Source organism: Amycolatopsis sp. NPDC051061 (genome assembly GCF_040682935.1).
GTDB lineage: Bacteria > Actinomycetota > Actinomycetes > Mycobacteriales > Pseudonocardiaceae > Amycolatopsis.
Window position 1 is genome coordinate 447,788 of the sequence record NZ_JBFBBZ010000001.1, and the last position, 96,581, is coordinate 544,368.

Sequence of the window (96,581 nt, forward strand, 5' to 3'; positions counted from 1 at the left end):
AGGACCAGGACCTTGTTCGACGGGTCCGCGGAAAGCCGGTTCGCCAGCGCGCAGCCCGCCGAACCGCCGCCGACGATGACGAAGTCGTAGGGATCGGAACTCATGCGTCCTCCTCAGCCGGGCAGTGAATCCGGGGCGCTGTCGGGCATGTGCTCGGGGCTCGTGTGCGACGAACCCCAGGTGCGGCGCCGGACGTACAGCATGATCGCACCGATGATCACGATCAGCCCGGTGACGATCACCGCGCCCCACTGGAAGTACCAGTGGTCGGCGCCGTAGACCTCGGCGCGCGGCCAGATCAGGTTGACCGTCATCGCGCCGCCGTAGACGACCGCGACGAGGTTCACCAGCGTGCCCCAGCGGCCCAGCTTGAAGTACGGGCCGTGCCCGGGGCGCGGCCACTGCCCGCGCAGGCGGCGCAGCAGCATCGGGCCGGTGACCATCAGGTAGGGGATGTAGAACAGGATGATCGCGGTCGAGGTCAGGATGAAGAACGCCCGCTGGTTGCCCAGGTTGATCAGCAGCACGACGACGGTGAGGCCACCGGTGAGCAGGGCGGGCAGGACCGGCGTCTTGGAGCGCGGCGACACCTTCGCCAGCGCCTTGCTGAACGGCAGCCGGCCGTCGCGGGCCATCGCCCACGCCATCCGGATCGCCGCGGTCTGCACGGCGAGGCAGCACACGGTGATCGCGATCGCCGAGCAGATGAGGAAGGCGTTGCCCAGCCCGGTGCCGAGGGTGCTCTTCAACAGGTACGGCATGCCGGACGTGCTCAGCTCTTCGGCGTTGATGTCGCCGACGGCCATCATGCCGACCAGCATCACCAGGCCGCCGACGATGAACGACGCCGTGATCGCCCGCAGGATCGCGCGCGGCGCGTGCTTGCGCGGCTGGGTCGTCTCTTCCGCGAGCGAGCCCGCGGTGTCGAAGCCGTAGAAGACGTACGCGCTCATCAGCGACGCCACCAGGAACGCCCCGAGGTACCCGAGTGAGTGACCGTCACCCGTGGCGTGCGTCTCGAAGACCACCTGGGGGCCGCGTTTGATGTGGATGGCCAGCGCGATGATCAGCAGGATGACCGCGGACAGCTCCACCGCGACGCCGAAGTTGTTGATCTTCGCCATCAGCTTGACGCCGATGACGTTCACGATGGTGGCGAACACGACCAGCACCAGGGCCAGGATGATGGCGTTCTGCGCGCCGCCGGGGGTCGACGTCAGGCCGGCGTCGGAGTCGCTGCCGACGATCTGGAACGCGGTCGAGACCTGCGGCAGGATGATCTGGTAGGCGACCGCGACGGCGCCCGCCGTGACGATCGCGCCGATGATCATGATCCAGCCGGCCAGCCACGACGTCGCGGGCTTCGCGATCTGTTTCGCCCATTGGTACACCGACCCGGCGAGCGGGAACTGGCCGGCGAGCTCGGCGAAGCACAGCGCGACCGCGAGCTGGCCGAGGAAGACCAGCGGCCAGGTCCAGATGAACGCCGGCCCGCCCGAGGCGAAGCCGAAGAAGAACAGCTGGAACACGCCGGTCATGATCGAGATGTAGGAGAACCCGGCGGCGAAGCTGGAGAAGGAGCCCAGGGAGCGTTCGAGCTCCTGGCGGTAGCCGAACTTCTCGAGGTCGGAGCTGTCGTCCGGGGCAGGCCCCCCGCCCGCCGGCTTTTCTTGCGTGGTCATGGCAACGTCCTCACATCGTGGGTGGGGGAGGGGATCGGTGAAGCTTATTCAGCTGTCGCCCGCCGCATGACATTCGCGGAGACCGGCAGTGTGCGCGCGGGGCGCGGCGGGCTGACCAGAATAAGCTTCAGCCCTTGAACCAGTGCTGCGGAACCGGATCGATGTTCTGGTAGACGTGCTTGTGCTCCTGGTACTCCGCCAGCCCGGACGGTCCGAGCTCGCGGCCGATGCCGGACTTCCCGAACCCGCCCCACTCCGCCTGCGGCAGGTAAGGGTGGTAGTCGTTGATCCACACGGTGCCGTGGCGCAGGGCCCCGGCGACCCGCTGGGCGCGGGACGCGTCCGACGTCCACACGGCCCCGGCGAGCCCGTACTCGGTGTCGTTGGCCAGCGCGATCGCGTCGGCCTCGTCGGCGAAGCGTTCCACGGTGACGACCGGCCCGAAGACCTCTTCCCGGACGATCGCCATGTCCCGGGTGCAGTCGCTGAACACGGTCGGCCGCAGGAAGAAACCGCTTTCGTACTCGGCGCCTTCCGGTCGCTTCCCGCCGGCCCGGAGCGTCGCGCCTTCGGCGAGAGCGCTTTCGATGTACCCCTCGACCTTGGCGCGGTGCTGCGCCGAGACGAGCGGGCCCGTCTCGGTCGCGGGGTCGAGGCCGTCGCCGACCCGGATCTTCTCGGCGCGCGCGGCGAGGTCCGCCACGAACCGGTCATGGAGCTCATCCTGGATGATCAAGCGCGCGCCCGCTGAGCAGACCTGTCCCGAATGGACGAACGCGGCCATCAGCGCGTAGTCGAGGGCGGTGTCGTAGTCGGCGTCGGCGAAGACCACGTTCGGGTTCTTGCCGCCGAGTTCGAGGGCGACCCGGCGGACGCCCTTCGCGGCGGCCGCCATGATCTTCTCGCCGGTCGCGTAGCCGCCGGTGAAGGAGACCAGGTCCACGGCCGGGTGCTCGACCATCGCGGCGCCGACGTGACCCGGCCCGAGCAGCAGGTTGACGACGCCGGGCGGCACGCCGGCCTCCTCGAGGAGGGCGACGAGCTTGATCGTGGTCAGCGGCGTGACCTCGCTGGGCTTGAGCACGATCGTGTTGCCCGCGGCCAGGGCGGGCGCGACCTTCCAGGACATCTGGAGCAGCGGGTAGTTCCACGGCGCGATGAGCGCGCAGACGCCGACCGGCTCGTGCACGATCCGGCTGACGACGGTCGCGCTGCCCGCGTCGACCAGGCGTCCGGCGTCCTTGCCGGCGAGGTCGGCGTAGTAGCGGAAGACGTTGGTCACGTCGTCGATGTCGATGCGGCCTTCGCCCAGCGTCTTGCCGGTGTCGAGGCTCTCGGTGCGGGCGAGTTCTTCGCGGTCGCGGACGAGCAGGCCGGCTACGCGCCGGAGCAGTTCGCCGCGTTCGGTGGCAGTGGTCTGCCGCCACGGGCCCTCGTCGAAGGCCCGCCGCGCGGCTCTGACCGCGGCGTCGACCTCCTCGCGCCCGGCTTCGGCGACCTGCTCGATCACCTGGCCGGTCGCGGGATTCAGTACGTCGAGGTAGCGGTCCGTCATGCGGCCCTTCCCGGATCGGTAGTGGCTGCTCAGTGCTTGGAGTGCGTACATTTGTACGCGAAGCGTGTACAGATGTCCACAAGGGGGCTCGATGGCGAAGACCGAACCCGGCGCGACGCGGCGCCGTGGTCCGAACGACCCCGAACGGCGGGCGCGGATCGCCAAGGCGGCGATCGAGGTCGTCGCTCAGCGAGGGATCGACGGGGTCACGCACCGCTCGGTCGCGGCGGCGGCCGGCGTCCCGCTCGGCTCGACGACCTACCACTTCGCGACGCTGGACGACCTCCTGGAGGTCGCTCTGCACGAGGCGGCCGAGAAGAACGTCCACGCGCTGAAGGAGTGGGAGTCCGGGCTCCCACCGGATGCCGATTTCGCCGCGGCGCTCGCCGACCTGGTCATGGGCTACATCAACGAGCAGTACCGCGACACCGTCGTCGAGTACGACCTGTACGTCGCCGCCCTGCACCGGCCGGCGCTGCGCAAGGCGAGCGCGGCCTGGGACGACGCCCTGATCGCGTTCTTCGGCATCCGCACGGACGCGCTCACCGGCCGGCTCCTGGCGGGGTTGTTCTGCGGCCTCCTGATGCAGGCGGCCTTGGCCGACCCCCGCCCGACCCGGGCGGAGATCGAAACACTGTTCCGGCGGGCGATCGACGGCCCGATGATCTGAACTCCCGGTGGTAGCCGAAAAACCCGTCTTGACAGCCGTCCGCGGCGGCAGTCACTCTGTTCCGGAGTGAGCAACAAGACGCGTTCTGCGCAACTCCGGAACTGATCCGCGGAGAGGACCACGCCGGTGACCACTACCGATCTCCCGCCGAGCCTGCTGGCCACCCTGCCGGGCTCCGCCTACACCGATCCGGCGATCTTCGCGCTGGAGCAGGCGAAGATCTTCGAGGCCGACTGGTTCTGCGCCGTGCGCAGCGCCGACCTCGCCGGGCCCGGCTCGTTCGAGACCGTCCGGATAGGCAAGGAAAGCGTGCTCGTCTCGCGCGGCCGGGACGGGAAGCTGAACGCGTTCCTCAACGTCTGCCGCCACCGCGGCGCCCGGCTCTGCACGTCCGAAACCGGTACCGTCAAGCGTGCCTTCCAGTGCCCGTACCACGCCTGGACCTACGGCCTCGACGGCAAGCTCATCGCCGCGCCCAACCTCACCGGCATGCCGGACGTCGACCGCACGACGTTCGGCCTCACCAAGCTCCCCCTGCGCGAGTGGCTCGGCTACGCCTGGGTCTGCCTGGCCGACGAGCCGCCGTCGTTCGACGAGACCGTCGTCGGCGCCGTCACCGAACGGCTCGGCGGCGCGCAGGAGATCGACGCCTACGGCATCGACGGCCTCGCGCTCGGCAAGCGCATCGAGTACGACGTGAAGGCGAACTGGAAGCAGATCATCGAGAACTTCATGGAGTGCTACCACTGCGCGACGATCCACCCCGAGCTCACCGAGGTCCTCCCGGAGTTCGCCGACGGGTACGCCGCGCAGTACTACGTCGGCCACGGCGCCGAGTTCGGCGGCGAAGTCCAGGGCTTCACCATCGACGGCGGCGAGGGCGTCGACCGCCTCCCCGGCGTCTCCGAGGCGCAGGACCGCAAGTACTACGCCATCACCGTCAAGCCGGGCGTCTTCGTCAACCTCGTCCCGGACCACGTGATCTTCCACCGGATGTTCCCGCTGGCCCCCGACCGGACGCTGGTGCGCTGCGACTGGCTGTACCTGCCCGAGGTCGTCGAGTCGGGCACGGACCTGTCCCGCTCGGTGGAGCTGTTCCATCGCGTCAACCAGCAGGACTTCGAAGCCTGCGAACGCTGCCAGCTCGCCATGGACTCGCGCTCGTACGCCAACGGCGGGGTGCTCGTGCCCAGCGAGCACCACATCGGTGCGTTCCACGACTGGGTCCGCACGCGCTTGGGTCTCTAGATCAAGGCACGGATGGCCGCTTCGAACCCGGTGACGTGCTCCAGTGTCAGCGCGGCGGCCTTCTCGGCGTCGCCCTCGATGATCGCGGTGAGGAGCGGGACGTGCTCGTCGACGTGGCCGGCCATCCCGGACAGCCGGGGCACGAACACGCACCAGATCCGCGTCGCGAGGTTGTCGTACCGGATCAGCGTGTCCTCGAGGAACGGGTTGTGCACGCACCGGTAGATCGCCCGGTGCAGGGCGAGATCGGTGCGCAGCAGCTCGGCGTTGTCCCCGGCCGGGACGCCGGCGTCGAGCCGCGCGCGCAGCTCGGTCAGCGTCGCCCGGTCGGCCTCGGTCGCGCGCTCGGCCGCGGCGGCCGTGGCCATCGGCTCCAGCGTCCGCCGGACCTCGGAGATGTGCGCGAGGTCGGAGATGTGGACGTCGGTGGCGAACGTCCCGCGCCGCGGGTAAGCGACGACCAGCCGCTCCGACTCGAGGCGCTTCAGCGCTTCGCGGATCGGCGTGCGGCCCATGCCGAGGGTGGTGCCGAGCTCGTCCTCGTTGAGGGGGGAGCCCGGGGGGATGTCGAGCATGACGAGCTGGTCGCGGACGAAGCGGTACGCCTGTTCCGCGAGCGACGGGGGATTGACCTGGGGGTGCACGCCGCTTAGCCTACATCGACGATTGATATATCAGAAGTCGACCAGACGACATCTTGATCAGACGGAGTTCTTGATGACCGCGACGATCGACCAGCACGTGCTCAACCGGTCCCTGGCCGACTACGACCCGGCGGTGGCCGAAGCGATCGGCGCCGAGCTGCACCGGCAGCAGTCGACGCTCGAGATGATCGCGTCCGAGAACTTCGCCCCGCTGAGCGTGCTGCAGGCGCAGGGCTCGGTGCTCACCAACAAGTACGCCGAGGGCTACCCCGGACGTCGTTACTACGGCGGCTGCGAGCACGTCGACGTGCTCGAACAGCTCGCCATCGACCGCGTCAAGGCGCTGTTCGGCGCGGGGTTCGCCAACGTCCAGCCGCACTCGGGCGCCCAGGCCAACGCCGCCGCGATGGCCGCGCTCATCAAGCCCGGCGACAAGATCCTCGGCCTCTCGCTCGCCCACGGCGGCCACCTGACCCACGGCATGCGGATCAACTTCTCCGGCCTGCTCTACGACGTCGCGGCCTACGAAGTGTCCGAAAAGGACTTCCGGGTCGACATGGCCGAGGTCGCGCGCCTCGCCCGCGAGCACCGGCCGAAGCTGATCATCGCCGGCTGGTCGGCTTACCCGCGTCAGCTGGACTTCGCCCGCTTCCGCGAGATCGCCGACGAGGTCGGCGCGTACCTGCTGGTCGACATGGCCCACTTCGCCGGGCTGGTCGCCACCGGCCTGCACCCGTCGCCGGTGCCGCACGCCCACGTCACCACGACGACCACGCACAAGACCCTCGGCGGTCCGCGCGGCGGAGTCATCCTGACCAACGACGCGGCGCTGGCCAAGAAGGTCAACTCGGCGGTGTTCCCCGGCCAGCAGGGTGGCCCACTGGAGCACGTCATCGCCGCCAAGGCCGTCGCCTTCAAGATGGCTTCCGAACCCGAGTTCGTCGAACGCCAGCAGCGCACCCTGCGCGGCGCGAAACTCCTGGCCGAGCGGTTGCTGACCGTCGACGGCATCTCCGTGCTGACCGGCGGCACCGACGTTCACCTGGTGCTCGCCGACCTGCGCGACTCCGAGCTGGACGGCAAGCAGGCCGAGGACCGGCTCCACGAAGTCGGCATCACCGTGAACCGCAACGCCGTCCCGTTCGACCCGCGGCCGCCGATGGTCACCTCGGGTCTGCGGATCGGGACGCCGGCCCTGGCCACCCGCGGCTTCGGCGGCACCGAGTTCCGCGAAGCCGCCGACGTCATCGCCGAAGCGCTCAAGCCCGGCTACGACGTCGAGAAGCTGCGCGCCCGCGTCACCGCGCTCGCCGAAGCGTTCCCGCTGTACCCCGCGGAGGAGGGCCGATGACCGACCTGCCGGACCACCCGGACTTCCTCTGGACCGACCCGGAGCCTCGCAAAACGTACGATGTCGTCATCGTCGGTGGCGGCGGGCACGGCCTCGCCACCGCGTACTACCTGGCCAAGGTGCACGGCATCACGAACGTCGCCGTGCTGGAGAAGGGCTGGCTCGCGGGCGGCAACATGGCCCGCAACACCACGATCATCCGCTCGAACTACCTCTGGGACGAGAGTTCCGGCATCTACGAGCACTCCCTCAAGCTGTGGGAAGGCCTCGAAGAGGACCTCGGCTACCCGATCCTGTTCAGCCAGCGCGGGGTGCTGAACCTCGCGCACAGCCTGCAGGACGTCCGCGACAGCGTCCGCCGCGTCGAAGCCAACAAGCTCAACGGCATCGACGCCGAATGGGTGGACGCGGCCGGCGTCAAGGAGATTTGCCCGATCGTCAACACCTCCCCGGACGTCCGGTATCCGGTGCTCGGCGCGACCTTCCAGCCGCGCGCGGGCATCGCGAAGCACGACTACGTGGCTTGGGGCTTCGCCCGCGCCGCGCACGAGCTGGGCGTCGATCTCATCCAGAACTGCGAGGTCACCGGCATCTCCACGGTGAACGGGCGGGTGACCGCGGTCGAAACGAGCAGGGGCCGGATCGCCGCGGGCAAGGTCGCGCTGTGCGCCGCCGGGCACTCGTCGGTGCTGGCCCGCATGGTCGGTCTCGACCTGCCGCTCGTGTCGCACCCGTTGCAGGCGCTGGTGTCCGAGCTGCTGGAGCCGATCCACCCGACGGTCGTCATGTCGAACGCCGTGCACGTCTACGTTTCCCAGGCGCACAAGGGCGAACTCGTGATGGGCGCCGGCATCGACAGCTACAACGGCTACGGCCAGCGCGGCTCGTTCCACATCATCGAGCAGCAGATGGCCGCCGCGCTGGAGCTGTTCCCGGTGTTCGCACGGGCGCACCTGCTGCGGACGTGGGCCGGGGTCGTCGACGTCAGCCCGGACGCGTCGCCGATCGTCGGGCTCACCCCGGTCGAGAACCTGTTCCTCAACTGCGGCTGGGGCACCGGCGGTTTCAAGGCCACGCCGGGGGTCGGTGACGTCTTCGCGGCGACCATCGCGCGGGGCAAGCCGCACGAGTACGCCGAACCGTTCACCCTCGACCGGTTCACCACCGGTGCCCTCGTCGACGAGCACGGCGCCGCCGCCGTGGCCCACTAGGAGTCTTCGATGCAGTTGATCCCCTGCCCGTGGTGCGGGCCGCGTGAGGAAGCCGAATTCCACTACGGCGGCCAGGCCCACGTCGCCTACCCCGACGACCCGGCCGCACTGTCCGATGAGGACTGGGCGAAGTTCGTCTTCTTCCGCGCCAACCCCAGCGGGCCGTTCGCCGAGCGCTGGAGCCACTCCGCGGGGTGCCGCCGGTGGTTCAACGCCGTCCGCGACACCCGTACCCACGACCTGAAGGCGGTCTACCGCCTCGACGAACCCCGGCCGGTGATCCCGTGACCCGGCTGTCCGGCATCCCGCTCAAGTTCACCTTCGACGGCCGCGAGCTGACCGGTTTCCTCGGCGACACCCTGGCTTCCGCGTTGCTGGCCAACGGCATCCACCGGGTCGCGACCAGCATCAAGTACGGCCGGCCGCGCGGCATCGTCGGCGCCGGCGTCGAGGACTCCAACGCGCTGGTCCAGATCGAAGCGCCGTTCCCGGAGCCGATGCTGTCCGCGACGACGGTCGAACTGTACGACGGTCTGGTCGCACGTGGCCTGCGCGGTCAAGGCCGGCTGGCCGCCGAGCCCGACCCGGCCCGCTACGACGCGAAGCACGCCCACTGCGATGTCTTGGTCATCGGCGCCGGGCCCGCGGGCCGCGCGGCCGCTGCCGCCGCGGAAGGGCGCGTGCTCCTCGTCGACGACCAGCCCGGCGGCGAGGCGCCCGAAGGAGCCCGGTTCCTCTCGCGGACCACGGCGTTCGGCATCTACGACGACGGGTTCGTGCTCGCCTTGGAACGCCGGAGCGAGACTGCGGCCCCCGAACGGATCTCGCGGCAGCGGGTCTGGCGGATCCGGGCGAAGCGGATCGTCATCGCCACCGGCGCCCACGAACGGCCGATCGTCTTCCCGGACAACGACCGCCCGGGCATCATGCTCGCGTCCGCCGCACGCACTTACCTGAACCGGTACGGCGTGCTGGCCGGGCAGCGTGTGGTCGTGTTCACCACCAACGACTCCGCGTACGACGCCGCCTCCGAGCTGGCCGAGGCCGGGGCGGAAATCGTGCGGATCGTCGACGCCCGCGCGGGCTACGGCGTCATCGGCACCGACGGCGACTCCCACATCACCGCTGCCCACGTCGCTCCGCTGGGATCGATGGAGGGGGAGCGGGTCGAGTGCGACCTGCTGCTCGTGTCCGGCGGCTGGAACCCGGCCGTGCACCTGTTCAGCCAGGCCCGCGGCAAGCTCCGGTACGCCGCCGAGCTGGGCGCGTACGTCCCGGACGGCGACCTGCCGACGGTGAGCGTCGTCGGAGCGGCGGCGGGAGAAGGCTTGCCGGAGGCGAAGATCCTCTGGCAGGTGCCTGCCCCGGAGTCCGAAGTGGACACCCGGTTCGTCGACCAGCAGCGCGACGCGACCGTGTCCGACGCCCTGCGCGCCACCGGCGCCGGGTTGCGGTCGCTGGAGCACATCAAGCGCTACACGACCATCGGCACCGCGCACGACCAGGGCAAGACGTCGGGCATGCTCGCCGCCGGCATCACCGCCGAAGCCCTCGGTGTCGACTTGGCGACCCAGCGCCCGACGACGTTCCGGCCGCCGTACACGCCGGTGCCGTTCGCCGCGCTGGCCGGGCGGAACCGCGGTGACCTGCACGATCCCGTGCGCGTCACGGCGATCCACCCGTGGCACGTCGAGCACGGCGCCGAGTTCGAGAACGTCGGCCAGTGGAAGCGGCCGTGGTACTACCCGCGGCCCGGGGAGTCGATGCACGACGCCGTCCGGCGTGAATGCCGCGCGGCGCGCAACGACGTCGCCTTGATGGACGGATCGACGCTCGGCAAGATCGACGTCCAGGGCCCGGACGCCGGCTGGTTCCTCGACATGCTCTACACGAACATGATGAGCAACCTGCGCGTCGGCAGGATCCGCTACGGCGTCATGTGTGGCGTCGACGGCATGGTGATCGACGACGGCACGGTCATCCGCGTCGCCGAGGACCGGTTTCTCGTCACCACCACGACCGGCAACGCGGCGATGGTCCTCGAGTGGATGGAGGAGTGGCTCCAAACCGAGTGGCCGCACCTCGACGTCTTCGCGACGTCGGTCACCGAGCACTGGGCCACGATTCCGCTGGTCGGCCCTCGCTCGCGGGAAGTCCTCGGCGCGCTGGCGCCGGACCTCGACGTCAGCAACGACGCCTTCGGGTTCATGACCTGGCGCGACGCCGAGGTCGCCGGGATCGCCGCCCGCGTCTGCCGGATCAGCTTCTCCGGCGAGCTGGCGTACGAGATCAACGTCCCGTCGTGGTACGGGCTCGCGCTGTGGGAGTCCATAGTGGACTTGGGTGCCACGCCGTACGGCACCGAGACCATGCACGTCCTGCGCGCCGAGAAGGGCTACCCGATCATCGGCCAGGACACCGACGGCACGGTCACCCCGCAGGACCTCGGGATGTCCTGGGCGGTGTCGAAGAAGAAGGCCGACTTCATCGGCAAGCGTTCCTTTGCCCGCGCCGAGAACAACCGGCCGGACCGCAAGCAGCTCGTCGGCCTGGTGCCGGTGGACCCGTCGGTACTGCTGCCCGAAGGTTCGCAGATCATCGAGTCCGACGTTGTCCCCGAACCGCCGGTGCGGATGCTCGGCCACGTCACCTCCGGCTACGACAGCGCGGCCCTCGGCCGGACGTTCGCGCTGGCCCTGGTGCGATCGGGCCGCGAGCGGATCGGCGAAACGCTGTACGTGCCGGTCGGCGACCAGGTGGTCCCGGTGACCGTGACCGAATCCGTGCTCTTCGACAAGGAAGGAGCCCGCCGTGACGGTTGACGCGGTCGAAGAACCGTTCCGCACCCAGCTCACCGTCCGCCTCCGCGAGGGCGACACGCTCCTCGGCGTCGCCTTGCCCGGCCCGTGCACGTTCACCAGCGGCAACGGCGTCGACATCCTCTGGATGGGCCCGGACGAGTACCTCGTGCTCGCCGAGCCCGGTCGCCAAGCCGAGCTGGAAGTGGCACTTTCACGGGAATGCGCCGCCGTCGTGGATGTCTCGGCGCAGCGCAACGTCGTGCGGCTGACCGGTGAGCACGCGCGGGATGTCCTGGCGCACGGGTGCTCGATCGACTTGGCGGTGTCGCCGCCGGGTACGTGCGTACAGACGCTGTTCGCCCGCACCGGGATCGTGCTCATGGTCCGGGACGAGGGCTGCACGATCCTCGTCCGGCAGTCGTTCGCCGGGTATTTCACCGCGTGGCTGGCCGATGCGAGCCTGGAGTACGTCTCGTGACCTTCACCTTGACGCTCAAGTGCCCCGAGCGCTCGGGCATCGTGCACGCCGTCACGACGTTCCTCGTCGGGCAGGGCTGTGACATCGTCGAGCACCAGCAGTTCGACGACGACGTCCGCGGCTCGCTGTTCCTGCGCACGTCGTTCACGTGCGCCGAAGAGTCCACAGTGGATGACATGACGCGCGCGTTCGCCCCGGTCGCCGGGGACTTCGGGATGGAGTTCGGGTTCTCCGACGGGACACCGCCGCGGATCCTCGTGATGGTCTCGAAGTTCGGGCACTGCCTCAACGACCTGTTGTTCCGGTGGCGCGCCGGCGGGCTCGGCGCCGAGATCGCTGTGGTCGTCTCGAACCACGAAGACCTGCGCCCGATGTGCGAGGCGGCCGGCGTCCCGTTCGAGCACGTGCCGGTGACGCCGGAGACCAAGCCCGAAGCCGAGCAGCGGCTGCTCGACCTGGTCGGGGAGTACGAAGTGGACTTGATCGTGCTCGCGCGGTACATGCAGGTGCTGTCCAACGAGCTGTGCCAGAAGCTCGAGGGCCGCGCGATCAACATCCACCACTCGTTCCTGCCCGGGTTCAAGGGTGCCAAGCCCTACCACCAGGCCTACGACCGCGGCGTGAAGTACGTGGGCGCGACCGCGCACTACGTCACGCCCGACCTCGACGAGGGCCCGATCATCGAGCAGGAGGTCCAGCGCGTCGACCACACGTACTCGCCGCGCGAGCTGGTGACCGTCGGCCGCGACGCCGAAGCTCTCGCCCTCTCCCGCGCGGTCCGCTGGCACTGCGAACGCCGCGTCCTGCTCAACGGCAACAGCACCGTCGTCTTCCGTTAGGAGTCCGCCATGACCGCACCGCGAGTCGTGATCATCGGCGCCGGCATCGTCGGCGCGAACCTGGCTGACGAGCTGACCACCCGAGGCTGGTCCGACGTCACCGTCCTCGACCAGGGCCCGCTGCCGCGCACCGGCGGGTCGACGTCGCACGCGCCCGGCCTGGTGTTCCAGACCAACGCGTCCAAGACGATGACGGAGTTCGCGAAGTACACCGTCTCGAAGTTCCTGGAGCTGGACTGTTTCCTGCCGGTCGGCGGCATGGAGGTCGCGACGACACCGGCGCGCTGGGAGGACCTCAAGCGCAAGCACGGCTGGGCGACGTCGTGGGGCGTGCCCGGCTCGCTCATCGACGCCGACGAGTGCGTCAGCCGGTGGCCGCTGCTCGACGGTTCCCGGATCTTCGGCGCGCTGCACACCCCGACCGACGGCCTCGCGCGGGCGGCCAAGGCGGTCGAGGTGCTGATTTCCCGGGCGACGTCCCGAGGTGCTCGGTTCATCGGGTCGACGCGCGTCACCGACGTCTTGCAGGAAGGCGGGCGCGTCACCGGCGTCCGGACCGACCGGGGCGACTTCCCGGCCGACGTCGTCGTGTCGTGCGCCGGGTTCTGGGGACGCGAGATCGGCGCGATGGTGGGCATGGACGTGCCGCTGCTGCCGCTGGCGCACCAGTACGTCCGGACCGGGCAGGTCGGGGAGCTCGTCGGGCGCAACATCGAGGAAGTCGAAGCGAGCCTGCCGATCCTGCGCCACCAGAACCAGGATCTCTACTTCCGCGAGCACGTCGACCGGATCGGCATCGGCTCCTACGCGCACCGGCCGATGCCGGTCGAAGTGTCCACATTGGACCCGTCGGTGACCGGGACGGCCATGCCGTCGATGCTGCCCTTCACCGAGGACGACTTCGCGCCGTCGTGGGAGGAGAGCAAGCTGCTGTTGCCCGCGCTGCGGCAGACCAAGGTCGAGGAGGGCTTCAACGGGATCTTCTCGTTCACCCCGGACGGCCAGTCGCTGGTCGGCGAGTCGGCCGACGTCCGCGGCTTCTGGCTCGCCGAGGCGGTGTGGGTGACGCACTCCGCGGGCATCGCCAAGGCCGTCGCCGAGCTGCTCGTCGACGGGCACTCCGAGACCGACCTGCACGAGGTGGACGTCCACCGCTTCGAGGACGTCCAGCTCGCGCCCTCGTACGTGAGTGAGACTTCGCAGCAGAACTTCGTCGAGGTGTACGACATCCTGCACCCGTTGCAGCCCAAGCTTTCCCCGCGCGATCTGCGCGTGACGCCGTTCCACGCGCGGCAGCGCGAGCTGGGCGCGGTGTTCCTGGAGGCGGGCGGTTGGGAGCGGCCGCACTGGTTTGAGGCCAACGCGCCGCTGCTGAAGAAGCTGCCGCACGACGCGCTCCCGCCGGCGCGGGACACGTGGTCGGCGCAGTTCCACTCGCCCATCGCGGCGGCCGAGGCGTGGCACACGCGCAACGGTGTGGCGCTGTACGACATGACGCCACTGAAGCGCGTGGAGATCAGCGGAAGTGGGTCACTGGAGTTTTTACAGTCACTGAACACAAATCAGCTGGAGAAATCGGTCGGGTCGGTCACCTACACGCTGATGCTGGACGAAGCGGGCGGCATCCGCAGCGACGTCACGGTGGCGCGGCTCGGGCCGGAGCGGTTCCAGGTCGGGATCAACGGCAACATCGACGTCGACCACTTCGTGAAGCACGCGCCGCCTGGGGTGCAGGTCCGGGACATCACCGGCGGGACGTGCTGCATCGGCGTCTGGGGGCCGCGGGCGCGCGACCTCGTGCAGCCGCTGAGCCGGGAAGACTTCTCGCACACCGGGCTGAAGTACTTCCGGGCCCGCGAGGCGCGGATCGCCGGGGTCCCGGTCGTCGCGATGCGGCTGTCCTACGTGGGCGAACTCGGCTGGGAGATCTACACGAGCGCGGACAACGGTCTCCGGCTGTGGGACGCGCTGTGGGCGGCCGGGCAGCCGCTGGGCGTCATCGCGGCCGGGCGGGCGGCGTTCAACAGCCTGCGGCTGGAGAAGGGCTACCGGCTGTGGGGCACCGACATGACGACCGAGCACGACCCGTACGAGGCCGGCGTGGGCTTCGCCGTGCGTCCGGCGAAGGGGGACTTCCTCGGACGCGCGGCGATCGACGGCCGCGGCGAGGAAACCGCGGCCCGGCGGCTACGGTGCCTGACGATCGACGACGGCCGCACGGTCGTGCTGGGCAAGGAACCGGTGTACGTCGACGGCGTCGCTTCGGGCTACGTCACGAGCGCGGCGTACGGGTACACCGTGGGCCGGCCGATTGCCTACGCGTGGCTCCCGGCGTCGGCGGACGTCGGGAGCAGCGTGGAGATCGAGTACTTCGGCCGCCGGGTCGCGGCCACCGTGGCCGCCGAGCCGCTGGTCGACCCCGGCATGGAACGGATCCGGCGGTGAGCCGTGCGTGACCGGGCCGACCGCGGCACAGTGGACGTCCGGAAGGGATAAGTCCAGGCACCTCGGGTACATCCACAGCAAGTCCACGGAACCACGCCAGGAAATTCTCAGGATCGAGGCGTTTCCTGGAACCGCAGGTGACGTGCCGAGGGCTGGAGCTGTGCATGAGCGAGTACGACCGAGGACCGCAGGGCGGCGGCGAGTACCCGTACGGCTACGGCCAGGGCGAGCACTCGCCGGGTCAGGGCTACTACGACCAGCAGCAGTACTACGGACAGCAGCCCTACGACCAGCAGGCCTACGGCCAACAGCCGTACGGCCAGGCTCGTGACCAGTGGGGCCGCCCGTACCCGCCGCAGTACACCCAGCCCCAGGGCTACTACGGCCATGAGGGGCACCCTCATGGCTATTACGGCCGGCCGGGTGCCCCTCATGGCTACCCGCCGCCCGTTCCGCAGCCGCCGCGCAGGCGGCCCTTTCGCGCCCTGACCGTCGCCGTCGTCGCGGTGGCCGTCGCCGTGGTCGCCGGGCTCGGGATCGGGCACCTCATCTCCTCGAACAGCCCCTCCGCGAGCGGCAACCAGAACTTCGGCTTCTCCGGACAGCCCAGCGCGTCGGCCACCGCGCTCGACGCCGACGCCGTGGCCGCGAAGGTCAACCCGGCCATCGTCAACGTCAACACCGAGCTGGGCCTGCAGGGCGCCGCCGCGGCCGGCACCGGCATCGTGCTCACCCCGGACGGCGAGGTGCTCACGAACAACCACGTCGTCGCCGGCGCGACCAGCATCAAGGTCACCAGCATCGGCACCGGCGACACCTACCAGGCGCACGTCGTGGGGTACGACCGCAGCGAGGACGTCGCGGTCATCCAGCTCGAAGACGCGTCCGGCCTGCCCACCGCGAGCATCGGCGACTCGTCGACCGTCAAGGTCGGCGACCAGATCCTCGGCCTCGGCAACGCGGGCGGCAAGGGCGGCGACCCCGTGCCCGCGCCCGGCACGGTGACCGCGCTGGACCAGTCGATCACCGCCTCCGACGAGTCCAGCGGGTCGTCCGAGCAGCTCACCGGGCTGATCCAGGTGCGCGCGAACATCGAGTCCGGTGACTCCGGCGGCCCGCTCGTCAACGCGAACGCGCAGGTCATCGGCGTCGACACCGCCGCGTCCACCGGCTATCAGCTCAACGGCCGCCGCAGCGGCGCCGGCGGCCAGGGCTTCGCCATCCCCATCAACCAGGCCATCGACATCGCGCACCGGATCGTCGCGGGCACCGCGTCGGACAAGATCCACATCGGCAAGACGGCGTTCATCGGCGTCTCGGTCTCCGACGGCCAGGGCGCCCGGATCCGCGACGTCGTCGCGCGCGGGCCGGCGCAGCAGGCGGGCCTCGCGGCCGGGGACGTGATCACCGCGATCGACGGCAAGGCGATCGATTCGGCGACGGCGCTGACGAACGTGATGGACACCCACCACCCGGGCGACAAGCTGACGCTGACGGTGACCAGCGCCGCCGGCGGTCAGCAGCAGGTGCCGGTGACGGCGGCCGAGGGGCCGGTGGGCTGAGCGGTCAGCTCAGCGTTTCGTTGAGCACCTCGCGGTGCGTCCGCTTCGCCGCGAGGTACCGCTCGCGGCCGGCGTCGGTGATGGTCACGAAGATCCCGCGCCGGTCCAGCTCGCACAGCGCGCGCTCGACCAGGCCCTCCTTCTCGAGGCGGGCGACCAGCCGGGACGTGGCGCTCTGGCTGAGATGGATGGCGCCGGTGAGGTCGGCCGAGCGGCACTTGAAGTCGCAGGTCGCGAGCCGTTCGAGGGCCTCGAACTCGTTCGCGCCGATCCCGTGGCGCTCCTGCAGGCGGCATTCGAGCGCGGTGAACACGGCCGAGTAGCGGGCCAGCAACTCGTGCCACTCCTGGACCAGACCCTGTTCAGCGACGTCGCTCACGGCGACCAACCTAGCATGCACGGACATCAGATGCAAACGCATTAAATGCATCGACATTAGATGCGTGTGCATGTACTGTCGCCGACATGAGTTCTTCCGTGTCCTTGTCCACCACCTCGACCCGGTGGGACGCACGTCTCTGGGGTGTCCTGCTCACCGTTTCGATCGTCATCGGTCTCGACGCGCTCGACGTGTCGATGGTCGGGGTCGCGCTCCCCGCCATCCAGGCCGACCTCGGCTTGTCCACCAACGCGCTGCAATGGGTCGTCAGCGGCTACGTCCTGGGGTACGGCGGGCTGCTGCTGCTCGGCGGGCGCACCGCCGACCTGCTCGGCCGCCGCCGCGTGTTCCTCGTGGCCGTCGCCGTGTTCGCGCTGGCTTCGCTGCTCGGCGGCCTCGTCGACGACGGCGCGCTGCTGATCGCGAGCCGCTTCATCAAGGGCCTGGCGGCGGCGTTCACCGCCCCGGCCGCGCTGTCCATCATCACCACGACGTTCCAGGAAGGCCCGGCCCGCAACAAGGCGATCAGCATCTTCGCCGTGTTCGGCGCGAGCGGGTACTCCGCCGGGCTCGTGTTCTCCGGCCTGCTGACCGAGGTCGGCTGGCGCTGGACGTTCCTGCTGCCCGCGCCGATCGCCCTGGTCGCGTTCATCGCGGCGTGGAAGCTGATCCCGACCTACCGGCGGGAAGAGGGCCGCGGCTACGACTTCCCGGGCGCCATCACCGGCGCGGCCGGCTCGCTGCTGCTGGTGTTCGGCGTCGTCGAGGCGCCCGAGATCGGCTGGGCCGCACCGCGCACGCTGATCACGTTCGTCGTCGCGCTCGCCCTGCTGGTGACGTTCGTGGTCATCGAGAAACGCAGCCCCCACCCCCTGCTGCGCCTGGGGATCCTTCGCGCCGGGCCGCTCGCTCGCGCGAACCTCGGCGGCGCGCTGTTCTTCGGCGCGTACATCGGGTTCCAGTTCGTCGTGATGCTGTACCTGCAGCGGGTGCTCGGCTGGTCGGCGCTGCAGACGGCGCTCGGCTTCCTGCCGGCGGCGCTGATCGTGGCGTTCGGCTCGCCGCGCATCGAGCCGCTGATCGACCGCGTCGGCACCCCGCGCACGATCTTCGCGGGCGTCGTCGCGCACGTGCTGGGTTACGCGCTGTTCCTGCGGGTGGACGAGCACTCGGGGTACGCGGGTTTCGTGCTGCCCAGCATGATCCTGCTCGGCATCGGCTTCACGCTGGCGTTCTCCTCGCTGAACATCCAGGCCACGGCCGGGATCCCGGACAGCGAGCAGGGGCTGGCGGGCGGCCTGCTGAACACGTCGTTGCAGGTGGGCGGCGCGATCGGCCTCGCGGTGGTGACGGCGGTCCTGACCGCCAACGGCGGCGGTGAAGCTTCGCCCGCGGCGCTGCTCACCGGCTTGACGCCGGCGTTGAGCGTGGTCACCGGGATCGCGGTGCTGGGGTTGCTGATCGCGATCAGCGGCCTGATGGCCCGAAAGCGCGAGGCCGAGGTTCCGGTCGTCGAGCCGGAGTTGGCCGCCGTCGCGGACTGACCCCAGCGCCCCAATGTGGCCTTCGGTGCGTTGAACGCACCGAAGGGCCCCTTGGGTGCGTTGAACGCAACCAAGGCCACATTGGGGCGCTGGGCCGGGACCGTCACCGGGTCACCCGCTCGTCCGTGCCGGGCACCTTCGCCGTGGTGATGGCGATGCGGTTCCACGTGTTGATAGTGAAGATCAGCGCGAGCAGCTGGGCCAGTTCTTCCCCGCCGAACTGGCCGGCTGCCCGGGCGTAGACGTCGTCGGGGACGCCGCCGGGGATCAGCGTGACGGCTTCGGTCAGGGCCAGCGCGGCCTGCTCCTTCTCACTGAAGAAGTGACCGGCTTCGTGCCACACCGCGACCATGTGCAGCCGCTCCTCGCTCTCGCCGGCCTTGCGGGCGTCCGAGGTGTGCATGTGGAGGCAGTAGGCGCAGCGGTTGAGCTGCGACGCGCGGATCTGGACCAGCTCGACCAGCGTGGGGTCCAGGCCGGCGCGGGCGGCGGCGTCGAAGCCGATCAGGGCCCTGAAGGCCTTCGGAGCGGACTTGGCGAAGTTCAGGCGGGAGTTCGTCATGACCAGAAATCTAGGGCGCGGTTGACCCCCATGTAGGGTGCATTTCCGTGGCAGATTTGTGGGTCAATTCCGGAGTCGACCTCCACCTGGAGCTGACGGGCGCCGGCGGCAGGCGGGCCGCGCTCATCACCGCGCTGCGCGACGCCGTCCGCACCGGGCGGCTCGCCCCGGGCACCCGGCTCCCGCCGTACCGGTCGCTGGCCGCGGACCTCGGGCTGGCGCGCAACACCGTCGCCGACGCCTACGCCGAGCTGGTCGCCGAAGGCTGGCTGACTGCGGTCCAGGGTTCCGGCACCCGCGTCGCCTCGCGGGTCGAACCGCTCCCGGCCGCCCGGACGCCGAAGAAAGCGCCGGGCGTGCCGGCACCGCGGTACAACCTGCGGCAGGGTCAGCCGGACGCGACGTCGTTCCCGCGCACCGAATGGCTCGCCGCCGCGCGCCGCGCGTTGTCCGTCGCTCCGCACGACGCTTTCGGTCCCGGCGACCCGCGCGGCCGGCGGGAGCTGCGGGAGGCACTGGCGCGCTACCTCGCGCGGGCCCGCGGCGTGCGGACGTCGCCGGAGCGGATCGTCGTGTGCTCGGGGTTCGCGCACGCGCTGCGGCTGCTGTTCCCGGCGGTGCTGCGCGGACCGCTCGCCGTCGAGGCGTACGGGCTCGCGTTCCACCGCTCGATCTTCGCCGCGGCCAGCGTCGAGACGATTCCGCTGGCCCTGGACGAAAAAGGCGCCCGCGTGGCGGAGCTGGACGTGCCGGCGGTCCTGCTGACGCCCGCGCACCAGTTCCCGACCGGCGGCCCGCTGCACCACGACCGCCGCACCGCGGTGGTCGACCACGTCCGCGCGACCGGCGGCCTGCTCATCGAGGACGACTACGACGGCGAGTTCCGCTACGACCGCAAGCCGGTCGGCGCGGTCCAGGGCCTCGACCCCGAGCACGTCGTCTACGCCGGCTCGGTCAGCAAGAGCCTGTCACCCGCGCTGCGGCTCGGCTGGCTGGTGCTGCCGGCCCACCTCGTCGACGCCGTGCTGGCGGTGAAGGGCGAGCGTGAGGCGTGGGCGGGGGTGCTCGACCAGCTGACGCTGGCGGAGTTCCTGGCGTCCGGGGCGTACGACAAGCACATCCGCCGCATGCGTCAGCGGTACCGGCGCCGCCGTGACCTCCTCGTCCAGGCGCTGGCTTCGCGGGCCCCCCACGTGGTGCCGACGGGCATCGCCGCGGGTCTGCACGCGGTGCTGCGGCTGCCGCCCGGCACCGAGCAGCCGGCGGTGAAGGCCGCGGCGTGGCAGGGACTCGCGCTGGACGGCCTGGCCGCGTTCCGGCACCCGGACAGCACGATGTCCACAATGGACGGATTGGTGGTCGGGTACGCGACCCCGCCGGAGCACGCCTACCCGGCGGCGGTGGACGCGCTCTGCCGCGCCTTGCCGCCCGCGTGAGTGCGGCTCAGCCCGAGCGTCCCAAGGTGGCCTTCGGTGCGTTCAACGCACCGAAGGGCCCCTTGGGTGCGTTGAACGCAACCAAGGCCACATTGGGGCGCTTCGGGTCCGGGTCAGGCGGGCTGCCACAGCTCGACGCGGTTGCCTTCCGGGTCGGTGACCCAGCCGAATCGCCCCACGCCGTCCATGTCCTGGGTCTCCTCGGCCACCTCGGCACCCTTCTCGCGCAGCTGGGCGAGCATGGCGTCGAGGTCGCGGACCCGGAAGTTGAGCATGGTCTGCTGCGAGCGGGCTCCGAAGTAGTCGGTCCCGGCGTCGAACGGCGCGAACACCGTGGGCCCGGGTTCCTGCTGCCACAGGCCGTGCTCGTCGGCGCCGAGGCCGAGGCAGTCGCGGTACCAGGCACCCAGGGCCGCCGGGTCCGCGGCGCGGATGAAGTACCCACCGATGCCGAGCACGTGTTCCATGCCGCGATCCTGCCAGCGCGGGAGAGGGTCCGGGGCCGCCGACACGCGGAAGGAGCCCCGGACCCCGCGCTACCCGACGATGTCGAGCTCGAACGGGTCGGCCGCGCTGTAGTTGATGTCGGCCCACACCGCGCCCGGCAGGTCGTAGCGCCGGTGGGACGTCAGCTTGTTGTTGTAGCCGACGACCTGCGTCGGGTTGTGGCCGACGCCCTGGTGGTCGTTGCCCCAGGCGAAGATGTCGCCGACCCACATCGGCTTCGAGAAGCCGTCACCGCCGAGCCGTGGGCGGATGACGACCGCCGCGCCGGGGCTGCCGGACAGGAACACCCGCACCGTGTTCTGGTTGGCGTTCGGCGGGGTGACGGTGATGCGCTCCATGATCTCCACTCCAGTCGAGGCGGATCCGTTTCCGTCCACTCCGGGCCAGTAGTCGGCGACGGACGAGACGTCGTAGCCCGGGGCGACGTCCCCGCGGTACTGCTTGGCGACCGCACCGTCCGGGATGGCGGGATCGCCGTTGTAGTGGGCGATCCAGTAGTGCGGCTCCGCGACGCCGGCCGACGAGAACGCCGATCGCACCGAGGGCCAGGTCGAGAGGTTGCAGTAGATCGTCGGGTCCGCGCCGGCCGCGCGGCGCAGCCGGACCCACTCCGGCGCTTCGCCCGGCGTGGCGTCGCCGGGTTCGACGTCCAGGACGTGGCCGTCGTTCGTGCTCGCTTTCTTGACGATGGTGACCTTGACCGCGGTGGGGAAGCGCGCCCAATCGGCGGCCGACCAGGGTTCCAGTTTGATCTTGTCGATGTATCCCGCGACCATCTCCGCGCCGGCGGGGATGTTCGCGGCCGTGACCGCGTCGTACATCGTGCGCACGGGTTGCGTCTCCGTTCGGTGCCGTTCGCCGTTTCGGGGACGGCGAAATCGTCTCCGCGATCCGCCATCGTGCTGTTACCCGTGTGGGACGGGCGTCAAGCGAAAATGTTACGCAGTTTCCGTCCGTCACCAAAACGGCCGCCCCGCGCAATTCCTTCACCACGGGATCACCCGGCGATGGTGACTTTCCGCTATCGGGACTGAACCTTGATTCTGGTTAGGTCGGTGCTACGGACCGTAGGCAGGCTACCTGAGGTGACCTTCGCGCCGGCCGACGGCTGAATAAGGTTCACTGGCTTCCCGCTCGCCCGGCTGGCAAGCTGCCAGGACTTCACGAGGGAAGGGACGTGCATGGCGGCACACCCGGCGCGGACCCGGCGCATCGACGCGCGGGTCGTCGTCCTGAGCGTGCTGCTCGTGGTCGCCCTGCTCGCCTGGTTCGGCGTCGACTACCTGCGCGACCGCCTCGCCGCGGGAGGCTGCGACACCACGACGCCGGTCACGATCACCGCGGCGCCGGACGTCGCGCCGGTGCTCACCGCGCTGGCCCGGACGGTACCGGGGCCGGACTGCTACACCGTCGAGGTCACGGCGTCCGCGTCGACGGCCACCGCGGCGGCGCTGGAAGCCAACGGCGCCAACGGCCCCGACGTCTGGGTGCCGGAGTCGAGCACCTGGCTGCTGCAGGCCCGCGACGGCGGTGCGTGGAACCTGCCCGAATCCGGGCAGTCGGTGGCGAGCTCGCCGGTCGTCCTGGCGCTGACCGACGACGTCGCGAAGCAGGCCGGCTGGCCCGGGAAGTCACCGTCCTGGTCGGACGTCCTCGCGGGAAGCCCGGTCGGGCTGCCCGACCCGGGCCGCGACCCGGCCGGGATCGCCGCGCTGATCGGCCTGCGGCAGCTGACGAAGGACGCGCCCGACCCCGCCGCGGCGTTCACCGAGGAGATCCGCAAGCTGTCGGCGGTGAAGGAGCCGTTCACCGCGTCGCCGGCGTCGGAGCAGTCCGTGCTGGCGCGCAAGCTCGTCGCCGCGTACCCGGCGGCGGGCGTGCCGAGCTTCGACTACCCGTACGTCGTGCTGCCGCGCGCGTCGGAGGCTTCGCGGTCGGCGGCCGAGCGGTTCCTGCGGCTGCTGCTCGACCAGACCGCGACGAAGACGTTCGCCGACGCCGGGTTCCGGACGCCGGCCGGGCAGCTGCTCGGCGACCGGCCGCGCGACACCCGCACGGACGCCGCGCCGCGCCCGGCCGGGCCGCCCGCGCCCGACGCGATGTACGGCGTGCTGCAGGCGTGGGCCGGGGCGAACCTCAGCGCCCGCGTCCAAGTCCTGCTCGACGTGTCCGGCTCGATGGCCGCCACTGTCCCCGGCACCGGCCGGAGCCGGATGGCGCTCACCCTCGAAGCCGCGACGCAGGGCCTCGGGCTGTTCAAGCCGACGACGCAAATCGGCCTGTGGCTGTTCTCGACCAAGCTCGACGGCGCCAAGGACTACAAGGAACTGCTGCCGATGCGGTCCATTTCGGAGCAGCTCGCCGGGGGCGGGGTGGCGACGCTGCAGGCGGTCAAGCCCAAGCCCGGCGGCGCGACCGGGCTGTACGACTCGATCCTCGCCGCGTACCAGAACGCCCGCCAGAACTGGCAGCTCGGCCGGATCAACGTGGTCGTCGTGATGACCGACGGCCGCAACGAGGACAGCGACTCCGTCGGGCTGCCCGGCCTGCTCGCGGAGCTGGGCCGGCTGCAGGACCCGCGCAAACCGTTGCCGGTGATCGGGATCGGCATCGGCCCCGACATCGACGCGGGCGAGCTGAAGCAGGTTTCGGCCGCCACCGGCGGCGAGTCGTTCACCACGCCGGACCCGCGCAAGATCTCCGACGTCTTCTACCAGGCGTTGAGCACGCTCATGTGCCAGCCGCCGGCCTGCAAGAAGTGAGGACCCCCGTGTTGGTGGAGACCGAAACGCCCGCCCCACGGGTGACCCGAAGACCGACCACCCTGGTCCTGGCGGCGTTCGTCGCCGGCGTGGTGCCGTTCGCGTTCCACGCCTGGGCGGCGCTGCACGGGAACCTCGCGCAGGACGACTTCGTCATGACCTACCGGGCCGCCGTGGCCGGGCCGTTCGACCTCGGGTTCCTCTTCCAGGACTACCACGGGCACCTGACGCCCGGCGGGTTCTTCGTCGTGGCGGTGCTGACGTGGTGGGCGCCGCTGAACTTCCCGCTGCTCGTGCTGCCGCTGCTGCTGATGCGGGCCGTCGCGACGGTGCTGTTCTGGTGTCTGCTGGTGCGCTGCTTCGGGCGCCGGTGGTCGATCCTGGTGCCGTTCACCGTGTTCACGGCCTCGACGCTGCTGCTGGTCCCGACGCTGTGGTGGGCGTACGGCATCCAGATCGTCCCGGTGGTGCTCGCGGCCGTCGGGGCGTTGTACTGGCACGTCCGCTACCTGCGCGACGGGGGCCGGTGGTGGATCGGCACGTTCGCGTGGACGCTCTTCGGCCTCGCGTTCTACGAGAAGGCCGCCGTGATCCCGCTGCTGCTGGCCGGGGTCACCGTCCTGCTCGGACAGTCCTTCCGGGAGCGGTGGCGCTACTGGGCGGGGCACTCGGCGCTGCTCGTCGTGTTCGTCGTGGGCTACCTCTCGCTGACGTCGAGCCAGGTGACGCCCGGCGGCCCGCCGATGACCGCCGGGACCGTCGCCGACCTGACCGGCCGGATGCTCGGCGACACCTTCCTGCCCGGGCTGGCCGGCGGGCCGTGGTCCGGCCCCGGCCCGGGCGCGACCTGGGCGCCGACGCCGTTCACGGTCGTGGTCCTGCTGTTCGCCGCGGCGCTGGCGCTGCTGTTCGCCGGCGTGCGCGTGGGCGGGCGCCGGGCCTGGCGGGCGTGGGCGCTGCTCGGGTTGCTGCTCGCCATCGACGTCGGGCTGCTGGCGTTGACGCGGCTGCGCGAAGTCGGCCCGGCCGCCGGCGACGATCCGCGCTACCTCGCGGAGCTGGCGTTCGTGGCTGCCCTTTGTGGAGCGTTCGCGTTTCTGCCACCGGGCGAAATTGCGCCGTCCGGCGGAAAGCGTGAACGGCCGATCGCGCTAGCCGTGTGCGTGCTTTTGCTCGTCAGCTCCGCGGTGGGGTTTTCGCGGCTCGCCCCGGCGCTGCGGTTCGACCATTCCGCGCAGTACCTCGGAAACGTCCGGGCGGCCGTCGCCGAGGACCCCGATCTGGTCTTCTACGACACGTTCGTCCCGTCCGATGTGGTCCACGAGTGGTTCGGCGCGGACTCGCAGGCGTCCCGGGTGGCCGGCCTGGTGCCCGGCACGCACTTCGACCAGCCGACGAACCGGATGCACCTGCTCGACGCCACCGGCACGCCCCACCTGATCACCGGGGTGGCCGCGGAGTCCCACGGCGTCCAGGGGCCGGTGCCGAACTGCGGGTACCCGGTCGGCGAGACCCAGGTGCGCGTCCCGCTCGACGCGCCGGTGCTGGGCCGGCACCTGCTGAAGATCGACTACTTCACTTCCGACGGCGGCGAGGGCCTGGTGGAGCGGACGCCGGTGTGGTTCCAGGCCGGGCTGCATTCGCTCTACCTGCCGGTGGACGGCCTCTTCGACCACATCGGAATCCAGCTGTCGAGCCCGGGCGCGCCGGTGTGCGTCGCGAAGGTCGAGATCGGGAAACCGGTGACTCAGTAGGGGTCGTACGGGCTGTCGTGGCCGAAGATCCGGGCCACCGGCCGCAAGCGCAGGCGCAGCAGCACCTTGATCCCGACGTTGCGCAGGAACCACGGCAGCTGCGCCAGCACGCGCGCGCGGTCCGCCGTGGACGGTGGCTTCAGCTTGAACCGCGCCAGCGACGTCGCCCGGTCCACATAGGTGTACCGACGTCCGAAGAGGACCTTCGCGATCGTGCCCAGCGTGACGCCGATCGAAGAAAAGCAGTCGTGGACCAGGATTTCCGCGCCCGGCGGCAGGTGCGCCGACCAGCGCAGGTCGTCGGTGTAGGTCCAGTAGTCGTGCTTGCCGTCGATGTAAAGCAGCTGTATGGGCCGGTCCCAGTCAGGCCGCAGTTCCGTGCTGTAACCGGCGACGAGCTCGACGACGTCGTCCAGCCCGGCCTGGCGGATGTTGCGCTCGAACAGCTGCCGCGTCGGCGATCCGCCGAACAGCCGGCCGTCCACGAAGGGGTCGACGGCGATCACCGTGGCGCCGACCGTGCGGGCGGCCGCGCCGAGGACGATCGTGGATCGGCCCTGGTGGCTGCCGATTTCCAGGATGACGTCGCCCTTTTCGAGGCGCCGCGCGGCCTGCCACAGCGCCTCGCCCTGCGCGCGCGTCATCCAGCCCTTGACCGGCTCGGCCAGGGTCCAGGCGTCGGCGAAGCCGTCCGCCACCAGTTCGTCCGGAATGGCGCACCTGCCCAGGAGTTTCGGGGACCGGGAACTCTGCCTTCACTAAAACTGTCGGCACATGGTAGCCAGGTTTCGGCCTAGTATCTACCGGATGGTAACCGCCACCCGCGAACGGTCCCGGGACGACGCCCCGCCCTCCGGCGGTGCCCGGAAGTTCTCGGTGGGCGCGTTCTTCCGCCGGCCGAGCACGTGGATCGTGCTGGCGCTGACCACGTTGTCGTTCCTGCAGATGCCGGGGAAGACGACGTTCGACACGAAGCTCGACCTCGCCGTCGACCCGCTCGCCTTCCTCGGCCGCGCGCTGCACCTGTGGAACCCGCAAGCCACGGCGGGGGAGCTGCAGAACCAGGCCTACGGCTACCTCTTCCCGATGGGCCCGTTCTTCGCGCTGTGCCAGGCCGTCGGCCTGCCGGCGTGGATCGCGCAGCGGCTGTGGGGCGCGGTCCTGCTCTCGGCCGCGTTCGGCGGCGCCCTGCTGCTGGCGCGGGCGATGAAGCTCGGCACCGAACGCACGCGGCTGATCGGCGCGCTCGGGTACGCGCTCGCACCGCGCATGCTGACCGAAATCGGCGGTCTGTCCGCGGAAATGCTGCCCGCGGTGCTGCTGCCGTGGGTGCTGGTGCCGCTGGTCCGGGCCGGGACGATCGGCTCGCCGCGGCGCGCTGCCGGGCTGTCCGCCCTCGCCGTGCTGTGCATGGGCGGGGTCAACGGCGCGATGGTCGTGATGGCGCTCGTCCTGCCCGGACTGTGGCTGCTGACGCGCAAGTGGACGCGTCACCACGTCGAACTGGTGCTGTGGTGGTTCGTCTTCGTCGTCGGCGCGACGCTGTGGTGGATCCTGCCGCTGTTGCTGCTCGGCGAGTACAGCCTGCCGTTCCTGGACTACATCGAGTCCGCGACGAACACGACCGCGCCCATGTCGCTGTTCGAGGTGCTGCGCGGGACCAACCAGTGGGTCGCCTACGTCGTGCAGGGCACGCCGTGGTGGCCGGGTGGCTGGTCGCTGATCGACAACCCGGTGCTGATGCTGGCGACCGGGCTCGTCGCCGGCGTCGGCCTGCTCGGGCTGACCCGGCGCGGCCTGCCCGAACGCCGGTTCCTGGTGCTGGGCGTCCTCACCGGCCTCACGCTGCTGACCATCGGCTACGTCGGCACGCTCGACAGCCCGCTGGCCGAGCAGGTCCGGCACCTGCTCGACGGGCCGCTCGCCCCGCTGCGCAACGTGCACAAGTTCGAGCCGGTGCTGCGGCTGCCGCTGATGCTGGCGTTCGTGCACGGCATCTCGAGCCCGGCTCGGGTGAAGTCCGCGCGGCGCTTCCTGCGGCCGGCGCTGGGGCTCTTGCTGGTCCTGGTGATGGCCGCACCCGCGTGGCTGCTGAACCTGCGCTCCGGGCCGGGCTGGGACGACGTTCCCGCCTACTGGTACGACGCGATGGGCTACGTCGCCAAAGCCGACCCGAACGCCCGGACGCTGCTGCTGCCGGCCACCGGATTCGGCGAGTACGACTGGGGCCGCACGGTCGACGAACCCGCGCAGGCCATCGCGAAGAGCCCGTGGGCGGTCCGCAACCAGGTACCGCTGGGGTCCGAAGGAAACACCCGGCTGATGGACTCGGTCGACGCGGCGCTCGCCGACGGCCGCGGCGACCGCGGGCTCGCCGCGTTGCTCGCGCGGTCCGGGTACCGGTTCCTGGTGCTGCGCAACGACATCGACCGGGAACGGAACACGGCGCCGCCCATCGCGACGCTGCGTGCGGGGCTGGCCGGCTCGCCCGGCATCGGCAAGGCGGCGGAGTTCGGGCCGCTCGAGATCTACGAGGTTCGCCAGCAGGTGCCCTTGGCCACGGCGACGTCCACAACGGACGTCCCGACGGTGAGCGGCGGCCCGGAGAACCTGCTCCCGCTGATCGACTCCGGCCAGCTCGACCCGGCGACGCCGACCGTGCTGACCGGCGACGGCGGTTCGCCCGGCGGACCGCGGCTGGTGACCGACGGCCTGCGCCGCGCCGAGCGGAACGTCGGCGGCGTGCGGGACAACCTCAGCCAGACCCTGACCGCCGGGGAGGCGTTCCGCCAACAGCGTGCGGCCGGTGATGTCTTGCCGTTCCCGGGCGAGGAGCACCAGACCGTCGCCGCCTACCGGGGCATCCGCGCGGTGACGGCGTCGACGGCCGCGTCGTTCGCCGACGCGTTCGGCGGGTCCGACCCGGGGCACCAGCCGTTCGCGGCGATCGACGGCGACCCGCGCACGGCGTGGCACTCGTCGTCGTTCACCGGCCCGGTCGGCCAGTGGCTCGAGGTGGAGCTCGACACCCCGCGGCTGGTGAACTCGGTCGACCTGCAGATGGTGGACGACCTCCGCGTCGGCTGGCCGCCGACCCGGGTCCGGATCACCACCGACAACGGCTCGGTCGACCAGCAGGTGATCCGCGGCGCGGGTTCGCACAACTATCCCGTCGCGGCCGGCGTCACGCGCAAGGTGCGGATCACGCTGCTGTCGCTGGTGGTCGGGCGGCAGGACGGCAACGTCGGCGTCGCGGAGCTGAAGATCCCCGGCACCGAGCCGCAGCGCGCCCTGGAAGTCCCGGCCGACCTGCCCGCCGGACCGGCGCCGGGGTTCGCGTTCACGCGCGGCGCGCAGCCCCGGTACGCCTGCCTGCCTTCCGGCGACGCGGTGCGGTGTGACGCGTCCGCCGCTCGTGACGGCGAAGAGCCCGACGGCATCCGGCGGCTGTTCAGCACCCCGGCCGAGCAGACGTTCCTCGTCGGCGGTTCGGTGCTGCCCGCGGGCGGCGGCAAGAACCCCGTGCAGCTGCCGGGCGTCACGGTGGCGTCGACGTCGCAGCTGGCCGGCGACCCGGCGGCGGCCGGGTTCGCGGCGGTGGACGGCGACGCGGGCACGACGTGGCGTCCCGACGCCACCGACCTGCGTCCGACGCTCACCCTGGGCTGGACCGGCTCGAAGCGGATTTCGGGGCTGCACATCGGGGTTTCGCGCCTCAGCGGGGCGCGTGCGCCCCGGCAGGTGGAGCTGGTGGGGCGCACCGGAACGCGCACGGTGGAGCTCGACGAGGGCGGGTCGGCGTCCTTCGAGCCCTTGGACACCGACCAGCTGCAGATCGTGCTGCCCGGGGACGACGACAACCCCGCCGCCCGGGCGGCGGTCGGCATCGGGAGCCTGGAGCTCTCCGGTTCCGAGGGACTGCTGCCCGGGCCGGACCCGGCGTTCACGGTGCCGTGCGGGGCGGGGCCGAACGTCCACCTCGACGGTCTCGACTACCGGACGTCGGTGCAGGGCACGCTGGCCGACATCACCGCGCACCGGCCCCTGGACCTGAAGATGTGCCGGGACTCGGAGGGCGGGATCTCCCTGCCGTCCGGCGGGCACGAGCTGCGGACGGACCGGTCGGACTCGTTCGTCGTCCAGGACCTGTGGCTGCGTCCTTCGGTTTCGGCGGCTCCAGTCGTGCACCGCGCGGTGCAGGTGGAGAAGTGGGAGGCGGCGTCGCGGTCGGTGAAGGTGGCGCCGGGCGCGGAGGCGGTGCTGGCGATCCCGGAGAACGCGAACGCGGGCTGGGTGGCCACAGTGGACGGACGCGAGCTGGCCCGCACCCGCGTCGACGGCTGGCAGCAGGCGTGGATCGTCCCGGCGGGCGCGGGCGGGGTGGTGACGCTGGCGTTCACGCCGGACTCGTCGTACCGGACGGCGTTGCTGATCGGCGCTTCCGCGGTGCTGCTGATGCTGGTCGGGGTCTTCTGGCCGGCCCGGCGGCGGTCCTTCCGCGTGCTCCCCGGGGGTTCGCTGGTGCCGGTGGCGCTGATCGTGCTGCTGGTGGCGCTGGGCGGGATGCTGCCGGTGGTGCTGCTGATCGCGTGCCTGCTGGCGCGGCAGTTCTGGGACCGGGCGCCGCGGTACCTGGCGTTCGGCGGGATGGCCGTGGCGGCGGGGGTGTCGGTGACGGGCCGGATCCTGGGCCACGGCCAGGAGTGGGCGTACGGCCCGGTGACCCAGGCGGCGCTGCTGCTGGCGGCGGCCGCGATGGTGGCCACGTGCGTGGACTGGTTCACCCGCAAGGAGAACCCGACAGAGCCGGCTGGGTAGCGGCGCCGCGGCAGACTGCTCAGGGGGTGCGGCGGGCGCGGAGTTCGAGCACGAATCCCGCCACCGCCAGGCCGCCCGCGCAGCAGGCCGCCACCGTGACCACCTGGGTCGCCGACGCGTGCAGCCACGCCGTGATCAGCAGCGCTTCCACCCCCACCGCCGCCCACATCAGCACCGCTACCCGGCGGTCGCCGTCCGCCAACCGCGCGTACAGCAAGATCTGGACCAGCGCCAGCATCGACCCCGCCAAGGCGAACGGCCACACCGGCATCGAGCTCCCCGCGTACTTCGCCCCGCCGATCAGCGACAGCAACGACGGCCCCAGCACCACCGAAGCCAGCAGCACGAAGGCGTCGAGGAACGCACAAACCGCCAATGCCACCGGCAGCACCCGCCGACGGCCGGAGGACGCGGCGAACCGGGGGAGCACCAGCACCCCCACCGCCTGCGGCAGCCAGTAAGCGATCTTCGTGACGATCGCCCCGAGCGCGTATTCCCCGGCGGAAGACGACGGCAACGTGTGCCGCGCCAGCACCAGGTCCAGGTTCACCAGCAGCACCAGCGCCAGCATCGCTTGCGCCGTATGGAGTACTTCGACGCCGTGGCGATCGGCCCAGCGGGGGCGCGGGCGGCCGCAGATCTGCCAGCCCGCCACGACCACCGCCAGCGACCCGAGCGCCGTCCCCACCAGGGCGCCCGTCGTGGTCCGCGAAACGAGCAACCCGACCAGCGACCCGCCGACCTTGCCCAAACCCTCCAGGGCAATCAGCCCGGCCAGCACCGCGAACCGGTGACTGCCCTGCAGCAGCCCGTGGAACAACCCCAGCAGCGTCAACGGCCCGAGCGCGGCCGTCACCAGCAGCGCGGGCGTCAGCGAACCCAGGTGCAGCAGGAGCACCAGCAACGGGCTGAGCGTCAACGCCGCCGTCGCGACGATCCCGCTCGTCACCAGCCCCAAGGCGAACAGCGAACCCGGGGAAGCCGACCGCGAGCGCGCGACCCGCAGCGCCACCACCGTCTGCAGGCCCATCGCCGGGACGACGCCGATCACCAGCACCGCCAGCAGCGAGCTCAGCTCCCCGAACGCCCCCGGCGCGAGGATCCGCGCGGCCGCGAGGCTCAGCACGTAACTGCCCGCGTTGTTGCCCGCGAGCGCGAGCGAGACGAGGATCGCCGCGACCCGGTTGCCGGTCCGGGCCGGCACTTCGGTGTCTACGCTCAACGGCGGGCTCCCCATTACCGGCGGGTAATTTCCAGGGACCCTAACCGGGCGGACAGCGGAAAGGAAGGGCAGTGGACGCACCGAGCAGGCGGCTCGCGCTCCCCGCCTTGTCCGCGTTGCTGGCGTTCGCCGTTTGCGCGCCCCTGCTCGGCCGCGGGTTCGTCCTGTCCTACGACATGGTGTTCGCGCCCCGGCAGTACTTCGTGCCGGATGCCTTCGGAATCGGCAGCACGCTGCCGCGGTCCGTCCCGGCCGACGCCGCCGTCGCGCTGGCGACCACGGTGCTGCCCGGCGACATCGTCCAGAAGATCGTCTTGCTGCTGGCCATCTTCGGGGCCGCCCTCGGCGCCGGCCGCGTGGTCCCGACCGAGCGCCTGGGCACGCGGCTCGTCGCCGCGACCGCGTACGCGTGGACGCCGTACGTCGCGGAGCGGCTGTTCATCGGGCACTGGCCGCTGCTGCTGACCTACGCCTGCCTGCCCTGGATCGTCCAAGCGGGACTCGCCGCACGCGAGCACGAGCCGAACGCCCTGCCGAAGCTGGTGCTCGCGTGCGCCCCGGCCGTCCTGACCCCACCGGGCGGCGTGCTCGCCGCCGTCGTCATGGCCGTCGCCGCCGGTTCGCGCCGCCTCGGGCAGACGCTCGCCATCGCGATCGTGCTCAACCTGCCGTGGCTGGTCCCGACGTTCCTCAACGCCGGGGGCACCTACTCCGACCCGGCCGGCGTCACGGCGTTCAGTGCCCGCGCCGAAAGCTGGGGACCCGCGCTGCTCAGCGTGCTCGGCCTGGGCGGGATCTGGAACGGCGAAACGGTCCCCGGCAGCCGGGCCATGCCGCTCATCCCGGTGCTGACGCTCGTCGTCGTCGCCATCGCGGTGGCGGGCCTCCGGCCGCTCGGTCAGCGGTGGGGCAAGGCGCCGGCCCGGTCGCTGTTCGGCCTCGGCGCCGCGGGCGTGCTCCTGGCGTCCCTGGCGACGTTGCCGGGCGGCGACGCGCTGCTGAGCGCGGCCACCCGGCACCTGCCCGGCGCCGGACTCCTGCGGGACGCCCAGAAATGGGTCGCCTGGTGGGCGTTGCCGCTCGCGCTGGGCTTCGCGCTGGCCATCGAGGTCGCCGCGGCCAAGCTGAAAACCGAGCGGGGCCGCATCGCGCTCGTCACGGCGGCGGCCGTCTTCCCCCTGCTCACCATGCCGGACCTGGCCTGGGGCGGCTGGGGACGGCTCGGCACCGCGCAGTACCCGGCCGACTGGCAGGCAGTGTCCGAAGTGCTCGGTGACCGCCCGGGCGACGTGCTGACGCTGCCGCTTTCGGCGTTCCGCGGATTCGCCTGGAACGACGACCGCACGCAGCTCGACCCGGCCCCGCGCGTGCTCCCGAAACCCGTGCTGATGGACGACACGCTCCAGGTGGGACCGGATCGCATCGCGGGGGAAGACCCGCGCATCGGCGACGTCCGCGCCGCGACGTCCGCCCGTGAGCTCACCGACGCGGGCATCGGCTGGATCCTCGTCGAGCACGGGACACCCGGCTACGTGGACTCGCGGTTGCTCGCCGGCGCGACGCAGGTGTGGTCGGGTGAGTGGCTGACGCTCTACCGGACCCCGGGTGTGCCCGCGGTGAAAGCGATCTCGTGGACGCCTGTGTCGATAGCGAACGGAGTAGCGCTCACGTCGCTGTGCGTCGCACTGTTGTGCCTGATGTTACCGATGCGTACATTGAGCCGCGGCAGGATTTTCCCGCCGCGGAAGGAGTGACACGTGGGCACGGTCATCGGCTTGGTCGCCGCCGTCATCATCGGAGGCGGTCTGGCGACCGGAGCCGGGTTCGCCCTCACCAAGGGTGCCGACCCGGACAACTCCGCCCAGGTGCAGGAAAAGCTCAACGCGCAGGTGAAGTACAACCCCGCCGACTACCCGAACAAGCTCTACGGGAACCGCTGACGCGGTGACCCGGCTCGCCTCCGACCACGCGCACCGCGTCGTCGGGCTCTACGGCGACCCCACCGTTTCCTGGAGCATCCTCCTCGAAGCGGACCTCGGCGCGGCCGCACCCGAACCGGAGAAGCTCCGGGCCCGGCTCGCGGCCGCCGTCCAGCAGTACCCGCACCTCGGTGCCGTGCCCGAAATCGAGCTGACCACCGACTTGCCGGCCACTCGCGACCGGTTCGCTTCGGCGCCCTACGAACGGACCGCGCCGCTCCTGCGCGTCGCCGTCCGCGCCGAGGAACCCACATTGCTCGTCGCCGCGCACCACGGCGCCCTTGACGGCCTGGGGCTGCTCTCGCTGCTCGGCATTCTCCTCGACGTCCCGGTTTCCTCGGGGGCGAAGGGGATCGGCGAACGCGGCGGTGGCAAACCCTTTGCCCTCTCGGCCGTCCAGCGGCTCGCTGAGGCGGTTTTCGCGCCCCCGGGCCGGATCACGCCCGACCGGCGTGCGGAAGCCGCGGGAGACGTCTTCGCCGCGCGGCACGAGCCGCGGCTGCGCTTGGGGGCCGCGGGGTTCGTCGCGGCCGCGGCCCGCGCCACCGAAAGCTGGAACCGCGCGCACGGCGCCCGCACCGCCCGCGTGGTGGCCGCGCTGGGCGCGTCGTGGCGCTCCGGGGCCGCGCCGGAACCGGTGCACGACAGCGCGTTCTTCCGGCTGCGGCTGCGCCCCGGCGCGGACGTCGCCGCGGTGCTCGGCAGCCAGGCGCCGGAGCCGGACTTCCCGGCCCGCAGCAGCCGGCTCGCCCGGCTGGGCACGCGGCTGCTGGCGAGCCGGCTCGGCTCGACGTTCCTGGTGTCCAACCTCGGCGTGGTGTCCGCGGGGGACACGGTGCGCTCGTTGGCTTTCTACCCGGCCGCGAGCGGCCGGTCAGGCGTGGCTTTCGGGGCGGCGACCACGGGCGGGATCACGACGGTGACGGTGCGGGCCCGGCGCAAGGACTTCGACGCGGCCGCCGCCGGCCGGTTGCTGGCGGAGTTCCGCGACGCGGTCCGGGAGCAGGCGCCTCGGCGATGACATGAACGACTCTTTCATGTCGTCTGGTGACATGAAAGAGTCGTTCATGACGCCAGGGCCGAGCCGCGCGTCACGTGACCCAGCATCCGCCGCCGGGGCGCCGGAAGCCCGGAGACGTCCCGGACCAGCGACTCGAACTGGCCCACACTCACGTCCCAGCTGAACCGCCCGGCCCGCTCGGCGCCGGCCAGGCCCATCTCCGCCCGCCGCAGGCCGTCGGCGAGCAGGCCGTCGACCTGGGCGGTGAAGTCGTCGAAGTCCTCGGCCAAGAGCCCGGTGCGACCCTCCACGATGGACTCGGCCACGCCGCCCGCGGCGCGGTAGGCCACCGACGGCACGCCGTGTGCCGCGGCCTCCATGATGACGATGCCCCAGCCCTCCTTGACCGACGGGCACAGGTGCAGCCACGACCGCGCGAGGATCTCGTGCTTGGCCTGCTCGTCGACCCAGCCGTGCAGGACCACGCGATCGGCTACCCCGCGCGAAGCCGCGTGCGCGCGCAGGACCTCGTCCCACGGTCCCTGGCCCACCACCTCGAGCCGCAGTTCCGGCCAGCGCCGCGCGAGCCGCGCGACGACGTCGATGGCGTGCTCGATCCGCTTGTGCGGCACCAGCCTGCTCACCGCGACCAGCGTCGGGGAAGCGTCGCGCTCGGACACGCACACCGGTGGCGCGTCGAGGCCGTTGGGCACCACGGTGACGCGCTCGCGCTCAATCCCGAGCCCCGCCAGCTCCGCCTTGGTGACCTCGGAAACCGTGGCGTACCGGCACTTGCGGAACAGCCACGGCGCGAGCCGCGACTCGATCCACCAGCCGACCCGGCCCAGCGTCTCGCCGAGCGCGCTGATCCATTGTTCCTGGTGGACGTGGTGCACGAGCACCAGCACGGGACAGCCGGCGGCCAGCCGGGCGAAGAACGGCATGCCGTTCTGGACGTCGACCACGAGGTCGGCGCGGGCGCGGCGGATGGCGCGCAGCGCGTGCGCGTACACGCCGAACTTGTTGCCGCGCCGCCGGTAGCGGACGCCGTCGCGCCATTCGCCGTCGGTCGCGCCCGGGTAGGCGGCGCACTGGATTTCGACCCGGTACCCGGCTCTCGCGAGCCCTTCGGCCATCCGCTCGACGTACCGCTCCGACCCGCCGCCTTCGGGGTGGCCGGTGTCGCGCCAGTTGACGAGGAGCACTCGAGGTCGTTCCATCGGGTTATCCAAACTGTAGCGACGATGCTAGGTTACCGGTGCGTACACAGTAGAGGAACGTATTCGGGAAAGCGACGGTTCAATGGTAGGTAATCCGGTTCTCGACCGGCCTCATCAGGCCACGCTGGGTCGTTCCGTGACGCTGTTCCGCACGTTCCTCACCGAGCAGACGGACCCGGACGGCTTCTATTCGACGCTGGCCGGCGACTCGGTCCGGCAATTGGCGGCGCACGCTCCGCTGTCCGGGCGAACGGTGCTCGACGTCGGCGGCGGGCCGGGTTACTTCTCCGACGCCTTCCGGGCGGCCGGCGCGGTCTACCTCGGTCTCGACCCGGACGTCGGCGAACTGTCCGCACGCGGCGAGCCCGGCGAGAACATGATCCGCGCCAGCGGCACGGAACTGCCCGTGCGCAGCGGTTCCGTCGACGTCTGCTACTCGTCGAACGTGCTCGAGCACGTCAGCGAGCCGTGGGTGATGCTCGACGAGATGTGCCGGGTGACCAAGCCCGGCGGCACCGTCTTCGCGTCGTTCACGCCGTGGTACTCGCCGTGGGGCGGCCACGAGACCGCGCCGTGGCACTTCTTCGGCGGGCACTACGCCCGGCAGCGGTATTCGCGGAAACTGGGGAAGCAGCCGAAGAACAAATTCGGGGAAAGCCTGTTCCCGGTTTCGGTCGGCGCCGCGCTCCGCTGGGCGAAGGCGACGCCGCTCGCCGATTTCGTGGCCGGGTATCCGCGGTACCACCCGAGCTGGGCGATGTGGATCGTGCGGATTCCCGGCCTGCGCGAAATCGCGTCCTGGAACTTGGTTCTGGTCTTGCGCAGGAAGTGACTCAGCTGCCCGCGTAGGCGACCTGGCGCCGCCGGTGCGAGGTCGGGGGCTCCGGCGGCCGCCGGCGGGCCAGCAGCACGATCGCGACGATGATCAGCACGCCGCCGCCGATGCCGAGCCACAGCGGGCCGGTGCTCGACAGGAACTCCAGCCTGCCCTTGTTCGCGTTCACCTGGTCGACCATCTGCGAGATGGTCTTGCCGTTGTAGGCGAGCGTCCCGTCGAAGACGACCGTCGAGCTGCCGCTGGTGCCGACGCGCAGTTCCTGGTGCTGCTGTTGCTGCTGCTTGACCTGGATCCCGGTGACCGGCTCCACCCACATCGTGTTGACGCCGCGGTAGTAGAGGTCGGCGTCCACGGCGGACTGGTCGGAGCCGACCAACGAGCCCGGCACCTGCTTCGAGTCGAGCTTCGTGTCGGGGATGTCCTGGACGAACTTGTAGGTCTCGATCCCGTTCACCGTCTCGGTGCCGGTGTAGCGCGCGGTGACGGCCGCGCCGGTGTTGTCGTCGTAGACCTTGTAGTCCTTCTGCTCGGTGCCGAAGGGGAACTTGAAGTTCAGGCCGGGCTGCGCCTTCTCGATGTTCGTCTCGGGCGGCTTCTGGCCGTCCTTGTCGGCCTTGTCCTTCAGTTCGGTGACGTAGCTGCTCCCGGCGTCGCACTTCGGGTCGGTCGTGCCGCGCGGCTCGTAGCCTTCCCCGGTGCGCCGGTCGAAGCAGACCTGCCGCTTGCTCGCGCTGAGCACCGTGTTGTCGGCGTCGTCGGTGACCTGCACCGCCAGCAGCCAGACCGCGTAGTCGGTGTCTTCCTGCATCTCCGGCGCGGCGAAGTTGGCCTGCACGTGCGCCACCGCGGTCAGCTTGGCGTTCTCGCGGATGTTCGAGACCGGGCCGGACCCGTCGTCGGTCACGGCGAGAACCTTGCTCGCGGTGCCTTCGAGCACCGACGTGGAGTCCTGGTCGAGCGGCACCTTGGCGAGCTTCGGGTAGACGTACGTGGGGAGGAGCACCGCCCCGGCGACCGCGAAAACGCCCAGTGCCAGCAAGATCAGGCCGAAAGCACGTCGCAACGGTCCTCCTGGGTAGTCTTCGTCGACACGCAAATTACCCGGCGGTAATCAGGTGCTGCGGATAGTGGCCCGCGCCACGCCGCACGTCAAAGTGTGACCGGCGGTCACAGACACCCGGTGCCACCGGAAGGTCGCATGTGCGCCGCCGTTCGGACCAAGCGACCAAACAAGTTTGTTCCCGGGCACAACGGGCATGGGCCCACCATCGGACGATCCGCCATCCGCCGCGCCGGACCGCAAAGGAGAAACTCCCTTTTGCCCCAGGACCCTTCGATGGTCGCGATCGCGGCCACCGCGCGCTGGCGGGCCCGGATCGTGGCGGCGGCCGCGAGCGCCGGAATCACGCTGACCGATCCGCTGGCCGGCGTGCCCGGCATCCGCGTGCTCGCGTGCACCCCGGGCGACCTCGGCGTGATCGTGCCGAGGCTCGGCGGCGAGCCCTCGCGAGCGGCGATCGGCGCGCACTCGGACTCGATCGCCGACCGTGAGCTGCGCGACGCCGTCGCCGACGTCGCCGCGCTGCTTTCCCTGCACGGCAACGTGGTGCTCGACCTCGACGCCGGCGGCCGCCGGCGCGTGGTGGCCCGGCCGGACGTGGTCGTCTCGGCCGGTGTGGACCGTCCCCAGTGGACGGAGCCGGCGGTGACGCTCCCGGTGGGCACGGGCCGGCACGGGGGCCCGCTCACGGTGGCGCTCAGCGCGGGCCCCGGCTTCGAGAGCACGCTCCTGGAGCTGGCCCGGCTGGTCGAGGCGGACGCGGCTTAGCCGGTCTTCCACGGGTGGTCGTGAGTGAGAAACACGGTTTCTCGCTCACGACTCCTGCGCGACGAACCGGCTCAGCAGCTCGTGCAGCCGGCGCCGGTCCGCGTCGTCGAACACCTTCAGCAGGCCGGTCATCGCCTCGGCGAACAGCTCGCCCGCCTCGTCGAGCCGCTGCTCGCCCTCCTCGGTGATCACGATTTCGTACGCCCGCCGGTCGTGCGCGGATCGTTGCCGCCGCACCAGGTTCCGCTGCTCCAGGTCGTCGACGATCCGGACCAGGGTGGACTTGTCGACGCCGAGGGCCGCGCCGAGCTCGCGCTGGCTGCGGACCCCGCCGCCCCGGACCGCCGCGAGCACCCCGGCGTGCTGCAGCTCGATGCCGGTCGGCCGCGCCGCGTCGTTGGCGTGCGCGCGGGCCAGCCGGTGGGCGCGGTTGAGCAGCATCCCGATGGCCGTCGGATCGACTGGTTGAGCCTCCATGGCGGGAATGCTAGCATCTGAGATGGTCTCAGTTGAGACCATCTCACCACGGGGGTAGTCATGCGAGTTCTCATCAGCGGCGCCGGCCTGGCCGGCCCGTGCCTGGCCCACGGCCTGCGCCGGCACGGCATCGACGTCCTGCTCTTCGAACGCGACGCCGCCGTCGACGCCCGCGCGCAGGGCTACCGGGTCCACATCGGCGGCGACGGCGACGCGGCCCTGCGCGCGTGGCTGCCGGCCGAGGCCTACGAGCAGGCCGCCGCGACGTCGTGCCGGACCGGGCGCGGGGTCACCGTGGCCGGCCCCGACCTCGGGACCTTCACCGAAATCCCGGTGCCGCCGGACGCCGCCGGGCTCACCGTCGATCGGCTGACGCTGCGCCGGATCATGCTGCGCGACCTCGCCGGCTGCACGCGCTTCGGCGCCGAGTTCGCCGGCTACACGCTGCTGGACGACGGCCGGGTGCGCGTCCGGTTCGCCGACGGCACCACCGAAGACGGCGACCTGCTCGTCGCCGCCGACGGGGTCGGCTCCGGCATCCGGCGGCAGCTGCTGCCGGACTTCACGGTGACCGTCGAGGACGCGCGGCTGATCTACGGCCGCACACCGCTGACGGGCGAAGCCCGCGACCTGACCCCGGACGCGGCGCTCGAAGGCTTCCTCGGGGTGACGGGCCCGGACGGCCGCGGGATCGTCCTTGCCGCGCAGCGCTTCCGGCGCGACCCGGCCGAGTTCGGCTTCCCGCCGGGCGAGGACTACGTCATGTGGGCCGCGGCCGCCTCGACGAGCGCGTTCGGCCCGGACTTCTTCCGGCTGGACCCCGGCGAGCTGATCGACTTGGCGGCGACGACGCTCGCCGGCTGGCACCCGTCGCTCGGCGCGCTGATCCGGCTGAGCGACCCGGCCTACGTCGTGCCGTCGAGCATCTACACCGCCGAGCGGCCGGAGCCGTGGTCACCGGGCCCGGTGACCCTCGCCGGCGACGCGGCGCACCCGATGCCGCCGGCGGGCATCAGCGCGGGAGTGGCATTGCACGACGCGGGCCTGCTCGCCGGCCGGCTGGCTTCGGGCGCGCCGCTGCTCGACGCGGTCGGGGAGTACGAGAAGGAGATGCTCGACCACGGGTTCGCGGCGGCGGAGATCGCCACCCGGCGCCACCGCGGTGAGCACTAGGCCGCGTTCCCAGGTCAGGGGACACCGGCTAGTCGTCGACCCACTCCAGGAGGTCGCCGGGCTGGCAGCCGAGCACCCGGCACATCGCTTCCAGCGTGCTGAACCGGACCGCCTTCGCGCGCCCGTTCTTCAGCACCGCGATGTTGGCCGGCGTCAGCCCGACCTTCTCGGCGAACTCGCCGACGCTCAGCTTGCGCTTGGCCAGTTCGACGTCGATGCGCACGACGATCGCCATCAGATGACCGCTTCCAGGTCGGTCCGCAGGGTGGTGGCCTGCCGCAGCAACGCGCGCATGACCACCATCAACAGGCCGAGCACGGTGGTCCCGACGGTCACCAGGAACAGCAGCATCGGCATCCCCGGGTCGTCCGCGTTGAAGCCGACGAAGATCAGCATGCCGACGAAGACCAGCCACGCGGCGCCGATGGCCCAGACGATCGCGTCGACCCACTTCAGGGACGCGGTGGTGAAGATCCGGTCCTTCTTGACCAGCGTCAGCAGCTGCCAGGTCGAGACGAGCACCACCTGGACGCACAGCACGAGGAACACGGCGATCGCGGTCAGCGGCCAGCGCAGTGGAGCGTCGTGCGGGTTCTGCTGCGTGTTGTAGGCGATCGCGCCCGGCAGCGAGAGCGTCTGGAACACGACGAGGACGCCGAACAGCACCACGAGGAACACCCGGAGCGCGGCGACCGCGCGTCTTTCGGTCAACATGCGACGACTATCGCTGGATAGCTATCGAAAGTCAATCGGTATCTGGTGATCTACGATGCTCCCGGATCGAGCCGCACCGATTCGAGGGCGACGTACAGCTCGCCGATGTCGACGGGGTCGGTCAGGTCGCGCTTGGTCAGGTCCTGCACGCGCCGCAGCCGGTAGCGGACGGTGTTGGGGTGCACGAACAGCCGGTCCGCCGCCTCCTTCGCCGAGCCGTGGCCGGCGAACCACGCGAGCAGCGTGTCGAGCAGGACCTTGCGTTCCGCGCCGGGCAGGGCGAGCACGCTGCCCAACGCCGACCGCACGACGTCGCGGGCCATCCCCGGCGCGGCGGCGACCAGCGTCGTCACCGGCGAGTCGCCGAACACCACCACGCCGGCCGTCCCCGACGGCAGCGAGCGGCGGGCGATCCGGGCGCGGTGCAGCGCGTCCGGGACGTCCGGGAACCCGCTGAACGGCTTGCTCAGCCCGGCCGCCACCGGCAGCGAGCCCAGCACTTCGCGCAACCGCCGGACGTCCTCGATGCGGTCGATCGCGACCAGGCCCGCCTCGCCGCCGGGCCGCCAGGCCGAGCGCCAGCGGCGGGCGCGCAGCAACGCCTCGACGGTGTCGTGCTCGTCGGGCTCGACGCGCTCGGTGACCACGACGACGAACATGCCCGCGGTCGGCAGGCCCAGGTCCCGGGCGGCGGCCTCCATGTCGGCCTGGCTCGGGAGCCGGCCGCGGAGCAGGTCGTCCAGCCGGCGCGCGTCCGCGTACGACGGCTCGGCGGCGACCTGCTCGTACGCCGTGGTGAGGGCGTCGGAGTAGAGGTCGATCGCCTTCCAGACATAGGAGTTGATCTCGATCGTCCGGGTGGGGTTGAGGAACTCCGGGCCGGCGAGCTCGAGGAGGCCTTCGTAGACGAAGGTGCCGCCGATGCGGAAGGCGCGCAGCACCGCGGGCAGCGGGATGCCTTGGCGTGCCTGGACGAGCCCGGTCTTGCGGGCGGCGTCGAGAGCGAGGCCGCGGCCGTCGACCAGCGCGGTCAGCGCGCGCTCGAGGTTGGCCCGGCAGACCTGGCGGAGCTCACCGGGCGCGACGCTCTCCACCTGGCGGTAGAACTCGTCCTCTTCGCTCAGCAGGCGGGCGAGGCGGTCGGCGAACTCGGGCAGTCTGGCCAGCATCTCGCGCACCAGCTCGCGGTGTTCGCGAGGTACCGGCCTGGCGAGAGCTTCGATGCCCATTCCTCACTTTAGCTCGGCTCCGCGGCCCGGGGTACGCACGAACTTGAGTAAAATTCATGTCCACCGGGTGATCGGTCCGGTGAGGGGTTGACGCCACGATCGACTCACGAACGCTTGCACGCGGTGAAGTAGACGTGCGGCTCGGGCCCGGCTTCGGGGTGGTCGGGCACGAACAGGGCCTGCTCTTCGCGGACGATCTCCAGGCCGGCCGCGCGAAGTTTCTCCGCGAGGGCCTCGGCGGTGAAGCTGCTCGCGCGGACCGGGTGTCCCATGAAGACGATGTCGACGCCGTCCACGTCGGCGGGCACGGTGGCCAGGACGAGCAGGCCGCCGGGCTTCAGCCAGTCCGCGCACCGGCCGATCATCGTCTCCTGGTCGGCCCGGGGGAGCTGCAACATCGAGAAGAACGCCGTGATCGCGTCCCAGCCGGCGGCTTCGAAGGACAGCTCGCGCAGGTCGCCGACCTCGAACCGCGCCGCGGGCACCTGGGCCCGCGCGATCTCGACCATCTTCGGCGCGACGTCGTACCCGGTCACCGCGTAACCGGCCGCGGTGAGCAGGTCCGCGGTCGGGCGCCCGGTTCCCGAGCCGAGGTCGAGCACCGCGGCGCCGGCGGGGAGCCGTTCGGCCAGCGCGGTGATCGCGGCCCGCTGCTCGGCCAGGTTCCGGAAGGCGTGTTCGTAGTCCTTGCCGAGCGCGTCGAAGACTTCGGCGGCGGATTCGGGGCGCGTCATGAGCCCACCTTGCCAGACGTCCGGTTGCGCAACTTCCGTACTGATGTGTGCAATTACAGAGTAAGTTCCGGCAAAACCTTGTGTGAGAGGCGAGTCGCGACCTACTCTTCCGCGGCACTCCACTCGAGAATCGAGGTCCGCGATGGCGCGACGCACCTTCGGAACCGTGCTCGCCGCGGTCGTCACCCTGCTTTCGGTGGCCGCGCCCGCGTCGGCCGCCGATCGGCCGGTGGTGACGCGGGCCGCGCTCGACCCGGCGCTCGTCGCCGGGGGCGGCGCCAGCGTCGGCTTTCTCGAGCAGGAGGCGGAGAACGCGCGCACCGACGGCGTCGTGCTCGGCCCCGACCGCTCGGCCTACACGCTCCCGTCCGAAGCGTCCGGCCGCCGGGCGGTGCAGGTGACGGCGGGGCAGTACGTCGAGTTCACGCTGCCCGCCGCGGCGAACGCGATCACCGTCCGGTACAGGCATTCCGGACGCACCGCACGGCGGCGGGATCACCGCGCCGCTCGACGTCACCGTGAACGGCGCGCACCGGCAGCGGATGACGCTGACGTCGCAGTATTCGTGGCTGTACAACCAGTACCCGTTCACCAACGATCCCGGCGCGGACCTGCTGCACCCGGACTGGTGGATCACCGAGTGTTCGTGCGTGCCCGCGGCGACGACGCCCGCGCCGGTGCTCGGCAAGCCCTTCCGCCCCAGCCACTTCTACGACGAGCAGCGGCTCCTGCTCGGCCGTTCGTACCGGGCGGGCGACAAGGTCCGGCTCACCGTCCCGGCCGGGAGCGCGGCCGCGTGGACGGTCGTCGACCTGCTCGACTCGGAACTGGTCGCCCCGCCGCGGTTCGTTCCCTTCGCGGCCGACGCGCTGCTGTTCGGCGCCGACCCGACCGGCCGCCGCGACTCGGCCGACGCCCTCGACCGCGCCATCTCCTTCGCGCGGCGCGCGCACCTCAAGGTGTACCTGCCGCCCGGGACGTACCAGGTCAACCGGCACGTCCTCGTCGACGACGTCACGATCGAAGGTGCGGGCAGCTGGTACACGATCGTCAAGGGGCACGGCGTCGGCATCTACGGCGAAACCGCGGGCAGTCACGACGTCCACCTCTCCGGCTTCGCGGTCGAAGGCGACGTCCGGGAACGCGTCGACACCGACCAGGTCAACGCGATCGGCGGGGCGCTCGACGACTCCACCGTGGACTCGTTGTACCTGCACCACACGAAGGTCGGCCTGTGGTTCGACGGGCCGATGCGGAACACGCGGATCACGGACAACGTCATCGCCGACCAGATCGCCGACGGCCTGAACTTCCACACGGGAGTGACGGATTCGGTGGTATCGAACAACTTCGTCCGCAACACCGGGGACGACGGCCTGGCGATGTGGTCGGAGAAGACCCAGGACGCGCGGAACACGTTCGACCACAACACGGTCCAGACGCCGGTGCTGGCCAACGGGATCGCGCTGTACGGCGGCGTCGACAACACGGTCTCGGGCAACCTGATCGCCGACCCGATCCGCGAGGGCAGCGCGATCCAGGTGGGGTCGCGGTTCGGCGCCGAGCCGTTCGCCGGGACGCTGCGGATCGCGGACAACACGACCGTGCGGGCGGGGACGTTCGAGCTGAACTGGAAGATCGGGCTCGGCGCGATCTGGTTCTACGCGCTGGAGAAGGACATCGCCGCGGACGTCTCGGTGACCGGCGACCACTTCCTCGACAACACCTACAACGCGATCATGCTGGTCAGCGACTTCCCGGTGAAAGACAAGTACACGATCACCGGGCTGAAGTTCGCGGATCTGCGCGTCGACGGCACCGGGACGTCCGTGCTGAGCGCGCGGTCGGCCGGGTCGGCTTCGTTCCGGAACGTCGACGCGCGCCACGTCGGCGCGGTGGGGGTGAACAACTGCGGCTCGTTCACCTTCCCGCCGACGGGCTCGGAGTTCACGCTGACGGACCTGGGCGGCAACGACGGCGGCTGGCTGGCCCCGTGGCTGCTCCCGAACACGATCACCTGCGACGACCGGCCGCCGGTCGTGGCACCGCCGCCACCATCGGGGTGGTGACCTAGGGTTCGACCGTGGCTGGTTTGCGCGGGGTGTTCGCGGGGTTCGGCAAGAGCAAGGCGTTCGCGGTGCTCGGGCGGGCGCTCGTGCCCGCCGATCGGGTCCTGCTGCGGATCAGCGGTGGCCGGGTCGGCGTCGGCGCGGCCGTCGGGCTGCGGACGCTGCTGCTCACCACCGTCGGGCGCCGCAGCGGTGAGCCGCGGCAGGTGCCGCTGCTCTACGTCGAGCGCGCCGGCGGATACGTCGTCATCGGCTCCAACTGGGGCGACGAAGCGCACCCGGCGTGGTCGGCGAACCTCCTGGCCCAGCCGAAGGCGACGGTCGCGATCGGCGGCCGGACCGTCGAGGTCGCCGGGCGGCTCCTGGCCGGCGACGAGCGTCAAGAGATGTGGGACGCCGTCGCGTCGTACTGGCCGGCCTACGACCGCTACGCCGTGCGCGCCGGCGACCGCGAGATCCGCGTCTTCCTGCTGGAGCCGGTCAGTCGATGAGGTCGGTCTGCCGGATCCGGTACACCTGCAGCCGCAGGTTGTAGTACTTCTCCGTCTCGCCGACCCACTGCATGCCGAGCCGCTTCGCGACGGCGATCGCGCGCGTGTTGTTCGGCCGCGCGACGGCGAACAGCTCCTCCGTGTCCTGGGTGAACGCCCACTCGATCAGCGCGGTCGCCGCTTCCGACGCGTACCCCTGGCCCCAGACGCCCGGGCTGAGCTGCCAGCTCAGCTCGAGGTCCTCTTCGAACGGCGGCAGCAGCCGGATGCCGAGGCCGCCGATCACCACGCCGTCTTCCTTGCGCTCGACGGCCCACCGCCCGCGCGGCGGCGGCAGGTTCGGCTGCGTCTCCTGCCAGGCGTGCAGCACCGAACGCATCGCGCCGATGTCGCCGACGCGCTCCATGGCCGGGGTCAGCCAGTGCGTCACGTCCTCCGCGCCGTAGATGTCGAACGCGGCTTCGGCGTCGTCCACCGTCCAGTCCCGGATCACGAGCCGGTCGGTGCTCAACGGAGTCTCCATACCAGGACGCTACGCCGCGCGGCGTCCGATTGTTCCCGCGTCAAAGTGCTCAGAAGATGACCACTTCACCCGCGACGATGTGGGCATGGAGACTCTGGACGGTATTCCGGTGGTGGACGTCACGTCGGTGGCGCAGTGGCGCGCGTGGCTGGCGACGGCCCGGGTGCCGGCGGCGTGGCTGGTGATCCGCCGGAAGCACAGCAGCACTCCCGGCGTGCTGGTCCACGAGGCGATGGAGCAGGCACTGTGCTTCGGCTGGATCGACAGCAAGGCGCTGAAGCGCGACGCGGAAAGCACGTACCTCTGCTTCACGCCGAGGAATCCGAAGAGCACCTGGAGCAAGGTCAACCGCGAACGCGTGGCCCGGCTGACCGACGCCGGCCTGATGACCCCGCCGGGGCAGGCGATGGTCGACCTGGCGCGGCGCACGGGGACGTGGGACGCGCTGGCGGAAGCGCAGGACGGCATCGTCCCGCCGGACCTGCGGGAGGCGTTCGACGTGACCGCGGCCGCGCACTTCGCGGCGTTCCCGCCGTCGTCTCGCCGGCTGATCCTGGAATGGATCGCCAAGGCCAAGCGGCCGGAGACGCGGCAGCGGCGGATCGCGACGACGGTCGAACTGGCCCGGGAAAATGTGCGCGCCGCGCACCCGAAGGCGGCTTAGAGTCGGGCCGTGGACGAACTGCGTGATCTCCTGGCCCGCGCCGCCGAGCTGGCCGCCGGATACCGGGACGGGCTGGCGGACCGGCCCGTCGCCCGGGAAGCCGATCCCGCCGCCCTGCGCGCGGGATTCGGGCAGCTCCGCGAGGCCCCCACGCCGCCCGGAACCGTCCTGGAAGAACTCGCGCGCGCCGCCGAACCCGGCCTGGTCGCCACCGCCGGCCCGCGCTTCTTCGGCTTCGTCATCGGCGGCTCGCTCCCCGCCGCCACCGCCGCGGATATGCTCGCGACCGGCTGGGACCAGAACGGCTTCAACGCCGTCCTCTCGCCGGCCGCCGCCGCGGCCGAAGAGGTCGCCGGAGCCTGGCTGAAGGACCTTCTCGGCATCCCCGCCACTGCCTCCGTCGGCTTCGTCACCGGTGGGCAGGCCGCGAACACCGTCGGGTTGGCCGCCGCCCGGCACCACGTGCTCGCCGAGGCCGGCTGGGACGTCGAGCGCGACGGGCTCGCCGGGGCCCCGCGCGTCCGCGTCGTCGCGAGCGAGGAGCGGCACGCCACCATCGATCGCGCCCTGCGGCTGCTCGGCTTCGGCACCCGGGCCGTCGAACCGGTCAGGGCGAAACCGGACGGCTCGATCGACGTCGACGACGTCGGTGGCAAAGTGGACGGTCCCACGATCGTCTGCCTGCAGGCGGGCAACGTGAACACGGGCGCCTGCGACGACCTCCGGGCCGCCCGTGCGGCCGCCCCCAACGCCTGGATCCACGTCGACGGCGCCTTCGGCCTCTGGGCCGCCGCCAATCCGAAGACCGCGAGCCTCCTCGACGGCGTCGAGCTGGCCGACTCCTGGGCCTGCGACGGGCACAAGTGGCTCAACGTCCCCTACGACTCGGGGTTCGTCTTCTGCGCGCGTCCCGAGGTCCACGCCGGGGCGATCGCCTACCGCGCCGCGTACCTGACCGGCGCCGGCGAGGTGTCCGGCATGGGCGACCTCACGCTGGAGTCGTCGCGCCGCGCCCGGGGCTTCGCGGTCTGGGCGGCGCTGCGCGAGCTGGGCCGCGACGGCGTCGCCGAGCTCGTCGACCGCTGCTGCCGGCTGGCCCGCCGCTTCGCGGAAACCCTCGCCGAGGGCGGCGCCGAAATCGCCAACGACGTCGTCCTCAACCAGGTGCTGGTCTCCTTCGGCGACGACACCCGGACGGACGCGCTCATCGACCGGATTCAGCGCGACGGAACCTGCTGGCTCGGCGGAACCACCTGGCGCGGCCGCCGGTACCTACGGATTTCGGTGTCCGGCTGGACGACGACCGAGGCCGACGTCGACCGTTCGGTCGCGGCGATCCTCCGGCTGGCGGCTCAGTAGCCCTCGCGCACCGAAAGCGCGTCCGTCCGCCAGGAGATCCGCTTCGCCCCGCCGGTCGGCCAGCTCGACGAGAGCCGCCGCCGGAGGCTGCCGAGCGCGCCCAGCCGCACGAGGTCGACCCGGGATCCCTGCGCCGCCAACGATGTCCACTCGGCGGCGGTGAGCGGGACGAAGTCGAAGTACTGCGCGTCCTGGCCGCCGGTCCCGTCGACGAACTCGGTGAAGATCGCCGCGAACGCCTGGCCGCATTCCGGACACGCCCGCAGCGCGATGCTGAAGTGCGACTTTTCGACCAGGCGGTGGGTCTCCCGCAGGCGGGTCGTGCAGAACGCCAGCGCGGTCAGGGCGTCTTCGCCGGAGCAGCGCGCGCAGCCGAACTCGGTCATCGCTTGATCCTCCCACGCCGTGAATCCGCGCCCGGCTCCGGGGGTACCGGGAAACCCTTTGACCACAACGATTGACTCTGGTCCGCAGTGGTCTGGACCTGTTAGCCTCGGCGCGTCCGACCGGCCGCGCCCGACGAAGGGAAGTTCCTTGCTTCGCATGAGAAAACGGATCGCTGTCGCCGCGCTGGCGCTGGCCGGTGCTTCCGTCGTCGCGCCGCCCGCCGCCGAAGCCGGGCAGTCCCAGGGCAAAGTGATGGCCTACTTCGCCGACTGGGACGTCTACGCCCGCAACTACCACGTCAAGGACATCGAGACGTCCGGTTCGGCCGCGAAGCTGACCCACATCAACTACGCGTTCGGCAACGTGACGGGCGGCGGCTGCGCCGTCGGCGACCCGTGGGCCGACCACGACATGCCCTACGACGCCGCCACGAGCGTCAGCGGCCAGGCCGACAGCGCCGAGCCGGGTGCCCTGCACGGCAGCTTCAACCAGATCCTCGAGCTGAAGAAGCTGCACCCGAAGCTGAAGGTGCTGTGGTCGTTCGGCGGCTGGACCTGGTCGGCCGGCTTCACCGAGGCGGCGAAGAACCCGGCCGCGTTCGCCGAGTCCTGCTACAACCTCGTCAACGACCCGCGCTGGGCGGGTGTCTTCGACGGCATCGACATCGACTGGGAGTACCCGAACGCCTGCGGCAACACCTGCGACGAGAGCGGGTCGAAGGCGTTCACGGCCCTGGTCAAGGCACTGCGCGACAAGTTCGGGCACCAGCAGCTCGTCACCGCCGCCATCACCGCGGACGGCTCGAAGAACGGCAAGATCGACGCCACCGACTACGCCGGGGCGAGCCGCTACCTCGACTGGTACAACGTGATGACCTACGACTACTTCGTCGCGGGCGGCCAGCCGACCGGGCCGACCGCGCCGCACTCGCCGCTGCGGGCCTACCCGGGCATCCCGACCGCCGGGTTCTACGCCGACGCCGCCATCCAGAGGCTGCGCCACCAGGGCGTGCCGTCGTCGAAGATGTTGCTGGGCCTCGGGTTCTACGGCCGCGGCTGGGACGGCGTGACGCAGAAGCAGCCCGGCGGCACCGCCACCGGCCCAGCTCCCGGCACGTACGAAGCGGGCGTCGAGGACTACAAGATCCTGAAGAACAGCTGCCCGGCCAACGGCAAGGTCGCCGGTACGGCGTACGCGAAGTGCGGCTCGCAGTGGTGGAGCTACGACACGCCCGAGACGGCGTCGGCCAAGGCCGGCTACGCGAAGTCGCAGGGGCTGGGCGGCATGTTCGCCTGGGAACTGTCGGGTGACAGCACGAACGCGGAACTGCTGCGGGCCATCGCCGGCCGCTGCTGAAACACGAGCTGGAGGGCCCGGGCGCGAACCCGCCCGGGCCCTTCGTCCACTCAGGACGCTGCCGGGAAGCCGTGCCGCCGCGCGCCGAGCACCACGGCGAGCACCGGCAGCAGGAGCACCAGCAGCGTCCAGGGGAACGACGCCGGCCCGGCGGCGTCGAGCAGGACGCCGCCGAGCACGCCGCCCGCGGCCATCGCCGCGTTCCACAGCGTGACGAGCATGGCCTGCGCGTTGTCCGCCGCTTCGCCGCCCGCGTTCCCGGCCGCGGTCTGCAGGAGCGTGGGGACGCCGCCCCAGCCGAGGCCCCACAGCGCGACGGCGGCGTAGACCAGCGCCGGGCTCCCCGCGAACACCGCCAGGAGCGTCGCGGCCACCGCGACCAGGATCGTGCTGAGGACCGTCAGCGTGCGCAGCGCGTGGTCGATGCGGGCGCCGACGACCCAGATCCCGGCCAACGAGGCGACGCCGAACACCAGCAGGACGACGTCCACCGCGTCGCCCATCCCGGCGTGGCCGAGGAACGCGGCGACGTAGGTGTAGAGCACGGTGTGGGCCAGCACGAACACCAGCGTCACGGCCAGGACGGGCACGACGCCCGGCACGGTGAGCGTCCGCCGGACCGGCACCCGGCCGGCCGGCCGCCCGGGCTGGTCCGGGACGGCGGCGGAGATCCAGGCCAGCAGCACGACGGCGATCGCCGACATGACGCCGAACGCCGAGCGCCAGCCGAGCAGGCCGCCGAGGAACGTCCCGGCCGGGATGCCCAGCGACAGGGCCAGCGGGATGCCCGCCATCACGATCGCGATCGCCTTGCCCTGGCCTTCCGGGGGCGCGAGCCGGCGCGCGTACCCGGCCAGCAGCGCCCAGACGACGCCCGCGGCCACCCCGGCGACGAATCGCGCCACCATGGTCAGCGGGTAGGCGGGAGACAGCGCCGTGACGGTGTTGGCGACGGCGAACCCGGCCACCCCGGCCAGCAGCAAGCGTTTGCGGGGCCAGGCCGCGGTGGCCGCGGAGAGGGGGATCGCGGTGAGAGCGGTGCCGAGGGCGTAGATCGTCACGGCCTGGCCCGCCGCGGATTCGCCGACACCCAGGCTCGCGCTCATCCCGGGCAGCACCCCCGCGGGCAGCGCCTCGGTGAGCACGGTGACGAACGCGGCGGTGGTGAGGGCGAGGAGGGAGCTTCTCATGCCGTTATGCTCGAACCATCACATACGTGTGAAGGTCTACGTGAGGTGGCGCACATGCGGATCGGCGAGCTCGCGGAGCGCACCGGCACGTCCCGCCGGCTGCTCCGGTACTACGAGGAGCAGGGCCTGATCATCGCTTCACGCGCGGCGAACGGCTACCGCGATTACGACCGGGCGAGCGTCGACCGCGTGATCCAGGTGCGCGGCCTGCTCGACGCCGGGCTGCCCACCCGGATCATCAAACAGATCCTGCCGTGCCTCGACAAGCCCCGCGCGATCTACTTCCCGGACGCGACCCCGGAGATGATCGCGACCCTGGAGGGCGAGCGCGACCGGATGGCGCGGCGCGCGGAGTGCCTGCTGCGCAACCGGGACGCGATTTCGGAGTACCTCGACGCGGTGCGCGAGTACGACCGCGGTTGACGCGGCCGGGCGCCTCGAACGTCAGGGGCTCCGGCAAAGTCGGTGGCCGCGTGCGGAGTCGGGTGTCGCGAATGAGTCATTGGGGGCGCCGGAGGTCCCGAATGAGTCATTCGCGACGTTGGGCGGGGGTGGGCGACGTCATGAACGACTCTTTCCTGTCGTCCAGCGTCATGAACGACCCTTTCATGACGTCTGGTGGCAGGGCTCCGGCAAGGCGAGGTGCGCTAGCCGGGCGGGTCGTCGTCGGGGCGGGCCTGGACCCAGTGCAGGGTGTCGGCTTCGGGCCACCAGCCCACCGGTTCCGGCCGGGGCCGCGCGCCCTCCTCGGCCCACCAGCGCGGGGGCGCCTCCTCACCCATGCCCCGACGGTAGGAGCGCGCCGCGCCGGGCGCACCGGTCGAGGGCGGCCAACGTCCGGTTCCGGCCGGGCGGACGGTGGCCGGAAGCGGACAGTGGCCGAACCCGCCCCTGCCGCTGCGCGGGGCCCCGGCCTTAGGTTGGTCCGGGAAGATCACTTCGCGGAAGGACGAACATGCGCAAGCGAGCCTGGGCCGCGCTGGCCGCGGTACTGGCCGGAGCGGCGTCGTTCGGCGCGCTGACGGCGCCGGCGGCTTCGGCGGCCACCGGCGTCGGACCCGTCGGCAAGCCGAGGCCGACCTGCGTGTGGATCTGGACCGAGGGACCGCCGGAGTGCCGGAAGCTGCAGTAGCGCCCGGCGACGCGGGTACAGGCCTCAGCCCAGCCACCCCAGCCGGGTCGCCGCGAAGACCGCCGCCACCCGGTTGTCGGCCTGCAGCGCCTCCAGCAGCCCCTGCACGTGGCGGCGGACCGTTCGCTCGCTCACGTCCAGGTGCCGGGCGATCGCGCCGTCCGTCATGCCCGTGGCCAGCAGGTCCAGGACCTTCGCCTGGGTCGGCGTCAGACCGTGGCGCGGCTGGGACGCCGGTCCGTTGACCGCCACCGCCTGGCTCCAGACCAGCTCGAACAGCATCCGCAAGGACGCCACGATCGTCGGGCTGCGGACGAACAGCGCGCCCTCCATCCCGCTCGGGTCGAGCGGGACCAGCGCCGAATGGCGGTCGGCGATCACCATCTTCATCGGCAGCTCCGGCGCCACCCGCATGGTCCAGCCGGCTGCCACGCTCGCGTCGACGACCTCCTTCGCGCCCTCGAACTCCAGCGCCGCGCGCTCGTACACGTTGCGCAACGCCACCCCGCGCTCGGTCACCGCGTCGGGCAGCCGCATCACCGTGCTCGCGTCCGGCTTGCGCTTGAAGTGGCGCGTCGTGAACGTCAGGAACTCCTCGCGCGCGGACAGGCACAGCTCCAGCGACAGCGAGCCGATGCGCCGCGGGTCGGTCAGCACCTCGACGGCCGCGTCGCCGCCCGTGCCGTTCGCCGCCCGGTACACCGCCTGCAGCACGTCGAGCTGCTGGCGCGCGGCGACGATCTGCCGCTGCTGCTCCAGCAGCTGCTGCTGCGCGCCCAGGATGGCGTGGTCGACCGCGCGCACCGGCTCCATCGGCGCGATCACGGGGTCGTCGCGGTAGTCGCGGCGCACGAAGCCGCGGTCGAACAGCTCCCGCATCTCCGGGCTCTCGGCCCGCGGGTCGTCCAGCGGTAGCGGTCCGGTGCGCACCAGCGCGTCGTACAGCGCGCCCGCGCCGGGTGTCAGCAGCCCCTCGAGCATCCCGTGTCCCCTTCCGGCAGCGCGGGCGGGCCCGGCCGGATCCGGACATGACCGCTCTGCCGCCTACCCCACGCGCCGGTCGGGGGAAAGGATTAGGCCGCTCGCGAAATCGGGGCCGGACCCGTCGTGGGGGTGGGTCCGGCCCCGCGGACGGTCACGGGGACGAACTCGCGTCCAGCGCCAGCAGGCACGCCTCGAGCTCCTTCAGCCGCGCCCCTTCGGGATGGGTCCGGTAGCGGGCGCGCGCGTCGTTCAGGACTTCGCGCGCGTCGCCGTCCCGCCCGGCGGCGCGGTAGCAGTCGCCGAGCGCGACGAGGAAGAACGTCGCGTGCCGGACGTTCCCGAGGGTGCGCAGCACTTCGACGGCCCGCTCGAAGTGGCCGATGGCGGCGGGCCAGTCGCCGCTGCGCAGTGCGACGTAGCCCAGGTTGCCGACGGCGTGCGCCTCCCCGTTCAGGTCGTGGTACTTCCGCGCCACCTCGGCGGCCCGGTCCAGCCAGTGCCGGGCCCGGGGCCAGTCGTGCCAGCTGAGGTGGCAGAACCCGATCAGGTCGAGCGCCTTGACGTACAGGCGCGGGTCGTGGTCCGGCTCGATCAGGGCGAGGACGCGCTCGCCGTGGACGAGCTCGGCCCGGTAGTCGCCGCCGTGGTACTCGTGCGCTCCCGCCAGCACGTAGTGCAGGTGCGCCTGCTGCAGCCGGTCGCCGGACCGTTCGGCCAGCGCCAGCGCGGCGGGCAGGCTTTCGAGCGCGAGCTCCGGGCGGCCCGCGAAGATGCTGGCGCCGGCGAAGATCCGGTGCGCCAGGAGCTGGGCCGGGACGTCGCCGAGCAGTTCGGCCGCGGCGAGGGCGCTGCGGGCGCCGGCCTCCCGTTCGGGCAACAGGCCCTGGCGGGACCGGAACTCGTTGAGCAGCCAGACCAGCTGCCAGACCACGGTGTGCCGGCCGCTCCGCACCGCCAGTTCGGTGGTGGCGGTCAGGCACGCGTGCTCTTCGGCGAACCACCGCAGCGCGTCGACGTGGCTCGCGAACTCGAGCGGCTCGATGCCGGGCAACGGCGGCGCGATCGGGACGGGCGCGTCGAGCGGCTCGAGCACCCGGTTCCCGTGCCAGGACGTCTGGAGGAAGAAGTCGGTCACGCGCCGCAGCGCGTCGTCGCGAACGCTTTCCGGCAGGGTCCGCACCGCCTCTTCGGTCGCGTAGAGCCGGACCAGGTCGTGCATCCGGTAGCGGCCGGTCGCGCCCCGCGTCAGGAGGTGCGCGTTCTCCAGCGTGCGCAACACCGTGCGCGTCGCGGCGGCCGGGAGCCCGGCCAGCGCCGCCGCGGCGGCCAGGCCGATGTCCGGGCCGGGGGCCAGGGCCAGGAGGCCGAACACCGTCGCGGCGCCGCGTTCCAGGTGGCGCGTGGACCACGAGAAGACCGTACGCAGGCTCAGGCCGGCTTCGCCGGTGTCGAGGCCGTCGAGCCGGGCCGCGTGGTCCGCCAGCTCCTCGGCCAGCAGCCGGAGCGGCTGTTCGGGGGCGGTGACCGCGCGGGCCGCGACGATCCCCAGCGCCAGCGGCAGCCCGGAGCAGAGCCGGACCAGCTCGTCGACGGTCCCCGCTTCGGCGTCGAGCCGTTCCCGGCCGATGTGCCGGGCGAGCAGCTCCCGGGCTTCCGGCGCGGACAGCACGTCCAAGGAGATCGGCCGCGCGCCGTGCGTCGCGACGAGCGCGCCCAGCCGGTGCTGGCTGGTCACGACCACCCGGCAGGTCGGGCTGCCGGGCAGCAGGGGGACGACCTGATCCGTGCCGGCCGCGTTGTCGAGCACGACCAGCACGCGCTTGCCGGCGAGCAGGCTGCGGTAGAGCGCGAGCTGCGCGTCCGGGTCCGGTGGCAGCGCGGCGCCACCGACGCCGAGCGCGTGCAGGAACCCGCGCACCGCCACGGAAACCGGCATCGGCTCGGCGACCGGGTCGAAGCCGCGCAGGTTCACGTACAGCTGCCCGTCGGGGAACTCGTCGAGCCGGCCGGCCGCCCAGTGCAGCGCCAGCCAGGTCTTCCCGATCCCGCCCGCGCCGCCGATGGCCGAGATCACCACCGGGCCCGCCGGCTCGCCGGCGCGGTCGAGCGCCGCCAGCAGCTCCTCCCGGCCCACGAACGACGACGGCGCCGCCGGGAGCTGGTGCGGCACCGGGCCGGCCGGGACCGGGTCCGGACGCGGGTCGCCGCGCAGGATCCGCTCGTGCACCCGCCGCAGCGGCGCACCCGGATCGGCGCCGAGCTCCTCGGCGAGCAGGCGGCGCATCCGGTCGTACTCGCGCAGCGCGTCACCCTGGCGGCCGCCCCGGTGGAGCGCGAGCATCACCTGCCCGCTCAGCCGCTCGTCGAGCGGGTGCGCCTCGGCCAGCGCGGTCAGCTCCGGGATCAGCCCGCCCGGCCGGTCACCGCGGAGCCGGACGTCGAACAGGTCGAGCCGCGCACCGAAGCGCCGGCTCTCCAGCGTCTCGCGCAGGCCGGCGAACCACGGCGTGTCGAGGCCGGCGAACGGCTCGCCCGTCCACAGGTCCAGGGCCCGCGTCAGCAGCCGGGCCTTCTCCTCGTCTTCGCCGGCGGCCCTGGCCCCGGCCTCGCCGAGCAGGCGCAGGAACACGTGCAGGTCGACGTCATCGGGATCCGACGTCAGCAGGTAGCCGCCCGAGCGCTGCGCGAGCGCGTCTTCGCCGAGGGCCGTCCGCAGCCGGGAAACGTAGCTGTACAAGGCGTTGCGCGGGTTGACCGGCAGCCGGCCGCCCCAGATCCGCTCGGCGAGGACATCCGCGGGGACGACCTTGTTCAGGTCCGTCAGCAGCGCGGTGAGCAGTCCTCGCAGCCGCGGGCGCCGGATTTCCACCGGGCGGCCGTCGACGCGGACGTCGAGCTCGCCCAGCAGCCTGAAACGCACCGGCGCCGCCCTCCTCCGCGCTGTGCCCGTCCGGGCGCCCACTGTAATCGAAGCCCGGAAAGGATCGGGAAAGCTTCGCGCAAGGCCCGTCCGGCACCGTGGACCTCGTCGCCGTCGCCGGCGCGAACCGTCGAGGGGGCGGTTCGGGCCGAGCGTCCGGCCGCGTGACCGGATCGTCTTCCCTGCGGGCCGCGCCCTCCGGCGGCTTCGGCGGTCCGGTGGTGACGGACGCCCGGTAAACCCCCGACCGCCGGGCGGCCGTCACCTCACCAGCGGCGGGACGGGTCGATCACGTGAACGGCCGCTTCCTCCGCCGAAGCCGCGCCGCCGTCGATGCCCGCGTCGGACGCGTGCAGCTCTTCGTCGGTGTCCGCGCCGAAGCCTTCGTCCGTCGCCACCAGGCGGCCCGCGCGGACGTCGCCGACCTCGTCGTCGATCAGCTCGCCGTCGGAGTCTTCGCTGTCACCGATGCCGTCACCGTCGTCGCCCCCGTCGGACGCGAGATCCGGTTCTTCGCGGGCCAGCCGGCCTTCCCAGCTCTCGCCCTCGGCGGTCTCGCGCGCGGTCGTGCCCCACTCTTCGGTGCCCCGCGGGCGTTCCGGCGGTGAATAACCCTCCGCCAGCTCGTCGCGGTCGTCCAAAGTGTCCTCGGGATCCAAGATGCCTTCGTCGGCGTGGTCTTCGATGTCGTCGTCCATGCGTCCATCCTCGCGCAACTCCTTGGCCCCGCGCGGCTCGGGTGATATCACCGTGCAGGCACACCGCACGGGCGGTGTTTCCGGTGAAAGGTGATCCCCATGCCGATGAGACGCAGGGTGCTGGCCGCGGGGCTGGCCGGGGTGTTCGGTGCCGCCGTGTCCGGGCGGACGGCCCAGGCCGCCCCGGCCGTCACGCCGCCGGTGCGGCTGGACCAGCTGAAGCTGGTCAACCTCTCGCACGTCAACGACCCCGCCACGACCAACGTGTTCCCCGGCGACCCGGCCTTCACGCTGGAAACCATCGCCACGATCCCCGACGACGGCTACTACCTCCAGTTCGTCCGCGAGGGCGAGCACACGGGCACGCACTGGGGCGCACCCGGCCACTTCACCACCGGCCAGCCCCTGGCCGACGACATGGATCCGGGGGATCTATTCCGGCCCGCCGTCAAGATCGACATAAGAGCGAAGGCCGCGGCCGATCCCGACTACGGCGTCACGATCGACGACCTCAAGACGTGGGAGAAGCGCCACGGCCGGATCCCGGACGAGTCGGTCGTGGTGCTGTGGACCGGCTGGGACGCCAAGTGGGGCACCCCGGCCTACCCGAACACCGGCGCGGACGGCGTGCTGCACCAGCCGGGGTTCTCGATCCCGGCGGTCAAGTGGCTGATCGACACCGGACGGCTCGGGCGTCGCGGCGGGACGGGCACCGACACGTTCAGCCCGGACGTCGGCACGGACGAGACGTACACGGTGTCGAAGCTCGTGTACCAGCGGCACCGGATCAGCCTGGAGATCCTGGCGAACCTGAAGGCCCTCCCGACGACCGGCGCGTGGGTGCTGGCGGGCGGCCCGATCAACCGCAAGGGGGCCGGCTCGACGGCGACGATCTTCGGCGTCCTCCCGCCAGGAGTGCGCACGGACTGACGAAAGCGCCCCAATGTGGCCTTCGGTGCGTTGAACGCACCGAAGGGCCCCTTGGGTGCGTTGAACGCAACCAAGGCCACATTGGGGCGCTTGTGGCTAGCCCGCGGGGATCGCCGAGAGGCGCAGGGCGGACAGCGGCGCGGGGCGGCCGTACAGGTAGCCCTGCGCCGTGGTGCACCCGGCCGCGGTGACCAACGACGCCTGCTCGGCCGTCTCGATCCCCTCGGCGACCACGTCCAGCTCGAGGTCGGCGCACAGCCCGACCAGCGACCGGCACAGCGCCGCGTCGCGCTCCGGCTGCACGCCCGTCGTCAACGCCCGGTCCAGCTTGATCAGGTCGACCGGCAGCGCGTGCAGCACCGTCAAGGAGCTGTACCCCGCGCCGAAGTCGTCCAGCGCCACCCGCACGCCCAGCTCCTGCAACCGCCGGATCGCCGCCGCCCCCGCCGCCAGGTCCGGCACCGGCACCGTCTCGGTGATCTCGACGACGAGCCGGGACGCCGGCAGCCGGTAGCGGTGCAGCGCGGCACCGACGCTCCGCTCCAGCTCGGCCGCACCGAGGCGGCTCGCGCACACGTTCACGTGCACCGTCAGGTCCAGCCCGGCCGTGGTGATCTCGCGGCAGGCCAGGTCCAGCACCAGCGCGTCCAGCTCGGCCCCCAGGCCGGCGCCTTCGGCCGCGCGGACGAACGTCTCCGGCGACACCACCGTCCCGTCGCGCGTGCTCCAGCGGGCCAGGGCCTCGAGGGCCACCGGGGTCTCGTCGGCCAGCCGGACGATCGGCTGGAACACCAGGCCGAAGCCCTCCGGGATGCCGCCCGCGGCGCGGCGCAACGCGGCCGGGAAGTCCGGCGGGCCGTCCTGCGACGGGCGGTAGACCACGGTCGTGTCCTTGCCCAGCCGCTTGCCCGCGTACATCGACGTGTCCGCGCGGCCGAGCAGCACGTCCGACGTCACCAGCGGCTCGGCCGGGTCCGGCACCACCAGTCCCATGCTCGCGCGGACCGCGACGAGCGTGCCGTGCACCGCGAACGGCCGCCGCAGCGCGCCCTGGATCCGGTCGGCGACCGCCTGCGGCGCGTCCAGCTCGCCTTCGAGGAGGATCGCGAACTCGTCGCCGCCCAGGCGCGCGACCGTGTCGCCCGCGCGCACGCAGCTCAGCAGCCGCTGGGCGACGGCGTGCAACAGGACGTCGCCGCCCGCGTGCCCGAACCGGTCGTTGACTTCCTTGAAGTCGTCGAGGTCGACGAAGAGCAGCACGAGCGGCCGGGCGACAGCCTCACCAGCCTCGACGGCCCGGTCCAGCCGGTCGGCGAACAGCGCGCGGTTGGCCAGCCCGGTCAGCGGGTCGTGGTAGGCCTGGTGGGTCAGCTGCTGCTGTCCGTCGTAGACCCGGCGCAGCAGCAACCTGTTGTCCAGCAAGGAAAGCAGCTGCCGGGCGAGCACGAGGAACACCACCAGCACGCCGACGACCACCTCCACGCCGTCCGGTCCGGCGCCGGCCAGCAGCTGCCCGGTGATCAGCAGCGCGACGGCGGTGACCGGGACGTACGGCAGCGCGAGCTGCCACCAGTCCACCCCGCCCACCGGGCCCGCGTCGTCGTGCCGCCGCTGACCCGGCGTCGCCAGCAGGGCGAAGGCGATGAACAGCGGCCCGAGCACGAACCCGCCGTCCGACCACGGCTTCATGCTCTCCGCGCCGATGCTGACCAGGTAGGCGAACACGCTGTCGGAGGCGGCCAGCGCGACGATCCCGACGGCGGCCAGCAGCAGGTTCTTGCGGTAGGGCCGGTCCACCCGGTCGAACACGACCAGCAGCACCGCGACGACCACGATCACGAGGTCCGACAGCGGGTAGGAGATGGCGACGGCCCAGGTCAGCTTGTCCGGCGCGGTGGCCCGGACCAGCTGCCCGAGCGCGGCGGTCCAGGTGAGGATGAACAGCGACCCGGTGACGATCAGGCCGTCGAGCACCACCGCGACGCCGAAGTGCGCCGTCCACTGGGCGGGCTGGAAGCGTTCGCGGTCCGGCCGGATCCGCGCTCGCGCCAGGACGAACAGGGCGGCGAGCGCGAACACCGGGAAGCTGAGGTAGCCGACGTCGGCCAGCGAGGGCGACGGCAGCCCGCGCCCGTCGATCAGCTGGTACCACGACCAGACGCACTGGCCGAGCGACCAGCCGGCCATGCCGAGCGCGACGAGCACCCGCCACCAGCGCTGGTGCCCGCGGACCCGGCGCGCGACCAGGACACCGCAGGCGACCGCCGCGACCCCGGCGCTCAGCTGCATGGCGTCGTCGATCCACAGGGCGAAGGTGTCGCCCCAGAACGCGAAGCCGTTCACGACGACCAGGGCCACCGTCACGACGACGAGCAGGACCGCCACCGGGTACCGCCGCACTGTCATGGCACCTCACGTGGCTCACCCGCCGGTCGGACCGGCAAACACTACACCGCGCGCACGGCGGTACCGGCTCACCGCACCGGTGGCCGGTACCCCTCGTCAGGCGATGTCACGGCGGTGCAGCAGCCAGCCGCCGAGCACGCCGAAGGCCACCAGGTAGGCCGCCAGCACGGCGGTGGCCTGCCCGGATCCCACGATCGGGTCGACGCCCGGCGCGCTCGCCCCGAACGCCGCCGCGAGCGCGCCCGCGTTGGGCCCGGGCAGGGCTTTCTGCAGCTGCGCGACCCAGTCCAGCAGCGGCGCGGCGATCGACGAGAGGAGGTTCTGCACGGCGAGCAGCCACACCAGGCCGAGCCCGATCGGCAGCGCCACCGAGCGCAGGCCGACCGCGAGGAGCACGCCGAGCGCACCCCACATCGTCGCGACGAGCCAGCCGGCGCCGAGGCCCGCCACGACGTCGGACAACGACGGCCAGACCAAAGCCTGGTCCTGCAGCGACGCGACGAGGACGCTCGCGCCGGCGGTCGCCGCGAACAGCGCGAGCACCACGGTCAGCGTCCCGATCGCGACGGTGACCAGCTTCGCGGTGAACACGGCGACGCGCGACGGGTGCTGCACCAGCACCGTCTTCCACGTGCCGTAGCCGTATTCGCTCCCCGCCACCAGCACGCCGAAGATCAGCGCGAGGGCCCCGACGAAGATCGGCAACCCGCCCAGCGCGCTGCCGACGAACGCGCCGGGCAGCATCGCGTCCAGCCCGCGCCCGGAGCCCGGGGGACCGGCCGCGCCGCTCAACCCCGCGTACGGGACGGCGTAGCCGAAGGTCAGCGACAGCACGACGGCGACGGCCAGCAGCAGCCAGCTCGCGGGGCGGCGGGCCTGCTTGGTCAGCTCGGCCCGGATGTCAAGCAGCATGGCCGGTACCTCCGGTCAGGGCGAGGAAGGTCTGTTCCAGGTCGGGTTCGTGCCAGCGCAGCTCGGTGACGGTCAGCCCGGCGCCGACCAGCTCGGCGTTGACCCGCCCGGCTTCGCCCGGGTCGACGTCGAGTTCGAGGGCGTTCCCGTCGACGCGGACGCCGGGGTAGAGCCGGCGCAGGTGGTCGCGGGCCCGCTCGAGCGGCTCGGCGACGACGCGCAGCGCACCGCCCGCCCGCAGGTCCTCGACGGTGGTTTCGCTGACGAGCCGGCCGTGGTCGAGCACGCCGACGCGGTCGCAGATCTGCTCGACCTCGGCCAGCAGGTGGCTCGACAGCAGGACGGTGCAGCCCTCGGCGGCGAGCTTGCGGAGGGTGACCCGCATGTCGGCCATGCCGGCCGGGTCGAGGCCGTTGGTCGGCTCGTCGAGCACGACCAGCTCGGGCTCCTTCAGCAGTGCCGCGGCCAGGCCGAGCCGCTGCTTCATGCCGAGCGAGTACGTCGCGTACCGGTCCTTCGCGCGGTCGGCGAGGCTGACTACGTCGAGCACGGCGTCGACGCGGGTGCGCCGCACGCCGGCGTGGTCGGCGAGGACCCGCAGGTTGGCCCGGCCGGACAGGTAGGGGTAGAAGGCCGGGCCTTCGATCAGCGCGCCGACGCGGGCGAGGCGGCCGGGTTCCCCGCCGAAGAGCCGGACGCGGCCGGAGGTCGGCCGGATCAGGCCGAGCAGCATCCGCAGCGTCGTCGTCTTGCCGGCGCCGTTCGGGCCGAGGAAGCCGTAGACCTCACCGGCGCGCACCGACAGATTCAGGTCCTCGACCGCGGCGGCCGGTCCGTAGCGTTTGGTCAGTGCGGTTGTTCGAACGGGCAGAGCGACGGGCAGGGTCATGGGATTCCTTCCGGATGCGGCCCCAGGGCTTGAAGACCGAGAGGACGCCGGCGAACAGCAAGAGAGCGGGCGCGACGACGACGGGGTAGAGCAGGCCTTCGGGATTCGTGGTGGCTTCGCCGATCCCGGGCCGCAGCGCGAAGAGGATCAGCAGGGCCATCAGGACGTTGACGGCCAGCTTCACCGCCACCCACCAGTAGCGGACGAGGCCGTACTTGCTGCCGAGGCCGAGCACGACGCCGGTGCCGAGCGTGAGGACGGCGGCCGTCAGCATCGGCCAGACGGCGAAGAGCGGGAGCGCCTTCAGACTGGTCGTGACGACGTCGGTGTCGCTCGAGAGCAGCGCGGTGCAGACCAGGATGCCGAGCACGGCGTCGATCCCGATCCACAGGCCCGCCGAGACGATGTGCGCCACGAGGTACCACTTCCGGGCCCGGGGCTTGAGAACCATGGTGCCTCCTTTCGGGCTGGCTCCCATGGTGGCGACGCGGGTCGCCGCGGTCGTCCGCCGACGTACGGCACTTGCGGCTACGCCGGAGCGCGTACGCCTGTCACGAATTGCCGCCCGGGCTCGTCATAGCCGCGTGAGCGAGAACGACGTCATGACCGAACGGCCGCAGCTGATCGGGATCGCCTACCGGATGCTGGGTTCCCTGAGCGACGCCGAGGACGTCGTCCAGGAGGCGTACGGCCGGTGGTACGCCCTGCCCGGGCGGCAGCGGGACGCGATCGACCGGCCGGGTGCGTGGCTGACGACGGTCGCGAGCCGGATCTGCCTGGACCTGCTGGGCTCGGCGCGCGTGCGCCGGGAGCGCTACACCGGCGAATGGATCCCGGAGCCGGTGCCGTCGGAGAGCCTCACCGATCCGGCGGAACTGCTGCTGCGCGACGAGTCGATCACCATGGCGTTCCTCGTCGTGTGCGAGTCGATGACGCCGGCCGAGCGGGTCGCCTTCGTGCTGCACGACGTCTTCGCCTACCCGTTCGCGGAAGTGGCTTCGATCCTGGGACGCTCCTCGGCGGCGTGCCGCCAGCTCGCGACGTCGGCCCGGCGCCGCCTGCGGCCCGCTCCGGCGCCGTCCCGCGCGCGGAGCGCCGACGTCGTCCGGGCGTTCAAGGAAGCCTGGGAGGCCAAGGACATCCCGGGCCTGATCGGTCTGCTGGACCCGTCGGTCGTCGCGGTCGCGGACGGGGGCGGTCTCGCGAGCACCGTGGCGCGCCCGGTCGCGGGCGGGGAGCGGGTGGCGCGGTACACGGTGGAGATCACCGACCGGGTGCCGGCGATGACGCTGGTCGAGCGGGTGGTGAACGGGCGGCCCGGGCTGGTGGCGGAGCGCAACGGCGTGGTCGGGACGGTGTTCGCCTTCGACGTCGCGGACGGGGTGATCAGGCGGATCTGGGCGGTGCGGAACCCCGAGAAGCTCCGCCCCTGGCGGGCGGCGTAGCCGTCACGGCCCGCCGTCGACCGGTAGGCCGGCACCGGTGACGAACCGGGCGGCGTCGGAAGCGAGGAACACGACGGCGTCGGCCAGGTCGGTGGCCTCGCCGAGCCGACCGGCGCCGGGGTAGACGCAGTTGACGCGCACGCCGTAGCCGAGCTTCCCGGCCTCCGTCGCGGCCACCCGGGTCAAGCGGTCGACCGCGGACTTCGTCGCGGAGTAGGCGGCGATGCCGGGGAGGGCGGTGGTCGCGGCGACCGACGCGATGTTGACGACCGCGCCGCCGTGGCCGGCCGCGCCGCCCGGGCGCATCGCGCGGAAGGCGTGCTTGATGCCGAGCGCGGTGCCGAGGACGTTGACGTCGAGCATCCGCCGGACGTCGGCCGGGTCCAGGTCGACGAGCGGGCCGGCGAGCTCGACGCCGGCGTTGTTGACCACGACGTCCAGGCCGCCGAGCTCGGCGATCGTGGCCTTGACGGCCCGCTCCCAGCTCGCGTCGTCGGTGACGTCCAGCGGGACGAACGCGGCGGCGGCGCCGGTCTGCCCGAGCGCGTCCGCGGTCGCGCGGCCCAGGTCCTCCCGGAGGTCCGCGATCACGACGGCGGCACCGGCGCCGGCCAGCGCCGCCGCCATGCCGGCGCCCAGGCCCCGGGCGCCGCCGGTGATCAGCGCGGCGCGCCCGGACAGGTCGTGCCGCATCGACATCTCCTCCTCGAGCCGGGTCGGCGCTCAGCATCGCCAAGGTCTGGACGGTCGTCAAGAGTCTCTTGGACGCTTGTCAAGGAAAAGCTGGTCAAGTGCTCGATAGACTGGACCCGGCAACCACGACGTGACGGACGGTGCACGTGACAGAGGCGAAGGAGCGGGCCCGGGACCGGATCTCGCGCCGCCAGGTGGACAAGTTCGCCGACCGGCGCGCCCAGCTCGCCGTGTCGGCGCTGCGGACGCTGGCCGAGCTCGGCTACGCGCGCACCAGTCTGCGGGAGATCGCGCAGAACTCGGAGTTCTCGCACGGCGTGCTGCACTACTACTTCGCCGACAAGGTCGACCTGCTCACCCACTGCGTGCGGCAGTTCGAGGAAGTGTGCGTCACCCGGTACGACGAAATCGTCGCCCGCGCGCGGACGGCGGCGGAGCTGGAACGCGACTTCGCGGCGGCGATGGCCGCGACGCTGCGCGCGGACGCCAAGATGCACCGCCTCTGGTACGACCTGCGCAACCAGAGCCTGTTCGAGGAGTCCTTCCGCGCCGACGTGCTCGAGATCGACCGGCGCCGCGAGGAGATGATCCACCACGTCGTCGCCCGCTACGCCGAGCTGGCCGCCGCGTCGGCCGCCGTGCCGCAGGCCGTCGCGTACGCGCTGCTCGACGGCCTGTTCCAGCAGGCCCTGCTCCGGCACCTGGCCGGCGAGGAGGCGGCCGCGGCCGAGCTCGAACGGGCCGTCCCGGCCGTGCTGGCGCGCGTCGTGGCGGTCTAGGGGCCCAGGCGTTCGTGCGGGGTCCGCGGTGCCGGCACGACGAACGCGATCACCGTGGCGACCACGCCGACGAACAGCGACAGGTGCGCCGCGGCCGGCACGGCGCTGATCAGGAACAGCCGCAGCGACCCCGAGATCAGCAGACGCCACATCTTCGGGTTCATGATCAACAAGTACCCCCGCGCGGCCGTAGCCACGCCATGATCACCCGCCGGAGTGGCGGCCGTCATTTCGACGCGTTCGACACCAGTGGGTGAGGTTGCCCCGCGGTCCGGCGATTTTTCGCTGCGGAATCGGTGCGACCCCGCGGAATGCGGCCGCCGGGAAGGGTTTTCCCGTTTCGCGTGGCGGTGGGTCCGGAAACCGCGGGATAACGATCCGTTTACCGCCCCATGATCGACTGGACATCGGCGTCGGCGCTGACGAATATTGATGCCCGTGCGGGAACGGCGAGGGAGGAACGGTGGACCTCAGTGCGGCGGACGTGGTCGGCGAGCTGAAGGTCTTGCGCAAAGGGAGGGGAATTTTCACCACACCGCTCGCGGATCGCGTCGGACCCGCTTTGCGCGCCACATGTGGAATTTTGGAAGATGACGACTCCGTGGAGATGCGGCGTAAACTCACCGACCGATTGCGGCCACTGGTCGAGTCGTTGCCGGACGATCTGAAGATCGCGCTGCGGGCCGCTTTCGCGCTGGACGAGCGCGCGCGGAAGCCGTTCTACCAGGAACGGGTGCACTGGGCGGCGATCACGCTCGACCGCGACGACCGGACGGTGCGGCGGCGGATCGACGAAGGAATCGAGCAGGTCGCGGCAATGGCCGTGGCGGCCGGCGCGCGGGATCTCCGGCCGCGCTATCCGAGCCGCAGTTGGCACACCGAAGAACTGCGCGTGACGCTCGCACTCGACCAGCCGGTGGCCGAGGCGTTCGAATTCCGCCGGGTGGTCGCCGATGCGGACGAAATCGCCGAGCTGGACCTGGCACTGACGCTCACCGCGGCCGGCGAATCCGGCGATTCGGTGCGTGTGTCCGATCTCGTCGTCGACGTGTTCCACGGCGGAGTGCTCGCCGGCCGGGCGATGGAGTCGAGCGACCGGGTCGGGCTGGCCTTGCGGTTACCGGAGCCGCTGCGGCGCGGTGAGCGGCACGACATCGGACTGCGATTCCGGGCGAACATGCGGGAACCGCATTACATCTGCGTGCCGCGGCACCCGTGCGATCTGTTCGACCTGCACGTCCGGTTCGGCGACCGGGTGCCGGACCGGATCGTGCGGCTGGAGAAGGCGTTCCAGAACGACACGCGCTCGCCGCGCGGCGCGGTGCTGGAGACCGACGACGCGGGTGAGGTGCACGTCCGGTTCCGCCACCTCGCGCCCGGCTTCGCGTACGGGATCCGCTGGCAGCCGGCCGGCGCCGGCTGAGGGTCAGGGCCAGACCAGCCGCTCGAGGGCGTGGAGCGCGGACACGAACGGCTCGGGCAGCCGGACGACCTGCCGGGCGGCGCGCGCTTTGGCAGCCAATGCCGGGCCGGCGCCGGTTTCCGCGTCGCGGGCGGCGTCGTCGACGAGCTTCGTGGCTTCGCCGAGCGGGCCGCGGCCGCCGAGGGCGAGCGCGAGCCCGAGGTCGATGCGGGTTTCCAGGGTTTCCGGGTGGGTCCGGCCCAGGAGGCGGAGCTGCGGTTTCCGGAGGGGCTCGAGCAGGTCGGCCTGGCGGTCGAATTCGCGCAGCCGCGCGTGCGCGAGGCCCATGGCGTGGCGGATCCGGTGGTGCAGCCGGTGGTCGTCGCCCAGCACGCGGCGGACGACCTGGTCGGTCTCGGCCAGTTTCTCCAGTGCCTGCCGGGGCCGGTCCAGCAGCGTCCGGGCGACGTGGACCGACGCGGTCAGCGTGAGCGGGCTTTCGGTGCCGTGGTGGCCGGCGTAGGTCTGTTCGAGGTCGGCCGGGTCGTGGTCGGCGAGGGCGGCGTCGGCTTGGATCAGGTCGGCGTCGGGGCAGTCCGCGATCCCGGCGGCGACGTCCCGCGCTCGCTCCGGCTGCCCGGCCTGGAAGAGGTTGCGGGCGTACTCGAGGTGCAGCGCGTCGCGGATCGGGCCGGGGTCGGCGAGCGCGGGTTCGAGGAGGGCGATGGCCTCCCGCGGGCGCCCGCGCAGCCGGCGGGCTTGCGCGGCCCGGTGGCGCTCTTCGCCGGTGGTGGGGTGGTGGGCGTGCCAGAAAACCCGGTCGGCTTCGGCGTAGTCGCCTTGGGCGTCGAGGGCCCGGGCGGCGACGAGCGCGGCTTCGGGAGCGTCGGCGGTCAGTACGAGGGCTTGCCGCGCGTGCCCGAGGGCTTCGGCGTCGAGCCCGCAGGCGAGTTCGACCCGGGCGGCGGCGGTGAAGTCCGGGGAGGCGGCTTCGCCGGTCGCGAGGATGGCGGCGTGGATTTCCCCGGCGGTGGCGGGATCACCGTGGGCTTCGTGCGCGGCCGCGACGGGGCGCAGGAGGGCGACCCGGTGAACGGGGCTGTGGTCGGCGAGCACGCGGGCGTGCTGGAGCAGGAGGGGCCGGCCGGCGCCGCCGTCGGCCAGGCCCTTCAACACCGCTTCCGCGGCCTGCTCCGGCGTCGGCTCCCCGAACTCGCCGCAGGCCACCTCCACCACCAGGGCCTGGAGCCGCAGGTTCTCGCCCACCCACGTCGCGAATCCCTGCGCGACCAGCTCCGCCGCCCCGGATGAAGCACGATCCAGCACGCCCGGCGGGATCGGCGCCGGTGCCAGCACGCCGCCCAGCCGCGCCAGCTCGCGCGCCGGCCGGCCGAGCCGGACGAGTACCTCCCGGATCGCGTGCGGTGCCGTGTCCGGCAGGGCCTCCGGCGAGGTACCCGGCCGCTCCCGCAAGGTGAACGCCGTCGCCCGCAGGGTCATCGGATGGCCGTCGCAGCGGGCGACGAAGCCGGCGTCCGGCGTCCCGAGCAACCGCTGTCCCTCGAGGAGGGGAAGACCGGGCAGGTCCAGCGTCGCCCCGGTCCAGCGGGCGGCCCTGCTGGTCAGGAGCGTGCGAACCGGCAACGCCGCGCGGCCGAGGACGGCCGGGGGCAGCCCGGCCGGGACGTCGTCGACCAGCACCAGCACCGGCTCGCCCGCCGCCTCGATCCCGGCGGCCAGCCGCGCGCGCAGCCGGTCGAAGCCGAGCCCGGACGTGCCCGCCGCCGTCGCCAGGGCGAGGTGGAACTGGGGGAGGAAGTCGTCCGGGTCGAGGTGGCCGAACGGCCCCGTGCGCAGCACCCGGCCTCCGAACCGGCCGGCGAGCCACGCGTACTGCTCGGCCAGCGTCGTCTTGCCGATGCCCGCCGGCCCGCGGACCAGCACCGCCCGGTGCGCGACGAGTTCCCGGTGGACGGTCGCCACCGGGGAATGCCCCGGACCCACGGTGACGGCGGCCCGAACCCGCCGCACGAGGTCCGCGAGCGATTCCCCCGCAATGAATGCCAGTACGCGGCCGGTGCCCAGCTCGGGAGGAAAGTCGGCGAGCAGAACGCGCGACGCCGCGACATAATCGAAATCGTCGAACGGATTGCCCCGGAAAACACGCAGCCCACCGGTTCGCAGCGCTTTTTCCACCTGGCCGGCCGCGGCCGAACTCAGGAACACGTCGAACCGGTCGGCGGGGGCGCCGGTGGCGTTCAATGGGTGATCATGGCTTCGGTTCCTGACGGTCGGGTCGGGTCACGCGCCAAGGATCGGAACGGAGCGCGGATTCGCTACCGGACACCCCGGAACGGCAGCATCTGTCCACTATTTGACCCGCCCGCCGGGGGTGACCGCCGGGTAACACCACTGGACCGTTTTAAAGTAACGGACAATATCTGGACAAGAACCACAATGCTGCAACGTTGCTGGTCAGCGGCTCGATTACTCCGGTTGTCGGATCGGGAATCGTGGGAAGCGAACGGAGAATCGTCCCAGGACCAGTGTGGTCCATTGTGGGCGACGGGTTACCCGATATGGCGGTCCGGTGGACGATGCGAGGAGGGAAACCCGTGGACACCATGATGGCGGAGACGGCGGTCGAAGGCTACGTCGTGCTCGACGAGCTGCCGCGTCCGGACGGCAAGCTGACGAAGGAGCAGCTCGACCCGTTCGTGGCGGCGGCGCGCACCGGCGACCCGGACGCGATCCAGGCGCTGCTGCGGCTGATCAAGCCGACGGTCACGCGCTACTGCCGAGCCCGGATCGGCGGGCGCGACCTGTCGTACCTCTCGGCCGACGACGTCGCGCAGGAGGTCTGCCTGGCGGTGCTGAAGGTGCTGCCCGGTTACCAGGACCGCGGCGGCTCGTTCCTGTACCTCGTGCGCGCGATCGCGGCGAACAAGGTCGCCGACGCGTTCCGGTCGGTCGCGCGGGACCGGTCGAAGCCGGTGCCGGAGCTGCCGGACCGGCCCCTGGGCGGCAACGAGCCGGAGAGCCACGTGCTGGACATGGACCTCGGCGCCCGGCTGGGCCGGCTGATGGCGTCGCTGCCGCCGCTGCACCAGGAGATCCTGTCGCTGCGCATCGTCGTCGGCCTGTCGGCGAACGAGACGGCGGAGGCGCTGGGCATCTCGGCGGGCAACGTCCGCATCACCCAGTACCGCGCGCTGACGAAGCTGCGCGCCATGATCCCCGAGGGCGGGCTCTGAGCGTCACTCCAGCCATTCGGTGATGAAGTGGTCGCTCTCGTGGATGTGCACGGCCTCGTAGACGCCGGGGCCGAGCACGGCGAACTTGTGCGGGGTGCCGGCCGGGACGACCAGGACGTCCCCGGCCCCGCCGTCGCGCTCCTCGTCGCCGACCGTGAACCGGGCCCGTCCCCGGATGATGACGAACGTCTCGGTGTAGGGGTGCCGGTGCAGGCGTGGCCCGGAGCCGACGACGTCGCTGCTTTCGCGGATGACGGAGATCCCGGATCCGACGTCGCGTCCTTCGAAGTTCTCGCTGTCGCTCACCCGGCCAGCGTAGCGCCGGGAACGCGGCCTCCGACCACTTTGCGCAGCTGGCTGAGCGCCCGGTGCTGAGCGACCCGGACCGCACCCGGCGTCGAGCCGACCGCCTCCGCCGTCTCCTCCGCCGACATCCCGACCGCCACGCGCAGGACCACGATCTCCCGCTGCTTCTCCGGCAGGACCTGCAGCAGCTTCGCCATCCGCTCGCCCAGTTCGCGGCGCAGCGCGTGGCGCTCCGGGTCCAGCGAGGCGTCGACCTCCTCCGGCAGCTCGGCCGCGGGCTCGTCCCGCTGCCGCGCCGCGGCCTTGCGGGCCGCCGCGACCTGCTGCCGGGCGATGCCGCACACGAAGTTCGGGAACGGCCGGTCCGGCGGCCGGCCGGGCATCGCCTTGAGCACCGCGATGCAGACCTCCTGCGCGACGTCGTCGGCCGATTCCGCGCCGAGGCGGGCGCGGCAGTACCGGACCACCAGCGGCCGGGCCGCGGCCAGCAAGCGATCCGGGGCTTCTTCTACCGTGGTCATGAATCCCCTCCGAAGGTCCGGAAGGGGAACTACCCACTTTTCCCCGGTCCGGACCCAGGGCGCCCGGATTCCCCGTTATATCCGGGAAAATGCCGCGGACGGCATCGATCCCGAGGTCAACGCCCGAGATGACCTTCGGCCCGCACGCCGGTGTGCTCGTCGCTCGCCGGCAGCGCGACGGACACCACGACCGGTCAGGCCTGGGCGGTCGGCCGGACGACGATCTCGTTCACGTCCACGTCGGCCGGCTGGTCGATGGCGAACGCGATGGCCCGCGCGATCGCCGCCGGCGGGATGGCGACGGCGTCCCGCGCGCTGGTCAGCCGTGCTTTCTCGGCCGGGTCGGTGATGCCGTCGACGAAGTCCGTCGCGATCATGCCGGGGGAGACGAGCGAGACGCGCAGGTGCGGCCCGGCCTCCTGGCGCAGGCCTTCGGAAATCGTGCGGACGGCCGTCTTGGTCGCCGCGTACACCGCCATGGCCGGCACGGTCGTGTACGCCGCGGTCGACGCCGTGTGCACGAACTGGCCGGATCCCTGCTCGCGGAACACCGGCAGGGCGGCCGCGATCCCGTTGAGCACGCCCTTGACGTTGACGTCGAACATCGCGTGCCAGTCGGCGGTGCGCAGGTCGTCGAACCGCGAGAGCGGCGCGATGCCGGCGTTGCCCACCAGGACGTCCAGCCGGCCGTGCGTCTCCCTGGCCAGCCGGACGACGTTCGCGACGTCCTCGGCATTCCGGACGTCCGTCGGCAGGCTGATCGCGTCGAGCTTCGCGGCGAGCTCGTCCAGGCGGTCCTTGCGCCGCCCGGCCAGTACGACCTTCGCGCCGCGTTCGGCCAGCAGGGTCGCGGTGGCCGCGCCGATCCCGCTGCCGGCGCCGGTGATCACGACCACCTTGTTCTCGATCATGGAACCTCCTCGGGAAGTGGACATGTGTCCGCTTGCTCTTCCGAAGGTACCGGACAGTTGTCCACTTGGCCAGGGTGCGGGGTGGGGAAACGCGGGGGTGCGCATTACCGCTCAGCGGATGTGTTGCGAATGACCCATTTCCGGGTGGTGGGCATGGTGAAATGACTCATTCCTGTCGTCAGGCGACAGGAATGAGTCATTTCACTGCATCGGAGTGGGGTCGGGTCAGGGCTCCCGCGTGCGGAACGCGTCCAGCACGCGACGCTCCCTTTTGGTCGGCCGGCCCGCGCCGCGTTCGCGCCGGGCGACCGGGATCGCGGTCTCCGGGGGCGGCTTCGGCGTCCGGTCCACGAAGCACGTCGCGGCGTCCGCCGCACCCACGCGTTTCTGGATCACCCGTACCACGTCGAGGATCCTGGTCGTCCCGGCGATCCGGAGGCGGACCTCGTCACCCGGCACCACGGTGGTCGCGGGCTTCGCCGGCTTGTCGTTGACGCGCACGTGACCGCCGCGGCACGCCGCCGCGGCGTCCGGGCGGGTCTTGGTCAGCCGGACCGCCCAAAGCCAGCGGTCCACTCGGGTCGACTCCACAGTCGTCCATCATGGCCCATTCAGTGGAATCCTCGCACAACCCGCGGAGGTTACTCGCGGGTATATGTCGACTTGTCTGCACCACTGAGTTATAACCTGTTCTAATATACCTCAACGGTGAGGACAGCACATGCGTGACGAATCCGTGTGGAGAACAGCTTCTGGAACAGTTTCCCGTCGTCTCTTCATCGCTGGAACTGGTTCTATCCTGGCGGCCGCGGCAGTGGGGAGCCGAGCGGCCGCCTCGACAGCGTCCGCCACGTCCGCCACGTCCGCCACCATCGCCGACGCCGCACGCGTACCCGCCCTCGTGATCGGTTCGGGCTACGGCGGCCAGGTCACCGCGCTGCGGCTCGCCCAGGCCGGCGTCGACGTGCAGCTCGTCGAACTGGGCATGGCCTGGGACACGCCCGGCTCCGACGGCAAGATCTTCGCCAACACGACCACCCCGGACCAGCGCTCGTTCTGGTTGCGCACCAGGACGAAGCAGCCGCTGTCCAACTTCCTCGGGTTCCCCATCGACAAGGACATCCCGAAGTACACCGGCATCCTCGACGCCGAGGAGTTCAGCGGCATCACCGTGTACCAGGGCCGCGGCGTCGGCGGCGGCTCGCTCGTCAACGGCGGCATGGCCGTCACGCCGAAGCGGGAGAACTTCGGCGCGATCCTCCCGACGGTCAACGTCGACGAGATGTACAACACCTACTACCCGCGCGCCAACTCCGGGCTCGGCGTCGGCTTGATCGACCCGGCGTGGTTCGACACCGCCGAGTGCTACCAGTACGCGCGCGTCGGCCGGAAGCAGGCGCAACGGTCCGGGTTCCCGTACGTGTTCGTGCCGGACGTGTACGACTGGAACTACATGAAGCAGGAGCAGGCCAACACCGTGCCGCGGTCGGCGCTGGCCGGGGAAATCCTGTACGGCAACAACTACGGCAAGAAGTCACTGCAGAAGACCTACCTCCCGCTGATCAAGGCGACCGGCCGCGTCACCATCTCGCCCCTGCACCGGGTGACGTCGGTGACGCCCGCGTCCGGCGGCGGCTACACGGTCGTCATGGACCAGCTGAACACCACGGGCGCGGTAACGGCGACGAAGTCCGTGACGGCGGACAAGGTGTTCTTCGCCGCGGGCAGCGTCGGCACGAGCAAGCTGCTGGTGAAGCTGAAGGCCACCGGCGCGCTGCCCAACCTGAACGGTGAGGTCGGCAAGGGCTGGGGCGACAACGGGAACGTGATGTGCGGGCGCGCCAACCACATCTGGGACCCGACCGGCAGTCTCCAGTCGTCCATCCCCTGCGGTGGCATCGACAACTGGAACGCGGGCGGCGCGTTCGCCGAGGTGGCGCCGCTGCCGACCGGGATCGAGACGTGGGCGTCGTTCTACCTGTCGATCACGAAGAACCCGAACCGAGGCCAGTTCACGTACAACCCGGCGACGCAGGGCGTGGACCTCAACTGGCAGACGGCGTGGAAGCAGCCGTCGATCGACATGGCGAAGTCCATCTTCGACAAGATCAACTCGAAGGAGGGGACGATCTACCGCACCGACCTCTTCGGCGTGTACAAGATCTGGGGCGACCACCTGACGTACCACCCGCTCGGCGGCGCGGTGCTCGGCAAGGCGACCGACAACTACGGCCGGCTGGCCGGGTACCAGGGTCTGTACGCGATCGACGGGTCCCTGATCCCGGGCAACACGAGCGTGAACCCGTTCGTCACCATCACGGCTCTGGCCGAACGCAACATCGAAAAGATCATCGCCACGGACTTCTGACCCGCGGGTCGTGAAGGCCACCTTGAGGAACTACAAGTTCCTCAAGGTGGCCTTCACGAACTCTGGTGGGAGGGCAGGACGCAGACCGTGTCGATCCCGAGGACGTGGTTGAGCCGGCCGAAAGCGAGCCACGCGCCGAGGCTCATGCTCAGCTCGACGATCTCCTGCTGCGTGTAGTGCTCGCCCATCCGCTTCCAGAACTCGTCGTCCAGGTTGTGGTGATCCAGCGTGTACCGCTCGGCGTACTCGGCGGCCAGGCGTGTCCGCTCGTCGAAGAGCTCGGTGGTACGCCAGTCGAGGACCGCGTCCGCGAACTCCGGCTCGACCTTCACGCCGTCGCGCTCGGTGCGCCAATCGAGGCAGAAGATGCACCCGTTGATCTGCGCGATCCGCAGCCGCGCGGCCTCGAACTCCCGCAGTCCCAGCGTCGTGTGCGCGTAGACCGCCAGCGAGAACTGCGAAGCGGCGATCCCGATGCCGGGCACCAGTTCGCCCCAGACGTACCCGATCGGGTCCTTGCCCTCGGGGATGTCGATGTTCACGGACGCCTCCTTCCGAGCTTGCCGGCTGCCGGGCGCAGCGGGACGTCGAGTGCGTCGTAGAGGCCGGGTTCCGCCTCGGCCAGCCAGTCGATCGCGCCGACGAGCCGGCCGACGGCGGTGGCGTTCCCGCCCGCGGACCGGTTTTCGCCTTCGTCGCTCGCCTCGACGCTGACTTCGATGCGCGGCCGGCCTTCGATGATCACGCGGTGGGCGCCGTCGCCGCTGGGTGGCGTCGGCCAGTCCGGCGCGCACGACGGGTGGATGCGCGTGACGTGCTCGATGACGATCCGCGGCTCGCCGGCCACGATGCCCTGCACCTCGAACCGCACCGCGCCCTGCGTGCCCTTCTCGAAGTCGCCCATGGTCCGCGTGGAGACGGTTTCTTCGAGGGGACGCCGCTGCAGCGTCTCGCGGAGTTCGTCGGCCTCGACGCCGAGGCCGCGCGCGATCAGCCGGACCTGCCCGCCCCAGACCATCGACGGCACGCCGGTCATCAGCATCGGCGGGTCGTAGTCCATCGGCTGGCCCATGCCGACCAGGTACCGGACGGAGTCGGGCTGCTCGTAGGTCGAGTAGTCGAAGATCTCCTGGCAGCGGATGACGTCGACGTCCGTGCCGAGGCCGCTGATCAGCAGCGGCAGCACGTCGTTGCCCCAGCCGGGGTCGACACCGGAGACGAACAGCGAGCCGCCGCCTTCCTTGCTCGCCGCCAGCACCGGGTCGCGCAGTTCCGGGGGCGCGTTGCGCTGGTCGTAGAGGGGGTAGAGGGCCGGCGTCACGACGACCGCGCCCGTCCCGACCGCGCGGACGATGTCGGCGAGCGCGTCGTCGAACCGGACGTCACCCGAAGCGGCGTAGACGACAGCTCGCGGACTCGCGGCCAGCACGGCGTCGACGTCGTCGGTGGCCGCGACGCCCAAGTCACCGACCCCCGCCAGCGCGCCCGCGTCCTTGCCGACCTTCGCCGGGTCGTGGACGAGTACCGCCGTGAGCTCCAGCGCCGGATGGGCGTCGACGGCCCGGATTGCCGCACGGCCGACGTTGCCCGTGCCCCACACCACCGTGGCGATCATTTCGCCGAGTTTTCGCCGGTTCGTCCGGGCCGGGGAAGCGAATCGTTCCGGCCAGCGGACCGCGCGGACCCGGGTAGCATGCAGTGCGTCCGAACGTCGTATCGGAGGCCCGCTGAGATGACCATCGACCCGAAACCCCGCAGCCGCACGGTGACCGACGGGATCGAGGCCGCGCCCGCTCGCGGCATGCTCCGCGCCGTCGGGATGGGGGACGACGACTGGCGCAAGCCGATCATCGGCGTCGCCAGTTCGTGGAACGAGATCACGCCGTGCAACCTGTCGCTGGACCGGCTGGCGCAGGCCGCCAAGGGGGGCGTGCACGCCGGCGGCGGCTACCCGCTGCAGTTCGGCACGATCTCGGTGTCCGACGGCATCTCCATGGGCCACGACGGGATGCACTTCTCGCTCGTCTCCCGCGAGGTCATCGCCGACTCCGTCGAGACGGTCATGCAGGCCGAACGCCTCGACGGCTCGATCCTCCTGGCCGGCTGCGACAAGTCCCTGCCGGGCATGCTGATGGCCGCCGCCCGGCTCGACCTGGCGTCGGTGTTCCTCTACGCCGGGACGATCGCCCCCGGCTGGGTGAAGCTCACCGACGGGACCGAGAAGGACGTCACGCTGATCGACGCCTTCGAGGCCGTCGGCGCGTGCCGGGCGGGCCGGCTGAAGACCGACGACCTGGACCGCATCGAACGCGCCATCTGCCCCGGTGAGGGCGCGTGCGGCGGCATGTACACGGCGAACACGATGGCGTCGGCGGCCGAAGCCATGGGGATGAGCATGCCGGGGTCGGCCGCGCCGCCGTCCGCGGACCGCCGCCGCGACCACTACGCGCACCTTTCGGGCGAGGCCGTGGTCGGGCTGCTCGAAAAGGGCATCACCGCGCGGGACATCCTCACGAGAGAAGCGTTCGAGAACGCGATCACCGTCATCATGGCCCTCGGCGGCTCGACCAACGCCGTGCTGCACCTGCTGGCCATCGCGCACGAGGCGAAGGTCGAGCTGACCCTCGACGACTTCAACCGCGTCGGCGACCGCGTCCCGCACCTGGGCGACCTGAAGCCGTTCGGCAAGTACGTCATGAACGACATCGACCGCCACGGCGGCATCCCGGTGCTGATGAAGGCGCTCCTCGACGAGGGCCTGATCCACGGCGACGCGCTGACCGTCACCGGGCGCACGGTGGCGGAGAACCTGGCCGAGCTGGACCCCGAACCCATCGACGGCGAGGTCCTGCGGCGGCTCGACAACCCGCTGCACCCGACCGGCGGCATCACCATCCTGCGCGGTTCGCTCGCGCCCGAGGGCGCCGTCGTGAAGTCCGCGGGCTTCGACACGGCCAACTTCGAAGGCCCGGCGCGCGTCTTCGAGCGTGAACAGGAGGCGATGGCGGCGTTGAACGAAGGCCGCATCTCGGCGGGGGACGTCGTCGTCATCCGCTACGAGGGCCCGAAGGGCGGGCCCGGCATGCGCGAGATGCTGGCGATCACCGCGGCGATCAAGGGCGCCGGGCTGGGGCGTGATGTGCTGCTGCTGACCGATGGGCGGTTCTCCGGCGGCACCACCGGCCTGTGCATCGGCCACGTCGCGCCCGAAGCGGTCGACGGCGGGCCGATCGCGTTCGTCCGCGACGGCGACCGGATCGCCGTCGACATCAAGGGCCGCAGCATCGACCTGCTGGTCGACGCGGCCGAGCTGGCTTCTCGCCGGGAAGGCTGGGAGCCGCTGCCGAACAAGTTCCCCGAGGGCGTGCTCGGGAAGTACGCGAAGCTGGTCCGGTCGTCGTCCTATGGCGCCGTCACGAGCTGAATGAGAGCCCGTTTGTCCACCTTGCCGACGTCGGTGAGGGGCAGCGCGTCGACGAAGTCCACTTTCGCCGGGACGTAGTGCTCCTGGCCGAACGCTTCTCGCGCGTGCGCTTTCAGGTCGTCTTCGGTCACGTCGGCGGACGCGACGACGACGGCGTGCAACAGGTCGCCTTGACCGAACACGGCCGCGTTCCGCACCGCCGGATGCGTCTCGAGGGCGTGTTCGACGACGGTCGTGGGGACCTTCGTGCCGTGCTCGCCGACCACGACGACGTCATCGGCGCGGTCGAGGAGGTAGAGGTAGCCCTCGTCGTCGAAGCGACCGAGGTCGCCGGTGCGCAGCCAGCCGGCGCCGACCGGCGGGCCGCCGAGGTAACCATCCATCATGGACAGTCCGCGGACCTCGACCTCGCCGTCTTCGGTGATGCGCGCTTCCATGCCGGGCACGATCCGGCCGACCGAGCCGAGCCGCTCGGGGTGGCCGATCAGCTCGGCGGCGGAGATGCTCGCAATCATCGGCGCCTCGGTCAGGCCGTAGCCCTGGCCGACGACCGGGCCGAAGACGTCGAGGGCCTGCGCGAGCCGGTGCGGCGGCAGCGGCGCGGCGCCGAGGGAGAGCGAGCGGACGCTGCTGAGGTCGGTGCTCTGCCGCGCCGGGTGGTCGAGCACAGCGGCCAGGCGCGGCGGCGTCAGCGAGAGCGTGTCGATCCGGTGTTCCTGGATCGCGTCGAGGACCGCTCCTGCGTCGAAACCGTCCTGGAGCACCACGGTGTCGCGGCGCAGGAGCGCGCCGAGCACGGTGGCGTTGCCGGTCATGTGCGTCATCGGGGCGACGAGCAGGGTGCGGCCGGGGCCGTCCGGGTTCGGCGTGAAGATGTAGGCCATGCCGTCGTAGATGCCGCTGTGGCGGATGAGCTTCGGGGCGCCGGTGGTGCCGCCGGTGGGGAAGAGGAGGTTGACGGTTTCCGGCGGGTCCAGTGGTTCGGGCTCGCCGTCGAGGTCGTCGAGGGTTCTCGTGTCGGCGCCGGGCCAGTCGTGCGGGCGATCGGTGACGACGGTGGCGCCCCGGGCCGCGGCGAGCCGGTCCTGCGTCGGCGCCGAGGCCGGGACCATGAGCACGGTCGCGCCGCGCAGGAGGCCGGCCAGCTGCACGAGGAGCGTCTCGGGCCGGTTGCGCAGGTCGACGGCGACCGTTCCGGTTTCACCGAGGCCGCCGTGCAGCCGGCGCAGCCGGTCGCGGGCCTGGTGGTAGGTCGTGACGCCGTTCTCGTGGTGGAACAGCGGCCGATCGCCACCGTCGTCGAGCGCGGCGAGCACTTTCGTCAGGAAGAAGCTCACCCGGCGACGGTACTCAGTCCGGTACTCAGTCCTGGTAGGAGAGCTTCGCGAGTTCCTCGTCGAAGTCGAACCAGTCGGACTCCTCCCCGGCGGGGATGACGTCGTAGGTCCGGTCGAGGAAGGCCGCGATCTCCTTCGCGGGTGCCTCGAGCACCGCGGCGCCGTCGGGGGAGTTGAGCTCCACGACGACCAGGGCCGGATCGCCCGCGGGCCCGATGCGCACGTCACCGTCGCCGCAGCGGCCGAGCAGGCCGTCGGCGAGCAGGTCCCGTCCGAAAAGCCACCGGACGGCGCTCGGGCCGGCGTGCAGCACCACGGCGACCGCATAGGGGTCACGGGTGTCGTACTCCAGCTCGGCCGGCACCGGTCGCGGCGCCGCCCCGAAGGTTCGCAGGGCGAAGTCGAAGCCGGCACTGGTCACGCTGTGCGGGTCGGTCATGGGGACCGCCTTTGCTACTCGTCGGTTAAGTTCGTCTTGTTCCAGGGATAACCCACGGTGAGTTCAACGCCTAGCGTTCCGAAAAACTTTCACACTCTGGGGTGATCAAGAAGTGGCCGAGGTCACCGCCGGAGTGGCCGAACGGGCAAGTTGCCCACGCGGAGTGAGCAGTCGTTGCGGGGCCGGTGCATAAGTGCAGTCGCTACACCTTCGGCGTCGTTACATCGCCGCGGCTGGTGTGCGACTAGAGCCGCTGGATAGGTGAAGTGGTCACATAGCTGGAGTGACTGCACAACTGGAGTGACTGCACAACTGAAGCGACCACTAGCTGGAGTCGCTGCACAACTGAAGTGACTCCATCTTTGCAGTCGATGCGCGATTGAAGTCACTTCGGCATTTGAGCCGCTGCGCATCCGGACCGGGTTGCCGGCGCCCCGTGATTCACACCCCGACGCCAGTCTTTCGAAGCCACCGCGCCGCCGGATGGGTCCCGGCGCCGGAGTTGCACCGTCCGGGTGGGAATCCTCACGACAGACCAGTCCGAGACGCGGTCCGGCCGCGAACGCCTCCCGCAAACAGGGTGAGGTGGAGGGTGCCGGGCATGGGTGAGCGTGGGCGGCTGCGGCTGCAACCGGACGAGGCGCCGGTGGCCGCGGCGAGCGCCGAGGAACTCCTGCGGCGGGTCGCGGCGGGGGACGAACCGGCGTTCGCGGCGCTGTACGACCTCATCGCCGGGCCGGTGCTCGGGCTGGTCATGCGCGTCCTGCGCAACCACGCCCAGGCCGAGGAAGTGGCGCAGGAGGTGCTGGTGGAGGTGTGGCGCAAGGCCACGAGGTACGTCCCGGAGCGCGGCAGCGCGCTGTCGTGGGTGCTGACGATCGCCCACCGCCGGGCCGTGGACCGCGTGCGCTCGCACCAGGCCGTGCTCGACCGCGAGGAGCGGGCGGGCCGGATGGACGTGCGGCGGCCGTTCGACGAGGTCACCGAGTCCGCCTTGGCCACCCTCGACCAGCAGCGCGTGCGGCAGTGCCTCGCGCAGCTCACCGAGCTCCAGCGCGAGTCGATCGTGCTGGCCTACTACAACGGCTACACCTATCCCGAGGTCGCCGAGGTGCTGAAGGTGGCGCCCGGGACCGTGAAAACCCGCATCCGGGACGGTCTGATCCGGCTGCGTGACTGCCTGGGGGTGGATCGATGACCGCCGAGCTGCACACGCTGACCGGGGCCTACGCGCTGGATGCCGTGTCCGATGTGGAGCGTGCCGGGTTCGAACGGCACCTCGGGGAGTGCGCGGCGTGCCGCCAGGAGGTGGCGGAGCTGCGGGCGACCGGGGCCTGGCTCGGCGTGGCCGAGTCCGTGGGGCCGCCGTCGGAGCTGAAGTCGCTGGTGCTCGCCACGGTGGTCCGCACCCGTCAGCTGCCGCCCAGGTTTGTGGCGGCCCGGCCGGCACCCGGCCGACGCAAGGCTTTCGGGCTGCGCGTCGCCCTCTTCGGGGCCGCCGCGGCCGCCGTCGTCGCGGTCGGGGTCGGTGTCGTCACGACGTCCGCGCCGCCGGCGCCGGTCGATTCCGTGCTGTCCGCACCGGACGCCTCGGCGATCCAGGGCGTCGGCGAGGGGCACGCGACCCTGGTCGTTTCGCGCAGCCGCAACCAGGCGGTGCTGCTCGCCTCGGACCTGCCCGCCCTCGACGCGGGCCACGTCTACCAGGTGTGGCTGATCCGGGCCGGCGAAGCGCACTCGGCCGGGCTCCTGCAGCCGCGGATGCTGATGTCCGACATCCCGCCCGGCACCGACCGGATCGGCATCACGGTCGAGCCCGCCGGCGGGTCCACGGGCCCGACCACCCCGGCGGTCAGCCGGATCTCCCTCGCTTAGCCCCACGCGAACCGGCTATCCGGCCGGAATGCGCATCGGCACGCCCGGCGGCTTCGCATTCGCGTCCGGCAGAAAAGCGCGTGTCGCCGGTCTCGCGTGAGCGAAGCGTGCGGAAATTGTTGTGCAGCAGCATTTTCTGGCGCAGTGACCCGCATCACCCGAATGGGCGCCAAGCTGTTTCCCGGCCAGCCTCGAATGACCCGTAAGAAGAAGTTCACAGCCGCTTTTTTGGAGTGATTTTCGTGACCAAGCTTCGTGTCGCCGGAATCGGTTTCGCCGCCGTGGCCGCGCTTTCGCTGACCGCGTGCAGCGGCAGCGACACCGCTTCCTCCGGGAGTTCCAGCGCCCCGACTCCGTCGTCGTCGATGGCCGCACCGTCGTCCAGCGCCGACTCGGGTGCGTCGAACGGCATGACCACCAACGCCGACGTCTTCGGTCCCGCGTGCGGCCAGCTGCCGCAGGGGTCCGCGCCCGGTTCGCTGGACTCGATGGGTCCGCAGCCGGTCGCGTCGGCGGCGTCGACGAACCCGCTGCTGACCAAGCTGGTGGCGGCGGTCAAGGCCACCAACCTGGTCGACACGCTCAACAGTGCCCCGGCGATCACGGTGTTCGCGCCGGCGGACCCGGCGTTCGCCGCGTTGGGTGACGCGAAGTTCGCCGAGCTGGCGGGCAAGCCGGCCGAGCTATCGCCGATCCTGCAGTACCACGTCGTCGGCAAGCGTTACGACGCCAAGGGTCTCGAGGGTGCCGGCACGCTGGAGTCGCTGAACACGGCCGGCGGTTCGCTGAAGATCGAGGGTTCGGGCGAGAACATGACCGTCAACGGCGCGAAGATCCTGTGCGGCAACATCCCCACGAAGAACGCCACGGTCTTCGTGATCGACAAGGTGCTGACCCCGGGCACCAACAAGTAGGTCAGGACTTCCGGCCGAGTTCCGGGCCCAGCCGTTCCGCGAGGTCGGTGAGGATCTGCACGTAGTCTTCGTGGTCGAAGGTGAACGGCAGGGCGAAAGCCACCTCGTCGACCTCGCGGAACGCCGCGTGTGCGTGCAGCCGCTCGGCGATCTCGGCCGAGCTGCCGACGAAGTCGGGGGAGAACAGCATCCGCGCCGGGCCCTGCGGTTCCGCGGTGCGGGGAAGCCGCTTCGCGGCGTAGGCCTCGTACTTCGCGCGCTGCTCCGGCGTCGCGCTGTCGGTCGGGATGACGACCAGGCCCTGCGAGACGCGGGCGGCTGCACCGGCCGGGTGGTGCGCGCGGAACGTCCGGATGTGCGACAGCTGGATCTCGGCGAAGTCGGTGCTTTCGCCTTCGGCCTTGACGACGCTGCTGGTCAGGAAGTTCATCGCGTGCTCGCCGGCCCACTCGGCCGAGCGCAGGCTCGCACCGCCGTACCAGAGGCGGTCGCCGAGCCCGGGAGCCTGCGGCTGGACCCGGTCGGAGAAGACCTCGAAGCCTTCGGTGCCGCTGAAGCCGGTCGCCGGCTTGCCGCGCACGAAGTCCAGTAGTCGTTGCACGCGGTCGTAGGAGAAGTCCTCGGCGTCGGCGGTGTCCGGGTAGAGGGCGTGCTTGACCTCGTCGTAGCGCATGGGCGGGCCGACGCTGATCCCCGGGTCGAGCCGGCCGCCGGAGAGCAGGTCGACGGTGGCCAGGTCTTCGGCGAGCCGCAGCGGGTTCTCCCAGCCGAGCGGGATGACGGCGGTGCCGAGGTGGATCCGGCTGGTCCGCTGACTCGCCGCGGCGAGCACCGCGACGGGCGAGGAGATGCCGTGCTGCAGGTGCCGGTGCCGCACCCAGGCGCTGTCGAACCCGAGCTGTTCCCCGAGCTGGATGATCTCCAAGGTCGACTCGTGGCCCCGCCGCGGGTCGGCGGGGTCGAACAGGCCGATGGTCAGGAAGCCGAGCTTCCGCAGTGGTCGGGACACCTCACCGATTCTTCCCTGGTAAGGGAGGGTGTCCCACCTGGTGGACTACCGCTCCCGAAGCAGGTCCAAGCCGCCGAGGATGAGGTCCAGGCCGAACTCGAACTCCGCTTGGTCGTCGCACCAGCCCAGCGTCGAATCCGGGTCGTCGTGGGCGATCTCGCTCAGCATCCCCACCAGGTTCGGCAGCTGCGCGGCCAGTTCCGCCGGGACCTCCGCCGACGCGCCCGCGCTCGGGTCGAACAGCTCCTGGCTGAACCCGAGCGCCCGGCTGCCGAGGGCGTGCAGCGCGTGGTGGATCCGGTTGTGCGAGAACCCGCCTTCGTGCATCAAGCCGACCAGGGCGTCGTAGTACTTCAGCACCTCGATGCTCGTCGACGACCGCGTCTCGAACAGCGCCGGCGCCCAGCGGTGGCGGAGGAACACCTGGCGGGCGGCGAGGATGCGCCGCCGGGCCGTCTGCCTCCAGTCCGGGCCGGTTTCCAGGCGCGCGACGGTCTCGTTGATCTCCTGCGCCACGACGTCGACGATCCCGTCGAGCACGTCTTCCTTCTTGGCCACGTGGTAGTAGAGCGACATCGCCTCGGCGCCGAGCTCGTCCGCGAGCCGGCGCATCGTCACGGCGCGCAGGCCGTGCTCGTCGGCGAGCGCGACGGCCGTGCGCAGCACGCGCTCCCGGCTCAGCGGGATCCGGGCTTCGGTGGTCACGCCCAAGATCGTACAACGTAAGTCCTGCTTGACCCGGCGACGGCCGCGAAGCTACCTTACAACGTACGACTTACGACGTAAGGGAGATGCGATGAAGGCCCTCGTTCAGCGTGCGTACGGCTCACCAGACACCCTGACCTGGGAAGACGTGCCCGATCCCGGCCCCGGCGACGGCGAAGTGCTGGTCCGGGTGCACGCCACCTCGGTCAACCCGTACGACTGGCACTCCCTGAGAGGCCAGCCTTACGTTGCAAGGCTGATACCCGGCGGGTTCGGCCGGCGTCCGGAGGTGGGTGTCCTGGGCTGCGACCTGGCCGGCCGCGTCGAGACGGCGGGGACGAAGTTCGCGCCCGGCGACGACGTCTACGCCCTCCTGCCGAGGGGTGCGCCCGCCGAATACGTCTGCGTGCCCGAAGACCTGCTGGCGCCGATGCCGGCGAACCTGTCCCACGAGCAGGCGGCGACGATGCCGATGGCCGCCGTGACCGCCCTGCTCTCCTTGCGAGGGGTGGAACCCGGGCACCGGGTGCTGGTCAACGGCGCTTCCGGCGGCGTCGGCACTTTCGCCGTCCAGCTGGCGCAAGCTTTCGGGGCGCGGGTCGACGCCGTCTGCGGCCCGGCGAACGTCGACCTCGTCCGCTCGCTCGGTGCGGAGCACGTCGTCGACTACCACTCGGCGGACTTCACCCGCAGCGGGCGGCGCTACGACTTCGTGCTGGACGTCGCCGGTGGCCGGTCCGTGTTCGCCTGTCGCCGGGTGCTGGAGCGCGGCGGCACGTTCGTCGCCATCGGTGGCCCGGCCGGGCGCTGGCTGCAGCCCGCGGGGCACGTCTTCGCCGCGCTGGCCGCGGGCCCGTTCGCGCGACGGCGGGTCGTGCTCGCCGACGCGGTCGCCTGCCGGGACAAGGCGGCGGTCCTGGGTGAGCTGGCCGCGTTCGCCGAGCGCGGCGCGGTCACGCCGGTCGTCGACCGGACCTACCCGTTCGACGACCTGCGCGCCGCATTCGCCTACCAGGAAGCCGGGCACGCCAAGGGAAAGGTGGTCGTCACCCTCGGCGTGCCCGGCTGAGCGTCAGCCGCTGTGCGGGCAGTTGCCCCGGTAGTCCGAAATGGACAGGCTGGTGCTCGGGATGGGGCAGAGGAACTGTTCGTAGCGGGTGTCGTTGTCGATGAACCGCTTGAGCCAGGAGAGGGTGTACTTCGCGATCGTCGTGTTCGACGAGTTGGGGGCGAAGTGGCTGGCACCGCGCAGTTCGAGGTACGCCTTGTCCAAAGAGGACGGAAGGCTGGTGTAGAAGGGGATCGAGTGCGAGGCCACCGGGGCGACGGTGTCCGACTGCGCCCCGACGACGAGCGTCGGCACGCGGACCGTTGACCAGCTCTTGGTCAGGTTCCAGCCGGTCAGCGGGATCGCGGCCTGCAGCGACGGCCGGGAGCGCGCCGCCTCGAGCGTGCCGCCGCCGCCCATCGAGTGCCCGACCACGCCGAGCCGGCTGCTGTCGATGCGGGACCGGACGCTGCTCTGCTGGGTGAGGTAGTCGAGCGAGGCCAGCAGTTGCCGGCCCCGGCTGTCGGGCTGGTCGCTGGTGGTCAGGGTGTCGATCGTGAAGACGACGAAGCCCTGCGACGCGAGCCGCGGGCCCAGCCAGGAGATGCTCGACTGGAGCGCGGTGAAGCCGGGCGCGATCGAGATGGCTCCGAACGTGCCGGCGGTGGTGGAGGTGGGGTAGTAGATGGTGCCGCCGCCGAAGCCGGAGACGGCCACTCGCGACACGGTGGCGGTGCTGGTCGCGAAGCTGCCGCGGCTGGCTTCGATGCTGGAGTTGGTCGGGTCGGGGCCGCGTTCGTAGGGGTTCGCGGCGGCGGGCGCCGGAGCGGCGACGCCGGTGGTGAGCGCGAGCGCGGCCAGGACGACCCCGGCAGCCTTGGCGCGCCACCCTCGGCGGCGGCGGGAAACTGTCTCACCCGAGCCAGACGACGTCGGCGGGCTGGTGAGTACGGACATGGATCGCTCTCTTTCCCCGGGCAGGCGAAAGCGCGCCCGGAACAGGCGGGCGGACCGATGGAACCGTGGCACGGCAACCGAAGGAGGTGCCGCGTGCGGGATGCGGGGTAACCGCTTTCCCGTGGTGTTATGAAACACTTCGGCCAAATGTTCCACAACGGCCGAACGGGTGAGTGGTTGACCGCCTGGGCGGTTGCTCAGTGAACGCGACGCCCGGCGCTGTCTCGGGAAAGTGGGCGCGTCAGCGGACCATGGCCGGCTCCAGGGCGCCCCGGACCAGGGTGTCGAGCAGGGTCGTCGCCACCGTCAGGTCCACCGTGCGCGCCGCCAGCACGTCCGAATACAAGAACGACTCGCCCAGCCGCACCACCGCGAACGCCAAGTCCGGCAAGCCCACGAGCGGCGTCAGCCCCGCTGCCTCGGCGTCCGCGCGGAACAGTTCCACGTGCGCGTCGACCAGGGCCGGCTGGACCGCGCCGCGCGGATCGGTCAGCACCCTGAGGGCCACCGTCGACTCCGCTTCGATCAGCTTGCGCATCCCGTCGTTGGCCGCGACCTCGCGGCGGTACTCCTCCATCACCCACAGGCACCGCAGCCGGCCCTCGGGGGTGCGGACTTTGTCGCCGTACTCGGAGCGCCAATGGCCCAGCGCGCGTTGCCACGTGCGGTCGGACAGCAGCCGCAGCCCCGCGCCCATCAGGTCGTCGCGGTTGCCGACGCGGCGGAAGAACGTCGTGCGCGAGATTCCGAGCTCCGTCGCCATCCGGCCGAGGTCGAGGCGGGTGCCGGCGAAGAGCAGACGCGCCGCGTGGCGGACGATGTCGTCGGTCGAGACGGTCACCGGCCCACCCTAGCTTCGGGGGGCCGGGTGGCGGAGCCCGCGGCTCGGGGCGGGGCCCCGGATCTCACCGCGCAGGTCGGCGACGGTTACTTTGAAGTGCGTGCCACCGCGCGGTTAGCGTGGTGGTGTGCGCGTAGACATCTGGTCCGACCTCATCTGTCCCTGGTGCTACCTCGGCAAGCGCCGCTTCGAGCGGGCGGTCGCCGAGCTCGGTGCCGACGTCGAGGTCGTGCACCACTCGTTCCAGCTCGACCCGTCGTTCCCGCGCGGGACCGCCCGGCCGACGCGCGAGGTGCTGTCCGAAAAGTACGGCCGGACACTCGAAGAAGCCGACGCGATGGAAGCGCAGATGGAACAGCGCGCGGCCGCCGACGGTCTCGAGTACCACCTCGACGGCGTCCACATGGGAAACACCGTCGACGGCCACCGCCTGGTGCACCTCGCCGGCGAGCGCGGCTTGGCCGACGCCGTCGTCGACCGGTTCTACCGCGCGCACTTCACCGAACGGCGCTCGCTGTTCGACCGCGACTCGCTGGTGGAGCTGGCCGCCGAAGCCGGGCTCGACGCGGCCGAGGCCCGCGCGGTGCTCGAGTCGGACGCCTACGAAGCCGAAGTCGCGGCGGACGGCGAACAGGCGCGGGCGCTCGGCGCGACCGGGGTGCCGTTCTTCGTGATCGACCAGCGGTTCGGCGTCGCCGGCGCCCAGTCGCCCGAGGTGTTCGTCCAGGTGCTGCAGCGCGCGTCGGAGCCCGCGGCGGGCTAGCGCCGGCGGCGGCTGCGGGAGAACCGCGACCGGTCGGTGGCGACACCGGCCAGGTGCAGGGCGACGCACAGCAGCCCGGCGGTGGTCAGCGTGCTGGTGGTGATGATCGGGCCCAGGCCGAACCCGGCCAGCTCCATCAGGAGGGCGAGCCCGAAGAGCACGGCGGCGAGGATGGCGAGCATGACGCCTCGTTTCTGCTGCGGTGGGCCGGATGGTCCACACCACTGCGACATTCGCGGTACCGGGGGATCCGGCTTGGTGGCCAGTAATGCCCGCGGTCTCGCGGGTTCAAACGAGAACTTCGGGCGTGGCGGCGCCCCCCGTTTTCCACTTTACCGGCGGGCACCGACAATTCCGGTGCGCCGCCGGGCACCGGGAGGTCAGGCCGGCGGCGGCGCTGTGCTCGAGCGGCGCACCAGCTCCGTCGGCACCGTCACCGGCTCGCCCGCCTCCGCGCCCGTCTCGATCTCCGCCAGCAGCGCCGAAACCGCGTGTCGGCCCACTGCCTCGAACGACTGGCGGATCGTCGTCAGCGGGGGCCAGAAGTGGGCCGACTCCTCCATGTCGTCGAACCCGACCACGCTCACGTCGCCCGGGACGGACCGGCCCGTCTCATGCAGGGCGCGCAGCAATCCCAGGGCCATCTGGTCGTTCGCCACGAACACCGCCGTCACCGCGGGGTCGGCGGCCAGCCTCGACCCCGCCTCGTACCCCGACGCCGGGGACCAGTCGCCGACCAGAACCGGGGGGACGAACGCGCCCGCCAGCTCCAAGGTGGCCCGCCAGGACTTCCGGCGGCGCTCGGCCGAATACGACTGCGGTGGCCCCGCGATGTGCCACACCGTCGCGTGCCCCAGTTCCAGCAGGTGCCGGGTCGCCGTGGCGGCGCCGTCGGCCTGGTCCGTGTCGACCACCGGGTAGTCGTAGCGCGCGCTGGAATCGATCACCACCACCGGCAGCCCGTGCGGCAGCTCGATCGAGCTCTGGTCGAGCTGGTGCTGTTCGATCAGGATGATCACGCCGTCGACGGCCTGCTCGTTCAGTTTGCTGAACGCCCCCGTCACCTCGCCCTGAGTCGGGCGCGTCACCGGCATCAGGATGATCGAGAACCCCTCCGGGACGACCGCCGCCGCGATGGCGTCGAGCGTGCGGCTGTTGCCGAACGTCGGCAGTGCCGAAATGATCACGCCGATGCTGCGGAACTTGCCGTTGCGCAACGCCCTGGCCGCGCTGTTGGGGCGGTAGCCGATCCGGCGCATCGCGGCGAGGACGCGCTCGCGGGTCGCGTCGTCCACATTGGTCTTGCCGTTGGCCACGCGGGACACCGTCTGGCCGGACACGCCCGCCTCGCGCGCGACGTCCGCCATCGACGGTCCACGGCGGGGGGATGCAGCCGGCACGGGGTCTCCTCGGGTGTCCTGGACATGTTTACGTCAACACGTTACCCTCCGACCGTCCATGTTGACGTAAACATCTGCAACACCGGAGAAGACGATGACGTCCACCGCGGCTCCGCCCGTCCCGGTGCCCGCTCGCCCCACGCCGACGGCCCGCCGGCCGCGGCGGAAGTGGCGGGGCTGGCTCTTCGTCGCCCCCTTCATGCTGGTGTTCGCGCTGACGTTCATCGCGCCGGTCGTGTACGCGTTCGTCCTCAGCCTCTACCGCGACCAGGCCTTCTTCGGCGGCACGGTGTTCGTCGGCGCCGACAACTACGTGCAGGTGCTCGGCGACCCGAAGTTCTGGGAGTCCTTCCAGCGGGTCCTGGTGTTCCTCGCCGTGCAGGTGCCGATCATGCTGCTGCTCGCGCTGGTCGCGGCGCTGGCGATCGACAGCGCCCGGCTGCACGCCGCCGGGTTCTTCCGGATCGTGATCTTCCTGCCGTACGCGGTGCCCGCCGTGGTCGCCACGCTGATGTGGGGCTTCATCTACGGCGACCACTTCGGACTGGCCGCCGACCTGAACCACCTGCTCGGCACCGACGCGGTGAAGCCGCTGTCGCAGAACTGGCTGCTCACCTCGATCGGCAACGTCGTGACCTGGGAGTTCGTCGGCTACAACATGCTGATCTTCTACTCCGCGCTGAAGGTGATCCCCACGGAGCTGTTCGAAGCGGCCGCGATCGACGGCGCCGGCACGTTCCGCGTCATCCGGTCCGTCAAGCTCCCCGCGATCCGCGGGGCCATCGTGATCGCCACGATCTTCTCGATCATCGGCAGCTTCCAGCTGTTCAACGAGCCGAACATCATGCGCAACCTGGTGCCGAACATCATCGGCACCTTCTACACGCCCAACATGTACGCCTACAACCTCTCCTTCGCCGGCCAGCAGTACAACTACTCCGCCACGGTCGCGATCGTGATGGGCGTGATCACCGCGGTCATCGCCTACGTCGTGCAGCTGCGCGGTTCCCGGAAGGGGATGTGACGTGGCCACGCTCTCGGTGACGCGGCCCCGCAAGTCGCGCACGCTCACCGCCGTCATGGCGCTGTACCTGGTCTACACCCTGGTTCCGCTGGTGTGGCTGGTGATCAACGCGTCCAAGACCCAGTCGGCGCTGTTCTCGACGTCGGGCCTGTCCTTCGGCGGCCCGTTCGCCCTCTTCGACAACATCGGCCGGACGTTCACCTACAACAACGGGATCTTCTTCCGCTGGCTGGGGAACACCCTGCTGTACGTCGTGGTCGGCGCCGGCGGCGCGACGCTCCTCGCCACGGCGGCCGGCTACGGCCTGGCCAAGTACCGCTTCCCCGGTCGCCGGGCGGTGTTCGCGATCGTCCTCGGCGCCGTGGCCGTGCCCACGACGGCGCTCGCCGTGCCGACCTTCTTGATGTTCAGCAAGCTCGGGCTGACGAACACGCCCCTGGCCGTCATCATCCCGTCGCTGATCAGCCCGTTCGGCCTCTACCTGATCTGGGTCTACGCCGCCGACGCCATCCCGGACGAGCTGATGGAAGCGGCGCGGATCGACGGGGCGGGCGAGCTCCGGATCTTCCTCACCGTGACGCTGCGCCAGCTCGTGCCCGGGATCGTCACGGTCGCGCTGTTCACGATGGTGCAGACCTGGAACAACTACTTCCTCCCGCTGATCATGCTCAGCGAGCCGAAGTGGTACCCGCTGACCGTCGGGCTCAACCAGTGGAGCGCGCAGGCGAACGGCGCCGGCGCCCAGCCGATCTTCAACCTGGTGCTCACCGGGTCGCTGCTCACCATCATCCCCCTCGTCATCGCTTTCCTGCTCATGCAACGGTTCTGGCAATCGGGGCTGAGCGCGGGGAGCGTCAAGCAATGAGCCGTCACACCGTCGTGAAGGGACACTCGATGTCACGCATCCGCAGTCGCGCCAAGGCGTTCGCCGCCGTGGCGCTCGCCGCCGCCCTCGCGGTCGGCTGCTCGTCCGGGAGCTCCTCCGGACCCGCCGCCGCCACCGGCACCCAGGACTCCGTCGACGCCGCGCTCAAGGCGGGCGGCACGATCACCTACTGGAGCTGGACCCCGTCGGCGAAGGACCAGGTCGCGGCGTTCGAGAAGGAATACCCGAACGTCAAGGTGAACTACGTCAACGCCGGGACGAACAAGGACGAGTACACCAAGCTGCAGAACGCGATCAAGGCCGGCAACGGCGCGCCGGACGTCGCGCAGATCGAGTACTACGCGCTGCCGCAGTTCGCGCTGACCGACTCACTGGCCAACCTGGACCAATACGGCTTCGGCTCGTTCGAAAAGGACTACAGCGCCTCGACCTGGGCTCAGGTGAAGAACAACAACGGGCTCTACGGCCTGCCGCAGGACTCCGGGCCGATGGCCCTGTTCTACAACAAGGAAGTCTTCGACAAGAACGCCATCGCCGTGCCGAAGACGTGGGAAGAGTACGTCGCCGCGGCGAAGAAGCTGCACGCCGCCGACCCGGCCAAGTACATCACCTCGGACACCGGCGACCCCGGGGCCGTGCTGAGCATGATCTGGCAGGCGGGCGGGCGCCCGTTCACCGTCGACGGCCGGAACGTGAAGATCGACTTCGGCGACGCGGGCACCAAGAAGTGGACCGCGATGTGGGACCAGCTGATCCAGGGCAAGCAGTTCGCCCCGATCAAGGAGTGGTCCGACGACTGGTTCCGCGCCCTGGGTGACGGCACCATCGCGACCCTGGTCACCGGTGCCTGGATGCCCGGCAACTTCATGTCCTCGGTGACCGGCGGCAGCGGGAAGTGGGCGGTGGCGCCGATGCCGACCTACGACGGGCAGCCGGTGACCGCGGAGAACGGCGGCAGCGCCCAGTCGGTGGTCAAGCAGAGCGCCAACCCGGCGCTGGCCGCGGCGTTCGTGCGCTGGCTCAACCACGGCAACGGCGTCCAGCCGTTCATCAAGAGCGGCGGCTTCCCGTCCACCACGGCCGACCTGACCTCGCCCGCGTTCGTCGACGAGGCCGTGCCGTACTTCGGCGGGCAGAAGATCAACCAGGTGCTGACCCAGGCGTCGAAGGACGTCGCCAAGGGCTGGACCTACCTGCCGTACCAGACCTACGCCAACAGCGTCTTCAGCGACACCGCCGGCAAGGCGTACCTGAACGGCACCCCGCTCGACGCCGGGCTGGCAGCGTGGCAACAGGCGCTCGTCGACTACGGCAACCAGCAGGGCTTCACCGTCAGCGCCGGATGAGCGTCCACATCGAAGGTGACGCGGGTCAGGCCATCGGCCCGGTCCCGCGTCGCCTGTTCGGCTCGTTCGTCGAGCACATGGGCCGGGCCGTGTACACCGGGATCTCCGAGCCCGGACACTCCACTTCGGACGATCGAGGCTTCCGCGGCGACGTCCTGGAGCTGGTTCGGGAACTCGGGCCGACCGTGATCCGCTACCCCGGCGGCAACTTCGTCTCCGGCTACCGCTGGGAAGACGGCGTCGGCCCGGACCGGCCGGTCCGGCTCGACCCGGCCTGGCACAGCGTGGAATCCAACCGCTTCGGCCTGCACGAATTCGCCGCGTGGGCCGAAGCCGCGGGTGCCGAGGTGATGTACGCCGTCAACCTCGGCACCCGCGGCATCCAGGAGGCCGCCGACGTCTTGGAGTACTGCAACCACGCGGGTGGCACGGAACTGAGCGAGCGGCGGCGCGCGAACGGCGCCGACCGTCCGTTCGGCTTCAAGCTGTGGTGCCTGGGCAACGAGATGGACGGCCCGTGGCAGATCGGTCACAAGACCGCCGACGAGTACGGGCGCTTGGCGGCGGAAACCGCGCGGGTCATGCGGATGATCGACCCGGGCGTCGAGCTCGTCGTCGCGGGCAGCTCGCACGCGGACATGCCGACGTTCGGCGACTGGGAGCGCACGGTGCTGCGCCACACGGCGGAGCTGGTCGACCACATCTCGCTGCACGCCTATTACCAGGAGCTGCACGGCGACACCGACAGCTACCTCGCCAGCGGGGCCGCGCTGGACCGCTACATCGCCACGACGGCGGGGATCATCGACGAGACGCTGGCCGAGCTGGGCCTGGACAAGAAGATCGGGATCAGCGTCGACGAGTGGAACGTCTGGGACCTGCGCCGCTGGAACGAGGTCGACCAGGCGCGGCTCGCCGAGGGCGGCTGGCGCGAGCACCCGCGGATCATCGAGGACACCTACACCGTCACCGACGCGGTGGTCGTCGGCTCGCTGCTCAGTTCGCTGCTGCGCAACGTCGACCGCGTCACCATGGCCAACCAGGCGCAGCTGGTGAACGTCATCGCGCCGATCCGCACCGAGCCCGGCGGCCCGGCGTGGCGGCAGCCGACGTTCCACCCGTTCCGGCAGGTGGCCGCGCTGGCGAGCGGGGTGAGCCTGCGCCTGAATGTCGAGGGCGAGCGCCTGCGCACCGCGCAGCACGGCGAGGTCGACCTCGTCGACGTCGCCGCCACGGCCGGGGACTGCGGGCGCGGCGCGGTGTTCCTCACCAACCGGGCCACGGCGTCGCCGACCGAGGTGCGCTTGCGCCTGCGCGGCGCGCGATACGGCGTGTACGCCGCCGAAACGCTGACCACACCCGACGGCGAGACGCGCCACGCCGTCAACACCGCCGATGCACAACCGGTCCGGCCGGTGCCCCTGCCCGGCACCGCCGTGACGTCCGACCCCGGGGGGACGACCATCACCGTGACACTGCCACCCTTGTCCTGGACCGTGCTCCAGCTGTGCCCGGAGGCGGGCGGCCATGCCTGAGTTCGTGATCGGGGAGACCGACTTCCTGCTCGACGGCCGGCCGTTCCGGATCCTTTCCGGGGCCCTGCACTACTTCCGCGTGCACCCCGACTTGTGGGCCGACCGGATCGACAAGGCCCGGCGGATGGGTCTGAACACCATCGAGACGTACGTCCCGTGGAACGCGCACTCCCCTTCGCCGGGCACGTTCGACCTCTCCGGCGGGCTCGACCTCGACCGGTTCCTGCGGCTCGTCGCCGACGCCGGGATGTACGCGATCGTGCGGCCCGGCCCGTACATCTGCGCGGAGTGGGACAACGGCGGCCTGCCGGCGTGGCTGTTCCGCGACCCGTCGGTCGGGGTCCGCCGGTACGAGCCTCGTTATCTCGATGCGGTGCGCGAATACCTCGCGCGGGTCTACGAAGTCGTCGTCCCGCACCAGGTCGACCGCGACGGGCCGGTGCTGCTGGTCCAGATCGAGAACGAGTACGGCGCGTTCGGTGACGACAAGCGCTATCTGCGGGCGCTCGCCGAGCACACGCGATCGTGCGGGATCACCGTGCCACTGACCACAGTGGACCAGCCGACCCCGGAGATGCTTGAGGCGGGCAGCCTCGACGGGCTGCACCGCACGGCGTCGTTCGGCTCGGGCGCCGAGGCGCGGCTCGCGATCCTGCGCGCGCACCAGCCCACCGGGCCGCTGATGTGCAGCGAGTTCTGGAACGGCTGGTTCGACAACTGGGGCGCGCACCACCACACGACGCCGGCCGCGGACTCGGCGGCCGAGCTCGACGCGCTGCTGGCCGCGGGCGCGTCGGTCAACCTCTACATGTTCCACGGCGGTACCAACTTCGGGTTCACCAGCGGCGCGAACGACAAGGGCGTCTACCAGCCGATCGTCACGTCCTACGACTACGACGCGCCGCTGGACGAAGCCGGCGACCCGACGCCGAAGTACCACGCCTTCCGCGACGTCATCGCCCGCTACCACAAGGTGCCGGACACGGTTCCGCCGCCGGCGCGGCCCGCGCCGGTTTTCGAGTCGGTGCTGCGCGACCCCGTCCGGTTGCTCGACGCGCCAGAACGGTGGGGCACCTGGGAGTTCCACGAGGAGCTGCCCGCGTTCGACGACCTGACGCCGATGCCGCGCCTCGCGCTGCTGCGCACCCGCGTCACCGGTGACCGGCCGGGGATCCTGACGTTCGGCGAGGTCCGCGACCGCGCGACGGTGTTCTTCGACGGCGAGGCGGCCGGCACGCTGCTGCGGGAGCACCACGACCGCGCGATCGCGCTCCCGCGCGCGAGCGGCGAGCTGCTGGTGCTGGTCGAGGACCAGGGCCGCGTCGACTACGGCCCGCGGATCGGCGAGGCGAAGGGCATCATCGGCGGCGCGTCGCTGCACGGCGAGCCGCTGGCCGGCTGGGACGTGCTGCCCCTGGACCTGACCGCGCTGCCCGAGCCGGTGGATACGTCCACAGTGGACGGCCCGGTGGCCGGGCCGGTGCTGCTGCGCGCGTCGTTCGAGATCGAGGCGTCCGCCGATCTGTTCCTCGACACCGGGGAGTGGGGCAAGGGTCTCGCGTGGCTCAACGGGTTTCCGCTCGGCCGGTACTGGCGGCGCGGGCCGCAGCGGACGTTGTACGTGCCGAGCCCGGTGGTCCGCGCGGGCGCCAACGAACTCGTCGTGCTCGAACTGGACACGATGCTCGACCCGGCGGCCCGGTTCGTGCCGCGGCCGCTGCTGGGACACACCGAGGCCTGAGAAAGTCCCCACCGGAACGAAGGGCAGTTCGACGATGAAACGAATGCTCACCGTCCTTTGTGCACCTCTTGTCGCGGCCGGGCTGCTGGCGGCACCGGCGGCCGCGGCGACGACCGTGACCGTGAAACCCGACCCGGCCTACCGGCAGCAGCCGTTCGAAGGCTGGGGCTCGAGCCTGGCGTGGATGGCCGAGGCGACCGGCGGCTACCCCGACCCGGTCCGGAACAAGCTGGCCGACCTGGTCTTCGGTGCCGACGGGCTGAACCTCAACATCGCCCGCTTCAACGTCGGCGGCGGCAACGCCCCGGACGTCCCGGCGTACCTGCGTCCGGGCGGCGCGGTGCCGGGCTGGTGGAAGGCACCGGCCGGGACGACCCGCGCCGACAAGGACTGGTGGACGCCCGGCGATCCCGCCGAGTTCGACGCCGCCGCCGACCCGAACCAGCGCTGGTGGGTGGATCGCATCAAGAAGCGCGTCACCAAGTGGGAGGCGTTCAGCAACTCGCCGCCGTACTTCCAGACCGTGTCGGGGTACGTCTCCGGCGGCTTCGCCGCCACCGACGAGCAGCTGCGGCCGGACAAGATCGGTGCCTTCACCGCGTACCTGGCGCAGGTGGTGCGGACTCTGGAACGCGCGCACGGCATCAAGTTCTCGTCGGTCGACCCGCTGAACGAGCCCAACACGAACTACTGGAAGACAACCCTCGGCGCCGACGGCAACCCGACCGGCGGGCGGCAGGAAGGCGCGCACATCGGGCCGTCGATGCAGTCGCAGCTGATCCCGGCGATGGCCGCGGCGCTGCCGGGAAAGGTGGTCTCCGCACCGGACGAAACCAACCCGGACATCTTCGCCGCCGACTGGAACGGCTGGTCTTCTCCGGCGCGCGCGGCGGCGGGACGGCTGAACGTGCACACCTATGGCACCGGCAATCGGCCGATCCCGCGGGACATCGCGAAGGGCGCGTCGAAGCCGCTGTGGATGAGCGAGGTCGGCGGCAGCTGGCTCGACCGGCAGGACTTCACCAGCATGGACCCGGGGCTCGGGCTGGCCGGCCAGATCACCGACGACCTGCGCCTGCTCGAACCGAGCGCGTGGGTGAGCTGGCAGCCGATCGAGGACTACGACAACATGAAGCCCGGCGGGGAGAGCGCGGCCGGGATGAACTGGGGCGAGATCCAGGTCCCGTTCGATTGCACCACTTCGGACTGTCCTATCCGGACGAACACGAAGTTCGACACCATGCGGAACTTCACCCACTACATCCGGCCGGGTGACCGGCTGATCGCGTCGGACGACACCGCCTCGACGGCCGCGATGCGCGGGGACGACCTGTCTTCGGTGGTCCACGTCAACTCGGGCACGGCGGAGCAGGACGTCACGCTGGACCTGTCCGGGTTCGGGTGCGTCCGGCCCGGCGCCTCGGTGACGCCGGTCGTCACCGACGTCACCGGTGCCCTTCGCCGCGGCAAGGCGGTCCGGGTGACCTCGGCCCACGCGACGCTGCGGGTCCCGGCGCGGTCGGTGACGACGTTCCTGGTCGACGGCGTCTCGTCGACGGCCGCGGGGACGGGACTGGGCTCGGGCGAGCCGTTCACGTTCACCGGCGTCCAGAGCGGCAAGTCCCTGTCCGCGGAGAACGGCGCACTGGTCCAGCGCACGACGGACGCGTCGGCGGCCGCGCAGCGCTGGACGCTGACCGACCGCACGGGCCGCTACGGCAACCGCGACCGGTTCACGATCGCTTCGGCGGCGACGGGCCAGGTGCTCAGCACGAGCGGCGGCGCGGTGACGCTGGCCCCCCGGGGAGCCTCGGGCGCGGCGGCGCAGTGGACGGTGTCGACGACGGGCGACGGGACGTGGACGTTCGTCAACGCCGCGGACGGGCAGCTGCTGGACGTCACCGGCGAGTCCCGGGAAGACGGCGCCCGCATCGGCCTGTACCGGCCGACGAACGGGGCGAACCAGCGCTGGCAGGCGGTCGCGCGGTAGCCAGAGCGCCCCAATGTGGCCTTGGTTGCGCTCAACGCACCCAAGGGGCCCTTCGGTGCGTTGAACGCACCGAAGGCCACATAGGGGCGCTTGACC

At 71.3% G+C, this 96,581-nt stretch carries 92 protein-coding genes (1 of these 92 cut by a window edge); 46 read left to right on the forward strand and 46 right to left on the reverse strand.

The annotated features are described in order from the left end of the window. The 3 genes from betA to AB0N03_RS02220 all read right to left on the reverse strand — a co-directional run. Positions 1-104: the beginning of a choline dehydrogenase gene (gene betA / locus AB0N03_RS02210; RefSeq protein WP_364363970.1), read on the reverse strand. The gene continues 1,555 nt to the left of window position 1, outside the view; the window shows 104 of its 1,659 coding nt (coding positions 1-104); the start codon lies at positions 102-104; the stop codon falls past the left edge of the window. A 9-nt stretch (positions 105-113) separates the two neighbouring features. Further along, complete coding sequence (locus AB0N03_RS02215; protein WP_364363973.1) at positions 114-1,682, reverse strand: amino acid permease; 1,569 nt, start codon at positions 1,680-1,682, stop codon at positions 114-116. A 127-nt stretch (positions 1,683-1,809) separates the two neighbouring features. After that, on the reverse strand, positions 1,810-3,237 hold the full coding sequence (locus AB0N03_RS02220) for an aldehyde dehydrogenase family protein (RefSeq protein WP_364363976.1): 1,428 nt from the start codon (positions 3,235-3,237) through the stop codon (positions 1,810-1,812). Between the two features lie 91 nt (positions 3,238-3,328). On the opposite strand from AB0N03_RS02220, the gene AB0N03_RS02225 reads away from it, so the two are divergent. Both AB0N03_RS02225 and AB0N03_RS02230 read left to right on the forward strand, forming a co-directional pair. Next, complete coding sequence (locus tag AB0N03_RS02225; RefSeq protein WP_364363979.1) at positions 3,329-3,907, forward strand: TetR family transcriptional regulator; 579 nt, start codon at positions 3,329-3,331, stop codon at positions 3,905-3,907. 126 nt (positions 3,908-4,033) lie between these two features. Continuing rightward, a complete protein-coding gene (locus tag AB0N03_RS02230; protein ID WP_364363982.1) occupies positions 4,034-5,155 on the forward strand; it encodes an aromatic ring-hydroxylating dioxygenase subunit alpha in 1,122 nt (373 codons plus the stop codon). On the opposite strand, the gene AB0N03_RS02235 is transcribed toward AB0N03_RS02230, so the two are convergent. Next, positions 5,152-5,799 carry a GntR family transcriptional regulator gene (locus tag AB0N03_RS02235; protein WP_364363985.1) on the reverse strand — a complete coding sequence of 216 codons (648 nt, stop codon included), beginning with the start codon at positions 5,797-5,799 and terminating at the stop codon, positions 5,152-5,154. The two genes, AB0N03_RS02230 and AB0N03_RS02235, sit on opposite strands and share 4 nt — an antisense overlap. 73 nt (positions 5,800-5,872) lie before the next feature. On the opposite strand from AB0N03_RS02235, the gene glyA reads away from it, so the two are divergent. The 8 genes from glyA to AB0N03_RS02275 all read left to right on the forward strand — a co-directional run bounded on the left by glyA (position 5,873) and on the right by AB0N03_RS02275 (position 16,486). Further along, positions 5,873-7,150: a serine hydroxymethyltransferase gene (glyA, locus tag AB0N03_RS02240; protein WP_364363988.1), complete on the forward strand. Its 1,278-nt coding sequence runs from the start codon at positions 5,873-5,875 to the stop codon at positions 7,148-7,150. Continuing rightward, positions 7,147-8,361 carry a sarcosine oxidase subunit beta family protein gene (locus AB0N03_RS02245; RefSeq protein ID WP_364363991.1) on the forward strand — a complete coding sequence of 405 codons (1,215 nt, stop codon included), beginning with the start codon at positions 7,147-7,149 and terminating at the stop codon, positions 8,359-8,361. Before glyA ends, AB0N03_RS02245 begins: the two co-directional genes overlap by 4 nt. A 9-nt stretch (positions 8,362-8,370) precedes the next feature. Beyond that, on the forward strand, positions 8,371-8,649 hold the full coding sequence (locus AB0N03_RS02250; RefSeq protein WP_364363993.1) for a sarcosine oxidase subunit delta: 279 nt from the start codon (positions 8,371-8,373) through the stop codon (positions 8,647-8,649). Beyond that, on the forward strand, positions 8,646-11,183 hold the full coding sequence (locus tag AB0N03_RS02255; protein ID WP_364363996.1) for a 2Fe-2S iron-sulfur cluster-binding protein: 2,538 nt from the start codon (positions 8,646-8,648) through the stop codon (positions 11,181-11,183). The genes AB0N03_RS02250 and AB0N03_RS02255 overlap by 4 nt, the downstream gene beginning before the upstream one ends. Continuing rightward, complete coding sequence (locus AB0N03_RS02260) at positions 11,173-11,640, forward strand: sarcosine oxidase subunit gamma family protein (protein ID WP_364363999.1); 468 nt, start codon at positions 11,173-11,175, stop codon at positions 11,638-11,640. Before AB0N03_RS02255 ends, AB0N03_RS02260 begins: the two co-directional genes overlap by 11 nt. Continuing rightward, on the forward strand, positions 11,637-12,479 hold the full coding sequence (purU, locus tag AB0N03_RS02265; RefSeq protein WP_364364002.1) for a formyltetrahydrofolate deformylase: 843 nt from the start codon (positions 11,637-11,639) through the stop codon (positions 12,477-12,479). Before AB0N03_RS02260 ends, purU begins: the two co-directional genes overlap by 4 nt. A gap of 9 nt (positions 12,480-12,488) precedes the next feature. Next, complete coding sequence (locus AB0N03_RS02270) at positions 12,489-14,924, forward strand: FAD-dependent oxidoreductase (protein WP_364364004.1); 2,436 nt, start codon at positions 12,489-12,491, stop codon at positions 14,922-14,924. Between the two features lie 164 nt (positions 14,925-15,088). Continuing rightward, positions 15,089-16,486 carry a trypsin-like peptidase domain-containing protein gene (locus tag AB0N03_RS02275; protein WP_364364007.1) on the forward strand — a complete coding sequence of 466 codons (1,398 nt, stop codon included), beginning with the start codon at positions 15,089-15,091 and terminating at the stop codon, positions 16,484-16,486. 4 nt (positions 16,487-16,490) lie between these two features. Here AB0N03_RS02275 and AB0N03_RS02280 read toward each other — a convergent pair whose 3' ends face one another. Next, on the reverse strand, positions 16,491-16,865 hold the full coding sequence (locus AB0N03_RS02280) for a MarR family transcriptional regulator (RefSeq protein WP_364364010.1): 375 nt from the start codon (positions 16,863-16,865) through the stop codon (positions 16,491-16,493). A gap of 86 nt (positions 16,866-16,951) precedes the next feature. Between AB0N03_RS02280 and AB0N03_RS02285 the strand changes: the two genes are divergently transcribed. Further along, positions 16,952-18,409 (forward strand): MFS transporter, encoded by a 1,458-nt coding sequence (locus AB0N03_RS02285; protein WP_364364013.1) that lies wholly within the window; start codon positions 16,952-16,954, stop codon positions 18,407-18,409. Between the two features lie 103 nt (positions 18,410-18,512). Here AB0N03_RS02285 and AB0N03_RS02290 read toward each other — a convergent pair whose 3' ends face one another. Further along, positions 18,513-18,971, reverse strand: coding sequence for a carboxymuconolactone decarboxylase family protein (locus AB0N03_RS02290; protein WP_364364016.1), 459 nt, complete (start codon positions 18,969-18,971; stop codon positions 18,513-18,515). Positions 18,972-19,018: 47 nt separating this feature from the next. On the opposite strand from AB0N03_RS02290, the gene AB0N03_RS02295 reads away from it, so the two are divergent. Next, the gene (locus AB0N03_RS02295) at positions 19,019-20,407 is read left to right on the forward strand and encodes a PLP-dependent aminotransferase family protein (RefSeq protein ID WP_364364019.1); all 1,389 of its coding nucleotides are present in this window, start codon (positions 19,019-19,021) and stop codon (positions 20,405-20,407) included. Positions 20,408-20,520: 113 nt separating this feature from the next. Here AB0N03_RS02295 and AB0N03_RS02300 read toward each other — a convergent pair whose 3' ends face one another. Both AB0N03_RS02300 and AB0N03_RS02305 read right to left on the reverse strand, forming a co-directional pair. Next, positions 20,521-20,874 (reverse strand): VOC family protein, encoded by a 354-nt coding sequence (locus tag AB0N03_RS02300; RefSeq protein ID WP_364364022.1) that lies wholly within the window; start codon positions 20,872-20,874, stop codon positions 20,521-20,523. A 69-nt stretch (positions 20,875-20,943) separates the two neighbouring features. Next, entirely contained in the window at positions 20,944-21,744 is an 801-nt protein-coding gene (locus AB0N03_RS02305; protein WP_364364024.1) for a hypothetical protein, read from the reverse strand. Positions 21,745-22,095: 351 nt separating this feature from the next. Here AB0N03_RS02305 and AB0N03_RS02310 point away from each other — a divergent pair, with 351 nt between their 5' ends. Together AB0N03_RS02310 and AB0N03_RS02315 are read left to right on the forward strand one after the other, a co-directional pair. Then, positions 22,096-23,676, forward strand: coding sequence for a substrate-binding domain-containing protein (locus AB0N03_RS02310; protein ID WP_364364027.1), 1,581 nt, complete (start codon positions 22,096-22,098; stop codon positions 23,674-23,676). Positions 23,677-23,687: 11 nt separating this feature from the next. After that, positions 23,688-25,430, forward strand: coding sequence for a hypothetical protein (locus tag AB0N03_RS02315; protein ID WP_364364030.1), 1,743 nt, complete (start codon positions 23,688-23,690; stop codon positions 25,428-25,430). Here the strand turns inward: AB0N03_RS02315 and AB0N03_RS02320 are convergent. Then, a complete protein-coding gene (locus AB0N03_RS02320) occupies positions 25,424-26,128 on the reverse strand; it encodes a class I SAM-dependent methyltransferase (RefSeq protein ID WP_364364032.1) in 705 nt (234 codons plus the stop codon). The genes AB0N03_RS02315 and AB0N03_RS02320 overlap by 7 nt on opposite strands. A gap of 109 nt (positions 26,129-26,237) precedes the next feature. Between AB0N03_RS02320 and AB0N03_RS02325 the strand changes: the two genes are divergently transcribed. Beyond that, positions 26,238-30,248, forward strand: coding sequence for an alpha-(1->3)-arabinofuranosyltransferase (locus AB0N03_RS02325; RefSeq protein ID WP_364364035.1), 4,011 nt, complete (start codon positions 26,238-26,240; stop codon positions 30,246-30,248). A 19-nt stretch (positions 30,249-30,267) separates the two neighbouring features. Here AB0N03_RS02325 and AB0N03_RS02330 read toward each other — a convergent pair whose 3' ends face one another. Then, on the reverse strand, positions 30,268-31,470 hold the full coding sequence (locus AB0N03_RS02330) for a polysaccharide biosynthesis protein (protein WP_364364038.1): 1,203 nt from the start codon (positions 31,468-31,470) through the stop codon (positions 30,268-30,270). A 71-nt stretch (positions 31,471-31,541) separates the two neighbouring features. Between AB0N03_RS02330 and AB0N03_RS02335 the strand changes: the two genes are divergently transcribed. From AB0N03_RS02335 to AB0N03_RS02345, 3 genes are read left to right on the forward strand one after another with little or no spacing between them, the layout of a single operon-like run. After that, complete coding sequence (locus AB0N03_RS02335) at positions 31,542-33,224, forward strand: hypothetical protein (protein WP_364364041.1); 1,683 nt, start codon at positions 31,542-31,544, stop codon at positions 33,222-33,224. A gap of 3 nt (positions 33,225-33,227) precedes the next feature. Beyond that, on the forward strand, positions 33,228-33,410 hold the full coding sequence (locus AB0N03_RS02340) for a hypothetical protein (protein WP_364364044.1): 183 nt from the start codon (positions 33,228-33,230) through the stop codon (positions 33,408-33,410). Between the two features lie 4 nt (positions 33,411-33,414). After that, positions 33,415-34,470 (forward strand): hypothetical protein, encoded by a 1,056-nt coding sequence (locus AB0N03_RS02345; protein WP_364364047.1) that lies wholly within the window; start codon positions 33,415-33,417, stop codon positions 34,468-34,470. A 44-nt stretch (positions 34,471-34,514) separates the two neighbouring features. On the opposite strand, the gene AB0N03_RS02350 is transcribed toward AB0N03_RS02345, so the two are convergent. Next, positions 34,515-35,654 carry a glycosyltransferase family 4 protein gene (locus tag AB0N03_RS02350; protein ID WP_364364266.1) on the reverse strand — a complete coding sequence of 380 codons (1,140 nt, stop codon included), beginning with the start codon at positions 35,652-35,654 and terminating at the stop codon, positions 34,515-34,517. Between the two features lie 151 nt (positions 35,655-35,805). Between AB0N03_RS02350 and AB0N03_RS02355 the strand changes: the two genes are divergently transcribed. Further along, positions 35,806-36,501, forward strand: coding sequence for a class I SAM-dependent methyltransferase (locus AB0N03_RS02355; protein ID WP_364364050.1), 696 nt, complete (start codon positions 35,806-35,808; stop codon positions 36,499-36,501). Between the two features lies 1 nt (position 36,502). Here the strand turns inward: AB0N03_RS02355 and AB0N03_RS02360 are convergent, their stop codons facing one another. Then, positions 36,503-37,570, reverse strand: a complete 1,068-nt coding sequence (locus AB0N03_RS02360) for a DUF3068 domain-containing protein (protein WP_364364052.1) — start codon at positions 37,568-37,570, stop codon at positions 36,503-36,505. 273 nt (positions 37,571-37,843) lie between these two features. Here AB0N03_RS02360 and AB0N03_RS02365 point away from each other — a divergent pair, with 273 nt between their 5' ends. After that, a complete protein-coding gene (locus AB0N03_RS02365) occupies positions 37,844-38,335 on the forward strand; it encodes a hypothetical protein (protein ID WP_364364055.1) in 492 nt (163 codons plus the stop codon). 45 nt (positions 38,336-38,380) lie between these two features. Here AB0N03_RS02365 and AB0N03_RS02370 read toward each other — a convergent pair whose 3' ends face one another. Beyond that, the gene (locus AB0N03_RS02370; RefSeq protein ID WP_364364058.1) at positions 38,381-38,812 is read right to left on the reverse strand and encodes a MarR family winged helix-turn-helix transcriptional regulator; all 432 of its coding nucleotides are present in this window, start codon (positions 38,810-38,812) and stop codon (positions 38,381-38,383) included. Positions 38,813-38,872: 60 nt separating this feature from the next. Between AB0N03_RS02370 and AB0N03_RS02375 the strand changes: the two genes are divergently transcribed. After that, positions 38,873-39,985: an NAD(P)/FAD-dependent oxidoreductase gene (locus AB0N03_RS02375; RefSeq protein WP_364364061.1), complete on the forward strand. Its 1,113-nt coding sequence runs from the start codon at positions 38,873-38,875 to the stop codon at positions 39,983-39,985. A 28-nt stretch (positions 39,986-40,013) separates the two neighbouring features. Here the strand turns inward: AB0N03_RS02375 and AB0N03_RS02380 are convergent, their stop codons facing one another. From AB0N03_RS02380 to AB0N03_RS02400, 5 genes are all read right to left on the reverse strand, one after another. After that, positions 40,014-40,220, reverse strand: a complete 207-nt coding sequence (locus AB0N03_RS02380) for a helix-turn-helix transcriptional regulator (protein WP_364364063.1) — start codon at positions 40,218-40,220, stop codon at positions 40,014-40,016. Beyond that, positions 40,220-40,699, reverse strand: a complete 480-nt coding sequence (locus AB0N03_RS02385; protein ID WP_364364066.1) for a DUF2975 domain-containing protein — start codon at positions 40,697-40,699, stop codon at positions 40,220-40,222. Before AB0N03_RS02385 ends, AB0N03_RS02380 begins: the two co-directional genes overlap by 1 nt. Before the next feature lie 50 nt (positions 40,700-40,749). Beyond that, positions 40,750-41,928 (reverse strand): helix-turn-helix domain-containing protein, encoded by a 1,179-nt coding sequence (locus AB0N03_RS02390; protein WP_364364069.1) that lies wholly within the window; start codon positions 41,926-41,928, stop codon positions 40,750-40,752. A gap of 104 nt (positions 41,929-42,032) precedes the next feature. Further along, entirely contained in the window at positions 42,033-42,662 is a 630-nt protein-coding gene (locus tag AB0N03_RS02395; protein ID WP_364364072.1) for a class I SAM-dependent methyltransferase, read from the reverse strand. 354 nt (positions 42,663-43,016) lie between these two features. Beyond that, the gene (locus AB0N03_RS02400) at positions 43,017-43,142 is read right to left on the reverse strand and encodes a hypothetical protein (RefSeq protein WP_364364074.1); all 126 of its coding nucleotides are present in this window, start codon (positions 43,140-43,142) and stop codon (positions 43,017-43,019) included. 62 nt (positions 43,143-43,204) lie between these two features. Here AB0N03_RS02400 and AB0N03_RS02405 point away from each other — a divergent pair, with 62 nt between their 5' ends. After that, the gene (locus AB0N03_RS02405; RefSeq protein WP_364364077.1) at positions 43,205-44,731 is read left to right on the forward strand and encodes a glycosyl hydrolase family 28-related protein; all 1,527 of its coding nucleotides are present in this window, start codon (positions 43,205-43,207) and stop codon (positions 44,729-44,731) included. A gap of 23 nt (positions 44,732-44,754) precedes the next feature. Then, positions 44,755-45,222, forward strand: a complete 468-nt coding sequence (locus AB0N03_RS02410; RefSeq protein WP_364364268.1) for a nitroreductase family deazaflavin-dependent oxidoreductase — start codon at positions 44,755-44,757, stop codon at positions 45,220-45,222. Here the strand turns inward: AB0N03_RS02410 and AB0N03_RS02415 are convergent. After that, positions 45,212-45,745 (reverse strand): GNAT family N-acetyltransferase, encoded by a 534-nt coding sequence (locus tag AB0N03_RS02415; RefSeq protein ID WP_364364080.1) that lies wholly within the window; start codon positions 45,743-45,745, stop codon positions 45,212-45,214. The genes AB0N03_RS02410 and AB0N03_RS02415 overlap by 11 nt on opposite strands. Positions 45,746-45,830: 85 nt before the next feature. Here AB0N03_RS02415 and AB0N03_RS02420 point away from each other — a divergent pair, with 85 nt between their 5' ends. Next, positions 45,831-46,409 (forward strand): YdeI/OmpD-associated family protein, encoded by a 579-nt coding sequence (locus tag AB0N03_RS02420; protein WP_364364083.1) that lies wholly within the window; start codon positions 45,831-45,833, stop codon positions 46,407-46,409. An 18-nt stretch (positions 46,410-46,427) separates the two neighbouring features. Further along, a complete protein-coding gene (locus AB0N03_RS02425) occupies positions 46,428-47,768 on the forward strand; it encodes a pyridoxal-dependent decarboxylase (RefSeq protein ID WP_364364270.1) in 1,341 nt (446 codons plus the stop codon). On the opposite strand, the gene AB0N03_RS02430 is transcribed toward AB0N03_RS02425, so the two are convergent. Further along, positions 47,762-48,154 carry a hypothetical protein gene (locus AB0N03_RS02430; protein WP_364364086.1) on the reverse strand — a complete coding sequence of 131 codons (393 nt, stop codon included), beginning with the start codon at positions 48,152-48,154 and terminating at the stop codon, positions 47,762-47,764. The two genes, AB0N03_RS02425 and AB0N03_RS02430, sit on opposite strands and share 7 nt — an antisense overlap. A gap of 157 nt (positions 48,155-48,311) precedes the next feature. On the opposite strand from AB0N03_RS02430, the gene AB0N03_RS02435 reads away from it, so the two are divergent. Next, positions 48,312-49,511, forward strand: coding sequence for a glycoside hydrolase family 18 protein (locus tag AB0N03_RS02435; protein ID WP_364364089.1), 1,200 nt, complete (start codon positions 48,312-48,314; stop codon positions 49,509-49,511). Between the two features lie 50 nt (positions 49,512-49,561). Here AB0N03_RS02435 and AB0N03_RS02440 read toward each other — a convergent pair whose 3' ends face one another. Next, positions 49,562-50,701, reverse strand: coding sequence for an MFS transporter (locus tag AB0N03_RS02440; RefSeq protein WP_364364092.1), 1,140 nt, complete (start codon positions 50,699-50,701; stop codon positions 49,562-49,564). A gap of 54 nt (positions 50,702-50,755) precedes the next feature. Here AB0N03_RS02440 and AB0N03_RS02445 point away from each other — a divergent pair, with 54 nt between their 5' ends. Then, on the forward strand, positions 50,756-51,124 hold the full coding sequence (locus tag AB0N03_RS02445) for a MerR family transcriptional regulator (RefSeq protein WP_364364094.1): 369 nt from the start codon (positions 50,756-50,758) through the stop codon (positions 51,122-51,124). 224 nt (positions 51,125-51,348) lie between these two features. Here AB0N03_RS02445 and AB0N03_RS02450 read toward each other — a convergent pair whose 3' ends face one another. Continuing rightward, on the reverse strand, positions 51,349-51,483 hold the full coding sequence (locus AB0N03_RS02450) for a hypothetical protein (protein ID WP_364364097.1): 135 nt from the start codon (positions 51,481-51,483) through the stop codon (positions 51,349-51,351). A 173-nt stretch (positions 51,484-51,656) separates the two neighbouring features. Here AB0N03_RS02450 and AB0N03_RS02455 point away from each other — a divergent pair, with 173 nt between their 5' ends. Next, positions 51,657-51,833: a hypothetical protein gene (locus tag AB0N03_RS02455; RefSeq protein WP_364364100.1), complete on the forward strand. Its 177-nt coding sequence runs from the start codon at positions 51,657-51,659 to the stop codon at positions 51,831-51,833. A gap of 24 nt (positions 51,834-51,857) precedes the next feature. Here AB0N03_RS02455 and AB0N03_RS02460 read toward each other — a convergent pair whose 3' ends face one another. The 3 genes from AB0N03_RS02460 to AB0N03_RS02470 all read right to left on the reverse strand — a co-directional run bounded on the left by AB0N03_RS02460 (position 51,858) and on the right by AB0N03_RS02470 (position 56,435). Next, positions 51,858-52,814 carry a LuxR C-terminal-related transcriptional regulator gene (locus AB0N03_RS02460; RefSeq protein ID WP_364364103.1) on the reverse strand — a complete coding sequence of 319 codons (957 nt, stop codon included), beginning with the start codon at positions 52,812-52,814 and terminating at the stop codon, positions 51,858-51,860. A gap of 154 nt (positions 52,815-52,968) precedes the next feature. After that, positions 52,969-55,737, reverse strand: coding sequence for a BTAD domain-containing putative transcriptional regulator (locus tag AB0N03_RS02465; RefSeq protein WP_364364106.1), 2,769 nt, complete (start codon positions 55,735-55,737; stop codon positions 52,969-52,971). Between the two features lie 266 nt (positions 55,738-56,003). Beyond that, positions 56,004-56,435, reverse strand: coding sequence for a DUF5709 domain-containing protein (locus AB0N03_RS02470; protein WP_364364108.1), 432 nt, complete (start codon positions 56,433-56,435; stop codon positions 56,004-56,006). Positions 56,436-56,534: 99 nt separating this feature from the next. Here AB0N03_RS02470 and AB0N03_RS02475 point away from each other — a divergent pair, with 99 nt between their 5' ends. Beyond that, positions 56,535-57,365, forward strand: a complete 831-nt coding sequence (locus AB0N03_RS02475) for a cyclase family protein (RefSeq protein WP_364364111.1) — start codon at positions 56,535-56,537, stop codon at positions 57,363-57,365. A 96-nt stretch (positions 57,366-57,461) separates the two neighbouring features. On the opposite strand, the gene AB0N03_RS02480 is transcribed toward AB0N03_RS02475, so the two are convergent. The 4 genes from AB0N03_RS02480 to AB0N03_RS02495 form a co-directional block, all read right to left on the reverse strand. Further along, positions 57,462-59,771 carry an EAL domain-containing protein gene (locus AB0N03_RS02480; protein ID WP_364364114.1) on the reverse strand — a complete coding sequence of 770 codons (2,310 nt, stop codon included), beginning with the start codon at positions 59,769-59,771 and terminating at the stop codon, positions 57,462-57,464. A gap of 96 nt (positions 59,772-59,867) precedes the next feature. Continuing rightward, positions 59,868-60,683, reverse strand: coding sequence for an ABC transporter permease (locus AB0N03_RS02485; protein WP_364364117.1), 816 nt, complete (start codon positions 60,681-60,683; stop codon positions 59,868-59,870). Continuing rightward, the gene (locus tag AB0N03_RS02490) at positions 60,673-61,572 is read right to left on the reverse strand and encodes an ABC transporter ATP-binding protein (RefSeq protein ID WP_364364120.1); all 900 of its coding nucleotides are present in this window, start codon (positions 61,570-61,572) and stop codon (positions 60,673-60,675) included. Before AB0N03_RS02490 ends, AB0N03_RS02485 begins: the two co-directional genes overlap by 11 nt. After that, positions 61,469-62,023: a hypothetical protein gene (locus tag AB0N03_RS02495; protein ID WP_364364123.1), complete on the reverse strand. Its 555-nt coding sequence runs from the start codon at positions 62,021-62,023 to the stop codon at positions 61,469-61,471. Before AB0N03_RS02495 ends, AB0N03_RS02490 begins: the two co-directional genes overlap by 104 nt. 151 nt (positions 62,024-62,174) lie before the next feature. Here AB0N03_RS02495 and sigJ point away from each other — a divergent pair, with 151 nt between their 5' ends. Beyond that, entirely contained in the window at positions 62,175-63,017 is an 843-nt protein-coding gene (gene sigJ / locus AB0N03_RS02500; protein WP_364364273.1) for an RNA polymerase sigma factor SigJ, read from the forward strand. Positions 63,018-63,020: 3 nt separating this feature from the next. On the opposite strand, the gene AB0N03_RS02505 is transcribed toward sigJ, so the two are convergent. After that, complete coding sequence (locus AB0N03_RS02505) at positions 63,021-63,710, reverse strand: SDR family oxidoreductase (RefSeq protein WP_364364126.1); 690 nt, start codon at positions 63,708-63,710, stop codon at positions 63,021-63,023. A gap of 146 nt (positions 63,711-63,856) precedes the next feature. Here AB0N03_RS02505 and AB0N03_RS02510 point away from each other — a divergent pair, with 146 nt between their 5' ends. Beyond that, on the forward strand, positions 63,857-64,489 hold the full coding sequence (locus AB0N03_RS02510; RefSeq protein ID WP_364364129.1) for a helix-turn-helix domain-containing protein: 633 nt from the start codon (positions 63,857-63,859) through the stop codon (positions 64,487-64,489). Here AB0N03_RS02510 and AB0N03_RS02515 read toward each other — a convergent pair. Beyond that, complete coding sequence (locus AB0N03_RS02515) at positions 64,486-64,653, reverse strand: hypothetical protein (RefSeq protein ID WP_364364132.1); 168 nt, start codon at positions 64,651-64,653, stop codon at positions 64,486-64,488. The genes AB0N03_RS02510 and AB0N03_RS02515 overlap by 4 nt on opposite strands. A 299-nt stretch (positions 64,654-64,952) precedes the next feature. On the opposite strand from AB0N03_RS02515, the gene AB0N03_RS02520 reads away from it, so the two are divergent. After that, positions 64,953-65,912, forward strand: a complete 960-nt coding sequence (locus AB0N03_RS02520) for a hypothetical protein (protein ID WP_364364135.1) — start codon at positions 64,953-64,955, stop codon at positions 65,910-65,912. A 3-nt stretch (positions 65,913-65,915) separates the two neighbouring features. Here AB0N03_RS02520 and AB0N03_RS02525 read toward each other — a convergent pair whose 3' ends face one another. Next, positions 65,916-68,153 (reverse strand): hypothetical protein, encoded by a 2,238-nt coding sequence (locus AB0N03_RS02525; protein ID WP_364364138.1) that lies wholly within the window; start codon positions 68,151-68,153, stop codon positions 65,916-65,918. Between the two features lie 362 nt (positions 68,154-68,515). Here AB0N03_RS02525 and shbA point away from each other — a divergent pair, with 362 nt between their 5' ends. After that, positions 68,516-69,145: an RNA polymerase sigma factor ShbA gene (shbA, locus tag AB0N03_RS02530; protein ID WP_364364276.1), complete on the forward strand. Its 630-nt coding sequence runs from the start codon at positions 68,516-68,518 to the stop codon at positions 69,143-69,145. 3 nt (positions 69,146-69,148) lie between these two features. On the opposite strand, the gene AB0N03_RS02535 is transcribed toward shbA, so the two are convergent. The 4 genes from AB0N03_RS02535 to AB0N03_RS02550 all read right to left on the reverse strand — a co-directional run bounded on the left by AB0N03_RS02535 (position 69,149) and on the right by AB0N03_RS02550 (position 71,474). Continuing rightward, positions 69,149-69,451 carry a cupin domain-containing protein gene (locus AB0N03_RS02535; RefSeq protein ID WP_364364140.1) on the reverse strand — a complete coding sequence of 101 codons (303 nt, stop codon included), beginning with the start codon at positions 69,449-69,451 and terminating at the stop codon, positions 69,149-69,151. Then, positions 69,448-69,972: a sigma-70 family RNA polymerase sigma factor gene (locus AB0N03_RS02540; protein WP_364364143.1), complete on the reverse strand. Its 525-nt coding sequence runs from the start codon at positions 69,970-69,972 to the stop codon at positions 69,448-69,450. The genes AB0N03_RS02535 and AB0N03_RS02540 overlap by 4 nt, the downstream gene beginning before the upstream one ends. Before the next feature lie 194 nt (positions 69,973-70,166). Next, positions 70,167-70,883: an SDR family oxidoreductase gene (locus tag AB0N03_RS02545; protein ID WP_364364146.1), complete on the reverse strand. Its 717-nt coding sequence runs from the start codon at positions 70,881-70,883 to the stop codon at positions 70,167-70,169. 225 nt (positions 70,884-71,108) lie between these two features. Continuing rightward, positions 71,109-71,474, reverse strand: coding sequence for an RNA-binding S4 domain-containing protein (locus AB0N03_RS02550; protein WP_364364149.1), 366 nt, complete (start codon positions 71,472-71,474; stop codon positions 71,109-71,111). 223 nt (positions 71,475-71,697) lie between these two features. Between AB0N03_RS02550 and AB0N03_RS02555 the strand changes: the two genes are divergently transcribed. After that, positions 71,698-73,251, forward strand: coding sequence for a GMC oxidoreductase (locus AB0N03_RS02555; RefSeq protein ID WP_364364152.1), 1,554 nt, complete (start codon positions 71,698-71,700; stop codon positions 73,249-73,251). A gap of 53 nt (positions 73,252-73,304) precedes the next feature. Here AB0N03_RS02555 and AB0N03_RS02560 read toward each other — a convergent pair whose 3' ends face one another. Next, positions 73,305-73,793 (reverse strand): carboxymuconolactone decarboxylase family protein, encoded by a 489-nt coding sequence (locus AB0N03_RS02560; RefSeq protein WP_364364155.1) that lies wholly within the window; start codon positions 73,791-73,793, stop codon positions 73,305-73,307. Further along, the gene (locus AB0N03_RS02565) at positions 73,790-74,866 is read right to left on the reverse strand and encodes a dihydrodipicolinate reductase (protein WP_364364158.1); all 1,077 of its coding nucleotides are present in this window, start codon (positions 74,864-74,866) and stop codon (positions 73,790-73,792) included. Before AB0N03_RS02565 ends, AB0N03_RS02560 begins: the two co-directional genes overlap by 4 nt. 117 nt (positions 74,867-74,983) lie before the next feature. Between AB0N03_RS02565 and ilvD the strand changes: the two genes are divergently transcribed. Further along, entirely contained in the window at positions 74,984-76,675 is a 1,692-nt protein-coding gene (gene ilvD / locus AB0N03_RS02570; protein WP_364364161.1) for a dihydroxy-acid dehydratase, read from the forward strand. On the opposite strand, the gene AB0N03_RS02575 is transcribed toward ilvD, so the two are convergent. Continuing rightward, complete coding sequence (locus tag AB0N03_RS02575; protein ID WP_364364164.1) at positions 76,654-78,012, reverse strand: fatty acid--CoA ligase family protein; 1,359 nt, start codon at positions 78,010-78,012, stop codon at positions 76,654-76,656. The genes ilvD and AB0N03_RS02575 overlap by 22 nt on opposite strands. A 25-nt stretch (positions 78,013-78,037) precedes the next feature. Continuing rightward, the gene (locus AB0N03_RS02580; protein WP_364364167.1) at positions 78,038-78,451 is read right to left on the reverse strand and encodes an SsgA family sporulation/cell division regulator; all 414 of its coding nucleotides are present in this window, start codon (positions 78,449-78,451) and stop codon (positions 78,038-78,040) included. Positions 78,452-79,052: 601 nt separating this feature from the next. Here AB0N03_RS02580 and sigK point away from each other — a divergent pair. From sigK to AB0N03_RS02595, 3 genes are all read left to right on the forward strand, one after another. After that, complete coding sequence (gene sigK / locus AB0N03_RS02585) at positions 79,053-79,649, forward strand: ECF RNA polymerase sigma factor SigK (RefSeq protein ID WP_364364170.1); 597 nt, start codon at positions 79,053-79,055, stop codon at positions 79,647-79,649. After that, positions 79,646-80,326: an anti-sigma factor gene (locus tag AB0N03_RS02590; RefSeq protein ID WP_364364173.1), complete on the forward strand. Its 681-nt coding sequence runs from the start codon at positions 79,646-79,648 to the stop codon at positions 80,324-80,326. Before sigK ends, AB0N03_RS02590 begins: the two co-directional genes overlap by 4 nt. Before the next feature lie 242 nt (positions 80,327-80,568). Continuing rightward, the gene (locus AB0N03_RS02595; protein WP_364364176.1) at positions 80,569-81,240 is read left to right on the forward strand and encodes a fasciclin domain-containing protein; all 672 of its coding nucleotides are present in this window, start codon (positions 80,569-80,571) and stop codon (positions 81,238-81,240) included. 1 nt (position 81,241) lies between these two features. Here AB0N03_RS02595 and AB0N03_RS02600 read toward each other — a convergent pair whose 3' ends face one another. Both AB0N03_RS02600 and AB0N03_RS02605 read right to left on the reverse strand, forming a co-directional pair. Beyond that, the gene (locus AB0N03_RS02600) at positions 81,242-82,249 is read right to left on the reverse strand and encodes an LLM class flavin-dependent oxidoreductase (protein WP_364364179.1); all 1,008 of its coding nucleotides are present in this window, start codon (positions 82,247-82,249) and stop codon (positions 81,242-81,244) included. A gap of 45 nt (positions 82,250-82,294) precedes the next feature. Then, positions 82,295-82,954, reverse strand: coding sequence for a TetR/AcrR family transcriptional regulator C-terminal domain-containing protein (locus AB0N03_RS02605; protein WP_364364182.1), 660 nt, complete (start codon positions 82,952-82,954; stop codon positions 82,295-82,297). A 91-nt stretch (positions 82,955-83,045) separates the two neighbouring features. Between AB0N03_RS02605 and AB0N03_RS02610 the strand changes: the two genes are divergently transcribed. Continuing rightward, positions 83,046-84,023: an NAD(P)-dependent alcohol dehydrogenase gene (locus tag AB0N03_RS02610; protein ID WP_364364185.1), complete on the forward strand. Its 978-nt coding sequence runs from the start codon at positions 83,046-83,048 to the stop codon at positions 84,021-84,023. Positions 84,024-84,026: 3 nt separating this feature from the next. On the opposite strand, the gene AB0N03_RS02615 is transcribed toward AB0N03_RS02610, so the two are convergent. Both AB0N03_RS02615 and AB0N03_RS02620 read right to left on the reverse strand, forming a co-directional pair. After that, positions 84,027-84,959 (reverse strand): alpha/beta hydrolase, encoded by a 933-nt coding sequence (locus tag AB0N03_RS02615; RefSeq protein WP_364364188.1) that lies wholly within the window; start codon positions 84,957-84,959, stop codon positions 84,027-84,029. A gap of 241 nt (positions 84,960-85,200) precedes the next feature. After that, positions 85,201-85,800 (reverse strand): QsdR family transcriptional regulator, encoded by a 600-nt coding sequence (locus tag AB0N03_RS02620; protein WP_364364191.1) that lies wholly within the window; start codon positions 85,798-85,800, stop codon positions 85,201-85,203. Positions 85,801-85,939: 139 nt separating this feature from the next. On the opposite strand from AB0N03_RS02620, the gene AB0N03_RS02625 reads away from it, so the two are divergent. Continuing rightward, a complete protein-coding gene (locus AB0N03_RS02625) occupies positions 85,940-86,563 on the forward strand; it encodes a DsbA family oxidoreductase (protein ID WP_364364279.1) in 624 nt (207 codons plus the stop codon). Here the strand turns inward: AB0N03_RS02625 and AB0N03_RS02630 are convergent. Next, entirely contained in the window at positions 86,560-86,745 is a 186-nt protein-coding gene (locus tag AB0N03_RS02630; protein ID WP_284746126.1) for a hypothetical protein, read from the reverse strand. The two genes, AB0N03_RS02625 and AB0N03_RS02630, sit on opposite strands and share 4 nt — an antisense overlap. A 198-nt stretch (positions 86,746-86,943) precedes the next feature. After that, positions 86,944-87,930: a LacI family DNA-binding transcriptional regulator gene (locus AB0N03_RS02635; RefSeq protein WP_364364282.1), complete on the reverse strand. Its 987-nt coding sequence runs from the start codon at positions 87,928-87,930 to the stop codon at positions 86,944-86,946. Positions 87,931-88,057: 127 nt separating this feature from the next. Here AB0N03_RS02635 and AB0N03_RS02640 point away from each other — a divergent pair, with 127 nt between their 5' ends. Genes AB0N03_RS02640 through AB0N03_RS02665 form a run of 6 tightly spaced genes read left to right on the forward strand, consistent with a single transcriptional unit; the run spans position 88,058 to position 96,485 of the window. Next, positions 88,058-88,987 carry a sugar ABC transporter permease gene (locus AB0N03_RS02640; RefSeq protein ID WP_364364195.1) on the forward strand — a complete coding sequence of 310 codons (930 nt, stop codon included), beginning with the start codon at positions 88,058-88,060 and terminating at the stop codon, positions 88,985-88,987. 1 nt (position 88,988) lies between these two features. Continuing rightward, positions 88,989-89,852, forward strand: a complete 864-nt coding sequence (locus AB0N03_RS02645; protein ID WP_364364198.1) for a carbohydrate ABC transporter permease — start codon at positions 88,989-88,991, stop codon at positions 89,850-89,852. Between the two features lie 29 nt (positions 89,853-89,881). Next, positions 89,882-91,219: a sugar ABC transporter substrate-binding protein gene (locus tag AB0N03_RS02650; protein WP_364364201.1), complete on the forward strand. Its 1,338-nt coding sequence runs from the start codon at positions 89,882-89,884 to the stop codon at positions 91,217-91,219. Beyond that, a complete protein-coding gene (locus tag AB0N03_RS02655) occupies positions 91,216-92,754 on the forward strand; it encodes an alpha-L-arabinofuranosidase C-terminal domain-containing protein (RefSeq protein WP_364364204.1) in 1,539 nt (512 codons plus the stop codon). The genes AB0N03_RS02650 and AB0N03_RS02655 overlap by 4 nt, the downstream gene beginning before the upstream one ends. After that, on the forward strand, positions 92,747-94,495 hold the full coding sequence (locus AB0N03_RS02660) for a beta-galactosidase (RefSeq protein ID WP_364364207.1): 1,749 nt from the start codon (positions 92,747-92,749) through the stop codon (positions 94,493-94,495). The genes AB0N03_RS02655 and AB0N03_RS02660 overlap by 8 nt, the downstream gene beginning before the upstream one ends. 34 nt (positions 94,496-94,529) lie before the next feature. After that, on the forward strand, positions 94,530-96,485 hold the full coding sequence (locus tag AB0N03_RS02665; RefSeq protein ID WP_364364210.1) for an RICIN domain-containing protein: 1,956 nt from the start codon (positions 94,530-94,532) through the stop codon (positions 96,483-96,485). Positions 96,486-96,581 lie beyond the last annotated feature (96 nt).

Coding starts and splice junctions, on each gene's coding strand:
- AB0N03_RS02215 (WP_364363973.1), bottom strand. CDS start 1,682: ATGACCACGCAAGAAAAGCCGGCGGGCGGGGGGCCTGCCCCGGACGAC.
- AB0N03_RS02220 (WP_364363976.1), bottom strand. CDS start 3,237: ATGACGGACCGCTACCTCGACGTACTGAATCCCGCGACCGGCCAGGTG.
- AB0N03_RS02225 (WP_364363979.1), top strand. CDS start 3,329: ATGGCGAAGACCGAACCCGGCGCGACGCGGCGCCGTGGTCCGAACGAC.
- glyA (WP_364363988.1), top strand. CDS start 5,873: ATGACCGCGACGATCGACCAGCACGTGCTCAACCGGTCCCTGGCCGAC.
- AB0N03_RS02245 (WP_364363991.1), top strand. CDS start 7,147: ATGACCGACCTGCCGGACCACCCGGACTTCCTCTGGACCGACCCGGAG.
- AB0N03_RS02250 (WP_364363993.1), top strand. CDS start 8,371: ATGCAGTTGATCCCCTGCCCGTGGTGCGGGCCGCGTGAGGAAGCCGAA.
- AB0N03_RS02270 (WP_364364004.1), top strand. CDS start 12,489: ATGACCGCACCGCGAGTCGTGATCATCGGCGCCGGCATCGTCGGCGCG.
- AB0N03_RS02275 (WP_364364007.1), top strand. CDS start 15,089: ATGAGCGAGTACGACCGAGGACCGCAGGGCGGCGGCGAGTACCCGTAC.
- AB0N03_RS02285 (WP_364364013.1), top strand. CDS start 16,952: ATGAGTTCTTCCGTGTCCTTGTCCACCACCTCGACCCGGTGGGACGCA.
- AB0N03_RS02290 (WP_364364016.1), bottom strand. CDS start 18,971: ATGACGAACTCCCGCCTGAACTTCGCCAAGTCCGCTCCGAAGGCCTTC.
- AB0N03_RS02300 (WP_364364022.1), bottom strand. CDS start 20,874: ATGGAACACGTGCTCGGCATCGGTGGGTACTTCATCCGCGCCGCGGAC.
- AB0N03_RS02310 (WP_364364027.1), top strand. CDS start 22,096: ATGGCGGCACACCCGGCGCGGACCCGGCGCATCGACGCGCGGGTCGTC.
- AB0N03_RS02325 (WP_364364035.1), top strand. CDS start 26,238: ATGGTAACCGCCACCCGCGAACGGTCCCGGGACGACGCCCCGCCCTCC.
- AB0N03_RS02365 (WP_364364055.1), top strand. CDS start 37,844: ATGGTCGCGATCGCGGCCACCGCGCGCTGGCGGGCCCGGATCGTGGCG.
- AB0N03_RS02370 (WP_364364058.1), bottom strand. CDS start 38,812: ATGGAGGCTCAACCAGTCGATCCGACGGCCATCGGGATGCTGCTCAAC.
- AB0N03_RS02375 (WP_364364061.1), top strand. CDS start 38,873: ATGCGAGTTCTCATCAGCGGCGCCGGCCTGGCCGGCCCGTGCCTGGCC.
- AB0N03_RS02380 (WP_364364063.1), bottom strand. CDS start 40,220: ATGGCGATCGTCGTGCGCATCGACGTCGAACTGGCCAAGCGCAAGCTG.
- AB0N03_RS02385 (WP_364364066.1), bottom strand. CDS start 40,699: ATGTTGACCGAAAGACGCGCGGTCGCCGCGCTCCGGGTGTTCCTCGTG.
- AB0N03_RS02390 (WP_364364069.1), bottom strand. CDS start 41,928: ATGGGCATCGAAGCTCTCGCCAGGCCGGTACCTCGCGAACACCGCGAG.
- AB0N03_RS02395 (WP_364364072.1), bottom strand. CDS start 42,662: ATGACGCGCCCCGAATCCGCCGCCGAAGTCTTCGACGCGCTCGGCAAG.
- AB0N03_RS02405 (WP_364364077.1), top strand. CDS start 43,205: ATGACGCTGACGTCGCAGTATTCGTGGCTGTACAACCAGTACCCGTTC.
- AB0N03_RS02415 (WP_364364080.1), bottom strand. CDS start 45,745: ATGGAGACTCCGTTGAGCACCGACCGGCTCGTGATCCGGGACTGGACG.
- AB0N03_RS02420 (WP_364364083.1), top strand. CDS start 45,831: ATGGAGACTCTGGACGGTATTCCGGTGGTGGACGTCACGTCGGTGGCG.
- AB0N03_RS02430 (WP_364364086.1), bottom strand. CDS start 48,154: ATGACCGAGTTCGGCTGCGCGCGCTGCTCCGGCGAAGACGCCCTGACC.
- AB0N03_RS02435 (WP_364364089.1), top strand. CDS start 48,312: ATGAGAAAACGGATCGCTGTCGCCGCGCTGGCGCTGGCCGGTGCTTCC.
- AB0N03_RS02440 (WP_364364092.1), bottom strand. CDS start 50,701: ATGAGAAGCTCCCTCCTCGCCCTCACCACCGCCGCGTTCGTCACCGTG.
- AB0N03_RS02445 (WP_364364094.1), top strand. CDS start 50,756: ATGCGGATCGGCGAGCTCGCGGAGCGCACCGGCACGTCCCGCCGGCTG.
- AB0N03_RS02450 (WP_364364097.1), bottom strand. CDS start 51,483: ATGGGTGAGGAGGCGCCCCCGCGCTGGTGGGCCGAGGAGGGCGCGCGG.
- AB0N03_RS02455 (WP_364364100.1), top strand. CDS start 51,657: ATGCGCAAGCGAGCCTGGGCCGCGCTGGCCGCGGTACTGGCCGGAGCG.
- AB0N03_RS02460 (WP_364364103.1), bottom strand. CDS start 52,814: ATGCTCGAGGGGCTGCTGACACCCGGCGCGGGCGCGCTGTACGACGCG.
- AB0N03_RS02470 (WP_364364108.1), bottom strand. CDS start 56,435: ATGGACGACGACATCGAAGACCACGCCGACGAAGGCATCTTGGATCCC.
- AB0N03_RS02475 (WP_364364111.1), top strand. CDS start 56,535: ATGCCGATGAGACGCAGGGTGCTGGCCGCGGGGCTGGCCGGGGTGTTC.
- AB0N03_RS02480 (WP_364364114.1), bottom strand. CDS start 59,771: ATGACAGTGCGGCGGTACCCGGTGGCGGTCCTGCTCGTCGTCGTGACG.
- AB0N03_RS02485 (WP_364364117.1), bottom strand. CDS start 60,683: ATGCTGCTTGACATCCGGGCCGAGCTGACCAAGCAGGCCCGCCGCCCC.
- AB0N03_RS02490 (WP_364364120.1), bottom strand. CDS start 61,572: ATGACCCTGCCCGTCGCTCTGCCCGTTCGAACAACCGCACTGACCAAA.
- AB0N03_RS02495 (WP_364364123.1), bottom strand. CDS start 62,023: ATGGTTCTCAAGCCCCGGGCCCGGAAGTGGTACCTCGTGGCGCACATC.
- sigJ (WP_364364273.1), top strand. CDS start 62,175: ATGACCGAACGGCCGCAGCTGATCGGGATCGCCTACCGGATGCTGGGT.
- AB0N03_RS02505 (WP_364364126.1), bottom strand. CDS start 63,710: ATGCGGCACGACCTGTCCGGGCGCGCCGCGCTGATCACCGGCGGCGCC.
- AB0N03_RS02515 (WP_364364132.1), bottom strand. CDS start 64,653: ATGAACCCGAAGATGTGGCGTCTGCTGATCTCGGGGTCGCTGCGGCTG.
- shbA (WP_364364276.1), top strand. CDS start 68,516: ATGATGGCGGAGACGGCGGTCGAAGGCTACGTCGTGCTCGACGAGCTG.
- AB0N03_RS02540 (WP_364364143.1), bottom strand. CDS start 69,972: ATGACCACGGTAGAAGAAGCCCCGGATCGCTTGCTGGCCGCGGCCCGG.
- AB0N03_RS02545 (WP_364364146.1), bottom strand. CDS start 70,883: ATGATCGAGAACAAGGTGGTCGTGATCACCGGCGCCGGCAGCGGGATC.
- AB0N03_RS02565 (WP_364364158.1), bottom strand. CDS start 74,866: ATGATCGCCACGGTGGTGTGGGGCACGGGCAACGTCGGCCGTGCGGCA.
- ilvD (WP_364364161.1), top strand. CDS start 74,984: ATGACCATCGACCCGAAACCCCGCAGCCGCACGGTGACCGACGGGATC.
- AB0N03_RS02580 (WP_364364167.1), bottom strand. CDS start 78,451: ATGACCGACCCGCACAGCGTGACCAGTGCCGGCTTCGACTTCGCCCTG.
- sigK (WP_364364170.1), top strand. CDS start 79,053: ATGGGTGAGCGTGGGCGGCTGCGGCTGCAACCGGACGAGGCGCCGGTG.
- AB0N03_RS02590 (WP_364364173.1), top strand. CDS start 79,646: ATGACCGCCGAGCTGCACACGCTGACCGGGGCCTACGCGCTGGATGCC.
- AB0N03_RS02610 (WP_364364185.1), top strand. CDS start 83,046: ATGAAGGCCCTCGTTCAGCGTGCGTACGGCTCACCAGACACCCTGACC.
- AB0N03_RS02615 (WP_364364188.1), bottom strand. CDS start 84,959: ATGTCCGTACTCACCAGCCCGCCGACGTCGTCTGGCTCGGGTGAGACA.
- AB0N03_RS02630 (WP_284746126.1), bottom strand. CDS start 86,745: ATGCTCGCCATCCTCGCCGCCGTGCTCTTCGGGCTCGCCCTCCTGATG.
- AB0N03_RS02635 (WP_364364282.1), bottom strand. CDS start 87,930: ATGGCGGACGTCGCGCGCGAGGCGGGCGTGTCCGGCCAGACGGTGTCC.
- AB0N03_RS02640 (WP_364364195.1), top strand. CDS start 88,058: ATGACGTCCACCGCGGCTCCGCCCGTCCCGGTGCCCGCTCGCCCCACG.
- AB0N03_RS02650 (WP_364364201.1), top strand. CDS start 89,882: ATGTCACGCATCCGCAGTCGCGCCAAGGCGTTCGCCGCCGTGGCGCTC.
- AB0N03_RS02655 (WP_364364204.1), top strand. CDS start 91,216: ATGAGCGTCCACATCGAAGGTGACGCGGGTCAGGCCATCGGCCCGGTC.
- AB0N03_RS02660 (WP_364364207.1), top strand. CDS start 92,747: ATGCCTGAGTTCGTGATCGGGGAGACCGACTTCCTGCTCGACGGCCGG.
- AB0N03_RS02665 (WP_364364210.1), top strand. CDS start 94,530: ATGAAACGAATGCTCACCGTCCTTTGTGCACCTCTTGTCGCGGCCGGG.